The organism is Pseudoalteromonas sp. H105 (genome assembly GCF_001469215.1).
Taxonomy (GTDB): domain Bacteria; phylum Pseudomonadota; class Gammaproteobacteria; order Enterobacterales; family Alteromonadaceae; genus Pseudoalteromonas.
In genome coordinates this window covers 1-115343 of the sequence record NZ_LOFH01000001.1, presented here as the reverse complement: position 1 = coordinate 115343, position 115343 = coordinate 1, and the positions used below count along the sequence as shown (strand labels likewise).

Annotated in this window: 95 protein-coding genes and 5 pseudogenes (1 of these 100 running past the window's edge); 43 read left to right on the top strand and 57 right to left on the bottom strand. The window is 38.9% G+C overall.

Annotated features, from left to right (window positions below; all coding sequences use genetic code 11):
- The 4 genes in view from rsxD to nth are tightly spaced (at most 41 nt apart) and all read left to right on the top strand, a layout consistent with a single transcriptional unit that may run on beyond the window.
- On the top strand, window positions 1-840 hold the 3' portion of the coding sequence (gene rsxD, locus ATS75_RS00480; RefSeq protein WP_058558470.1) for an electron transport complex subunit RsxD. The gene continues 219 nt to the left of window position 1, outside the view; 840 of the gene's 1059 nt are visible here — the last part of the coding sequence; its start codon lies beyond the left edge, outside the window; the stop codon is at window positions 838-840.
- Complete coding sequence (rsxG, locus tag ATS75_RS00475; protein WP_058558469.1) at window positions 837-1472, top strand: electron transport complex subunit RsxG; 636 nt, start codon at window positions 837-839, stop codon at window positions 1470-1472. Before rsxD ends, rsxG begins: the two co-directional genes overlap by 4 nt.
- Window positions 1469-2167, top strand: a complete 699-nt coding sequence (locus ATS75_RS00470) for an electron transport complex subunit E (protein WP_058558468.1) — start codon at window positions 1469-1471, stop codon at window positions 2165-2167. Before rsxG ends, ATS75_RS00470 begins: the two co-directional genes overlap by 4 nt.
- A gap of 41 nt (window positions 2168-2208) precedes the next feature.
- Window positions 2209-2841, top strand: a complete 633-nt coding sequence (gene nth / locus ATS75_RS00465) for an endonuclease III (protein ID WP_058559054.1) — start codon at window positions 2209-2211, stop codon at window positions 2839-2841.
- A 45-nt stretch (window positions 2842-2886) separates the two neighbouring features.
- Here the strand turns inward: nth and ATS75_RS00460 are convergent, their stop codons facing one another.
- Window positions 2887-3840, bottom strand: coding sequence for a GlxA family transcriptional regulator (locus ATS75_RS00460; RefSeq protein ID WP_058558467.1), 954 nt, complete (start codon window positions 3838-3840; stop codon window positions 2887-2889).
- Window positions 3841-3943: 103 nt separating this feature from the next.
- Between ATS75_RS00460 and ATS75_RS00455 the strand changes: the two genes are divergently transcribed.
- Entirely contained in the window at window positions 3944-4504 is a 561-nt protein-coding gene (locus ATS75_RS00455; RefSeq protein ID WP_058558466.1) for an HD domain-containing protein, read from the top strand.
- A gap of 75 nt (window positions 4505-4579) precedes the next feature.
- A pseudogene (locus ATS75_RS00450) lies at window positions 4580-4819 on the top strand (endonuclease III); the annotation flags it as partial.
- 118 nt (window positions 4820-4937) lie between these two features.
- Here the strand turns inward: ATS75_RS00450 and ATS75_RS00445 are convergent.
- Window positions 4938-5750, bottom strand: coding sequence for an enoyl-CoA hydratase/isomerase family protein (locus ATS75_RS00445; RefSeq protein ID WP_058558465.1), 813 nt, complete (start codon window positions 5748-5750; stop codon window positions 4938-4940).
- Between the two features lie 143 nt (window positions 5751-5893).
- Here ATS75_RS00445 and ATS75_RS00440 point away from each other — a divergent pair, with 143 nt between their 5' ends.
- Window positions 5894-6844: a LysR family transcriptional regulator gene (locus ATS75_RS00440; RefSeq protein ID WP_058559053.1), complete on the top strand. Its 951-nt coding sequence runs from the start codon at window positions 5894-5896 to the stop codon at window positions 6842-6844.
- A gap of 23 nt (window positions 6845-6867) precedes the next feature.
- Here ATS75_RS00440 and ATS75_RS00435 read toward each other — a convergent pair whose 3' ends face one another.
- The gene (locus ATS75_RS00435) at window positions 6868-8124 is read right to left on the bottom strand and encodes an IS110 family transposase (protein WP_058558464.1); all 1257 of its coding nucleotides are present in this window, start codon (window positions 8122-8124) and stop codon (window positions 6868-6870) included.
- A gap of 226 nt (window positions 8125-8350) precedes the next feature.
- Between ATS75_RS00435 and ATS75_RS00430 the strand changes: the two are divergent.
- Window positions 8351-8610 (top strand): annotated as a pseudogene (locus ATS75_RS00430) (endonuclease III); the annotation flags it as partial.
- Window positions 8611-8823: 213 nt separating this feature from the next.
- Here ATS75_RS00430 and ATS75_RS00425 read toward each other — a convergent pair.
- The 5 genes and pseudogenes from ATS75_RS00425 to ATS75_RS00400 all read right to left on the bottom strand — a co-directional run bounded on the left by ATS75_RS00425 (window position 8824) and on the right by ATS75_RS00400 (window position 15528).
- Window positions 8824-9750, bottom strand: a complete 927-nt coding sequence (locus tag ATS75_RS00425; RefSeq protein ID WP_058558463.1) for a GGDEF domain-containing protein — start codon at window positions 9748-9750, stop codon at window positions 8824-8826.
- Window positions 9751-9832: 82 nt separating this feature from the next.
- Window positions 9833-11009 (bottom strand): annotated as a pseudogene (locus ATS75_RS19985) (transposase); the annotation flags it as partial.
- A 160-nt stretch (window positions 11010-11169) separates the two neighbouring features.
- Window positions 11170-12849, bottom strand: a complete 1680-nt coding sequence (locus tag ATS75_RS00410) for a methyl-accepting chemotaxis protein (RefSeq protein ID WP_058558461.1) — start codon at window positions 12847-12849, stop codon at window positions 11170-11172.
- Between the two features lie 328 nt (window positions 12850-13177).
- Window positions 13178-14647: a serine hydrolase domain-containing protein gene (locus tag ATS75_RS00405; RefSeq protein ID WP_058558460.1), complete on the bottom strand. Its 1470-nt coding sequence runs from the start codon at window positions 14645-14647 to the stop codon at window positions 13178-13180.
- Window positions 14648-14673: 26 nt separating this feature from the next.
- Window positions 14674-15528 carry a TrmB family transcriptional regulator gene (locus tag ATS75_RS00400; RefSeq protein ID WP_058558459.1) on the bottom strand — a complete coding sequence of 285 codons (855 nt, stop codon included), beginning with the start codon at window positions 15526-15528 and terminating at the stop codon, window positions 14674-14676.
- 419 nt (window positions 15529-15947) lie between these two features.
- Between ATS75_RS00400 and ATS75_RS20805 the strand changes: the two are divergent.
- Window positions 15948-16348, top strand: a pseudogene (locus ATS75_RS20805) (IS3 family transposase); the annotation flags it as partial.
- A gap of 261 nt (window positions 16349-16609) precedes the next feature.
- On the opposite strand, the gene ATS75_RS00390 reads toward ATS75_RS20805, so the two are convergent.
- The 4 genes from ATS75_RS00390 to ATS75_RS00380 form a co-directional block, all read right to left on the bottom strand.
- Window positions 16610-17473 (bottom strand): DJ-1/PfpI family protein, encoded by an 864-nt coding sequence (locus ATS75_RS00390; protein WP_161936880.1) that lies wholly within the window; start codon window positions 17471-17473, stop codon window positions 16610-16612.
- Complete coding sequence (locus ATS75_RS20285; protein ID WP_152996158.1) at window positions 17454-17687, bottom strand: hypothetical protein; 234 nt, start codon at window positions 17685-17687, stop codon at window positions 17454-17456. The genes ATS75_RS00390 and ATS75_RS20285 overlap by 20 nt, the downstream gene beginning before the upstream one ends.
- A 102-nt stretch (window positions 17688-17789) precedes the next feature.
- On the bottom strand, window positions 17790-18818 hold the full coding sequence (locus ATS75_RS00385) for a helix-turn-helix domain-containing protein (protein ID WP_058558457.1): 1029 nt from the start codon (window positions 18816-18818) through the stop codon (window positions 17790-17792).
- A gap of 333 nt (window positions 18819-19151) precedes the next feature.
- Window positions 19152-20216 (bottom strand): helix-turn-helix domain-containing protein, encoded by a 1065-nt coding sequence (locus ATS75_RS00380; protein ID WP_058558456.1) that lies wholly within the window; start codon window positions 20214-20216, stop codon window positions 19152-19154.
- 227 nt (window positions 20217-20443) lie between these two features.
- Between ATS75_RS00380 and ATS75_RS00375 the strand changes: the two genes are divergently transcribed.
- The 3 genes from ATS75_RS00375 (at window position 20444) to ATS75_RS00365 (ending at window position 24261) form a co-directional block, all read left to right on the top strand.
- Entirely contained in the window at window positions 20444-21301 is an 858-nt protein-coding gene (locus ATS75_RS00375) for a DUF2306 domain-containing protein (protein ID WP_058558455.1), read from the top strand.
- Window positions 21302-21441: 140 nt separating this feature from the next.
- Window positions 21442-23352 carry an aminotransferase class V-fold PLP-dependent enzyme gene (locus ATS75_RS00370; protein ID WP_058558454.1) on the top strand — a complete coding sequence of 637 codons (1911 nt, stop codon included), beginning with the start codon at window positions 21442-21444 and terminating at the stop codon, window positions 23350-23352.
- Between the two features lie 135 nt (window positions 23353-23487).
- Entirely contained in the window at window positions 23488-24261 is a 774-nt protein-coding gene (locus ATS75_RS00365) for a MipA/OmpV family protein (RefSeq protein WP_058558453.1), read from the top strand.
- 97 nt (window positions 24262-24358) lie between these two features.
- Here ATS75_RS00365 and ATS75_RS00360 read toward each other — a convergent pair whose 3' ends face one another.
- The 4 genes from ATS75_RS00360 to ATS75_RS00345 form a co-directional block, all read right to left on the bottom strand.
- On the bottom strand, window positions 24359-26128 hold the full coding sequence (locus tag ATS75_RS00360; protein WP_152996157.1) for a hypothetical protein: 1770 nt from the start codon (window positions 26126-26128) through the stop codon (window positions 24359-24361).
- Window positions 26129-26263: 135 nt separating this feature from the next.
- Window positions 26264-27316 carry a helix-turn-helix domain-containing protein gene (locus ATS75_RS00355; RefSeq protein WP_058558451.1) on the bottom strand — a complete coding sequence of 351 codons (1053 nt, stop codon included), beginning with the start codon at window positions 27314-27316 and terminating at the stop codon, window positions 26264-26266.
- 294 nt (window positions 27317-27610) lie between these two features.
- Window positions 27611-29377, bottom strand: coding sequence for a sensor domain-containing diguanylate cyclase (locus ATS75_RS00350; protein WP_058558450.1), 1767 nt, complete (start codon window positions 29375-29377; stop codon window positions 27611-27613).
- Window positions 29378-29504: 127 nt separating this feature from the next.
- The gene (locus ATS75_RS00345) at window positions 29505-30164 is read right to left on the bottom strand and encodes a hypothetical protein (RefSeq protein ID WP_058558449.1); all 660 of its coding nucleotides are present in this window, start codon (window positions 30162-30164) and stop codon (window positions 29505-29507) included.
- Between the two features lie 212 nt (window positions 30165-30376).
- Between ATS75_RS00345 and ATS75_RS00340 the strand changes: the two genes are divergently transcribed.
- From ATS75_RS00340 to gloA, 3 genes are all read left to right on the top strand, one after another.
- On the top strand, window positions 30377-31066 hold the full coding sequence (locus ATS75_RS00340) for a substrate-binding periplasmic protein (protein ID WP_058558448.1): 690 nt from the start codon (window positions 30377-30379) through the stop codon (window positions 31064-31066).
- A gap of 88 nt (window positions 31067-31154) precedes the next feature.
- Window positions 31155-31292: a hypothetical protein gene (locus ATS75_RS20430; protein ID WP_161936879.1), complete on the top strand. Its 138-nt coding sequence runs from the start codon at window positions 31155-31157 to the stop codon at window positions 31290-31292.
- 202 nt (window positions 31293-31494) lie between these two features.
- Window positions 31495-31893, top strand: a complete 399-nt coding sequence (gene gloA, locus ATS75_RS00335) for a lactoylglutathione lyase (RefSeq protein ID WP_058558447.1) — start codon at window positions 31495-31497, stop codon at window positions 31891-31893.
- Window positions 31894-31960: 67 nt separating this feature from the next.
- Here gloA and ATS75_RS00330 read toward each other — a convergent pair whose 3' ends face one another.
- On the bottom strand, window positions 31961-32593 hold the full coding sequence (locus tag ATS75_RS00330) for a GNAT family N-acetyltransferase (RefSeq protein ID WP_058558446.1): 633 nt from the start codon (window positions 32591-32593) through the stop codon (window positions 31961-31963).
- 464 nt (window positions 32594-33057) lie between these two features.
- On the opposite strand from ATS75_RS00330, the gene ATS75_RS00325 reads away from it, so the two are divergent.
- The gene (locus ATS75_RS00325) at window positions 33058-33324 is read left to right on the top strand and encodes a hypothetical protein (protein ID WP_058558445.1); all 267 of its coding nucleotides are present in this window, start codon (window positions 33058-33060) and stop codon (window positions 33322-33324) included.
- A gap of 13 nt (window positions 33325-33337) precedes the next feature.
- On the top strand, window positions 33338-34111 hold the full coding sequence (locus ATS75_RS00320; protein ID WP_058558444.1) for a Zn-ribbon-containing protein: 774 nt from the start codon (window positions 33338-33340) through the stop codon (window positions 34109-34111).
- A gap of 38 nt (window positions 34112-34149) precedes the next feature.
- Here the strand turns inward: ATS75_RS00320 and syd are convergent, their stop codons facing one another.
- Window positions 34150-34689 carry a SecY-interacting protein gene (syd, locus tag ATS75_RS00315; RefSeq protein ID WP_058558443.1) on the bottom strand — a complete coding sequence of 180 codons (540 nt, stop codon included), beginning with the start codon at window positions 34687-34689 and terminating at the stop codon, window positions 34150-34152.
- A 59-nt stretch (window positions 34690-34748) separates the two neighbouring features.
- Here syd and queF point away from each other — a divergent pair, with 59 nt between their 5' ends.
- Window positions 34749-35594 (top strand): NADPH-dependent 7-cyano-7-deazaguanine reductase QueF, encoded by an 846-nt coding sequence (gene queF / locus ATS75_RS00310; protein ID WP_058558442.1) that lies wholly within the window; start codon window positions 34749-34751, stop codon window positions 35592-35594.
- Window positions 35595-35639: 45 nt separating this feature from the next.
- On the opposite strand, the gene ATS75_RS00305 is transcribed toward queF, so the two are convergent.
- The 4 genes from ATS75_RS00305 to ATS75_RS00290 are packed head-to-tail and all read right to left on the bottom strand — an operon-like array spanning window position 35640 to window position 42736.
- Window positions 35640-36509: a peptidylprolyl isomerase gene (locus ATS75_RS00305; protein WP_058558441.1), complete on the bottom strand. Its 870-nt coding sequence runs from the start codon at window positions 36507-36509 to the stop codon at window positions 35640-35642.
- 28 nt (window positions 36510-36537) lie between these two features.
- The gene (locus ATS75_RS00300) at window positions 36538-37365 is read right to left on the bottom strand and encodes a transporter substrate-binding domain-containing protein (RefSeq protein WP_058558440.1); all 828 of its coding nucleotides are present in this window, start codon (window positions 37363-37365) and stop codon (window positions 36538-36540) included.
- Between the two features lie 8 nt (window positions 37366-37373).
- Window positions 37374-41051, bottom strand: coding sequence for a translocation/assembly module TamB domain-containing protein (locus ATS75_RS00295; protein WP_058558439.1), 3678 nt, complete (start codon window positions 41049-41051; stop codon window positions 37374-37376).
- On the bottom strand, window positions 41051-42736 hold the full coding sequence (locus tag ATS75_RS00290) for an autotransporter assembly complex protein TamA (protein WP_414858272.1): 1686 nt from the start codon (window positions 42734-42736) through the stop codon (window positions 41051-41053). The genes ATS75_RS00295 and ATS75_RS00290 overlap by 1 nt, the downstream gene beginning before the upstream one ends.
- 203 nt (window positions 42737-42939) lie before the next feature.
- On the opposite strand from ATS75_RS00290, the gene ATS75_RS00285 reads away from it, so the two are divergent.
- The gene (locus ATS75_RS00285) at window positions 42940-43266 is read left to right on the top strand and encodes a ribonuclease E inhibitor RraB (RefSeq protein ID WP_058558438.1); all 327 of its coding nucleotides are present in this window, start codon (window positions 42940-42942) and stop codon (window positions 43264-43266) included.
- A gap of 24 nt (window positions 43267-43290) precedes the next feature.
- Here ATS75_RS00285 and ATS75_RS00280 read toward each other — a convergent pair whose 3' ends face one another.
- The 3 genes from ATS75_RS00280 to ATS75_RS00270 all read right to left on the bottom strand — a co-directional run bounded on the left by ATS75_RS00280 (window position 43291) and on the right by ATS75_RS00270 (window position 47511).
- Entirely contained in the window at window positions 43291-45045 is a 1755-nt protein-coding gene (locus ATS75_RS00280; protein WP_058558437.1) for a DEAD/DEAH box helicase, read from the bottom strand.
- Between the two features lie 70 nt (window positions 45046-45115).
- The gene (locus ATS75_RS00275) at window positions 45116-45418 is read right to left on the bottom strand and encodes an H-NS histone family protein (protein WP_058558436.1); all 303 of its coding nucleotides are present in this window, start codon (window positions 45416-45418) and stop codon (window positions 45116-45118) included.
- 95 nt (window positions 45419-45513) lie between these two features.
- Entirely contained in the window at window positions 45514-47511 is a 1998-nt protein-coding gene (locus tag ATS75_RS00270; RefSeq protein ID WP_058558435.1) for a response regulator, read from the bottom strand.
- Window positions 47512-47685: 174 nt separating this feature from the next.
- On the opposite strand from ATS75_RS00270, the gene ATS75_RS00265 reads away from it, so the two are divergent.
- Window positions 47686-49245: a tetratricopeptide repeat-containing sulfotransferase family protein gene (locus ATS75_RS00265; RefSeq protein WP_058558434.1), complete on the top strand. Its 1560-nt coding sequence runs from the start codon at window positions 47686-47688 to the stop codon at window positions 49243-49245.
- Between the two features lie 47 nt (window positions 49246-49292).
- Here the strand turns inward: ATS75_RS00265 and ATS75_RS00260 are convergent, their stop codons facing one another.
- The 7 genes from ATS75_RS00260 to ATS75_RS00230 all read right to left on the bottom strand — a co-directional run bounded on the left by ATS75_RS00260 (window position 49293) and on the right by ATS75_RS00230 (window position 60488).
- Complete coding sequence (locus ATS75_RS00260) at window positions 49293-50189, bottom strand: aspartyl protease family protein (RefSeq protein WP_058558433.1); 897 nt, start codon at window positions 50187-50189, stop codon at window positions 49293-49295.
- A 1-nt stretch (window position 50190) separates the two neighbouring features.
- Window positions 50191-50448 (bottom strand): hypothetical protein, encoded by a 258-nt coding sequence (locus ATS75_RS00255; RefSeq protein ID WP_058558432.1) that lies wholly within the window; start codon window positions 50446-50448, stop codon window positions 50191-50193.
- A gap of 13 nt (window positions 50449-50461) precedes the next feature.
- Complete coding sequence (locus tag ATS75_RS00250) at window positions 50462-51139, bottom strand: putative 2OG-Fe(II) oxygenase (RefSeq protein WP_152996155.1); 678 nt, start codon at window positions 51137-51139, stop codon at window positions 50462-50464.
- Window positions 51140-51168: 29 nt separating this feature from the next.
- The gene (locus ATS75_RS00245) at window positions 51169-53901 is read right to left on the bottom strand and encodes a TonB-dependent receptor domain-containing protein (protein WP_058558430.1); all 2733 of its coding nucleotides are present in this window, start codon (window positions 53899-53901) and stop codon (window positions 51169-51171) included.
- 396 nt (window positions 53902-54297) lie between these two features.
- Window positions 54298-55170, bottom strand: a complete 873-nt coding sequence (locus ATS75_RS00240; RefSeq protein ID WP_058558429.1) for a class I SAM-dependent methyltransferase — start codon at window positions 55168-55170, stop codon at window positions 54298-54300.
- 68 nt (window positions 55171-55238) lie between these two features.
- A complete protein-coding gene (locus tag ATS75_RS00235; protein WP_058558428.1) occupies window positions 55239-57854 on the bottom strand; it encodes a TonB-dependent receptor domain-containing protein in 2616 nt (871 codons plus the stop codon).
- Window positions 57855-58130: 276 nt separating this feature from the next.
- Window positions 58131-60488, bottom strand: a complete 2358-nt coding sequence (locus ATS75_RS00230) for a DNA polymerase II (protein WP_058559051.1) — start codon at window positions 60486-60488, stop codon at window positions 58131-58133.
- Window positions 60489-60548: 60 nt separating this feature from the next.
- Between ATS75_RS00230 and dinG the strand changes: the two genes are divergently transcribed.
- From dinG to ATS75_RS19975, 5 genes are all read left to right on the top strand, one after another.
- Window positions 60549-62624: an ATP-dependent DNA helicase DinG gene (gene dinG, locus ATS75_RS00225; RefSeq protein ID WP_058558427.1), complete on the top strand. Its 2076-nt coding sequence runs from the start codon at window positions 60549-60551 to the stop codon at window positions 62622-62624.
- Window positions 62624-63400 carry a sulfite exporter TauE/SafE family protein gene (locus tag ATS75_RS00220; protein ID WP_058558426.1) on the top strand — a complete coding sequence of 259 codons (777 nt, stop codon included), beginning with the start codon at window positions 62624-62626 and terminating at the stop codon, window positions 63398-63400. Before dinG ends, ATS75_RS00220 begins: the two co-directional genes overlap by 1 nt.
- 1 nt (window position 63401) lies before the next feature.
- Window positions 63402-64010, top strand: coding sequence for a primosomal replication protein (locus ATS75_RS00215; protein ID WP_058558425.1), 609 nt, complete (start codon window positions 63402-63404; stop codon window positions 64008-64010).
- A gap of 126 nt (window positions 64011-64136) precedes the next feature.
- Window positions 64137-64403: a late competence development ComFB family protein gene (locus ATS75_RS00210; protein WP_058558424.1), complete on the top strand. Its 267-nt coding sequence runs from the start codon at window positions 64137-64139 to the stop codon at window positions 64401-64403.
- A complete protein-coding gene (locus ATS75_RS19975; protein ID WP_082665363.1) occupies window positions 64400-64555 on the top strand; it encodes a DUF2496 domain-containing protein in 156 nt (51 codons plus the stop codon). Before ATS75_RS00210 ends, ATS75_RS19975 begins: the two co-directional genes overlap by 4 nt.
- Window positions 64556-64592: 37 nt before the next feature.
- Here the strand turns inward: ATS75_RS19975 and ATS75_RS00205 are convergent, their stop codons facing one another.
- Complete coding sequence (locus tag ATS75_RS00205; protein WP_058558423.1) at window positions 64593-65627, bottom strand: isoaspartyl peptidase/L-asparaginase family protein; 1035 nt, start codon at window positions 65625-65627, stop codon at window positions 64593-64595.
- Between the two features lie 125 nt (window positions 65628-65752).
- A complete protein-coding gene (locus ATS75_RS00200; RefSeq protein WP_058558422.1) occupies window positions 65753-66457 on the bottom strand; it encodes a SapC family protein in 705 nt (234 codons plus the stop codon).
- Window positions 66458-66706: 249 nt separating this feature from the next.
- On the opposite strand from ATS75_RS00200, the gene ATS75_RS00195 reads away from it, so the two are divergent.
- Window positions 66707-67417, top strand: a complete 711-nt coding sequence (locus tag ATS75_RS00195; RefSeq protein ID WP_058558421.1) for a DUF6445 family protein — start codon at window positions 66707-66709, stop codon at window positions 67415-67417.
- A gap of 55 nt (window positions 67418-67472) precedes the next feature.
- Here ATS75_RS00195 and ATS75_RS00190 read toward each other — a convergent pair whose 3' ends face one another.
- The 5 genes from ATS75_RS00190 to pgi form a co-directional block, all read right to left on the bottom strand.
- Window positions 67473-68993, bottom strand: coding sequence for a tryptophan halogenase family protein (locus ATS75_RS00190; RefSeq protein WP_058558420.1), 1521 nt, complete (start codon window positions 68991-68993; stop codon window positions 67473-67475).
- Window positions 68994-69068: 75 nt separating this feature from the next.
- On the bottom strand, window positions 69069-71666 hold the full coding sequence (locus tag ATS75_RS00185) for a TonB-dependent receptor (protein WP_152996154.1): 2598 nt from the start codon (window positions 71664-71666) through the stop codon (window positions 69069-69071).
- Between the two features lie 667 nt (window positions 71667-72333).
- Window positions 72334-73044: a 6-phosphogluconolactonase gene (gene pgl / locus ATS75_RS00180; protein WP_058558419.1), complete on the bottom strand. Its 711-nt coding sequence runs from the start codon at window positions 73042-73044 to the stop codon at window positions 72334-72336.
- A 2-nt stretch (window positions 73045-73046) separates the two neighbouring features.
- Window positions 73047-74519 carry a glucose-6-phosphate dehydrogenase gene (gene zwf, locus ATS75_RS00175; protein ID WP_058558418.1) on the bottom strand — a complete coding sequence of 491 codons (1473 nt, stop codon included), beginning with the start codon at window positions 74517-74519 and terminating at the stop codon, window positions 73047-73049.
- A gap of 262 nt (window positions 74520-74781) precedes the next feature.
- Window positions 74782-76425: a glucose-6-phosphate isomerase gene (gene pgi / locus ATS75_RS00170; protein WP_058558417.1), complete on the bottom strand. Its 1644-nt coding sequence runs from the start codon at window positions 76423-76425 to the stop codon at window positions 74782-74784.
- A gap of 351 nt (window positions 76426-76776) precedes the next feature.
- On the opposite strand from pgi, the gene ATS75_RS00165 reads away from it, so the two are divergent.
- A complete protein-coding gene (locus ATS75_RS00165) occupies window positions 76777-77805 on the top strand; it encodes a LacI family DNA-binding transcriptional regulator (RefSeq protein ID WP_058558416.1) in 1029 nt (342 codons plus the stop codon).
- A gap of 52 nt (window positions 77806-77857) precedes the next feature.
- Here ATS75_RS00165 and ATS75_RS00160 read toward each other — a convergent pair whose 3' ends face one another.
- The 3 genes from ATS75_RS00160 to ATS75_RS00150 form a co-directional block, all read right to left on the bottom strand.
- Window positions 77858-80113 carry an aminotransferase class V-fold PLP-dependent enzyme gene (locus ATS75_RS00160; RefSeq protein ID WP_058558415.1) on the bottom strand — a complete coding sequence of 752 codons (2256 nt, stop codon included), beginning with the start codon at window positions 80111-80113 and terminating at the stop codon, window positions 77858-77860.
- A gap of 124 nt (window positions 80114-80237) precedes the next feature.
- The gene (locus ATS75_RS00155; RefSeq protein ID WP_058558414.1) at window positions 80238-81314 is read right to left on the bottom strand and encodes an AI-2E family transporter; all 1077 of its coding nucleotides are present in this window, start codon (window positions 81312-81314) and stop codon (window positions 80238-80240) included.
- Entirely contained in the window at window positions 81307-81525 is a 219-nt protein-coding gene (locus tag ATS75_RS00150) for a hypothetical protein (RefSeq protein ID WP_058558413.1), read from the bottom strand. The genes ATS75_RS00155 and ATS75_RS00150 overlap by 8 nt, the downstream gene beginning before the upstream one ends.
- 144 nt (window positions 81526-81669) lie before the next feature.
- Between ATS75_RS00150 and ATS75_RS00145 the strand changes: the two genes are divergently transcribed.
- The 5 genes from ATS75_RS00145 to ATS75_RS00125 are packed head-to-tail and all read left to right on the top strand — an operon-like array spanning window position 81670 to window position 85209.
- The gene (locus ATS75_RS00145) at window positions 81670-82335 is read left to right on the top strand and encodes a hypothetical protein (RefSeq protein WP_058558412.1); all 666 of its coding nucleotides are present in this window, start codon (window positions 81670-81672) and stop codon (window positions 82333-82335) included.
- Window position 82336: 1 nt separating this feature from the next.
- The gene (locus ATS75_RS00140) at window positions 82337-83797 is read left to right on the top strand and encodes a M48 family metalloprotease (protein WP_058558411.1); all 1461 of its coding nucleotides are present in this window, start codon (window positions 82337-82339) and stop codon (window positions 83795-83797) included.
- A gap of 55 nt (window positions 83798-83852) precedes the next feature.
- Window positions 83853-84200, top strand: a complete 348-nt coding sequence (gene arsC / locus ATS75_RS00135; protein ID WP_058558410.1) for an arsenate reductase (glutaredoxin) — start codon at window positions 83853-83855, stop codon at window positions 84198-84200.
- Complete coding sequence (gene wrbA, locus ATS75_RS00130; protein WP_058558409.1) at window positions 84200-84754, top strand: NAD(P)H:quinone oxidoreductase; 555 nt, start codon at window positions 84200-84202, stop codon at window positions 84752-84754. Before arsC ends, wrbA begins: the two co-directional genes overlap by 1 nt.
- Window positions 84751-85209, top strand: a complete 459-nt coding sequence (locus ATS75_RS00125) for a DUF2069 domain-containing protein (protein ID WP_058558408.1) — start codon at window positions 84751-84753, stop codon at window positions 85207-85209. The genes wrbA and ATS75_RS00125 overlap by 4 nt, the downstream gene beginning before the upstream one ends.
- A gap of 69 nt (window positions 85210-85278) precedes the next feature.
- Here ATS75_RS00125 and ATS75_RS00120 read toward each other — a convergent pair whose 3' ends face one another.
- Complete coding sequence (locus ATS75_RS00120; protein WP_058558407.1) at window positions 85279-86616, bottom strand: ankyrin repeat domain-containing protein; 1338 nt, start codon at window positions 86614-86616, stop codon at window positions 85279-85281.
- A 489-nt stretch (window positions 86617-87105) separates the two neighbouring features.
- Entirely contained in the window at window positions 87106-87702 is a 597-nt protein-coding gene (locus ATS75_RS00115) for a phospholipid-binding protein MlaC (RefSeq protein WP_058558406.1), read from the bottom strand.
- 524 nt (window positions 87703-88226) lie between these two features.
- Here ATS75_RS00115 and ATS75_RS19970 point away from each other — a divergent pair.
- From ATS75_RS19970 to ATS75_RS00105, 3 genes are all read left to right on the top strand, one after another.
- Entirely contained in the window at window positions 88227-88367 is a 141-nt protein-coding gene (locus ATS75_RS19970) for a DUF2897 family protein (protein WP_082665362.1), read from the top strand.
- A gap of 533 nt (window positions 88368-88900) precedes the next feature.
- Window positions 88901-89788 (top strand): LysR substrate-binding domain-containing protein, encoded by an 888-nt coding sequence (locus tag ATS75_RS00110; RefSeq protein ID WP_058558405.1) that lies wholly within the window; start codon window positions 88901-88903, stop codon window positions 89786-89788.
- Between the two features lie 52 nt (window positions 89789-89840).
- On the top strand, window positions 89841-90605 hold the full coding sequence (locus ATS75_RS00105; protein WP_058558404.1) for a YdcF family protein: 765 nt from the start codon (window positions 89841-89843) through the stop codon (window positions 90603-90605).
- 37 nt (window positions 90606-90642) lie between these two features.
- Here the strand turns inward: ATS75_RS00105 and ATS75_RS00100 are convergent, their stop codons facing one another.
- On the bottom strand, window positions 90643-91395 hold the full coding sequence (locus ATS75_RS00100; RefSeq protein WP_058558403.1) for a Nif3-like dinuclear metal center hexameric protein: 753 nt from the start codon (window positions 91393-91395) through the stop codon (window positions 90643-90645).
- Between the two features lie 150 nt (window positions 91396-91545).
- Here ATS75_RS00100 and ATS75_RS00095 point away from each other — a divergent pair, with 150 nt between their 5' ends.
- Window positions 91546-91917 carry a hypothetical protein gene (locus tag ATS75_RS00095; protein ID WP_058558402.1) on the top strand — a complete coding sequence of 124 codons (372 nt, stop codon included), beginning with the start codon at window positions 91546-91548 and terminating at the stop codon, window positions 91915-91917.
- Window positions 91918-92307: 390 nt separating this feature from the next.
- Here the strand turns inward: ATS75_RS00095 and ATS75_RS00090 are convergent, their stop codons facing one another.
- The 6 genes from ATS75_RS00090 to ATS75_RS00065 all read right to left on the bottom strand — a co-directional run bounded on the left by ATS75_RS00090 (window position 92308) and on the right by ATS75_RS00065 (window position 103542).
- The gene (locus ATS75_RS00090; RefSeq protein ID WP_058558401.1) at window positions 92308-95493 is read right to left on the bottom strand and encodes an amidohydrolase family protein; all 3186 of its coding nucleotides are present in this window, start codon (window positions 95491-95493) and stop codon (window positions 92308-92310) included.
- A 96-nt stretch (window positions 95494-95589) separates the two neighbouring features.
- Window positions 95590-96414 (bottom strand): M90 family metallopeptidase, encoded by an 825-nt coding sequence (locus ATS75_RS00085; protein ID WP_058558400.1) that lies wholly within the window; start codon window positions 96412-96414, stop codon window positions 95590-95592.
- Between the two features lie 372 nt (window positions 96415-96786).
- The gene (locus ATS75_RS00080) at window positions 96787-99672 is read right to left on the bottom strand and encodes a two-component regulator propeller domain-containing protein (protein WP_321164304.1); all 2886 of its coding nucleotides are present in this window, start codon (window positions 99670-99672) and stop codon (window positions 96787-96789) included.
- A gap of 161 nt (window positions 99673-99833) precedes the next feature.
- On the bottom strand, window positions 99834-100484 hold the full coding sequence (locus ATS75_RS00075) for a CatA-like O-acetyltransferase (RefSeq protein ID WP_058558398.1): 651 nt from the start codon (window positions 100482-100484) through the stop codon (window positions 99834-99836).
- Window positions 100485-100575: 91 nt separating this feature from the next.
- A complete protein-coding gene (locus ATS75_RS00070) occupies window positions 100576-101616 on the bottom strand; it encodes a Leu/Phe/Val dehydrogenase (RefSeq protein ID WP_058558397.1) in 1041 nt (346 codons plus the stop codon).
- 399 nt (window positions 101617-102015) lie between these two features.
- The gene (locus ATS75_RS00065; RefSeq protein ID WP_058558396.1) at window positions 102016-103542 is read right to left on the bottom strand and encodes a fumarate hydratase; all 1527 of its coding nucleotides are present in this window, start codon (window positions 103540-103542) and stop codon (window positions 102016-102018) included.
- A 165-nt stretch (window positions 103543-103707) separates the two neighbouring features.
- On the opposite strand from ATS75_RS00065, the gene pabB reads away from it, so the two are divergent.
- From pabB to ATS75_RS00050, 3 genes are all read left to right on the top strand, one after another.
- Window positions 103708-105054, top strand: a complete 1347-nt coding sequence (gene pabB, locus ATS75_RS00060) for an aminodeoxychorismate synthase component I (RefSeq protein WP_058558395.1) — start codon at window positions 103708-103710, stop codon at window positions 105052-105054.
- Window positions 105055-105060: 6 nt separating this feature from the next.
- Window positions 105061-105642, top strand: coding sequence for an NUDIX hydrolase (locus tag ATS75_RS00055; protein WP_058558394.1), 582 nt, complete (start codon window positions 105061-105063; stop codon window positions 105640-105642).
- 98 nt (window positions 105643-105740) lie between these two features.
- A complete protein-coding gene (locus ATS75_RS00050; protein WP_058558393.1) occupies window positions 105741-107117 on the top strand; it encodes an L-serine ammonia-lyase in 1377 nt (458 codons plus the stop codon).
- A gap of 55 nt (window positions 107118-107172) precedes the next feature.
- On the opposite strand, the gene cysB is transcribed toward ATS75_RS00050, so the two are convergent.
- Window positions 107173-108150, bottom strand: a complete 978-nt coding sequence (cysB, locus tag ATS75_RS00045) for an HTH-type transcriptional regulator CysB (RefSeq protein ID WP_058558392.1) — start codon at window positions 108148-108150, stop codon at window positions 107173-107175.
- Window positions 108151-108467: 317 nt separating this feature from the next.
- Between cysB and ATS75_RS00040 the strand changes: the two genes are divergently transcribed.
- Complete coding sequence (locus ATS75_RS00040; protein WP_058558391.1) at window positions 108468-109226, top strand: hypothetical protein; 759 nt, start codon at window positions 108468-108470, stop codon at window positions 109224-109226.
- 23 nt (window positions 109227-109249) lie between these two features.
- Here ATS75_RS00040 and ATS75_RS00035 read toward each other — a convergent pair whose 3' ends face one another.
- Complete coding sequence (locus ATS75_RS00035) at window positions 109250-110542, bottom strand: NCS2 family permease (protein ID WP_058558390.1); 1293 nt, start codon at window positions 110540-110542, stop codon at window positions 109250-109252.
- 128 nt (window positions 110543-110670) lie between these two features.
- Here ATS75_RS00035 and ATS75_RS00030 point away from each other — a divergent pair, with 128 nt between their 5' ends.
- Window positions 110671-111126 carry a sel1 repeat family protein gene (locus ATS75_RS00030; protein ID WP_058559049.1) on the top strand — a complete coding sequence of 152 codons (456 nt, stop codon included), beginning with the start codon at window positions 110671-110673 and terminating at the stop codon, window positions 111124-111126.
- Window positions 111127-111382: 256 nt separating this feature from the next.
- On the opposite strand, the gene ATS75_RS00025 is transcribed toward ATS75_RS00030, so the two are convergent.
- Window positions 111383-112177 carry a substrate-binding periplasmic protein gene (locus ATS75_RS00025; RefSeq protein WP_152996153.1) on the bottom strand — a complete coding sequence of 265 codons (795 nt, stop codon included), beginning with the start codon at window positions 112175-112177 and terminating at the stop codon, window positions 111383-111385.
- Between the two features lie 173 nt (window positions 112178-112350).
- On the opposite strand from ATS75_RS00025, the pseudogene ATS75_RS20540 reads away from it, so the two are divergent.
- Window positions 112351-112614 (top strand): annotated as a pseudogene (locus tag ATS75_RS20540) (IS110 family transposase); the annotation flags it as partial.
- A gap of 447 nt (window positions 112615-113061) precedes the next feature.
- On the opposite strand, the gene ATS75_RS20280 reads toward ATS75_RS20540, so the two are convergent.
- Window positions 113062-113271, bottom strand: coding sequence for a hypothetical protein (locus ATS75_RS20280; protein WP_152996152.1), 210 nt, complete (start codon window positions 113269-113271; stop codon window positions 113062-113064).
- 73 nt (window positions 113272-113344) lie between these two features.
- Between ATS75_RS20280 and ATS75_RS00015 the strand changes: the two genes are divergently transcribed.
- A complete protein-coding gene (locus tag ATS75_RS00015) occupies window positions 113345-114295 on the top strand; it encodes an IS110 family transposase (RefSeq protein ID WP_058558387.1) in 951 nt (316 codons plus the stop codon).
- A gap of 28 nt (window positions 114296-114323) precedes the next feature.
- Here the strand turns inward: ATS75_RS00015 and ATS75_RS00010 are convergent, their stop codons facing one another.
- Together ATS75_RS00010 and ATS75_RS00005 are read right to left on the bottom strand one after the other, a co-directional pair.
- Window positions 114324-114695 carry a hypothetical protein gene (locus ATS75_RS00010; protein ID WP_058558386.1) on the bottom strand — a complete coding sequence of 124 codons (372 nt, stop codon included), beginning with the start codon at window positions 114693-114695 and terminating at the stop codon, window positions 114324-114326.
- 271 nt (window positions 114696-114966) lie between these two features.
- A partial coding sequence (locus ATS75_RS00005) for a transposase (protein WP_152996151.1) occupies window positions 114967-115343 on the bottom strand: 377 nt, incomplete at its 5' end.

Below are 115343 nucleotides of genomic sequence, written 5' to 3'. Positions count from 1 at the left end.
AAAGATGGTAGTGCTTGGTTAACAGCTGTCTTGCTTGCTCTGAGTATTCCACCACTTGCGCCTTGGTGGATTATTGTAATTGGCTGTCTGTTCTCAATTATTATCGTAAAACAACTATACGGAGGATTGGGATTTAACTTATTCAACCCTGCTATGGCCGCGTATGTTTTATTACTTATCTCCTTTCCTGTTCAAATGACGGCTTGGTTACCGGTTACCGATTTACTTGGAAATCCAATTAGCCTCAATCAACAACTCAGCGTGATCTTTACAGATTTCACTGCCGCAGGGTTTAGTGTTGATCAGTTGCGTGTAGGGATAGATGGTATGACAATGGCAACACCACTTGATACTGTAAAAACAGACATTGCTCATGGCTTAACCGTGTCAGAAAGTATGCAATCCCCTTTATTCAATGAATGGGTTGGTAAAGGCTGGGGCTGGGTCAACCTAGGCTTTTTAATCGGTGGTCTCTACCTCATAAAAAGTAAAGTTATTAACTGGCATATCCCTGTGAGCGTAATTGTAACCCTCGCTATTTGCAGTGGTATTGGCTACATTGCATCGCCAGGCACAGAGCCAGGGATAGTCTTTCATCTATTCAGTGGCGCAACTATGTTTGCAGCATTTTTTATAGCAACAGACCCAGTATCTGCTACAACTACCAACAAAGGTCGACTAATCTACGGTGCTATTATCGGTTTATTAATATATTTAATTCGTACCTTTGGTGGCTTTCCTGATGCAGTCGCTTTTGCTGTTATATTATTAAATATGGCCGTTCCTTTAATAGACTACTACACACAACCTAGAACCTACGGCCATGGGGTGAAAAAATGATCATACCCTCAATGACTAAAAATGGGGCAATTTTGACCGCTTTTGCTTTAGCGACAACTGGTGCTGTTGCGGTGGTCTATGACTTAACTGCAGATAACATAGCACAGCAAGAGCGCAATCAATTATCAAGCCAATTACAAGAAGTCTTAAAGCCACAGTTTTATGATAATTCACTGTATCAAGATTGTGCGCTTATTGATGACCCGCAACTTGGTAAGTCCTCACAAATAATTTACCGTGCCCGCAAAGAAGGTAAACCTGTTGCGTTAATAATGCGCCATGTCACACCGAGAGGCTACAGTGGTGATATTGATTTAATTACCTCAGTGTTTGCAGACGGCTCTATTGGCGGTGTGCGTGTAACCAAACATGAAGAAACTCCCGGCCTTGGCGATAAAATTGAACTTAAAAAGTCTTCTTGGATCACCCTATTTGAAGGGAAAACCGTTTTAGGTGAAAGCGATGATCGCTGGGCTGTAAAAAAAGATGGCGGCAATTTTGATCAATTTACAGGCGCGACAATCACGCCGCGTGCAGTAGTAGGCTCTGTAAAGGACGCGGTATTATTCTCGCAATCAAATTTTAATGCGGTATTTAATGCACCCAACGCATGTACTAAAGGTGACGCATGAATCAGTATAAAGAGTTAATCAACGAAGGCATGTGGAAAAACAACCCAGCATTAGTGCAGTTACTTGGGTTGTGCCCACTCTTGGCTGTCACATCGACCATCACGAATGCGTTAGGCCTTGGACTGGCAACCATGATGGTATTAATTGGCTCTAATGTAACTATTTCCGCAGTGCGTAACTGGGTGCCAAAAGATATCCGTATACCGGTTTTCGTCATGATTATTGCTGCATTTGTAACGATTATTCAATTACTGATGAATGCATATACTTTTGGCTTGTATCAATCACTGGGAATATTTATCCCCTTAATTGTTACTAACTGCGCCATTATTGGCCGCGCTGAAGCGTATGCATCTAAAAACCCCGTGCATTTATCTGCATTTGATGGGTTAATGATGGGTGCTGGCTTTATGGTTGTACTCGTTGTATTAGGGGCAATGCGTGAACTCATCGGACAGGGAACTTTATTTGATGGTGCTGATTTATTACTAGGCCCTTGGGCGTCAATTTTACGCATCGAAGTGTTCAGTTTTGATAACCAATTTTTACTCGCTATTTTACCACCCGGTGCATTTTTAGGGTTAGGTTTACTCATTGCAGCTAAAAACGTTATCGACGCACAAATAAAATCTAAACAAACTGCACCGCCAGAGGCTGAAAAAGGCCCTCGTGCACGTGTTACAAGCCTAACTTAAGGGGAAACGCACTGCTTTCACAATCAGTGTGTTTAAGTTATATGAATAAAGAAAAACGTTACCAAATACTCACACGCTTGCGCGAACAAAACCCACATCCAGAAACGGAGCTAGAATACGCAAGCCCTTTCGAATTACTGGTTGCCGTTACACTTTCAGCGCAAGCCACCGATGTAGGCGTAAACAAAGCCACGCGGAAGCTATTTCCAGTGGCTAACACACCGCAAGCTATTTTAGATATTGGCCACGATGCATTGCGTGATTATATTAAAACCATTGGTTTATTTAATTCAAAAGCCGCTAACGTATATAAGATGTGCCAAATATTAGTAGACCAACATAACAGCGAAGTACCAGAGAGCCGGGAAGCCTTAGAAGCCCTGCCAGGCGTGGGCCGTAAAACAGCTAATGTTGTTCTTAACACCGCCTTTGGCTGGCCGACAATAGCAGTAGACACTCACATCGATCGTGTATCAAATCGCACCAAGTTCGCTATGGGTAAAAATGTGGTTGAGGTCGAGAAAAAACTCGAAAAAGTGGTACCAAAAGAATTTAAAGTTGATGTGCACCACTGGTTAATTCTTCATGGCCGCTACGTGTGTACCGCCCGTAAGCCTAAGTGTGGTAGTTGTATTATTGAAGACTTGTGTGAGTTTAAAGACAAAACCGAATAATTAAAGATAATTAAACGGCTTATTTGCATCAATATCCCGTGACGTTTATCTAATACTTTTGCTCTTAAACATTTTTTGCCACGCTTTTGGGGCGATCCCATACTTTTGTACAAAGTGTTTACGATAAATTTGCTCCGAACTAAAGCCTGCTTTTTCAGATACCTCAGTGATAGCCAAATTTGTTGATTCTAATAATTCCAAACTCTGGTTAAGACGCGCGTTGATTAGCCAAGTGTTAAAACTGATACCATTTGTGGATTTAAAGTTTCGGCTAAAGCTGCGAACACTCATCATACAATACTCGGCTGCGCTGTTTAACGTGTAATTATCCGAAATGTTTTCTAATATAACATCAATCAGCTTAGCAATTCTTTCATCGCTTGGTCTTTTTATTATTGGGTTTTCAATGTATTGATTTTGTCCCCCACTTCGCTCGGGAGATGAGACCATGACTCGCGCGATCTGATTAGCCACTTTAATCCCATAATAATGTTTTACTATATGAAGACAGCAGTCGATTGCAGCAGCACTCCCAGCAGATGTGATTACGTTACCTTCTGCAATATAAAGTGGGTTTATATCACAAGTTACTAAAGGAAATGCTTGGGCAAAATCATCTCCAAATTGCCAATGCGTTGTAGCTCGCTTACCGTTTAGTAAACCGCTATACCCGAGTGCATAGGCGCCGGTGCATAAACCAACAATGAGCTTATTGCTCTTGTAAGCTTCTATGAGTTGTTCCTTAAGGTTAGAGCTCGGTATTTTATTCGGGATCCAACTAGGCACAATTACAATATCTGAGCGCCCAATAATAGAAATATCACTCTTTATTTCGATACTTAAGCCGTTGGCTGAATTAACATGCTCACCTAATTCCGAACAAACTCGCACGTTAAATAGCTTTTTGTCATTTGATACAGCGTCTCTAAAAATTGCAATCGGCACTGAAAGATGAAACAAGCTAATACCTTCAAAAGCAACGATAGTGACTTCAATCATATGAATTTGGCCTGATAGTATAATATTTTGCCATTATAGCCATTTAGAGTGAAATGCGCATGACTATAATATGTACATTACATAATTTGATTGAGGGAAAACAATGCAAGTAGTGACAAAGTACCAACTAGTAGATGAAATATTAGAAGAGTACCGAAGTACAATAAAAGGTGACTTCAAAGGTTATAGAAACCACATAACTAGAATGCTAAATTTTTGCCATTACCTAATGCCTGATATTTCAGCAGAGGATAGTCAAAAACTTCAGATAGCTGCTGTTTTCCATGACATCGCGTTATGGACTCATAATAGAGTTGATTATCTTGTTCCCTCCTACCAGGAATGCCACCTTTGGTTGGAAAGTCAAGGTCTTAACGCTTGGAAAGAAGAGATTCAGGTTATTATCGACATGCATCATTTGATAACCGAGTACAAAGGACCTTATGCGAGACTGGCTGAAGTTTTTAGAAAAGCCGACCTAATCGATTTTTCTTTAGGGCTTGTTAAAAATGGAGTGAGTCGTTTGTTTATAAAACAGGTTAGAAATACCATTCCAAACTCAGGATTTCATAAAACGTTAATGCGTTTTACGTTCATGCAAATTGGGCGCAATCCACTTAAACCATTTCCAATGATGCGAATTCAAAATATTTACAAAGAGTAAATACTCAGGCAAAGATTTAACTATGCTTGATACACAATTTTAAACCGGAAAGTAGCATCTACTTTCTTTATCCTTTGGCTGGCCATAGCCGTCGACACCCACATCGACCGCGTATCAAACCGCACTAAGTTTGCTATGGGCAAAAATGTGGTTGAGGTTGAGAAAAAACTCGAAAAAGTAGTACCTGCCGAGTTAAAAGTAGATGTACACCACTGGTTGATTCTGCACGGCCGATACGTGTGTACCGCCCGTAAGCCTAAATGTGACTCATGTATCATTGAAGATTTGTGTGAGCTTAAGGATAAGACCGAATAATTGATAATGTCTTTGAGTGACCCAAAGACATATAAAAATAATTGGCTAGTATTAAATTAACAAAGCAGTAGTTGTGATAATTGCTTCCTGCCAAATATCGCAACTCTCTTCATAGGTCTTATTCAGATAACTCTTGTGCAGTATCAACAAAAATACCTTGAATATCTTTTGCTTCGCGTTCGGTTTGCCCACCATGTTTTAAAAACGCTGAGATAATCGCTTGAGTTTTTTCCTCTTTGGCTCGTTCTAAGAAATATCTTAGTTCTAATTCTGTGCCAACATCTTCATCAATGATAGAAGCAGCAATGATTTCTTTATACATAACGATATCACGTACTTCCCACCCACTAACTATCGATAACAGCTGCTTTAAAAACTCATCTATCTCACTTTTAGGTACGTACTGAGTAATGATACTTAGTTGCTCTGCTTGTTGCGGTGTAAAGTCTGCACCTGTTAGTAATGCTTGTAGTGCTTTTCCTTTACCTAGACGACGAGCAAATTGCACCGCACCTTGGCCTCCTGTTGGGATGTTGACATATAACTCTGGTTGAGCGAACGCAGAATTTTGTGTGCCATAAGATAGGTCACATGCCATAACAAATTCGTTACCGCCACCACGGGCGACACCGTCAACAACAGCAATTGAAAGTTGCTTCATTGCTTTAATATTAGTAATCATATGATTAAATTCTACAGATGCAGCTTGCCCTCCTTGAGTACCATTTATAACGTTAAGGTCTAGATGAGCAATGAAAAATGCCTCATGAAATGACTTGAATACTACGGCTTTAGTTTCGCGGTCATCCTTTAGCGATAAAATGAACTGATTTAGTTCGTTTATTAAATCAATGGTTAGAATATTAACAGGTGGGTTTGTTATTACTGCGGTTGCAACGCCAGCTTCTTTTGTAATGATCAATTTTTTCATGGTCTTGCCCTCTTTGCTTAAAAATACGTAACTCTATATTGGTCACGGCCTGTTTATGCAGGTAATGTAAAATTATTTTTGACATCCAAAAACAGACCTAAATGAACTATAATGTTTCCTAAATGGAATCAATGGGCAAATTTATGGATCTAGCTAGCAGACTATTACTATTATTAGAAGTTTCTGAGTTAGGCAGTTTTGCAAAGGTATCGGAATTACGAAACGTCAACAGTTCTGCTATTTCCAAGCAGATAGTAAAGCTTGAAAATGAGCTTGGGGTTCAATTACTGAACAGGACAACTCGCTCATTGTCATTAACTGCTGCTGGCAGTGAAATGGTTGGTCAATCAAAACAATTGAGAGACTTGCTAAGTAACTCTAAACGATTAGCTGAAAACTATCATAGTGAACCAAGAGGAGAACTTAAAATTTCCAGCTCAACTTTATTTGGCCGCCAATATGTACAAAAAGCTATATTAAAATTTCAAACCCTATATCCAGATGTTCGCGTTGAATTGTTACTTGAAGATCGAATGGTTGATATTGTCGGTGAAGGTTTTGATATAGGGTTTCGAATTGGTGAGCCGAAAGAATCAAACCTTATTGCTAAACAAATTGCCAGAAACAGGCTATTGATTGTCGCATCTCCTGAATTTTTACAGAAATATGGGACACCAAAAACAGTTCCTAAATTAGAAAGTCTACCTGCGGTAGTTTACTCTACTCAAGGACTAGTCATCGACAAATTTAAATATAAAGATAGTTCGGGAAATGATGTTCATTTTCAGCTAACCCCTACATATAAAGTGAATGAAGTTGAAATGCTGATCAATACCGCAATTGCGGGAAATATGCTGACGGTTACCACAGCTCAAATGATAGAGAACGAAATACTCGACGGTAAACTTATTCCTATAATGACGCACCTTAACTTAACCGATTACGGCACATTTTACGCAGTTTACCCTCATCGCAATGCTCCAATGAAAACTAAACTATTTATACAAACACTCAAAGAGGTAATTGGAGAAAAGCTACCCATTTGGGAATCCCGTATTCCTGATTTCAACAAAATGTATGGCCATAATCTCTAAGCCTGCTTCACGCCCTGAGGCACTCAACAAGCTTTTTCTACCACTAAAAGAGGAGAACCTTTCTCTTTTAGTGCTTTTAAATATTTTGATTCATCATAAGCTTTTCCTTTTTTCCAGCACCTAAATAAGATCCTTACCCATTTATATGCCAACGCTCTTATTGCTGATTGGTGTGAATTACCTTTCGCTTTTTGCTGTGCGTAATAAATGCCCGCCCAATAAGATTGCCCTACGCTTTTGGAAGCCCACTCTATAAAGCTCTGACGGACAAATTTAGAACATTGCCAGCGCCAATGTACCCAGCTCTTTTGACCACTACGCTCTGTAACTGGCGATAACCCTGCATAATTTTGTATTTCTTGTGCGCTACTAAAACGAGATTTATCTTCCCCTAAAGCAGCTAAAAGCCTAGGAGCAAGGCAAGGGCCTGTGCCGGGAAGTGAAGCAAATATTGAAGCGTCATCCATACTGGTAAAAATTGAGTTTATTTGTGAGTCATACTCTCGAATATTGTTAATTAATACCAACAGCTGTTTAGCCAATGCGATGACAAACGTTTGATAAGGTATAATTAAAGATTCGTCGTTAGTAAGAGGAATTGCCTCTTTTATAGATGCAATGCGTTCTGGGGTCTTCTTAACAGTGGGCCCTCCTCTGGAGTTTAATAGTTTGGCAACTGTATTTGTTCTAACGCGTTTCAATTCATTTAAGTTTGGGAATTTAATTAGAAAATTACAAAATAGCTCTGTATCTCTGTGTGAAAACCACTCTAAGGGCTGTGTATAATATTGCTTTAGAGCATTAATGATTCGGTTCGCATGCCTACGTTTGTCGTCTACAAGTAATCGACGTTGTTCGACAAGAAGGGCTAATATTCTTGTTTTCTCGCTGCTTGGTTTTAGGGGGGTAATCTTCTTTGGATAATTGAGCATCATATCTAATGCTAATTCAGCGTCTGAAGGATCATCTTTTGAACCGCTGGGAAACATAGCTTGTCTGTATCGAGCAAGGGTTAATCCATGAATAGGATAAACTGTAACAAAGCTATATTTTTGCAAGGCGTATACTATGGGTCCTTTATTTAACTCAACTGCAACAGCAATATTGCCTTTTACTTTTTCATGTAATGCCTCAACCCAATCATGAATTGATTCAGGTGAGTGAGAAATTACGCTGAACGCCCGAGACTCTTCGTCTTTAACCTGCACACAAATATCATGTTTTTTATCAGCCCAATCAAGGCCAATATATGCAGAAAAGTTATCATTTTTAGTATTCATGCCAAATCTCCGATTATTGAAATTTGTTATGCATTATTTACTCTTCGAAAGAAATATAGACAGCGTTTTTAAGGCAAGCCCTGAGTATTCGTTTTGAGTAAAGTAACTCAATACTTCGAAAGAAAAGCGGTGATCATTAAATGATGTTGGCACAATATTCGTAAGTAAAGAGCACATAACCTCAACAATTCAAAGTATAGATTATTAAGGTTCAAAGACTATAATTGGCACAACTAAGAAGACTAATAATATCTACCTTTGTTATCTTTTGGCTGGCCGACAATAGCAGTAGACACTCACATCGATCGTGTATCAAATCGTACCAAGTTCGCTATGGGCAAAAATGTGGTTGAGGTTGAGAAAAAACTCGAAAAAGTAGTACCTGCCGAGTTAAAAGTAGATGTACACCACTGGTTGATTCTGCACGGCCGATACGTGTGTACCGCCCGTAAGCCTAAATGTGACTCATGTATCATTGAAGATTGATGTGAATTTAAAGATAAAACTGACTAGCCTAGAGCAAATAATGTTAATCAATAAAAACAAATAACCAGAATAAAATTTTGCACTCATCACAGCCATTGAAATTTTGCTATTGAACCTTCTATGATACACGCTTACAGTCAGTGGTGAGCGTTATGGCTTTCAATTTAACTTTTCCTACCTTACTACTTATTTAATCGATTAAAAACAAATCATTCACGCTATAACTACTTTGTTTCGACCAGAGTTTTTAGCTTCATATAGAGCAACATCAGCTCTTTTAATTACTGACTCATAGTCTTTATCGCCAGGCGATATTTCCCCGCCCCCAATACTCATTGTTACCCTTATTTTCTGAGTGCCATGCTGGACAATACTCTTTTCAACAGCTAATCGAACTCTTTGAGCAACAATAAACGCGTCTGACTTCTCTGTATTGGGAAGTAAGGCAATAAATTCTTCGCCACCATAACGGGCTAAAAAATCAATGTCTCTTAAAGACTCTTTTAAAGTGCAGGCTAAGCTTTTTAATAATGCATCACCGCCATCGTGACCGTAACTGTCATTCACCTTTTTAAAAAAGTCTATGTCGAGCATAAGGATACAAAAAGAAACCTTATCTCTCTGAAACATATCAAAAGTTCTCTTCATTACCTCATTGAAGTACCTTCTATTGTTAATCCCTGTTAATTCATCATTAATAGCAAGTTCATTTAATTTTTTAGTGAATAATACTTTTTCGGTAGTATTAATTGCTATCCATAAAACAGCCCTCAGATCAGACTTATACTGCTTTAGTGGGAATATTCTCCCTTGATAAAACTGATTGCTACAAAATTCAGGTGAAAGATACTTCTTTTCTACTTCATAATCTATACAGATTAGGGATTCATCTTCAATCGCCTTATTTATTGTATGTAAACATTTGTCAGCAACCTCTAATGGAAGTGTATCGTGCAAGTATTGGCTTTCTCTAACATTGGGGAAGCAATTAACTTTATGTGAACTACCGCCAAGTACACTAAGAATTAAACCGTTTTGGTTGATGACAAAGATGGGGTCAGGCAATGCATCGAAAAAGATGGTTAATACTTCTTTAAAATAGTCAGAAGTAAAATCTTCAGTGTATTGAGTATCTTTCATTCGACCTCTCCAAGTTGTGTACAATTAATTAAATCTCTTTCATATGCTCGGTTGTTAATTGAGCTGCATGGTGAAGTGGTCAACTAATTTTGGCCACAGTTTTAGAATCTTGGTATCTAACCTCAGATTCATTTGGCGCTAAACCAGCATTATAATGATGTGGCCTAACGTTGTTGTAATATCCGTTGATATAATCACTCACACTATATTTAGCATCTTTAAAGTTTTCATATCCAACCTTCGGCATGCATTCCGTTTTAAAGCTTCTAAAAAATCGCTCCACTGGCGCATTATCCCAACAGTTTCCGCGCCGACTCATGCTTTGTGTGATTTTATGGCGCCATAAACGTTGGCGGTACTTCAAGCTTGTATAATGGCTTCCTTGGTCTGAGTGAAACATCAATCCACTTGTCCTGCCTCTGCTTTCATACGCGAGTTCAAGCGCTTTTAGCGTTAAGTTAGTATCTGGCGACAACGACATCGCCCAACCCACAACTTTACGCGCAAATAAATCAATAACGACCGCTAAATAAGCCCAGCGATTGCCTGTCCAAATATACGTCACATCACCGCACCACGTAGTATTCGGTTCAACAACATCAAATTGCCGATCTAGCAAATTTGGGCTTTCAAGATGCTCATTACCACCCCGTTTATATTGATGTTGTGGTACTTGGCAGCTCTCTAGTTTAGTTTAACCATCAGCTTAGCGGCGCGATAACGGCTTAATTCAAAATCGTTATTCGTATCTATTACCGCGATTGTTCGCGCCCCAGCTGGACCGCCGCTCATTCTATGTATGGCTTTCACTTCGGCTTCTAACTTTATTTGCTCTGGTGTCGGTGTTGTATCCCGTATAGTCCAATATTTATAGCTGCTGCGATGCACATTGAATACGCGACACAACACGCTAATTGGATAACGCTCTCGTTGATTTAATTTCTCAATTAACGAGAATTGTTCAGGGAGTCGGACATCAAGAGAGCGGTAGCCTTTTTTAATATATCCTTTTCTAATTCGATGCGCTGGATTTGCTTTTTAAGTTCTCGAATTTCAATTTGTTCGGGCGTCATTGGTGACGCTGCTAGTGACTGACCTCTTCGTTCTTGCTTTAATTGAGTAACCCATTTACTTACGGTTGATTTACCAACACTCATCGCTTTGGCTGCTTCTTTTTGTGTATATCCTTGATCCACAACAAGCTCAGCTGTTTCTAATTTGATTGCCGCGGAATACGTCGCACGTTTTAATTTCGTCATCTTTTCACCCAAATCTGTATGCAAATAGCATAAAATTTCTTTCTTAATGGGTGGCCAAATTAACTATGCCACTACATGAATAAGACTATATAAGTCAAAAATAGTTTTGCCACAAAGACATAATTCGATTTCAATTGATTTAAAACGCGATTATTTACCTTTATATTTTAAAGCGCTTAGCAACTTTTAGCAGCTCTATTGACATGTTGCCTGCTTGCTGCATGGCTTTATCCGTTTCCTTAGCACCTTGAGAATTTTGCTCACCCATATGGGAAATCTCATTTGCATTTTTAGCAACTTCTCCTGATACTTCAATTTGTTGCTTTGCCGAGTTAGCAATTTGCTTACTCATTGAGTTTATATCTCTTACAGCGCTGACAATTAGATTTATTGTAGCTGCTGCGGTTTGTGTTTGCTCTACGACTCCCTGTGATTGCTCACAACTTTGATTCATAACAGCAACAGCCCGTTTTGAGCCTACTTGTAGTTTTTCAATAATAGCTTTTATAGATTCTGTTGATTCTTGTGTTCGGCCAGCAAGTGTGCGTACTTCATCCGCAACCACAGCAAAACCACGACCTTGATCGCCTGCTCGAGCGGCTTCAATAGCAGCATTAAGAGCTAATAAATTAGTTTGCTCTGCAATACTGCTAATAACTTCTAGCACGGTATTAATGTTATCGCTATCTTGCTCTACGTCACTAATCACTTGGGTCGCTTCATCAATTCGTTTTGCTAATAGCATGATCTCATCGGTTGCAATCTGCAAAACCTGTTGACTGTCAGTCGCCTGCTCATTCGCTTTCTTAGCCAACTGGGTGGCTGTTTGAGTATTGCTAGCAATTTTCACTGCATTGGCATTCATTTCGGTTGCCGCTGTCGCAACCTGCTCAGTTTGTGTTTGCTGAGCTAGCATATTTGTACTGGTTTGGCTTACAGTCACTAAAACTTGCTCAACATTGGTGTTTAACAGCTCAGCAGAATCTTGAATCGCATGAGCAATTAGTTTAATTTCGTCGCGCATCTTGTTAATGCTTTTATTAATTTCTTCGCGGCCTTCTATTTCAACGGTTAAATCACCATCGGCCATACTTTGTAATCGACTGGCAATCAACAACATACGTTCACGGGTAGCTGAGGATATTAGCCAACTAAGAAAAATGACGAGAGCGATAGCGACTAGCACAACGACTATCTGTGTGATTTCAGCGTTCTTTTCATGCTCTAATGCAAGTATTGCTGCTTGCTCTGTAAAGTTTTCTATCTCAATCAATAGCTCTTCTAATGCTTGGTCGAGGTTATCTTCTTCCTCCACAATCTTATCAGCTTTTAATACTGCTTCGTGCAAATTACCTTGTCTAAGTAATTGAAAAACTTCTTCACCATGAGCGTTATAAACTTTGTGTTCTTGTCCAATTTTTTTCAGCTGTGATAATATGCTCCGAAACTGAACGTCAACTGACACATCATGCTCTTGGTTTAATACTTGATTTATGAAAATAAGCGATTTTTCAATTTCATCGTCTACTTGGTGAGACAATGTTTCAAACTTAGTAACCTCTTTTTTCAACAAAGGAATGACATGCGGCTCACGATCTTTAATTTCGCCATAACGTAAAGCCCTTTCAAAGTGAATCGCTTGTTCGAGTTGATGGGTGGTGATCTTGGTGAGCATTTTGGTCAGAGGAATATCTTGTTTGGCAATTGAGTCCAACTCTTTACCTATACTCCACAGTGATTTCAAGCCGGTAATAGATGACACTAACAATATTGCTAACATCACGCCCGCCAAAATCATAAACCGACCACGAATAGATAATTGTGAAATAAACTTCTTCATCGATTAACTCTCAGCCCAAATCATCTTAATTGGATGATTATTATATTTTTGATTAACTTCAGTATAAGATATTATTGTTGCAAGTGAAGTAATAACTTCCCTCTTGATACTCATAAAATCAGCTCACACATGAGCGCCAAACAATAAAGGGACGATGTCCATTCAAAACTGATGTCCGCCGATGAGTCGTTTTATTATGGAATACGAAGACGCCTAGAAAGATATTAAATTAAATAGTAGTTACACTGAATCTGTTACAAGGCCAGAAAAAGTAATGCCAAACGATAAAACTGTGGCCAAGTTAACTTAGCCACGATATACAAGCTGCCTATTTCTTTAGAAAAGTATAATCTCGATATTTAAGGTATTGTTTATTGTCCGAAGAGGACATAAATACGATAGATTCATGATAATTAGGTGTAAACATAGCGGTTATTTGATTTGGGCTATCACCTTTATAGAGTCGGCTCGACATCGCCCCCCAAGATATTGTATGACCTGTGACGTTACTTTTCTCCACCGTGATAGTGCCTAATGTGTCATGAATAAAAGTTCCTAAATAATCAGATGAAATTGTTGCATTTACCTCAGGGCTTTTGCCTTTTTTGGTTGCAAAAAACTTACTCGTGTTTTTCTTAACGAATGCCTCATTTCGCTCATACAGTCCTGTAATCTCTTCGTTAGGTTTATCAAGAGCAATCGCATACCCCATACTCTCTATTGCATATGCCAAATCCCCTCCCCACTTATCTTGGTTACTCAGTACAACAACCCCTATTTTTTTGTCAGGCATAAACGACATATATGTACTGGCACCAAAAAAACCACCGCGATGTTCAAGGAGCTTTTCATCAAAAAGCGTTCGAATCTGCCACCCCCAACCATAGGCTCGTTGACGGCCTCTGTCTTTATAATCAATCAATTTTTGCTGGGATTTACCTATGACATGATTAGGCAACACTTGTTCGCCATCGAGTTTACCTTGATTTACCTGTGTGATTAAAAAGCGAGCAAGGTCTTTAGCCGTAGAGATCATACCGCCTGCGGCGTGCATTGTTTTATCCGTTTTTTGCAAATATACGCGCTGCTCTGGATCAACAGACTTTACAGAATATCCATGCGCATAATCCCAGTCGTTTTTATCAATATCACTCATTCTGGCCGAAGTGTGTGACATATCTAACGGTTTAAAGATTGATTCGTTTAGCCCTAGTTGCCATAAAGTATTTAAGTTTTTGTCAGACCAATAGCTCAAAATATTGTATCCCACATTGGTATATCGATACTCCCCCAATGGGGCATTTTCATTAACGTATGAATGTTCGAGTATCTTTGCCAATACATTGTCGTCATATTGACCTGTATATGCAGTTGCTTGGATCAGTGGCCAACTGTCGACACCACTGGTATGAGACAGTAAATCCTGGACGGTCACTTTATTCGCTTGTAAAGCGGGTTTAAATTCAATTTCAGCCAAAAGTTTTGCTAAAGGCCATTGTGTATCAACTTTACCTTGTTCTTCTTTAAGCAGCATATATAGCGAATAAAAAGGTTTTGTCATTGACGCTATATAAAACACGGTATCGCTGTGAACTTTCTTTTTATTCTCTATGTCTGAATAACCAAAATAACCTTCATAAACAATTTTTTGGTCTTTAATAATTGCTATCGCCGTGCCTGAAGGGAGCTGTATTAACTTTTTATTATTGGAGACATAATCATCGATCATTGAATAATCAGAAGCGCTCGCTACTTGCGCGAACAATAAGCTCAATAAGGTAATAAATATTTTATTCACCACGTATATCCTTTTTAGGTAATGAGTTAGATGCCATATCGTTTTTTAAGGTTGTGAAAGACGAAGTTTTCTTCACTCAACGGGTGTAAGTGTTCCGTATTTTTCAACGTCAATTTAGCCCGTTCCAGGTCATTGTCTTTTAGCTGAGCTTTCAGTTCAGTGAGCACTTGCCCATATAAAACATAGTTGTGTACGATTGAATTCATCAATGCGCTCTGACTGCGAAAAGCTTGTATTACTCTAAAATTATTCTGCGCCAACATCGCAGTGGAGAATTCAAAACCATCAATACAAATAGTGAAAGATACATCGGTAGATTTTTTATGAATATCCGAACCGTGGCGCCTCAACGTAACATGAACCCCTGTTAATTCAATTTCTTCATAAGCTTTTATCCTAACTTCAACACCTCGGTTAGCAGCTTCAACTAATGCAGATGCAAATAATGATATGGCATCAGGTTCGATGTCAGCTAAAACTAGTTTATTGGCATTTTTAATTAAGCTTAATGCGTGGTCTATTACTTGTGCGCTGTTGTCAACTTGATAAACTTGCTCGTCTGTATCATGCCTTTCTACCAACTTTAGTTTTTCGCTTAAGTCACTTAACCCCTGTTCAAACTGTTTCTTTTGGCTACTAAGCAGCTCTTTCCAATGTATTGCGTTAAATGATTTACTTGCTCCTTGCGACGCAACTACGCCCCCCTTCTGACTCAGGGTATCTAATGCTTTATATACGTTGGCAGCAGGCTTGTTAATCCCCTTCGCAATAGAATACCCAGTACTTAGACCATGACGTAATAAATAACAGTAAATGTCACTTTCAAGCAGAGTAAAGCCCAGTATTTTAAAGTTTTCAGCAATGTTTTTTAAATCATTCATACTTATTAGTAGTAAGTGCAACTAATACAATACTGCTACACATGATTGCGTTTTGCAAACCTTTTTATCTTTGCTTAGGGGCAACCTTATGAGATTGACGCTAAAGTCTTAATCGCCTTAGCTTGTTTTGTAGTGGCATAGTTAATTTGGCCACCCATTAAGAACGAAATGGCAAGCACCATCAGCTTTACCAATGATTCCCGAGCAGATTGAAATTCATGAACTTAAAAAATAAATCCAATGCATTGAATTAAATAAGGATATATTAAAAAAGGCTACCATTCTCTTGATGTCCGACTCCCTAAACAATGCTCGTTAATTGAGAAATTAAATCAACGAGGTGGTAATGAACATCTTGAAATCCCATATTTGCATGATAGGCAGGTGATGTTGTTGAGCCGAATACTGTATGAAGCCGTGATGTAACGTATATTTGGACAGGCAATCGCTGGGCTTATTTAGCGGTCGTTATTGATCTATTTGCACGTAAAGTCGTTGGCTGGGCAATGTCGTTGTCGCCAGATACTAACTGAATGCTAAAAACGCTTGAAGTACCGCCAACGTTTATGGCGCTATAAAATCACACAAAGTATGAGCAGACGCGGAAATTGTTGGGATAATGCGCCATCTTTAGAAGCTTTAAAACGAAGTGGATACCAAAGGTTGAATATGAGAACTTTACAGACGCTAAATATAGTGTGAGTGATGCATCAATGGATATCACAATAATGTTAGACCACATCATTATAATAGAGGTTTAGCACCAAATGAATCTGAGGTTAGATACCAAGATTCTAAAACTGTGGCCAAAATTAGTTGACCACTTCATAGCACTAATAAGCCTGAGAAAATGTTATGGAAGTGAAACGAGCTATTTTCAGTCGCACCTAAACACTTATTTTCAATTATTTATCTCATTAATCAGTGGCAACTACGATGCCAGAAAGCAAAATAGAGGCTCTGGCATGCTTGAAAAAAAGTGTGAGTTAAGGTGGCCTTTCTGGTTATTTTTATGCATAAGAAATAAAACAGCTAAAGCTTTATCAGCAATTCAGACACCACCTTAACACGTTAATTCATTTTACTTTTGTTGTAATATTTCAACCATTTTTTGCGCTACCAATGATGAAGATAGATGGTTTTGACCGGTAACTATACGCCCATCAACTTCAACATGGGCCTTATTTCTAGCGGAAAATAAAAACTGCCCTCCTCTGTTTTCAATGGTTTTTTGAATCAAAAAAGGAAACTCTTTAAAGTAGGCTCGAGACTGGTTTTCATAAGAGTCAGGGTAACCAGAAATACGCTTACCTGAGACTAAATATTTTCCATCTTTTGTTTTTAAATTAACAATGCCTGCTGTTCCATGACAAACCGACGAAACTATTCCTTGGTTTTCTTCATAGATAGTCATTGTTAAATTTTGTATTTCTATATTGTCAGCAACACCATACATGGCATTCCCCCCGCCAACATAGTGGACGGCTAAATACTGAGCTGGGTCAATTTTACTTGGCTGCTTAGTATGTCTAATTGCGTGCATAAAATCAGGGTTATATAAGTATTCTTTATGAATTGCCTCTGATGTATTTATATAGGCCAGAGGGATCGCCCCCCCTTTTGGGCTAACAAAATCGACGGTGTACCCTGCTTTTTTGAAGGTATCGTATGCTTTTACTATTTCAGAAAAACTCACCCCTGTTGGCAATGTTGAGTCGCCATGGAAATGTGCATTGGAAACAATAAATAATATTCTTTTACCATTATTATTAGCATGTTCACTCGTCGCTGTTTTACTGATGACCTTCCAGTCACCTGAAAGTCTTTTTAATAAAAACAAATCAATATAACGTATGGATTTCTCTGGTATCAAAATCTCAGCCTTGGCTGTAGCGATATCGCCCTCAACATCAATGGAGATTATTTCACCAAGACGCATACTCATTAGGGCTAACAAGCCACATCTCTTGATTTTCTTTGCTGAGTAATAATTGCGCATCCTTTGCAAAAGCACGCTCAATCAAATCAGGTTCATTGTAGGATGTTCCTGTTATATAGTTTTCTAATGTCTGTATGATTTCTCTATGATTGCCTTCATTAGGCTTTCCTACCACAGCAAAACTCAACACGGTAATATATAGCAATAGTAAATATTTCATAGTTTTTCCTCTTTAATTAACTGTTCTTCAAGTTAAAGGAAAAATCATAAAAAACATTAATATAGAATAACTTAGTAATACGGAATTATAATTCCGAAAGAACTATATCGATTTATACTGTTTTCTATACTGTGCTGGCGTCATATTTTCGAATTGTTTAAATGATGCATAAAAAGTTGATTGGGAGTTATAGCCCGATGCCTCGGAGATTAATTCAATCGTCATATTTGGCTTTTGTATTAGCAATCTTTTCGCTTCTTGAATGCGAAGCTCGTTCACATATAAAGAAAACGATTTAGCTAAGTTATCATTTAACAACTGCGACAACTGAGGTACAGAGACCTGTAATTTTTTAGCCAGCACAGGTAAAGATAAATTAGCATTTTTGTAGAGCTGCTCCGTGAGCATTAAATCATTCAAACGCCGTTCTAATGTGGCTGCAATGTCTGGCGCAATTTTTTTATTCGCATACGCCTGTTCAGTCGGTTTTTTGCTTTTATTTGACATGAGCCAAAGTGTAACTGATACATACAACACAAGTGAAAATGACAAAGCCCCTGCAATGTATGATGTATAGGACGCAGTAAAGTAAGCAACCCAAATAAAAGTAGTGCCAGCAAATACATTGATACACAGTAATTCATCTTTTGAATATCGAGTGTTATCGCCAACTAAAACAAATAGTGTAGGAAAAAACTGAATTGCCGCAGCCACTAAATATATCGCCCACGTTATATTAATAACTCGGTATAACGAACCCCATAGCTCAATATTCGATTGATAAGGGTACAAAATACCAACACCAACAACCAAAGTGACCAAAAAAGTCAGGTGTATTTTCCAATTTAACTTTAACATCTCCAATTTAGACACTTGGCTAACAACATAAAAATAAAGAAGTGGCCCAATCAAAAAGCATGCCGATAAACCTAGTTGTAAAAACTGCTTACCTAGAGATGGATCAAAGTAAAACCATATTGATTTTGAAACACGTAAGCTTATGACTAACATTAACACAGCCAATAAACGACGTTGGATTGTGGCGGGCGCGGAAAAGAGTAAATAGGTAGTCAATAGCAGTCCATTAAAAGCACCCAATGCACTAAAGAAAAAAAGTATTTGGCTATTCATTTGGCCCTATATTTATTGCCAACCGCTCTGTAAAGCCAGTCTACTTTGCATACGAGATGAAGTCTACACACCCCATTTTTTTACCAATTGACGACTCTGTTTTGAAAGCATCAATTTATAAATTTTAATACAATATAATGTTAGCAAACTAACTTACACTACAAATAATTTAACATTGCGGTATTTATAGGCCTGGATGATTAGTTTCAGCCTTAACGTATTTAGCTATTTTAAATTTATTGAGCGTATCGTCATTGAGGCAATGAATATAGCCCGTATTCTTTTTACACAACATACAATAAAGAACCTTTTATTTGGTTTTAGATTCAAAGTTTAACCCTGTGTGAGCCTTTTACCTTTGCGGTAGTCATTAGGCGTACAGCTTTCCTGCTTTTTGAACACACGATTGAATGTTGCCAGTGATGAAAAGCCAGACTCCATACTGATCACCAAAATGGTCCAGCTTTTACTTTGTTCATCTGTCAGTAAATGTTTGGCATGTTTTAAGCGAAAATGATTTACATAATGATTAAAGTTGTCAAAGTCGGTCTTTTCTTTTAGTACTTTACTAACTTTATATTCTGGCACACGAAGAGTATTGGCAATGTCCATCATCTTAAGTTCAGCTTGAAGGTACTGCTTAGCGTCTTCCATCAATGATTGTATTGAAGCTAAAAGCGCATCATCCTCATCAATCCCGTCTACTTTGGCTGTAGAATTTATTGCCGACGCTATTCTATTTTGATGTTGAAGCCAAAGCACACACAGAACAGAGATCAAAACAGCCGAGGCCATAATACTTCTTAAAACAACAAATACGAGGTGATAAGTTTCGGGTGCCAATGGAATACTAGGCATGATGATTCTAGTACTCAATACCGCAACTAACATAGTGCTCGCCATTAACAGCTTTTGTGTTTGAACACTTTTACTACTTGATGAATAACTACGAATAATCTCCCAAAAAGCAAGTAATAATACACTAGGCGAAAGTAGTCGAAGCAGTTCAGCCAATGAACGTTTTAGCCATGTCAGGGTTTCCTGTTCAATCCATTGCAGTGTCACAAAAATGTCGATACTTCGACTCAATAGAATAAGCAAGGCAATTGTTCCGGCTAAAACATAATGAGCCGTTGAGAGTGCTTTGCCTTTGCGAAATATACAACGAGTCAAAAGCCAAAATACATTACATGTGGCAAAGGTACCAAGGGCAATGAATTGCTGCTCTACTGACAAGTTTTTAAGTAGTAGATTACTGGCAGCGAGAAACAATAAAGACAGCGCTAAAATAGCAAAAAGATAGTGTTCAATGCGTCGAGGCTTAAACCAAAAAGAAGCTGCTATGCTCAGTAGAGAAATAACCAATAATAAAAAATGAGCAGACGTGATAAACATCATTAACCAATAAAAACCCTAAACTTGACCAACATAATATCGCTTTTCTATTAGGCTTCCTATCTCCCTTTATAAAAAATTGAAAAGGACATACGCAGTCGCCGTTTTATTCATTTTCCTATTATTTGCACTTTTTTTGTCAATTATTATCCTCAAATTCTGAATTTGATGAGTTTTAGCCGCATTAACAGTGAAGAATAGTGGTGTTTAAAAATGATTGAGAGATAAAAATGAAAGAAAAAGTACTAACACAACGAAACACTAATCAAACATTACTAGATACATATCCTCTTTTTATACGAAACTGGTTTTCGGGAGCAATTCAATGGTGGGTGGCCGCTGTGCTAATTGGACAGTGGATGTTTGGGCTTTATATTTTATTTCGCTTCACTATGCCCTGGTTGCTTGGTGATCTCGATGAGTCTCAATTTACAACAATGATCCGAGGATATAAAAATGGTGACGTATTCAATAATGGTGTCCTTTTGTTGCACATTATTCCTGTCATGTTAATTAGTCTAAGTGCAACCTTTCAATTAATCCCTTTTGTTCGAAATAGGCTTCCTAACTTTCATCGTTGGAACGGCAGATTATTTTTAGTTGTGGGTTTTTTTGGCGCAATCAGCGGGCTATACATGACTTGGGGGATTGGCAGTCGCTTGAGTGACTTAGGTGCTATTGGCGTGAGCTTAAATGGAATACTTATTCCTATTTTTGTTTATTACGCTTGGCGTACCGCGATCCAGAAAAACTTTAAGTTGCATCGTCGTTTAGCCGTTCATACATTTATATTAATCAATGGTGTTTGGAGTGTCCGCTTGTACTTAATGGCTTGGTTTATGGCCAACCCAGGTGGACTTGGTAATACAAGAACAATCGACGGACCCGCTGATATTGCCATTTCATTTGCCTCTTATCTACTGCCAATGGCTGTTGCTGAACTAGCTTTTTGGGCAGAAAGACGTAGAACACCAAAATCTATTTTGATTGGGGCAATTTTTCTAACATTAATGGCTATACTAACGACTTTTGGCGTTTTCGCTGCGAGTACGATGATGTGGCTTCCCCGTATTACGGCAGCTTTGTAAAACACTTTTCGAGGAGAATGCGCGCTATGTTGTTACACGATTTAGACTATTACTTAAGCATTTTTAATGTATTAATTTCACAAGAGTCAATCCTTTGGTTATGCTTCTGAGTAATATGTATTTTATTGCGATTATTCCTTATGTTACCTTTACTTCGAATCTTGTTAATTGAGCAAGACCCTACTACGTTACAGGCGCTCTCAACCAATTTGTCAAAAGTTATCCCTAATTTTGAGCGCGATGATATTCAAGTTGATATCATAGAGCGCCTCGAACTTAAGCAAGCTTTAGAGTCGGTAAAAGAAGATGGTGATATTCAAGCTGTTGTACTTAGCTGGGATGTTCACAACAGCGTTGGCGAACAAACTTATAGTCGGTTTATAGAACAGTTGAAAGCTATTCGTTTGGAGTTACCTGTGTATGTTATTGGTGACGATACTAATGGGCTTGAAATTGTAAACGAATCAGAGGAAATCGAGTCTTTCTTTTTTAAAGATGAAGTGATCTCAGACCCTGAAGCTATACTAGGTTATATGATCAACGACTTTGATGATCGCTCAGAAACGCCTTTTTGGACAGCGTACCGCCGTTATGTAGGTGAATCAAACGATTCATGGCACACACCTGGGCACAGCGGTGGCTCAAGCTTTAGAAACTCACCTTACATCAAAGATTTTTATCAATTTTATGGTCGAAATGTATTCGTTGGCGACTTGTCGGTATCGGTTGATTCGTTAGGGTCATTGTCAGACAGTACCAATACCATTGGTCGTGCCCAAGAATCAGCAGCGGCGACGTTTGAAGTTAAGCATACCTACTTCGTCACTAATGGGTCGTCTACTTCCAATAAAATCATCTTGCAGACACTGCTACGCAAAGGCGATAAAGTGATTATAGATCGCAATTGTCATAAATCTGTACACTATGGCATTTTGCAATCCGCCAGTTTTCCGGTTTATTTGTCGAGTGTGTTAAACCCTAAATATGGCATTTTTGCGCCACCTTCATTGGCCGATATTAAACAGACAATTGAACAAAATACAGATGCAAAACTACTGGTATTGACGGGCTGTACCTACGATGGCTTGCTAAGTGATTTAAAACAAGTCGTAGAGTTTGCACATCAACATAATATTAAAGTGTTTATAGACGAAGCGTGGTTTGCCTATTCATTATTTCACCCCAGTTTGCGCTATTATTCTGCTATTCATGCCGGCGCTGATTACATCACCCATTCTGCACATAAAGTAGTGTCAGCGTTTTCACAGGCATCGTATATCCATGTTAATGATCCGGATTTCGATGCTGATTTCTTTAGAGAGATATACAGTATTTACGCTAGTACATCGCCAAAATATCAGCTTATTGCGTCACTTGATGTATGCCAAAAGCAATTAGAAATGGAAGGCTATAAATTACTTAATGCTTTGTTGAACCATGTGGAAGAGTTTAAGCAGCAGATGACGTCGCTCAAAAATATAAACGTACTGGGGAAGCAAGATTTTATGAAAATATTCCCGCACTTTAGTGGTGATAACATGGGCCATGACCCTCTGAAAATTCTTATAGATATTAGCGAGCTACCTTATTCATTGAAGGATATTCATAAGTATTTATTGGATGAAATTGGACTCGAAATAGAGAAATACACGCACAGTACTATTTTGGTTTTACTGACGCTTGGCGGCACACGTTCGAAGATCATTCGGCTGTACAATGCATTGAAAAAGCTCGATAGCGGTAAAGTGAAACTTGCAACATCAGCGCGACGATCTCGTTTACCTGAAAATTTACCAGCGATAGACTTAGCGTGTATTCCAAGTGATGCGTTCTATGGCGAGCGTGAATCAGTGCCTATTAGCAAAAGCAACAACCGCATTTGTGCAGGCCTTGTTACCCCTTACCCGCCGGGTATCCCACTATTGGTTCCTGGACAACATATTACACAAGACCACATAGACTACCTAAAAGAGCTGGCAGGGCAAGGCTTGACAATTCAAGGGAGTTTTGACGGTGAGATTTATGTTTTAAAGGGAAAAGTAAATAAATAAAATCCGTTGCAATATGAGCAGCAATGGCAGAACCATTGCTGTTTTCAAGCTTACCGATATTTATGAGCGAAAAGTAAGCTAAAAAGTGATTATGCACGTAAGCTGTAGTAATAAAAATAAATGTGAAAGCTCATAATGTATAAAAATATTATTTTTTCGATTTCTGGGGCAATAGCCTTATCTTTTACTGCGCAAGTGTTCGCTGATGAGCGAGGAGATGTACGCGAACGTCTTGAGCCGAAAGGTTTTTTATATGGCTTGGGTTTAGGGATTAACCAAGAACTTTATAAAGGATACGACCGCAGAGTGATCCCCTTGCCTATATTAGGGTATCGAGGTGATAAACTCTCAGTTTTAGGCCCTTTTGTTAGCTATGATATATTACAACGGGATGGGATTAAGTTAGCCGTTCAAGCGTCACCTCGCTTCCAAGGTTTTGACAGCTCAGACAGTGATGTTTTTGTTGGAATGGACGAAAGAGATTTCTCATTTGATGCTGGTCTGGGAGTTAAATATGAGCGCGACGATTGGAATGTAGGTTTATCGTCTATGTTTGACGTACTCAATAAATCTAGTGGTTATGAACTAAAAGCATCACTTGGGCGTGCGTTTAAGAGCGGTCCTATTTTTTATGAGCCTACGATTTCTGTAAGCTATCTTGATGCTAACAATGTGAATTATTACTACGGCGTGAGAGATTATGAGGCAACAACCTTAAGACCGGCTTATACAGCCGACAGCGCAATAAACACCACAATCGGGTTTTCAGTCGCGACTCCAATATTCTTAGGTGGATTTACTCGTTTGAGTATTGATTATACTCTAAGCGATTCAAGCATCGTTGACAGCCCACTGGTTGATACTGACACCAGTTTGTCTCTTCGCTTATTGTACTCACGCTTTTTTTAAATACACAAGTAATTCCAACGTTACCAAAATTATACTTTTACTGCGCTTTGAGGTTTGAAGCTCCCTTAAAGCGCATGTGATTCCCTACTTTTTAACTCTACGATTCACTGTGTTTGATTATCTTTTTGATAGCATCCATTGCCGGATCGTTTCCTAAAAAATAGTCCTTTGACGATAAGCCCACAGGTACATGAGGTGAAACCCAAATACGGTGGTCTTCAGCCTTAGACGCCTGGTGAAACTGAGAAGAAATAATCCCCCAAGTACCACTATAAGGTAATTTAACCCAACCAGCTTCACTTAAGGCATTTGGTCTTGAGCCACTGGGCTCACCCACCAAAATAGGGCGATTAAGACGGTTAATATCTAACAGTAAATTGTGAGCAGCAGAGAAAGTATTTCTACCTATGACAACAAATAGTTTCCCATCTGGTTTTATCGATTCAAATTGCATCAAGGTTTTTAGTATAGGTGGGTAAGTACTTCCATCACCACCAGCATTATGGCGTATGTCTAAAATAACGTTGTCAGATTTCAATAGCGAAATTTCATGTCTGAGCTCAAGATTAAAGCTTTCGAAAGATTGCGAACCTGCGTTATGTACGTAGTTATACTGAACATAAAGCGCAGATTGCTCAGGAATATGCTGATACCAATAAGTTTTTTTCACACGAAGATTATGCACTTCATCACTATTAGCCAGTGCTGGTAACTTAGGAAAACCATTAAAGTTCATTGCTCTGAGTTTTGGCGAAATAATGTGTTGTTCACCCTTTGTATTTTCAATTGTAATTGATATATCCTTGGCGCTATCAACAATATTTAAACCTTCAAGTACCTCTGCTAATCCCAAATAATGAGGCGCCAACCAAAGGTGCTGCATCTCATTGTCTCTTGCATTGACCTTTTTGGTTCTTTCAAGCGCCTCTTCAACTGCTGTATTGCCAATACTAACAACTTTACTCCCAACTAAATGTCGATACTCCTCGTCTGCGGCGACGATAAAGAGGCCATCACTAAAGAGGTAAAACTGTAATGGTAATTGATTAAAAGAGCCGCGCTTGGCATAAGCCGGTACAATGAAATTATGACCATTTCCGGTAGACGCCACTAATTTCATAAACTCGAATACGATTTGTTGGTCAGACAAGGTAGGAATTTTTTTATGAATAATCGCAACCATTGTTTCAAAGTTGTTTTCACTGATTGTGTGATACATATTGACGTGGAGTCGTTTTATTTCAGATACCAAAAACTGAAGATCAAATTGCCATGATTCTACTCTTGATAAATTGTTAGGAAGAAATACGCCTGATACCTCTTGAAACGCTTTTGAATTAGCTATTTTTTTAAAATGAATATTGTCGATTAAGTTTTTCCGATCATCATAACGAAAAGCTAAAGACTTGTTAATCCACGTAATGGCATTTTCCGCTTGCTCAAGCTCAGCATAAGCTTCTGCAATGTTGATCATGATATCATTCGATGGAGCAGACCCCGTTGGAATATCGGACAAAATAGTGCCTATTTTAAGTGTCTTTTTCAGTGCAACAATTGCTTTTTCCCATTCTTGTAATTGTAAATACGTCAGTCCTAGGATATACCAAGTGTCACCATCATCGGCGAACTGGTTTGTCAACGACTCAAGGATAGGTTGCGCTGCTTGCCAATCTTCTTGGCGCACTAACTCGTGTGCTTTTAGCCGATTCACATAGTATTGAACGGGGTCTTCTACCTTATTAAAAGCAGGTGATTGACCAATTGAATTATTGGTCATTTTACTCGATTTGTCGGATGCGAGTATATTGACCGAGCAGGAGAAAAACAAAGTGAAAATAGAAACTTTCATAAGGAGATGGCGATGCATAAAACTTCCTGTACTTAAAAATTAACGTCGAATGATAGGCAAATCATAGCCATTGAGGCCTAAATATCGTCCGAAATCAGGATTTAGTACGTTATTGAACGTATTTTTGCACTTCTACGCGGCGGTTATAGACGTTTAGTTATCACGAATAAACTGGGAAGGCGTCTTTCCTAGCTCTTTTTTAAAAACCGCATTAAAGGTCGATTTTGAGTTAAAACCTGATGCCAAAGCAATATCCAGTAAAGAAGCGTTTCTACTCTCTCCTGCGAGTAACTTTTTCTTCACATCCATTATTCTTAAACTATTTATATAATCACAAAAATTACGATTACACCCTAAATTAACGGCCCATGAAATATCTTTCACACTGATTCCCGTAAGCTGAGACACATCCGTCACTGTTAATCTCGGCTTCTTGAACATTGCATTGTGTAAAATATGACTTTCAATACTCGCGAAAATACTCTGTGCTAAAGCATGCTCTTTTTGTTTATCGCCTGAGTCTTCATGCTCGACTAACGTCTCGTAGGATGTCATACCATCAAATAATTGAGGCCGCCTAATAATTTTAAAGCCTAGATAACAAGACAAACTCATGAAGATAACTTCATTAATTAAATACCAAAGCATTGCAATAAGGTCTGATGTAAGAGTTTGCAGGTTCATTCTAATAAGATCTGTCACTATCACAAATGCGAATATAAATAATGCTTTTAACAACCAATTTAATTTATACCGATCGGCATCTGAGCTTACTGCATTTGCCGTGTTGTGATACCGAGTAATAATACGAAATGAAAGTGCTAAATAGAGTAATTGACTTAATGTACCAAAGGCAACAATAAGCTGAGTGTATTGAGTAAAAGGAAGCGTAACAAGAGCCGCAACAAAGTGAGCACTTTTTTGCTTTGGTGTCATTGCAACATCATTGACTAACGATCGAATAAAGAAATACAGCATGGGCCCAATGACTAAGGTAAATACGGGGGTAACTAAGTAATATTGTGTTGTCGTATTTGTTCCTTCTAATACGTTCATGACGCTCAGCATTGCTTGGAAAATAAAGAAAAAAGCCAAACTACGATACCGCTCTTTATCCCAAATAAGTAATGCAACAAAGCTTACTTGGCATGCAAAAACGATTTGTACAATATGGACTGGGAACAACTCTAAAGTGTGCAAAATCATAAATTAGTAAACACCAGCAGAAGAAACTTAACTTATAAAAAGTAGGCTTAATATCTTAAACTAAAAATTTATACTAACAATCTATTTGTCTTGTTACGTTTTTTAACTAAGTCTAATACCTTACTGATATCACTCATTTAAATTCTCAGTGGGAAGCGCGATAGAGCGTTTGCCACATTCAAAGTGTGATCCCATCAGATATATAAAATAAGTTATCTGTAAACTCTGTTCGCGTTATTTCCTGTATGCTAATTCAGGCATTCAAAAGGTAGCATTGGGCCAACTAGAATGTTATTAACCTTTAACACAGTTCCTACCAGAGTTTTTAGCGAGGTATAACATTTCATCACACCTTGCCATAATGCTATCAAGATCATCTGTTTCTGATAATTCTGCCACACCAAAGCTACACATTACTTTTTTAAGTGGCAGTATTTGTTCATGCTCTATCGCAACCCTAACCCTTTCAGTCACTAACAACCCCTCTTTAAGTGTTGTTTGAGGAAATAGAATACCAAACTCCTCACCTCCAAGACGCCCAACTAAATCAACATCAACTCTTAAAAGGGCTGCTGTCGTTTCACTAACTCGTCTTATTACATCATCCCCTTTTTGATGGCCAAATGTATCGTTAACAGATTTAAAATGGTCAATATCAAACATACAAATTGTTAAAGCACTTCCATATCGCTTAGCCCGATTAATTTCAGATTGCGCCCGTTTCACGAAATGTCGACGATTAGAAATCCCCGTTAATGCATCTTGATTTGCTATTTTTCTAAATTGCTCCTGTAATGCTCGCGTTTTTTGGATCTCTTTTTCCAGTGATAATGAAATAAGCTCTTCGCGTGCTAAAGCTGACTCTGCAGCTTTGATTTGCCTATCCAGCTTAAAATTAACAAATTCGAGCTCTTTTTGTTTATCCGCTAATTTTTGTTCATCATTTTTTCGCTCAGTAATATCTATTTCTATGGCCATGTATTGCATTACATTGCCATCCTCATCAAAACGGGGAAATATACTTAAAAATATCCAATAAGGATCCCCTTTTTTTGAATAGTTTAAAATTTCAACTGACACTGCTTCCTTATTTTTTATTGCCTGTCGTAGCTTTATGATGGCGTCAGGGTCTGTATCTGGCCCTTGTAATATCGAACCTGGCTTGACACCGATAAGTTCGCTTTTTTTAAATCCTGTAATTTTTTCAAACGCGTGATTGGCCCAAACTATAATTCCTTTTTCATTCGTTATTACTATGCCTTCTATCGTTTCATTAACAAGATATTGCCACCATTCTTTTTTCTCCATCGCATTAAGTTGATCGGATATATCTTGAATTGTGCCAAATAGCGCTATTTGCTTGCCTGCTTTTTCAAGGATCCGCCCTTTAGCTTGAATATATTTGGTATTTCCTTGCTGTGTCACTATCCTAGCTTTAAATTCATATTCATTGCCTGAGCGAATGCATTGTTCAACCACGTGTTCAACACGCTGTACATCATCCGGATGGTATTGATTTAGCGCGAAGCTTAACGAAGGTGTTAACTCTCCCGGCTCTAGATCATGAATTCTATATGTTTCATCCGACCAAACTAATTCATTATCAATCAAATCAACGCGCCAATAGCCGATATTTGCTACTTCACTGGCCGTTTCAAGTAATAATCTTGATTCTTCTTCTCTGTGCAAACTTTTCTGTGCATAGGTAATATCTTGAACCAAACCAAATAAAGCGACAACATTTGCATCACAATCAACTTCTGGCTCACCTAAAAACTTAATATGCTTTTTTAAGCCATTATGTGACGAGATAATCGAGGTGAATTCAAAACACTGCTTATGCTCAATCGCTGAGTTTATATAGGTCTGGAATGTATTTTTGAAATCTAAGGGAAGCGCATCAACTATTATGCTTAAAGAAGGTTTACGTGTTTGTGGTAAATCAAATATACGAGATGCCTCAGCAGACCACACAACAGATTGAGACTGAATATCAAATCGCCAATGCCCAATCTTAGCCCAAGACTCTATCTTTTGATTGACTACGTGTTGCTCATACATAGGATATACCGAGCCTAAATGGCTTATGTTAAATCATTAATTTATACTAAACTAAGGTAATACTTATTTCTAGGCTGAGATAAAGTAATTCAATACTGATACGACATTAAACTTACTGTTAAGCCATTTAAAATATGAGTTTTTCTTTTGGCTTTGGTAAAGAGTGGTTGCATTGAGGGTTTACAAACAAAGTAACAGCGGTACTTATTAATCTATTGTGGGAAAATTGTATCTCTGCTTTTTCTGCACTCGATAGATGACTGAAACTATAGTTATCATAGACTGCCAAATCGACACGTTTTTTTCTGAGCAAATTAACACCTTGGTTGATAGTTTCTATATAGACAACACCTAAGCCTGCCTCACGAAACTGACTCACAAATAACGCATCGTCTTCTGTCCTTAATAAGGCGACTTTTAGCCCTGATAGTTCTTTTAGCGCATTCCATTTAAAGTCGGTGCTTTGTTTCAACCTCACCAATCCAATACTCACCTGTTGATCTGAGAGCAGTATTGATTGAAATTGCTTACCTTGCACTGGTGGATAAAAACTGTAGCACCATTGCCCATTTGATATTCGTCTAAAAGCTCGTTTTGGAGGTAATATTTCTGCTTTAAAGTTTTCATCAGGGTAAGCACGATGCAGTAATTCAAATGCAATCCCTCCCCTGCGCTCTTTTTCGCTGGTAAAGGGAGGGTATTCTATTGCTATCACATCCTTTGCATAAAGGGGCCATGATGAAATCAAACTGACAGTGAAAACAAATAATTGAATTTTTAAACCCATAAGAACGACTCTCTGACAAACTTGTTCATTCGTTTAATCTTAAAATTTACTCTACCACTAACAAGTGTAGTCAAATATTAGGGGTAACATAAATCATTGACTTCATTATTTTGCATGCTTGCGTTATTGAGGATATATGTAATATTAAATTATGACCTATACCATCATAAAGAGCTTTAATAACAATCATGAATCGATTATGTATAATCGTAATGTTAGCAATTTTCTCTAGCCAAAATGCATATGCGACGGAGCAATCTCAGGCACTCACATGGGGGTACGTCAATTTTGCGCCCTATCATTATAATGATAAAGGGAATGTCACGGGCTTTATAGCTGATCACATTAAATCCATTTTTAAAGATTCAAATTTATCGTTTTCAGCCGTCGAACTTCCTAATAAAAGAACAAAACTTTACATAGAAAATGGTAAAGTTGACTTTTCGACTGTCATTGAAAGCTTTATCTCTAACCCAAGTGATTTTTTGAAAAGTGATTTGCCTGTTTATCATATTATATTAGGGGCCGTTTGCTTAAAAGACACACATGAAATAAAACATATTGATGATCTAAAGAAGACAAGGCTTATTTTACTGTCTGGCTATACTTATGGTACTGACAAACAACTTGATGAAAAAAATGGATTTAATATAGAATTAAGTGCACAAAACCATGACAGTGCGATTTTGGCTCTTAAATACAAAAGAGCAGATTGTGTGTTAGGTTATAAATCCCCCACAGACGTTGAAAAAGAAAAGCACCCCAATCTGAATTTAACATTTTATAAAATTAATGAATTCCCTGTTTATTTATTTTTAAATAAAAAGGTCGTTAATGCGACTGTCATTATGGATACGATTAATCAACATATCAGTCCAACACATTCTCCTTTAGCGCAATGACTCCACAACAAAGGTGATAACCTAAAGCGTGTAATAAACTCGTTAGCTAATATGTTACTGTCAAAAAAAGTCCGTAGGCAAAGTATTCATGGTGAGACGTACAAGTAAAGAAGTCACAACACTCATGCGTATTGCGGCTGCCGTTGTGACTATTGTGAGTGTTTACTTTTTCGCACCATGGAAGTTTGCTCTTGTATTATATTTCCCCATTGCCAATATCTGTTGAACAACAGACAGCACAGGCCGTAGAGCAATTTGTGAATACCAATGGGAATGATACCGTATTATTGAACAAAATCATTTATAATCAGATTATTGATATTTTACGATTACAGAACACTATTTTTGGCAGTTAACTAGCGCCATAAATCAGTAAATATAAATCCACAGCTCTGTAATAGCCCAATTGAATAAAAAAGGATGCTTAAATGCGTTTATTACATACGATGCTTCGCGTCGCAGATCTAGAAAAGTCTATTGCGTTCTACACTGGCATTTTAGGCATGAAAGAGCTACGCCGTGCAGATAATGAGCAATACCGATACACACTAGCCTTTGTTGGCTATGGTGGTGAAAAAGATACAACCGTGCTAGAACTAACCTATAACTGGGATACTGATGGTTACGATTTAGGTAATGCATACGGTCACATCGCGATTGAGTTTGAAGATATCTACCAAGCATGTGACGCAATAAAAGCAGCTGGCGGAAATGTGAGTCGTGAACCGGGTCCTGTAAAAGGAGGGACAACTGAAATAGCCTTCGTAAAAGATCCTGATGGCTACTCAATTGAACTTATTCAGAAGAAAGATTACAGCGACCTATAAAAGCACAAAGGTGCATCTGGCCCCCCACCCTTTGTTGTACAAAAGTGAAGACGACCCTATTGAGCTATTATTTAAATAATAGCTCACCCTCAACATTATTAAATGCCAGTTTTTTTAGTTTTTCAAACCCTTCCGTTTGAAAAAAAGCAATGTGCTGTTGTTGCGTTACAAATACTGCCATACCCGTTGCCTGCACATTATTTTTTACCAAATCATCAAGGCCACGTAATAAATAACGCCCTAATCCTTCGCCTTGAAAGTGAGGATCAACCGCGATGAACGCTAAAAAGTAATAATTCCCTTGCTCTTTAAGTGCATTACGAATGGTTTGTTCTTTTTCTATTAACTGGTTTGTCTGTAAATAACCCGCACTTAGCATTAACTTTAAACGCCAATGCCAGTATCGCTGAGCTTGTAATTGGCTGTTTGATTCAAATACACACGCTACTGCTTTAAGCTTATCATTACGGTACAAACCTATGAGTGGCTGCTTTTCCTGCCAAAAAGAACTAAGCTCTTCTCGGATTAACGCACGTAACTTTTTTTCATAGGCTGGTAATTCATCTTCTGAATAACTGAGCATCTCCTTGAGTACTGGATCGTCATGGTACGCTTGATAAATTAAACTTGCTGCTATGCTTATATCTTCAGCTGCAATGTACTGCACGTTGTATACATCATTTTGCGTGGAGGTTGTCATAAGTCATCCTTACTGTACCAATTTCGTTAAATCGAACTCAATTTGGGGAGTGAAATGTGCTTTTCAATACCTACGTATATTTAGCTATCAAAGCAATGTAACTTTAGTAATAGTTACTTTGCTCGCATAAAACACGATCACTCTTTTCATCTCATTACGTTTGTCGTTTTTGATTATTTTTATATTGTAACTTATAGGTATATTCCTATCTGAACCAAAACGCAAATTCAGCGGGAGTTAAACTACGAACGTCCATCATAATAACCCATTAACGACTGAGGCATTCATAAGTACGACAAAACTGATGTTCCTACGTTATAAGCCAGCTTAATTTACCCAGCGATAAAATCATATTGATGTTTTTAATCCCGTGTCAGCGATATTGAGCACACGAGAGTAAATTGATACTATACACATGCGGTGCACTTCTGCGTCTCATACTATTCTAAGAGTCTTTTAATTACATGAATGCTGTTGTTCTAGATGCTATAAAAGCCCTTCTTGAAGAAGGCAAAACCCCCACAGTTGCTTTGACCAAAAATAGATTGTCTCAAACTGTTCCAATGCCAGTTATAATTGCTGCTGTTAGTCAATACAAGAATAACCCAGATTCAATTCACAGCCTTACAAAACAACCGGTTGAACAAAGCAAACACGCTGCGAATCACAACCAACTAGATCGCATAGAAGCTAAACTAGATACGTTGCTAACATTACTTAGCAAAAATTAATTGAGAAGATGTCATGTTTGTTGTTGATTTAACGTTTGACTGTTACCAAGATACGACCTTAGAAAATGCTGAACAAGCAATCATACGGTTAGTTAACGCGCTGCGTTTTAATGGCCAGATAATGGGAGAGGAATTCCCAACCGTACTCAAGGATGGCTTTTTTGTTACCCGTGTTATGTGCCCGACTGATGATGCTATGCATCCTTTAAATCACAGTCCATTTGTAAAGCACAGTATCGACAAGCTGCATGATGCCGGTTTATTAGCGCCTAAAGTAAAGGTGATAGGCCAAGACATTCATTCAAATGGCGCGGATAGCTGCCAAGCACCTTCATCTTATATTCTTTATACAACGTACGTGCATACCTGTAGTCCACTGTATTGTGGCGATGACTTTTTACCCGTACCGTTGTTTAATATCCCTGCTATTGCCAATGGTGACTATAAGACCCTCATTAAGTGGCAGGAAGATTGGCAAGCGTGCGACCAAATTCAGATTAATGGTGCAACTCGGTGTGAGTTCCCAGCACTGGATGAAATATCAAATATCGAAAGCGATTTGTCTCGCCGTGGCAAAGATATCGCTAAACGGATTAAATTTTTAACTAAAAAGCCCGTTTATTACTACCTATACCGAGTGGGTGGGAAAGATAAAGCGTCTGAGCTATCACGTAAGTGCCCAAGTTGTGATGGTGATTGGAAACTACCCGAACCATGGTTTGGTTTATTTGATTTCAAATGCGAGCCATGTGGCTTGGTGTCCAACATATCATGGGATTTTCAGTAATCAGCATAGTGCGGAGTAAGAAGTACTCCGCTAATATTTTAAACGTTGAGCGCTTTGACAAACTCTTCAAGATTAGATGCAAGTACATGGTGCGGTTGTTTACCCACATACTCTAAGCACACTTCCCCACTTTCTAATAATACAGTAACCAATAAATCTTCTTGCTCAGTTAAACCAATAAATACACTAGGCTTTTGCTTTAACTTGCGCTTCATTAAAACATGGCCCGTAATATTTTGCTGAAGTAAGTCAAAATCATCATCACTCCAAGCCTGTAATAACTCTACTTCATGTTCTTCGATTGTGGCGATAATCCCCCCCCCAAAAAAAGACCCATAATAGTGATGCAATGCTTCAGGAAACGTTACATCCAGTGCTTTAGCTAAATCAATTAATGATCCAGGGTTTTCACGACGAACTGCTTGCCATTGAATTTGTCCATGCTCATCCACATCACCAACCTCACAGGGGCTAGGCCAATTACTATCTTGTTCTATTAGGGGTGATCTACCGGTTTTCTCTGTGGTATGTTGGGCAAATTTTTTATGAAGTTGTTCTAATTGGGTAACAATAGACATACTGCGAAACTCATTAGCTTTAGGTATAATAAACGTATTGTAACTATAAAAGACGCAACATGACAGATTACAGCAATTCACCTGAACTAAAAGACAGCGTACTTGGGCAGTCAACTGAGTATGTAGATACTTACACGCCTAACTTACTTTTTCCTATTGCCCGAAAACTTAATCGTGATGATTTAAACATCAACGAAGCGCAGTTACCCTTTAAAGGCCAAGATATATGGACTGGCTACGAAATATCGTGGTTAAATAATAAGGGAAAACCGATGGTTGCTGTCGCGTTGTTTGAGTTCCCTTGCCAAACAAGCCATATTATTGAATCTAAATCGTTCAAGCTCTATTTAAACAGTTTTAATCAAACACGATTTGATTCAATTGAGAAAGTCAAAAGCACGCTAACTGATGACTTATCAAAGGCCGTTGCAATGCCTGTAAACGTTACCTTATATAGCCCAGATGATTATAACTGCTTACCTTGCACTCCATTGCCTGGGGTATGTATTGACAATTTAGACATTGAAATCGATAGTTATGATTTAGATGCTCAAAGCCTCAAAAGCGCATCCAATGAATGTGTAACTGAAACGCTTCACAGCCATCTACTCAAATCTAATTGCTTAATCACTTCGCAACCTGATTGGGCAAGTATCATTATTCGCTATTCGGGTGAAGAAATTTGTAAAGAGTCGTTATTGCGGTATTTAATTTCGTTTCGTACCCATAATGAATTTCATGAGCAATGCGTAGAACGTATTTTCTGTGACTTGACCTCATCGCTGAATTTATCAAATTTAGAAGTATATGCACGTTATACTCGTCGAGGGGGCTTGGACATTAATCCATACCGTTCAACGAGTAATGACACTGTGCCATTTAATGTCAAAATAAACCGCCAATAAATGTATACTAAAAACGAGCCCCATATTGGGGTTCGTTTTTCACGTTTACCGTGCAATCCGCTTAGTTGGAATAGGCATTGCACACACATCAATGTAGTTTGGTGAAGCAACAAACCAGGTTTCATTACGATTTTTACGCGCCCCTATCAGCGCGTCAAACGCAACTGAGTCAGTTCGCATGACCTTAAATTGGCTATTATCCTCTTTAGCAATATCAGCCAACACCTTAACATCCTTAATAGGGTTAAATGGCTCATTGCCACTTGGCCTTCTATCTAAACGATTAAAATGCTCCATGCCTTCTAATACTCGACCGAAAACGGTTATATTTCTATCTAAATAACGCTGGCTATTACCGATTGTGGTATAGAATTCGGTCCCTCCGCTATCCGTTTCATTCCCCCTGGCCATGGCAAACACTCCGTGGCAATGTACTTGCCATGTTTGTGTTTTAGTCTCATTTTGAGCCACTGCAAAACCATTTAAAAAGCCGGTAATTGGGGCATAACCATCATTCTTATCAAGCTCTGTGATAGTCAATGCTGTTTGGGTCGTCAGGTAAAACTCTGCTGGTATTCTTTTACTCGCTGTTTTTGTGGTTTTAGTTCCACTGGCATCTCCTCCCTGTGCAACAAAGCCTTCAACAAACCGATACATATTCAAGCCTTTGTAGAAGCCGTCTCTAGCTAAACGTTTTATATTTTGAGTGTGGTTTGGTGCTAAATGCGGGTTTAACTCTATATAAGCCTCCCCCGTTGGCAATGATATTTTAAGCACGTTATGAGGGTCGACCTGCCGCCACTGTGATGGTTGTGCTTGCTCAATTATGTCAGCAGCACTGGGCTGCTGAGCATGAATAAATTGAGAGTGAGATGATAGTGCAACGAAGATGGCGGCTAAAAATTGTTTACGCATAGAGATGACTTTTAAAGTTTTTTATAGATTATTGTTTTAATTTATTTTTATCAAGCCAATAATGCGCATCGTTAATAGGTGCGCTCAGGGGCAATAACGGATTCTTCAGCTCAATAATACGGCGGTTATGCAAATTAGCTTGCTTGATCACCGTTGAAAAATGCTGATTGAAAAGCGTATCAAAAGAGCCATCACTAATGGCTTTGAGTAATCCTGATTCAATATGCTTATGGAGTACTGAATTATTCTTAGCGACAAAAAAATATACGGCGCTTGGATAACGAATTGCAATATGTTGATCCTGTACTATTTCACTGTTTTCGAAACCTTTAAAATCAAATAATTCAAAGGGTAACGCATCAAAACGACCATTTATGAGCATATTCATCGGGTCTGCGCTTTGCCCGTATGCAAACGTTTTTAAATCATTACTTTTGAAAATAGCAGTATCCGCCCAGTCCTCTCGTAAACCAAATATAAAAGGACTCAACTGTCCGGAATGTGTGACATGTAAAAATATATCTTTTTTATTCTGAGCGATTAACGGAATTCGATAACCCATTAATCCTTTCACTATTGGGATTAACACCGCTTTGGCTTTTTTTTCAGTTAATGAGCTCGTAACCGTCCAAAACACATCTACACCGTCCTTTTCACCTAACAGCCGAATACCACGAGTCTGCGAAGGGATTTCTTCAATTTCTACTGATTTAATCGTGATATCCGATTTACTTAATACTAATTTAAGCAGCTCTGTAACATACGGATGCCCTCCTGCTGTATAGCGTACAGTTAAGCTTTCCGCACTCGTTACAAATGATATTAATAAGCACCCGATAAGTAAGCAGCGATTCATGTTTTTATTTATTCATCCCAATCAAATTTATATAAGATATCAACGTCTTGGTTTAAACCGCTGGTTACTTCAATGAACAATTGCGATAGTAGCTGGTAACGAACAGCAATCTCACTTAACGAATCAAATACACCCACACTATATTTTACTTGGATGCCAGGAGCAAGATAGCCAGATATCTCCACTTTAGTATCATCACCACTGCCTTTTGAGCCCAAGCTTACATCTGAAAGACCAAATTTTTCACCCACTTTCGACACTACCCCTTCACTGCGACTTACACCTTGAGCTAAAAGTAATCGAGTTAGCATGGCATCGGATGAACTATTTCCTTCATCAAGTGGCTGGCCATTTAATAAGTAAGCGAGTGAGTGTGCTTGGTCCATTGCAGGCTCTGAAAATACTTTCAACGAAGGTTGTTCCACATTACCCGTCAACGTAATACCGGCTGTTACACCATTTGCTGTGTTTTCTGGATTACGTATCGCCTTAATATTCAAGTACGGCTTATCAATTGGACCACTAAACCCTATTTGACCCGTTCGAATAATAAGGTCCTGCCCAAATGCGTAGTAAGTTCCTTGCTTTAAGTTTAGCTCACCGGTGGCAATCATGGGGGTCTGTTTATCCATTTTTAGATTCAAATCACCTTCAATCTTAGATTTAAGACCAAATGAATCAATTCTTACGTCATCCTTTACTATAATTTGAAGTGCGATAGCATAATCAAATGGCACTGATGCTTCTTCCTCTCCTTGTCTGTCAACGATAATCGTGTCGTCACTAACCTGAACGGCGCCTTCGGGTAATTCTTCAATCTTCACTCGACCATAAGGCACATTAACGTGACCAACTAATTTAAGGGCATTGTCAGCTAAGCTTATTTTCAAATCAGGTGATACTTTAAAAATTACACCTTGCTGTGCACGCACATAGAATTGATCACCATTGAGCGCCAAATTAACTTCAGGTCTCGCTCTCTCCCAATCGACGCCACCAGCAAGGTTCAGACTTCCGCCATCAAGATCATGAAAAGTCCCCTTCAAGGAAGCCGTCGTTTTATCGAAGTTAATTGCTACATGGGAATCTATAACTGAAATAGGTAACTGCTCACCTTGTAGTTTGATATTTGCAATATGCACCTCGCCGTTTAATAGCGGCTCCGCTATTGTCCCACCTAGCAATACATCACCACTTACATTCCCTTTTAACTGTTCTAATACACTAATAAAAGGCTGCAAGTCCGTCAGTTGCATTTTATCAATCTTGATATTACCTGACAGCGCCTGTTTTTGTAGAAGATCCGTGACAGCAATGTCCGTTGTAACATTGCCTATTAAGCTCGAACTCATGTCAGCTTGTAACGACGCATTCATCGCATCTGATTTGACATCTATTTGAAATGTTTCAATGGGTAATCGGTAGGACTTTTCATTATCTATAAATGTGGCAGCAAGCGATTTTGAACGGAGTGTCGCTGAAAAAGAGTCTAATATTTTCGCATGCCAATTAACCTTTATTTCGCCCGCAAGCTCACCTTCGGCTTTTAAATTGTTCGGCAAAAGGTGCTTCAGGTCATTCATGGCTAAGCCATTTAAGCGCGCAACCAAACTGCCAATATCATTCTGTTGCAATAATTGATCAATACACAGTTTACTGTGTTCACTTTGCCAACAATGCTTAGCAACCGAAAAGTTTCTGTCATGAGTATTAAATGACACATCAATGTGTGGGTTTGTTGTGAGCCTCATTGCGTGATCAGTCAAGAGCACATCTTTAATTTTCCCCTGCCAAACCTGATTTACAAGCGCACCGGTTATATCAAACTCTGCTTTACCTTCATGGGCATCTAAATCAAACTGGAAATGATGGTTTTTCTTGTCACCACTGACACCGACCCTGACACTATTAATTGTATAATCATGTAATTGAATATCCGCAACATTAATAGTGGCATTTGTTTGGTAATCTGCTTCAGAGTTAAACTCAGCTAAAATATTCAAACCTGCTACTGCAATATCGTCATAAATTAAGTCTTTTAGAGCAAGGTCGAGGGTAACCTCAGGCTTTAAACGGTCGCCTCTTACCTTTAAAGACCCGTTGCCAGTGCCTGTGAATGGGAGTTGATCTTGTGCTGTTTTGTTGGCATTGAGTTGTGCATCAAGGTGCCACTTTTCCCCAATACTTCCGAGTAAAGTAAGCGTACTATCAGCACTGGTTAATTCAAACTTCTTAATATTTGCATGCAATTCATCGGATATTTCAAAATCAGAGCCAAGTGCAAAATCAAAACCATCAATTAAACCCGTTAATTGCGTATTGTACATTACTAAACGCCACTTCTCTTGTGCTGTGTTGAAAGCGCCATGCACTTGCCCTGATATGTCACTAGTTAGAGTATCTGTGAGGTATTGTGCTTTGAGGTTATTTAATTGAATTGAAAACTCACTATCAATTCCGTCATGCCAACGAGCGGATGCTTGAATCTTAGCGCTGCTATCATTGGCGAGTAAGGATAACTGCTCTATGACCATAGAGGTTAAGCTTCCTTTAATAAATGCATCGAGTTTGACGGCTGGGTAGGCGCCTAGCCGACTGACACCATTCAGTTCAATTCTATAATCATCTGCATTCCCATTAGCTGCAAGTACCATGTCGGTTAAGCTTAGTGCATGGTTTTGCGTATCTAACTGCCACTGTTTGGCATTCGCATTGATACTAAATGGAAAATTAGTTGATCTTAAATCAACGTTTAATAACGCCTCTAATGGAAACTGCCCTTGCGAATTCACGTTCACTTGTAAATCACTCAAGTCTCCTTTTACCGCTAACGTGAACGGGTGCTCTTCACTATCAACAATAATTTTAGCATTAATAGGGTTGCGTCCATTTAATTCAGTACTTAATTCACTCGATACAGTCCATTGCAAATAATCAGCCGATAATGTGCTAATTTTTAATTCACTGTTTTTTATAGCAAGCGCCGTATTAATATTCTTAATCTCATGCTGTTGCTCCCCTTGTTTGATTTTTAATAGGTTAACGGCAACTTTCTCTACATTGATAGCGATAGGAGAAGTAAAGTCAATGCGGGGTAATGGAGTCAATGCTGTTAATGATTGCGGTGCCTGCTGCGTCGTGTCTTTCAGCTGCAGTGCTATTGTATTAACGTTTATTGCATTTAGCACCAGTTGTGAGTTACTTGCCTTGGCACTTAATTGAAATTGCTGGATATGTACGTCTGTATTTGGGTTTGAAAAGTCAAAATTAGCCACAGCAATGCGTTTTACCGTAATAGCAAATGGCAAGCTGAGCCTTTCACTCTCACTGGTTGTGTTTTCTTGCAGTATTGAAGGGGTGCTTGACTCTTCCTGTTTCAAGCTCACCGTGATGGCTTTTGCACTGACGTTATCAATACAAAGCCCATCACAGCGCCACCAATATAAATCGAGCTTCAAATGTTGAGCGCTAAAATTTAATTTAGGCGATGAATAAACGATATCAATAGGGTCGTTATAAAGTAACCGCCCTTTATTGAGGTTAATGTCTAACCCATTAACCAGTTTATTAGCAGAAAATATAATAAGCTGATTACCTGGTGCTGTGAAAATTAAACAAAATAAAATCACCAAAAACGAGCATAAGCTAAGTATCAAACTCGCTGTTATTTTCTTTAGGTTCGCCATTATATTTCCGGCCCTATGGTAATGCTCAAACGTGTACTTTTACTCTTTTTAGTCAAGCCCCATGCGTGATCAATCCGAACAGGCCCTACCGGGGTTAAGTATCGAAAACCAAAACCAGCGCCCACTTGCACATCATCTGAAAAATCATTTGTTGCAGTACCACTGTCAACAAATAACGCAAGCCGCCAACTTTGTGCAAATTGATAATTATATTCTACCGTTCCAGATATAAGGTATTTACCACCAATTAATCGCCCTTTTTCATTTTTTGGAGAAATCGATTGGTAAGCAAAACCGCGCACACTTTGGTCGCCACCCGCGTAAAACCTTAAAGAGTATGGTACATTATCGATATCATCCACCATCATAGCGCCTATATTAGCTTTTAAGAAAAGTAAGTGCTTATCTAAATAAGTCCGCAACCATGCATTTTGTAATTGTAATCTAAGAATATTAGTGCTCGAAAAAGCATCGTCTAAACCAAATTCAGCTGAAATCAACCATTGCTCAGCCCAATATGGGGTTGTACCGCCTTTGGATTCTTTTTTGGCGTAACTAATTCCAGGCATCAACATTCTAGCGCTTCGTTCTTCGTCACCAATACGGAATGTTTCCCGGTCTCGCCTCAAAAAAGCAATACGTACCCAATCATTCTGAGTTAACCATTGGCGTTGTAACTGCCCAGTCAGCACTTTACTGTAAACATCGTTTGTTAATTCATCCTCTCGCTTGTAGCCAACAGAAAAACGCCATAAATCATCATTCGGATTATCCACGGGCACTGTATAGGCCATTGATATATCCTGTTGAGGCTCAGAAACATTTAAGTTACTTTCAATATAATGGCCGTCATCAGTGATCCATGGCTTCGCCCATTTAAATCTTACTTTAGGCCCATACGTTGTATTAAATCCACCGCCAATTTCATAACTATTGGCGGGTTTGTGAAGTACGTCTATGTTTATTGGCACTTGACCATTGGCACGATTAGCTATGTCAGCAAAGACTCGAGCGCTGATGAAATAGGGAGTTGTTGAAAGAGAAAGGTTATATTCTGAAACTGCTGTTGCCTGATACGGTTCACCTTGCTTAAAGTCAGCAAGGGAGCGAATGTATTTAGCTGCTTGAGTTTCTCCACCAATGACCAGCTCACCAAATTGATACCGAGCGCCTGTGTCAAATGTTAAAATTACGCGGGCACTGTTGGTTTTTAAAGTAACTTCTAGGCGGTGGGTTTGCCATTTAACATCAAAATATCCAAGCTCAAGTAGTTGCCTTTCTATTTTTTTTCGTGCACGGTCATAACGACTATGATTTAAAATATCGCCTTGCTTGATTTTAATGCTTTTAATTTCATCAAGCAGTTGCGGATCTGCCTTCCCGGCTCCCAAAACGGTGACCGATACATCGGCAATTCGGGTAGCGGGTCCGCGCTCAATAGTAACCACTAACGAGTGTTCGTCTTTTAAATTAAGTTCAATAATTGGTTTATAATAACCTAGCGCATTTAAACTGCTGGTGATTTGTTTTTTAGCATGACTCAATAAAGTACTTGTTACTTTTTCGCCTTCTAACTGCTTTAAATACAGTCCAACATTCTTTTCAAGATCACCACTAATGCCGTTAATTTCATGCTTTTTTATCGTTTTAGGTACTGCCGCTAAACTGAATGAAATAAATAGCAATACAGTGACCGTAATTAACGCATATATCCGACTAGGCAATTCATTTCCTTAAAATAAGCAAAAACCCTATATTAGTTGCAAATAATACCACAAGCCTATCGCTACACACATCAACTCAAATAATGAAAATTAGTACGCTTATTTTAATTATTTTAGTTACAATAGCGGACAACGAGTTTGAAATCATATTATTGAGTATTTAAATGCAATTCCCTGATGACGAAAATGGACAATTACTTGCTGAAATAGCTGAGGCTGGCATAGATTTAGCGCAGATGCACAAAATAGACTTTTATATATTATTTGAGCAAAAGCCTGAAGCTGAGCAGTTTGCAAAAGTGATTAGTGAAGATGAATTAGCGCCGACAACACAACTTGTGCAATGTAAAGACACGGGGATCTGGGAAGTCATTACCCAAGTTCAAATGGTTCCTGAGCACACCTTACTTGGCCAAACGGAACAATACCTAGAAAGTATTGCTAATGGCCATAAAGGCTACGGCGATGGCTGGGGATTAGAAAGCGAATAAGCCCTTATGGAACCAGTTAAACTATTAACGGCTTAACTGGTTTGCTTTTCTAAAGTGACCTTCATAATCAAATAGCTTATCAGCCACCTTCCAACCGTATTTTTTGCTTTTTCTGGCGATAACAAAATCAGGCGCAGTTAACGCATGTTCATTTTGTAAAACCTGCTCGACTGTTTTATATTCGTGAGGTAATTGCCCTTTCGCGTTACGTTGGCCAAATTGTTTGTTAAAAATATACTTTGACCCTGAGTGAGAAAAGTCAAATACCTCGTCACAGCTAGCGCCATCTTCATCAAAGTACGTTATTTTTAAACTATCATGTTTACTTTTTAAAACCTGCACACTTAACCCACTACAACGAAGCACCAACGCATCCTTCAAATTTAACGCTGCGCGTAACTTATCATCCGGATCAGCAAGTGTTGCATCACACGATTGACACACTCTCGCTGCAATATCATTTTGAGCACCACAGTTTTCACACTCTTTGAATCTAAAACGGTAATCACATTGCATACTGTGCGCTTCATCTTCAAGTAAACCTTTACAACGTCGACCAAAATGCTCGGTGACTTTCCCTTGTGAGTCTGTTTTACCCCAAAAAATATTAGCAAACCCACAGCCAGGGCAAAGTACTTGCACAGGTTCATTATCACTGTCTGCCTTTTTATTCCCCACCTCAGGATAAAATAAATCAAACCCATTACCGGCATAATCTATCACAAGGCAATCTTTCTTCCCTTCACTTAACCTTAACCCACGCCCTACGATTTGTTGATACAAACTCACGGATTCTGTGGGACGTAATATCGCTATAAAATCGACATGAGGCGCATCGAACCCAGTCGTTAAGACAGACACGTTTATTAAATACTTAAGTTGTTTGGACTTAAAAGAGCAGATAATTTCATCGCGCTCATGTATAGGGGTATCACCTGTTATTAATGCACTGTGTTGATGAGGAAAATAACTTAATACTTCCTGCGCATGACGCACGGTAGCCGCAAACACCATCACCCCTTTGCGCGTTTCACTAAGCGTTAATATATCGCTGCAAATAGACTGAGTAGCTCGCGTGTTTGCTTTTAATAATGAATTTAAATCGTCTTGATTAAATCGGCCAAACGCATCACTTTTCAGTGATGAAAAGTCATAATGGCTCAACGCTGCATCCACCTCTTTTGGTGGTGTTAAATACTGGTTTTTAATCATATAACGCAAGGGCAGCTCAAAAATACATTGCTTAAAAGGGCTATGCTCATCCCCACGCACAAAGCCATGATAGTGTTTATGATATATCCACCCAATACCGAGTCTATAGGGTGTCGCTGTAAGACCTAATACTTTTAATTTAGGGTTATATTTTTTCAGCGTTTTGATTAACTTTAAATATTGACTGTTTTCGTCATCACTTACTCGATGACACTCATCAATAATGAGTAATGAATAATGCTCATTTAATTGTGAAAGGTTTCGTGATAACGATTGCACACTGGCAAATGTGACTTGATGTGATAACGATTTTTGCTTTAATCCTGCTGAAAATATACTCGCTTGAAGGCCATAACTTGTATACTTTTCTGCATTTTGTTCAACTAACTCTTTAACATGTGCTAATACAAGGATTTTTTGTTTAGCAATACGAGCCAGCTCAGCAATAACTAAGCTTTTACCTGCACCGGTTGGCAAGACAATGACAGCTGCTTCATCTGTTTTTCTAAAGTGAGTAACGGTACGCTCAACAGCTTCTTGTTGATAAGGCCTTAAAATATAACTCATAATTACAACTAGTTATAACTAAAAAAGCCAATAAAAGAAACATTGGCATAAAAGGGTCAACAGTATTTGTTTATACTAAACATGTGGTCAAATCGACACCTTGAAATGCTTTTGGACGCTTACCGCGACCCGTCCACTCTACAACCTTGCCTTCATGCTCAATTCTATATTTAGGTAATACTTTAGTGCGTTTATCTCCAGCAATATCTTGAAGATCTTCCAGGGTTAACCCTTTTTCTTTTAGTAAGTCGAGCACTTCTTGTTTAGCTTGCTGCTGCTCTGTAAACTTAACGAGTGCATCGTTAATCAGTGTCTGTGCTTTCTCTAACTCTGATAAACTAGCCGTTTTGATAAATGAACGTATTTCTTTCATTTGATTCTCATAATATAAATAAAGGGAATTAATGCTTTCATTATAATCTATTATAAACGCATTATTAATAATAATCTAAGCGCGAGTTTGTTTTATTAATCCAGCCATGTACAAACAACCTTATTTAATCGGACCAGGTTATTAACTAAGGCATTTAAGCGATGATCTATTCGATTTTCCGTTGATATAACCTCTTCACATTCTTCAATTTGAATCGTAATCGAATCCATCTTCACCATCACAATTGATCCCTTTATCCGATGCAATATTTTTTTGCACAATAAGGCATCGTTATTACGCATTCCGATTTCTAAATCTGATAAATCTGATTCTAATGTTTCATAAAATATACGTGCCATTGTTATTGCATCTGCTTTAGTACCAAAGACACCAACCCATTGAGACAATTCAGGTACGAGGAACTCACCACGCAATTGTGAAGAGTAGATAGGCTCAACAGGTGAGCCTTGGACCAAATCTAATAAAATTTCGTGGAGCTCTATTAGTCTATAGGGTTTAAATAAAATACGATTTATGCCTGCATTATTGGCTAAAAGTGACACATCTTTTGAGTTATCTGCAGTAAGACCGATAATAGGTAAGCACTTAATGGCTGAGAGTGTATTGGAGCGAATTTGCTTTGCAAGTTCGAATCCATCCATTTCAGGCATATGGCAATCCGTAATTACGGCATCAAACTTTTGCATAGCGAGTGCTTCAAGTGCAATTTTACCATTATTTGTAATTGTAACCATGCACCCTAATTGCTCGAGCTGATTTTTTATAAGAAATTGATTTACTCTATTATCTTCCGCAATTAACAATTTAAAATTACAACTTTCGAGCGCTATTATATGATTTGATGGTATTTCTACATCACTAAAGAGCGTTGTGAAATTAATTTTATAGAGCAATGTTAAAGGGATAAGTACCGTTGACTTATTATAATAATGGGTATCATCGCCATATGGAGCAATAATGATAACGTACAACTTAACGTCCTGAATACACTCAAGCCATTGGTCACCATACTCATGAATTAAATCATCCAACATAAAAACGATATATTCTGCATCTCTCATTGCGGCATCGATTGTACTTTGCTGACTCATTTTGAAATTAATTAAATTAAGCGTAAGGCAGTCGACTAAACTCTGATGATACTTATAAACAACCCATGAAGATTCTTGGCTTCCATTAACTTTACTCAAGCATGGCTTTAACTCTGCAGATTCGCTCTGTTTACTATCAAGGCCCAAATCAATAAAAATACCGTGCCAAATATGCCTTTCTAATTTATCTCTCAATGAAGAATCCCTCACTGCAATAAATTTACACTGGCGTATAGCGCCTTTTGATTTATAACGAAATGAACATGCAAGCTTATTAGTGTCACTACCAGCATATTTAAAGGCACGCGCTATATTGACTCTATCTTCATCACAGATAGACGGTGATATGCATCCTGTTATACCCATTCTGTTTATTGAAATATCGACTAAACCTAACAGTTTAGACGCCTCCGATGACAACTCAAGAAATCGTCCTTCTCCATTCGCAAAAGATTCAAACTTACAATGGCCATCAGAAAAATGGTTTAACAAAGCAACCTGCTCATCACATTGTCTAGAGGTGCTATTACCTGGGTGATCGGGTGATATCTCATTTAAAACCGTCATTACACCGGCGAGCTTACCTGTATTATCTATGTAAGGAGATTTAATACACTCGAGCTTGGTTAGAGAACCTTTATTATTGGGAGCAAGAATACACACGCTTAAAGAGTCGCATGTACTGCGCACCTCCTCGTTTAATTCAATCATAAACCGAGGAGTTGAAATCACGGGAGTAAAAGACTCAAGAGAGCCATCAAACAGGTACTTATAAGCTTTATAGCATTCCTCACTACGGAATAGGACATTATGATTGACATCTTCGATATAGAAATTAGGAAACATAAACGTCAAGCTTTGGCTATTACGCAAAAAACATTCGCTTTGTGCAAGAGACTCTTTGCGACTCAATAACTTTTTCATCAATATAATGAACGCTGCAATTAAAATAACAATAAGAAAACATAAGCCGTAAATCATAGAAAATCTCTTAGCCTCATTTGTAAGCTTAATTTAAGAATATTACCATATTGCTGGAAAGTATAAGCGATATTAACTTATGCCATTTATCACCTATATTTTCGCACTCACAACTCATATTTATAGGCAATGTATGTTACTTTATTGGGAAAATAATTATAGATATTTTTAAAAATGAACGATAAAGAAATAGCTGAAAAACTCGAACTTGCATATAGTATTTTTAAACGTGAAGGGGCGTCTTCACACTATGTGAATATTAATAATCATTTAATAGAATCAGAAAAGCAGAGTGTTCAGACTACGTTAAACTTAGCTATTCACTACTTGTACATCAATGATATGTATTTTTTTGAAAAAGCATATCATTATCTAAGTCATGATTATAAATTTAAGCTTTTTAATGAACTTCACACCAAAGGAGAGTTAAATAAAATTGGCAGTGCCTTTAATGTCATTATAGAAGGTCTCTGTAGTAAAGACTACATTACAGCATTAATTCAACTCGCGTCTCATGGTAATTATGAACTCACAGTAAAGTGCATAAAAAAAGACAAAGCTACGCAATTTCAATTACAAAATAACGCAGAAGCATTACAGGCTATCGCCAACTCATATTTAAATTTAGAGCGGGATGAAGATGCTGTCGCGTACTTAAAAATACTACTTTCCCTCAATCCACAAGATTTGATATCTCGTTATAACTTGGCCATTACTTATGAAAACATAGGTGAATTTGAAGAAGCCAAGTCATTATTTTATTTAAATATAAAAGATTACAACCATATACCGTCATTAGCTAGACTGCTATCTATTGAAAATGAAGATAACTTACATCAGCTTTTAGGGACGTGCGAAAAAATAATAAACACAGAAGAGCAAACAAAAGACAACCTTACCGACCTCTATTTCTCAATGGGGACAGCGTTCGACAAACTTGCCAACTACGCCCATGCTTTTAAATATTTCAAATTAGCAAATGACTCTATTTCAATAGATACCGTTACAGATGATCCTATCTACTTAATGAAAGAACAGAATAGAATTGAATACCAATTAAACAACGATTCTTCGCCAATATTTATATGCGGTATGTTCAGATCTGGCAGTACGCTTCTTGAGCAAATCATCTCAACAAATAGTAAGTTTAATAGTGGTGGAGAAATTGAGTTTTTTACAAGTGAAACACTCACTTCATGTATTCAAAATGTAGATTATGCAAATGAGCTTGCAAATGCCTATGAAAATAAAATGAGTCAATTTAAAGGAGGTATTAATCGAGTTATCAATAAATTACCTGATAACGTCTTATACATAGGCCTCATTAAATCACTTTTCCCGAACGCCAAATTCATCATTACTCAACGAAGTATCGAAGATACATGCTTATCAATCTATTTTCAAAACATAGCTAAAAGCTATGCGTATGCCTCTAATTTGGAATTAACTAAAGCATACTATTTACAGCAACAAGAAGTTGTTAAACAGTGGCAGTCTAAGTTTAATGATGATGTGATGGTATTTAATTATGAAGACTTAATCGCCGATACCGAACCCAGCTTGGAGAAATTATGCCATTTTCTAGGAGTCAAATTTGAAAAAGACATGCTAAATTTTTATAAGAATAGTAACAGTGTCAGGACAGCTAGCTATCATCAAGTAAGAAGTAAATTACACGCAGGGTCAGTAGGTAGATTTAAAAATTATCAGCACTATTTAAACCCTATTTTTTAGACATGAGTGATGCGAAATAGCACTGATGTTATTTCGCATCATTCAGTTTACTCCGAGAGACCTATATGCATATGACCATATTTGAAATCTACAGTTATTAAGAAGTGTTGAAGTAAGTCATACCCTAGCACGCCTTTAACATCCATCCCCTTTAAATTAGAGCCCGTAAATGATTCACTGTTTAATAGCTCAAAGCGTTTACCTACTTGAGGATACGCAATCGATACAGCGTCAACAGTGAAAGGTCCAAACTCAACTTTTGGAATATTTGATAATTCATACGTTTGAGGACCATTAATTTCTACAATTTCAATTGATGTGGAAGGAAGTGATTTATCCCAACCTTGTTTGTCAATAATAGTGCGTTCAATCTTAAGGCCTTCTTTTGCGCCCGTTGATATGACAGTCCAAATTGACTTACTATCGTCTAAATTAACCTTAACAATAGGCAGTGCTGATTGTCGATGCAAGCGCATGTCAATATTTTCGGCTGACCTTAAATCGATTGATTTGCGGTCTAAAAATCGCAGCTTTCTTTTAGGGTAATCAAATTGCATTACAAAGTTATGAAAAAAGCCAATGCCTAAAATAATATCACCATCATCAATTTTAGTCGGTCTCATATCATCTAGTTTGTTGCTAAAACCAAATATGTCTAACTTAACTTGATTGTATAAAAATTTGCGGGTCTCAGTAGTCGTATCTTTAACGTCGATAGATTTGCCTTTTCTATCAGTCAGAGGGTGACGCTCTAAAAACAATTCGCTGATATAGTGTTCTTTTTGACCCGTGTCTAAAATAGCGTTAACAGTAACCCCTTCAATCTTAGCGGGAACAACAACCTTGCCATTAACTATCTTAAAATCAATCCACTCTGTAGCAGCAATTGAACTAAAAGGCTTAATCAATATAAATATAAATAGTAAGAACGCGTAACTTTTCATATTAACCTCCATGTACAGACCAGCTTCTATCTAATGCTTCCATCGTTTTTTTAGCATTCTCTTCTTCCCTTTTCTTAGCTGCTTTAGTTATACAACGGCGAGTATTGAAATTTGACCCCGTTTTTTTAATTGTTGTACATACATAATTGTCATCTTTCTCGACTTTAGCTAACTCTTCCATCTGCGATTCTTTGTTTCCACTTGTAGAATTACATGCTGTTAGAAGTAACATTATTAAGGGAGCAATAATTTTTTTCATTAGATCTTTCCTTTTACTTTTTACGAATTAAACAATTAAGTGCAATCATAATTCTCGGACGATTACCGAAATAAGTAACAACCTCATGCTCTAGATAACCAGGGAAAATAACAAATTTTCCTGAATTTGGTCTAATTGCAAAGCCACCATAATCGAACATCGCTTTTAAATTAAAAAAACCTTGATCGTCAGGATTCTGCTGTATGTGTCTTGGATCATAAATTTGCAAGTAACCACTTCGTGGGAACTCAACGGTTGGCGCATCTCCAGCATCAACATAATAGATCATTGACCAAGAACACTGACCATGGTCATGCAGAGACTTTGTAGCACCAAACCTTGATATATGAAACCAAGATTCGAATTCAAACTTTAAGTTATTGAGATCGTCTTTTTGCCAATTTGATGTTTCTAATATCCAAGAAGTTAAGGCACCATTCATTAAACGGCGGATCTCTAAAATATCTTCATATTGAGTTAATGAAAATAAATCGCCAGGGCTATCGAAGATATTGCCTAGCGTGGTATTAAGTTTTGTTTTATTTTTATAACCTTGTTTTTCAAGGTCAAAAAAAAGTTCAGATAACCGTTTATTTAACGACTCTGACTGAGTAAAGCTTCCTTCAAGAACAGGTGAAGCAAAGCATATTTTCGGTTTCGCATTTATTTGAATCATAAAAAAAGAGCGCACTATTGTGCGCTCCCTTACTCTAAACTAAATTAGAATTTAACATCGTACTGAACGTACATGAAACGACCGATGTTATCGTAAGTGCTTTGGCTGTAGAAAGGCCAGTCATTTACAGAGCTAAATGGAGGCTGTCTATCAAACAAGTTACGAATACCAACAGTTACTGTGTTGTTCTCATTAACATGGTAAGCACCTGTTAAATCAAACTGTACATATGAAGCAAAGTGTTGAGATTCACCAGCGTCTACGTAATCACCGTTTGCATCTAAATTTTTAGTATCTACATCGTAGTAACCAACTAACTGACATGATTTGTTAGCTGTATTACGCTTATCATATGAGTCATAGCCAGGTAGGAAACGCATGTTTAATGACGTTGTAAAGTCACCAGTATCAAGCGTAAAGTTACCATTTGCATTGTAATCACGAGTTGCTTCATCACCAACCCAATCACACAGAGGCTGTACCGCAGAAGATTGTGATTCAAAGCTTAAGAATTGTTCAATCTTTAAACGAGACGTTAATGAACCAAAGCTTAAATCAGTTGAATATTGAATATCATAGTTCAAACCAGTTGCGCTTTGTTCATCGGTTTTAACAAAACCATTTCTCGCTGTATCATCAATACGACCAGATGAGTTACGAACAACTAGGTCAGTAAGGTTACCTTTCGCTTCTTCATCAAGAATCTCTTGGATACCTAATGAACCAACAATGTTTTCAATCTCAAGTGACCAGTAATCAACTGTAAATGATAAATCTTCTGTTACATCGTAAACCATACCAATATTGTAAGATACTGATGTTTCAGGCTCTAGCTCTACGTTACCACCTGACTTAGAGTTAAGTTCAACTTCTTTACAATCTGGGTGACTGTCATCGTTACCAGCAGCTTGACATAGTTTAGTATCTACTGCTTTGCTCACACCAAAAGACGAAGCTAAGTAAAGCGAATCTAGCGAAGGTGCTTTAAAGCCAGTACCGTAAGATGCACGAAGCATGATGTCATCTGTCGGACGGTAAGAAATTTTAGCGCTGTACGTTGTTTCGCTTGCATCTGATTCACCCCAGTCTGCAGAGTCATTACGTACTGCTAGGCTGGCTTCTAAATTATCAAGAATTGGTAGGTTAACTTCAACAAACACAGCTTCGTTTTGGAATACACCACCACCGTTTGAACCAGCACCACCAATAACATCACCATTGATTGAAGCCTGGTCAGAACGGTCTAAGTAGTTTTCGCGGCGAACATCAACACCCGCAGCAACACCTACTTCACCACCTGGCAATTCTAAACCAGTGATACCTGAGATTGCTAATGAAGAGAAAGCAAGCTCATACTCAGACGTTCTATGCGTTGCTGAGTTTAAACCTTCACAGAAATCTTTAAGCTCTGCTGAGTTACAGTCATTTACTACGAAAGGATTCAAAGTACCATCAGCAAATGCACTTTCAACACCATCTACAATTAGTTGACCAGCTTTACCAACTTGACGGTTAGTTAAGCGTGAGAAACCGATGTCAAAATCTAATTCCCAGTTATCGCTGATCAAGTAGTTTGCACCACCGATAGCTTCAAATGTTTCATTTGTATTGTCTTTTTGACGATTTGGAAAATCGATATAACGACGACCAACATAAGCAAAACCATCACCTGCAGCGATTTCGTCAGCGATCTGAGCGCCTAACGTTGGGTTAGACTTATAACGGTCATTTACTAAGAAGTCTTTTAAATACGGGCTCTTAGAAATATCAACAGCACCTGGTGCAGGCGCATTTGAGCTGTGTGTGTAAGCACGTGTATAACGGAACTGAGAATCAAACGTTAGATCATCACTGTATTCATGTGAGATAGACGTTAAGATAGACTGACGATCACTCGCTGGTTGTAATTGATATAGCGGTGCGAAGTCATAAGCACAGCGACCGTTTGACAATACGTTTTCAGTAGCACAGTCAGACCATGGAGCCCAACCTGTATCTGTCGCAGAAGGGGCAGAAACATAAGTTGAACCCGGGATACCCCAAGATGAACGACCTTCACCACCACGGTGATTTGGAAGGTAGGCAGTGCCACCCATTTCACGGTCTTTAGCCATGATTGGACGACGTTCGAAATAATCAGCTGCAAACAAGATGTTTGTATTGCCGCTTGTTGCGCCTGCAGTTAATGAAAACTGAAGCTCATCGCCATCCATATTCTCAACTGCTGCACCGTATTTAAACTTAGCTGCAACGCCTTCCATGTCAGTTTTAGTGATGATGTTAATTACACCAGCTACCGCATCTGAACCATATACTGCTGATGCGCCATCTGGTAATACATCAATACGCTCAACTGCTGCCATTGGGATTTGGTTTACGTCAGTAAATACACCACCAGCAGAGTTTTTAGGTAAACGGCGACCGTTTAGAAGAATTAGTGTGTAATCAGAGCTGAAACCACGAATACCAACTGAAGATGCACCAGCCGCTTGGCTAAGTGTAGCTGATTCGTTAAAACCGCCAGTAGATGCGTTTGTTCTTAAGAACTCTGCAACTGTCGAAACGCCTGTTTTTTCAATTTCAACAGAAGTAAAAACCGTCACAGGTGTTGCAGTTTCCATATCTGTGCGGCTGATACGTGAACCAGTAACCTGGATGCGCTCTACTTTTTCCGCGCCTTCTTCAGCAGCAATTGTGCTCGCTGAAAATGCAGCGGTTGAAGCTGCACCGAAAGCAATCGCTAAGCGAACTGCTTTTGAAACTTTGTTATTTAACATTTGATTATTCCCTGGTCATATTTGAAATATGATTTTATTAGTTTTAGACCCCAAAAAGGCAACTTAGTTAACAAAATAGCAACTAAGTACCCCATTGCGAGAAAATATACTAATATCAGGAACATCATTTGGTCAACAGTTTTTTAACTTGCGAGGTGTTTTGTTTACAAAAAAACGTAAATAAAAGGTGAAGGGTTTATGTAACCCTATGTAAAATATGCATAAGATTTATGTTATGAACCAAAAAAAATAGAACTGAGGAAAATTGCTTAAGACAAGAGCGTGTATTGCTTCTTATTAGCAGTAAAGATTTGTTTAACTGAGGCAGTATGAAACTATACATCGATTTATATTAATCATTTAGATAAATCAGAGTTCAGTTTTACAGCCTCCTTTTTAAATTTTAATACCTTCATAAAGGGTTCCAATATACTGGTTATCTTTATCGATTAATTTTTCTATCTTTACTGATACGTTATGTTTTTCTAAACAGCTTGGGAGTTCATTGCTATTATTCGCCGCTTTTTCTAGATCGCTAAGTCTAAATATTAACCCCTCTAATTCTTTATTAAATAAAGAGAAGGCTGTATCAAGATCGATATTTCTATTTTTTAAAACAAAATTATAGAAACTTATAAACAGTGTTGCATTAAATGCATGAGGATTTATGCTATTTTCTTTTGTTATTAATTTATAAATGATAGCCTTTTGATTATTTATTTTTTCATCACCTTCCTTAATATTAATAATTAGTTGCTTAAGCTCAGTAATAAAATCACTTTTTACTCGTTGTGCTGAAGCTAAAATATCCATATTAGGTTGGACAATATCAGAGTTTTCTTCGTGGCAAATAAACTGGTATCGCCCGCCTTTCTTTAATACTCTAAAACACTCGGTAATACTGGATTTTAGGTCACTATACTCAATTGCAAATTGTGATATGACTGCATTAAAATTTTCATCATTAAAGGGTAACTTTTCCGCATTTACATTAGATAAAAATGTTCCTGGTAAATTTTTTATAATTTCTTTCTTTAGGTTTGCTTGATCGACTGCAAAAAATTTAAAGTTGTGCCTGCGTGAAGTATTTATAAGATCAATTAACGCACCATTCCCTGTTCCTACATCTAAAATAGATGCATTTTCATCTAATAAACTTGAGAATTTATTCCAACTTTCTTTTAGTTTACCTGAGTAATTTGCTTTTATATCCTGACCAAAAGAAGTTATATAACCTTGAGACCAGTACTCACTCCAATAATCTTCCATACACCCTTCTTTCCGATATGAAAAAGGGCTGAATAATCAGCCCTTTTGAGTTTAAGTTTTAGTAAAACTTAGAAACTAATTGTGTAGTTCACACGGTAGTCACGACCAAAGTTGTTATACAAGTCTTGGTTATCCCATGTACCTGCTGATGAAAGAACTGGATCTTCATCAGTTAAATTATTGATTGTGAAAGTAACTGAACCGTAGTCACCTGCAAAATAGCTGTAAGTTAAGTTATGAATCAACCAGCTATCAAGCTTGCCTTCTTGCTCGTAAAAACCATCGCCATCTCTGTCAATCTCTGTCTCAGTTGTGCTATCTGTGTAAGTAGAGTTCCAAGATACTGAGTGATCTTCATATGACCATGAAATTGTTGCTACAGACTTAAGTTCTGGTTGACCTGACCAACCTGTAGTATTTTGAACTGTACCACCTACTTCAGAATCATACGCAAGTACGAAGCTGTTTACGTTGCTGAAACGTAAGTCACCAAATGCTGTTTCAAGGTTAGCATTGATTGTGAAATCGATACCTTCAATTTCGAAACCAGCGCCGTTGAAGTAAGATGTACCTGCTTCAATTAGCGTACCAGATGCTGCACGTTTCAAGTAGAACGTTTCATTTGTAGTATCTGTATCAGGAGAAACAGCTGAAATTAGACCAGCAGCCTCATCAGAAAGAAGACCTTGTAAAGATTTAGACTGAATTACGTTTTCAACTGAAAGTTGGAAGTAATCAAGTTTAAAGCCTAGGTTATCATTCACATCCCACGCCACACCTAAGTTAGTGTAATCTGATGTTTCAGCATCAAGATTAGAGTTCTGAGTGTAGTAAGTATCATATTGACGAGATGTTGTTGCGCCATTTGCGTAATCGATTGCAGACTCTGCAGAGAATGTGCGTGCAGCATTTAACAAGTCAAGACCAGGCGCACGGAATGATTCAGAGTAAGAACCACGAACAACAACACCTTCCATAGCTTCCCAACGTGCAGATAGAGCTGGCGCGATGTTATCACCGAAATCTGAATAATCATCGTAACGCGCTTTAAGGTTAAGCTCTACCGTTTCAGTTACTGGTAATACTGTTTCGAAGAATACCGCTGTTACATCACGAATACCTTCAGAAGAGTTACCTGCTGAACCACCGATACGACCCGCTTCAGACTGACCATCATAGATATCTGCATACGTTTGCTCGAAGTACTCAGCACCCACGTAGTGAGACACTGTACCACCAGATAGCTCACCTAAATCAAAACCGATACCAGCAAATACTTGGTCAAATGTAGAAGAAGATTCTTGAAGAGTCGTTGCTTTCATGTTTGCAACACCTTCCTCTGAACCTAAATCAATACCGTTTTGTTGATTGTAAGCAAGACCTGAATAAGAAAGGTAGTATTGACCTACTGACTTATTATCAGCCTTATTGCGGTGATAATAAACTTCCCAAGACGCATTATTCCAATCAAGGAAACCACGAAGACCGGCTGTTAAATCTAGGTTGTAGTCATCAACGTTACCATCACGCGTACCGATGTCTACCCAACGGAAGTAACCTGTAGTTTCTTCACCAAATGGGTTGTGCTCATTATCAGCAGCCATACCACGCCAAGGAGCAGCAGGTGGAGCGTAACGACCGAATGAAGAGTTTTGTACAAACATTGCTTGACCAAAGAACTCTACATTTTCAGATAACTCATAGTTAGAGCTAACATATAATGTGTTACGGTCGATTGAAGCGGTGTTGTAAGATACGTTACCGAATGCATACATACAGTACTCAGAGCCTGGGCCCCAATCTTCATTTGCGTCAACTCGGCGGAATGTGTCTTCACCGTATTCAGCAATTAGGTCATCACACTTTTCAGACGCTTTTGCAATAGAAAAGTCAGGAGCAGCAATTGTTGCACCATAGATAGACCAACCAACAGTGTCGCCTGAATATGCTTCAATATCACCATCGCCGTCTAAATCGCCGATTTTTGCTTTAGTATAATCACGAGCGCCGTCACTAATACCTTTACGTTTTTGGTGATCGAATGAAAAAGTTATATTACCTTTGTCACTAGAAACACCACCCACTACAGAGAACTCAGATGAAGTTGTACCTTCATCTTGGTCACGGTGACCAGCGCCAACGTTGAAAGTTAAACCTTCAAAGTTGTCTTTAAGGATTACGTTAACAACACCTGCCATTGCATCTGAACCGTAGATTGAAGAAGCACCTTCAGTCATGATATCGATACGTTCAACAGCTGCCATTGGAATAGCATTAAGGTTAGCAGATGCACCACCAAGCGTTGGTGAACCTGGGAAACGGCGGCCATTTAAAAGCACAAGAGTACGACGAGAACCAGCACCGCGAAGGTTGATAGTTGCTTGTGACTGCGCTGAGCTACCTGAACGCTCAGAGAATGAACCGAAAGAGTTTAATGAGCTAGAACGTAAAGCATCAGCAACTGTAAAGTCACCTTCCATCTTTATGTCTTGCGCTGTGATTGAGATTACTGGTGAAGCGCCTTCAAGGTCAGTACGTTTGATACGTGAACCGGTTACTTGGATACGTTCAACTTTTTCTGCACCCTCTTCAGCAGCCATTGTATTCGCTGAAAAGGCAGCAGTTGAAACTGCACCAAAAGCAATCGCTAAGCGAACAGCTTTTGAAACTTTATTATTTAACATTTGATTCTCCCTGGACCACTATATTGCGGTTATTTTTATTTAGCTTTTGTAAACGATTGCGCATCTAAAGTTGCAATCACACAAAGATACTAAACAAAAAAATCACGACTGCCAACATCTGTTCACGAATAATTAAACTAATTTAAGCAATTAATTCAAAAAACACACCAAAGGGGTACAAATATACATTTTTTAGGGACGGTCATATTACCTAATTTAGTAATGTTAACAATTGGTGTATTTATTGAAGGTACTTAGTTTCTTTTTTGGCAACAATTAAAACAGGTCTAACTGGCTCTTTTTTGTACTTTGGAAGTCTAAATTTAATGGCTGGAGTATCATTTGTGCGATAGGTTTTAGTTGTTTTTCTACGTAAAGTGCATAATCAAACTTTTGAGAGTTTCGATGCAATTGCGCCCCACTACTTGTATAGACATATTCGACAATCTGCCCTTTCGTTATTTCAAAATCAGGGTTTGTTACCTGGTACCTTTTTAATGCTTGAACATGTGGGGGAATATTTTTTTGATAATCAGATAAATGTTGACCTAAGCGTTTGCGGTAAATTAACTTACTATCAAACTCGCCAGCATATAATCGTGCTATATAGCTTTCAATAACGGGGGATAACGTGGTTGCATCAAAGTTATCTTTAAATAACAGCTCAAAAAGCGCTACTTGAAACTCTTGTGCAAGCTCTGTCCAATCACTGCGAACGGTTTCCATCCCTTTAAATATAAGTTGCTCCGTGCCTTTACTTATAATTTGACCTACATAGCGTTTTTTAGATCCCGTTGTTTTTCCTCGAATTGTCGGCATAAAAAATGGGCTGTAGTGTGTTTCAAACTCAATCTCTAAATAGCTTTGTAATTCAAACCTGCTATTTATTTCCTCTTCCCACTTTTTATTGATGATACGTGCAAGCTGAATCCCTTCATACTCACACTCTTGTGCTGTCATCGCTTCATCAAGGCTTACAAACGTCGAATCCGTGTCGCCATAAATCACTGAATGCCCAAGCTCTTCAAGCCACTTCCGTGTTGTTTGCATAATTTCATGGCCACGCAGTGTAATGGAACTCGATAATCGCGGGTCGAAGAAACGACAGCCTTTTGAGCCAAGTACGCCATACAAGCTATTCATAATAATCTTAATCGCTTGCGATAACATTGGTTGCTCGGTTTCTTTTGCATGTTGACGAGATGCAGCTAATTCTTTAATTAAGTTGGGTAGGTGATGGTACTCCCTTGAAAAATAGGCTTCATGAAAGCCTGAAATGGCATTTTCAACACTCTCAAGGCCTTTTATTAAGCCAAGTGGGTCGATGCAAAATGTACGCATAATTGAGGGGTACAAACTTTTAAAATCTAAAACCAACACGTTTTTATAAAGTCCTGGTGTTGACTCCATAACATAACCACCAGGGCTTTCAAACGTTAAACCATGCTCACCTAAATTAGGTGCAACATACCCACTTCGGTGAAGTAACGGTAAGTACAAGTTAGTAAACGCAGCCACGGAACCACCCATCCGTTCAAGTTCTAAGCCTGTTAATTCAGTACGCACAACAGCAAACTCTATAAGTTTAAGTTTATCGAATATTCTATTAACTAAAACGCAATCTTGGCGGTTATAGGCTGCCAGAGCCAGTTTGTCTTCATTATATTGACGAACAATTTCACTTAAACGGTTATTGCTTTTTATTAGTTTTTCTTCACCTAATACTTTGTGACTCACATTTGCAAGCGAAAAACTATCATAGTGATACGTTGCATTTTTTAACGTATCAATGCCATCAATGACGCATCGTCCAGGTAATGTTAAGCGCGTAAAGTGGCCTTCTTTAATATACAAAGGCGAACTCCCTCTGCCTATGAGCAGCTTTATTCCAAGCTCTTCAGCACGTTTGTATAGAACTGAAAAATCAAATTCAATGACATTCCAGCCAATAATGATATCAGGATCAACACGTTGAATAATGATCTGAAGTTGATTCAGTAAATCGATCTCATCGTGACACCACACAATTGACTGCTCAGATTCGACTGGTTCACCAATCATCAATATACAATCAATGCCATCACCCACTAAACCAATTGAAAACAATACCCCTTCGCCACTGCACTCAATATCTAAAGATACGCGTTTAAAGGTGGGCGTATACTTGTTTGCCGCTTTAACTTGTGCGTTATTGATTTGAATATAACCTTGCTTTTTCGTTACTTCTCCCGTGACATACACACTGCCTCGAATAAAGCGCTCCATTAAAAACCGATCAAGATGACGAATATCTGCTTCATATATCGAAATAGCCAACTCAAGTTTAGTTCGCGCGTTATATAATGATTGCGTTGAAGTAAAATAACAGGCTATGCATTTTTCAGAATCGAAATGGCGCATGGCGACATCTTTCATGTCAACGGGAATTGCTGCTGCTTTTAGTAAAAGTGTTGCTTTTGCAACATCTGAAGCGCGTATGAAAAAAACAGCTTCTTGATGAGGGATCAACACTTTAATCGGGCCTGCGTCGCTAGATAGCCAGTAACACAGGGTAATCCCCTCTTGCGCGTTATACTTATTAGGTGAGTATTGCTGCCTTGAAAGTATAAAGCCTTGATAGATTGCTTGTGTCAATGTTCGATCCCAATTAATATACAGCACTGTAATTATATACATACTTTAGGTTATTCACCCATGCTTTCTGATCCCTTAAAAGCCACAATCCGAAAAATTCATAAGCATGTGGCCGATAACCTGAGCGATTATCGTCCGCGGAGTAGCCAAAACTATCTCGTAGCTGAAATCGCAAAAACACTTGCTGGTGAATACCATAAAAAGCAACGTATTTGCGTTATCGAAGCAGGTACGGGCACAGGTAAATCACTCGCTTATTGCTTAGGGGCTTTGCCTTTAGCACTTGCACAGAAAAAGAAACTTGTCATATCCACCGCGACAGTCGCGTTACAAGAACAACTAATCAGCAAAGAGCTCCCCTTTTTCAGGGCTCATTCGGGCCTTGATTTTAAGTTTGATTTAGTAAAAGGTCGACAGCGATATATTTGTGCTCATAAACTTCACAATGCTGTAAATGGTGATAGTCAAACTCAAATGGAGTTTATGCCTTCACTCAGCTCACCTCTGAGTCCGATGGAAGCAAAGTGCTTAAAGCAACTTTATGATGCATACATTAATAAAAAGTGGCAGGGTGATAGAGATAGCTGGGCTGATACCATTCCTGATCGTGTATGGGGATTAATTGCCTGTGATAAACATGCTTGCCAGCGACAAATGAAAGCCCATCAAACTTGCCCATTTCAGCTTGCTCGGCAACGTTTAATGCAAATGGATGTGTTAGTAATTAACCATTCGTTATTGCTCGCTGATCTTGATTTAGGCGGCGGTAAGATTTTACCTGAGCCCGATAATACAATTTATGTTATTGACGAGGCTCACCATTTAGCCCATATCACGCGTGACTTCTCTTCTGCAGCGGCGACGATAAAAGGCACGATTGATTGGCTCGATAAACTGACAAAATTCAGTGGAAAAATGGCAAAAGTTTTAGTTGGACAAAAAGCCATTGGGCAAAATTTTAAGCTGTGTGACAGTATTAATGATGCCAATAAAGATTTGAAAGTTGTTCGGGACCTACTTGATAACGCAGATTTTAATTACACTCAAGATGACACATACCGTTTTGAACATGGCGAAATACCCGATTCTTTATTCAACAAAGCCAAAGATATCAGTGAAGCCACCCTGGATGCCCTTCGCTGTTTGAATAAAATGCACGACACACTAGTACAAGATGTAAGTGACGGCGATATTAAACCTTATGTAGCCGATCCTATACTGGGTGAAAGTGGCCATTACATTAATCGGTTAGAACAACTTAACAAGCTTTGGTTCAGTTACGCCAATAAAGGCGAAGGCATTCCACACGCGCGTTGGATCAAACGCTTAGAGTATAAAAACCACCATGATCATCTCTTAAGCGATTGCCCGATAGAAGTAGGCTATTACTTAAAAGACAAGCTTTGGCGACAATGTGCGGGTGCTGTTTTATGTTCAGCCACTTTAACAGCGCTGGGATCTTTTGATCATTTTGCGTACGAAAGTGGTTTAGCTAAGGAAGAAGGTGTAAAGTACCTTAAAGTCCCCTCGCCATTTGACTACCCAAATCAAGCAATACTTCACATCCCACAGTCAATTATTGAACCGACACATAAAGACTTTAGCAATCATTTGGCCAAAATATTACCGACACACTTAAATAAGCAACAAGCCAATTTAGTGTTGTTCGCCTCTTATTGGCAAATGGATCATGTCGTTAAAGCATTGCGACTAAAAAACATGGATATTTTAGTTCAAGGTGAAATGTCGCGTGAAGCGCTTTTAAAAAAACACAGTAAGAATATAGATGAGGGTGAAGGTAGTATATTATTCGGCACACAAAGCTTATCTGAAGGCTTAGACTTACCCGGTAAATACCTTGAAAACCTCGTGATAACTAAAATCCCTTTTGCAGTGCCAACCTCACCGATAGAAGAAGCCCAAGCTGAATTTGTCCAAAGTAAGGGCGGTAACCCATTTTTATCGATAACCGTGCCTGATGCGGCAAAGAAATTAGTGCAAAGCTGTGGTAGACTGCTGCGTAAAGAAAACGACCAAGGACGAATTACTATTCTTGATCGCCGATTAGTAACCAAGCGATATGGAAAAGCCATGCTTGATACACTACCACCCTTTAAAAGACAAATAGACCATTGATGTTTGAACTTGCACTTGACCCAACAACATGGGCACTTCTTTGCGCTGTGGCACTGGCCGCAGGTTTCATAGATGCTATAGCCGGCGGTGGTGGCATGTTAACAGTCCCCGCTTTATTGACAGCTGGATTACCTCCACATTTGACTTTAGGTACAAACAAATTAGCTGCGAGCTTTGGATCACTGACCGCGAGCGTTACCTACTTTCGCAAGCAACTATTCAACCCCCGATTTTGGGCTGCCTCAATTATTGCTACTGGATTAGGTGCTTTAATCGGCACTTTAGTCGTTGATTATTTAAGTATTGAATTTTTAAATAAACTGTTACCGGTCGTGATTATTCTTGTGGCCTGCTACAGCATTTTTGGCAACCTTAGTGCGACTGAGGATGATGCATTACCTCCTCTAAATCGAACTACAAAAATAAAACAATGGCTACAGGGATTAAGCCTTGGCTTTTTTGACGGGCTAGCAGGCCCTGGTGCTGGAACATTTTGGACAGCCTCAAACAGCTTACTTTATAAAATGAGTTTACTATTAAATTGCGGCTTAGCGCGCTCAATGAACTTTGTTTCAAATTTTGTCTCTCTCATCACCTTTGTTGCTCTTGGTCACGTTAACTTTTTGTTAGGTATCACGATGGGCGTGTTTCTTATGCTAGGTGCTTGGTTAGGGGCCCATTCTGCCATTCGATTTGGTAGCAAGTTTATTAAGCCCGTGTTTAATACCGTTGTTATTGTTTTAGCGCTGAAATTAATTTACGAGGCATATCTTTAATATGCAATCAGCCGCATTTGAAAAACTTTGCCACCAAGTGGATATACTTAAACAACAAGCGATTAAATTCGATAACGCAAAACTGCTCTCTAAAAACCGATATATGCAAGCTCAGCCTAGTTTATTTGATCGCCGTGTTTTCTCAACAAAAAGCTTGAATTTAGTTGACTATATCATTGAAATAGAAGATGAAATAAACAGGCTCCCGCCAGCAGAACATCGCCATGCATACAATTACGCCATTGAACGTATTGGCAATCAAGTAGAAGCCGTATTTAACGTCATAAAATCAACACCTATTTGGGCCAAAGAAAATAAAAATACCTTTAAGCCACGGAGCAAGCCTAAAGCTTTGCAACAAGCGGCAAAAAAAATAATGCAACCCATACATGAACTCTACGATGAATTAAAACAGAATCATGAGTTTGAACGCAGGCTTGTATTGATGATAGACGAACGTAAACTAAAGATGCAAAATGTGGGCCCTGCTAAAGCCTCTGAGCTTAACTTGGAAATATTAACGTTGCATGGTCGCTTAGGCCGATGCCGCAAGGCTATATCAGCTACTGAAGAGAAAATACAACAAGTTGAAAAACAACAACTACGTTAAGTATCATATACGTAATAGATTTTTACTAAAGTAGCAACTTCACGCTCAATTTTGCACCAGATATTCGATTTATCCAACACCTTAGTATAAACTAAAATCAAAGACATAAACTAAGTGAGCAAGGCAGTGCGACTTCATGATGATATACACAACTACTTCGAAAAAATAGTGGTTGAAGAAATAATAAAGCGCAAATTAGATAAGCTATATGATGAAGATGTTATGGCTGATTTTTGTTGTACCGTATTAAATCAATTAACGCCCCGCTATATTCGATTTGATGTTGATATGGCTTTTTATTTACCACAACACGAACGAATTCATATGGAAAACCAAGTTAACGTGGCTATCGAAGTCGCTATCAGTCAAATAGCTAAAAAAGGGCAAGCATGAATCCATCACTCGAACAAGCGCCTGCCCACATTAAACTAGCTGTTGATCTGATCCAATTGCTAGAAGAGAACGATGTAGAACCTGAAGATGTTTTAAAAGCATTAGAAATAATTAAGGGTGATTACACAAATAAGCTAGCTACATCACCCTAATAAATTATTCATTGTTATACATACGCTCAGAACCCGACTACTCTCCTTTGAATATACCCACATAAGTAGCTTGCGTGTTTGACTTGCTAGCCCTATACATACCAGAGGTGTTGAATGGCATACTCAAGTTGCCATCCTTATCAACGATTATGACACCGCCCGTTCCACCGATTGGTTTAAGTACACCATTGATTACCTCATCGCCAGCTTCTGTGATCGTTTTCCCCTGATATTTAACGCGAGCACAGATATCAGCAGCAACACTATAACGAATAAAATACTCCCCATGCCCTGTTGCAGACACAGCACAAGACTCATTCTCCGCAAATGTGCCCGCTCCAATGATAGGCGCATCGCCAATACGACCAAATCGTTTCGCAGTCATGCCCCCCGTCGAAGTACCTGCTGCTAAATTACCAGTCTTATCAAGCGCGACAGCCCCAACGGTACCCATTTTAAAGTTCACGGGAAGTGCTGAGTGTGCTGCTTGATAATCTTTGTTTGTTTGCTTTGCTTTATCTAGTTTCTCTTTAGCTTTCAACAGGGACTTATAGCGATTTTCAGTATTAAAGAGACTATTTTCAATCAATGGAACGTCATGATTTTTAGCAAACTCTTCAGCGCCTTGTCCACTAAGCATTACGTGGACTGATTGTTCCATAACTAAACGAGCTAAGTTAATTGGGTTTTCAATGTGTTTAACACCTGCAACAGCCCCGGCTTGACGGTCTCGCCCATCCATAATTGAAGCATCGAGTTCATGTGCACCCTCGTATGTATAAACAGCCCCTCGGCCAGCATTAAAGTAAGGAGAATTCTCTAATACATTAATAGCGGCTGTAACAGCATCTAAGCTCTCTCCGCCTTGCTCAAGTACTTGATAGCCAATCTCTACAGCTTCTTTAAGTTTGGCTCTGTATGCTTTTTCTTGCTCTGGTGTAAAACGACTTTTTTCAATGGTACCGGCGCCACCATGAATGGCAATTGCAAATGGGCTTGTATTAGCAAGCGATGGCGGGCTAACAATAATTGACGTTGCACTGACTAAGACAGCTAAAACTAATGTGTTCATATTTTTCTGTATAGTGTTTTATATGTAGCACTAATGTGAATAAACTTATCCTCAATTACAACATTTACCAGATAGAACACATAAAAAAAGCGCCTAGTGGCGCTTTATTTAAATTTCACATTTGATTAAGATTGTTGAGCTTTCAAACGTGCTAAACGTGCTACTTGATGCGTAGACGTCAAGAAAGAATACATTGGTGCTAAATAGCCACGCTTACGAAGGTCTAAAAAGTCCTCGTCGCTTAGTTCATTTAGTTTTTTCTCATCAATAAGGTAAATACCGTTGATGTCTTTTTTCTCACCTTTGATATCAACTGTCAGTGTTTGCGCTACTAAAAGCTCTTTGTCAGCTAGATATTGAGTGAAAGCTTCAGTCACTTTCGAAAACTCAATAAATGATACCAATGCATCTTTACGACGCTTTAAGTAATCCGTCTCTTCACCGTTTTCGAATAATGCACTGCCTTCAGCTTCACCAACTAAAGGGCTTGCTTCATCAATCACGATACCGTATTGATCTTCTTGCGGGTGTTTAACCAAACCAAGTGGGTAACGCGTTGTAGCCATTGGTGCATAAGCTGCTGTCCATTTACCGTCTTGAACAAATAAATTTTCACCTGGCTCTAAACCAAACATAGCAACGGCTTGAAACTGACCTGTTTCGTTATTTTTTACGAAAGACATTGGAAATTCGTTTGCTACACGTGCAAACTCATGTGCAACAACTGGCACTAAATGCTGTGATTTTAAAAATTCTACATTGATGCCGTTTTGAATTTTAGTGTTGGCATGTTTTTCGTTGTGTAAAGGCTGTACTTGTTGCTCCGCCATGTTACTGCTCCATTAATTTATAAATTATGATTTTTGCTGTTAGTACCCTAAGGCTAAAGGTTTTGGTTGCAAAAAGGAAGTGAAAATTTTGTGGCAATTTGTACAATTTAAATCAAAGAATAGCAAAGGTCTTTTATGCAAATAAATGATGGTTCAAAAATTAATCTACGCGTAAACCTTTACCATTACATAATAGTAAAATTTTGTTAATATATTCAGTAGTTTTAGGATTAAATAAGCTTGGGAAATATGGAAAATTACGCGTTAAACCCACACTATAAAATTGATATCATTCATATTGAAAGCATTGGCGAAGACATTATTATCATTGATAATTTCTTGAAAAGTATTGACCCTGTAATTCACTTTGCTAATCACTTTGCTTATTTAGAACCCATTGGAAGCGACGGTACTTTATTTCCTGGTAAAAGAGATACAATGCCGAAACCTTATTATCGCGTTTTTGAGCAGCTATTTGCCACGTTGAAAGACAAAGGCGTGTTCAAAGGTAAACAAAATCTCTATTTACATAGGTGTAAGTTATCACTGGTTACTCAAAAATCGGGGGATTTAAACATTCTTCAACGCATCCCCCACATTGACTCAACTGATGATAATACCTACGCAGCAGTTCATTATATAAAAGGAAAGGAATCTAACGGCACTGCCATATATCGTTATAAGCCAAAGAACTTAGTTAAAATAACAGATGAAAATCAGCATGCCTTTCTAGAGTTAATTGAAGAAACGAAAAAGCATGAATCGCAACACTCTGGATATTTAAATAGTGATACATCATTATTTGAGCAGGTTGTTAGTATTGAAGCAAAAGAGAATCGAATCGTTTTATATAAAAGTAATTTATTACACTGTGCAAGTTTAGATAATAATGTCGATTACACAGCAGATATAAGACATGGTCGCCTATCTATTTCAAGCTTCTTTCGGCTAATTGAATAAACGACCAAACCACATAATCTATCGCTATAGTATACGAGGAACAAGCAACGCTATATCAGAGCTTTTGTAAGCCAAACTTAGCTATTTTGTTTATAAGCCCTCGATGTGAAGGTAATTCGATTAATAACTGTTCGACGCGACGCTTTTTTAAATCAACTTGCTGCTGAGCCAATAAACTGGCTTGTTCAGATAATTGTTCTGTCTTTGGCAAATAATTCATACCAAAAAGCACATAAAGGTAATTTTCTAAGTCAAACAAATCAAACTTACTATCAAAATCCTCTCTTATAGGTGAAAAGCTTTGCCATTTTAACACGTTGCTTTTTAACTTCTCAGACAAGGTTGAAGGTTGCTTGTTATCCACCCAAAATAAAGAATCATCTCGATCAGATATAAAGTAGTGCAACTTAATAAAGTCGAATGTACTATCCCACACATACTCTACTTGTTTATTAAAATCGGTTGCAATTATATCAATATCCTCTTTATTTCGAGGAAAACGCTTAGATAACAGATTCCCTGAGAAATCGGTTATTAGAATAGCGGTTGCTTCTAATGGCTCCACAAACCCTTGTGATAAACCAATAGCGACACAGTTTTTATGCCAAAACTTTTCTCTGCGACCTACTTTTATTGGTATTTTTCGAGGCTTTAAATGCGTAAACTTATTACCTAGGTAATGATGCAATTTCTTTTTCGCTTGCTCTTCACTCATGTGCTTTGAAGAATAAACAAAACCAACACCTCGGCGCTCTGTTAATGCAATATCCCAAATCCAACCTGCTTGATGGGCTGTTGCTATTGTATATGGCGGAATCTCATCATCTACAGATGTAGGTACTTGCAACGTTATCGCTGTGTCTGTTAACAATTCATTTGAACGATCTATAAAGTCAACATTTAGCTTTTCGCCTAAAATAGCAGCACTAAAGCCTGAACAGTCAATAATAAAATCGAAACTTAACTCATTTTTTTCATTATCAATCAAGTGTGTGACAAAACCATCTTGATCACAATTAACATCTATAATTTCTGCATACAGGTGCTGAATAGCAAACGTTTTTTGGGCATGATTCATTAAGAAACTAGCAAACTTTTTTGCATCAAAATGATAAGCATAACCGTTAAGACCTACAAATTCTGGCGTTGAAATTGACTTCGGCGCACGCATTTTTTCACAGCATATTGCTTGCTTAGAGACATTATCGGCATATTGTTGATGCCTATCACTGCTTAACCATTGATCTGTTAACTCTTCCCCAAATATATGTGGGTGATCAAATAAGTGGTGATAAAAGTTTTCACCATGCTTGTGTTTGTCTAGCCAATTAACAAATTTAATTGACTGTTTAAAGGTAACATCACACTCACGTATAAAGTCTGTTTCACTAATTCCAAACTTTTGTAATGAATTACGAATCGAAGGAACTGTTCCCTCACCAACACCTATCGAGGGTATAGTTGGTGATTCAACTAGCGTAATTTCAATATCAGTACCAAGTAAGGATTGGCCTAAATGATTGGCCGTAAGCCATCCCGCAGTTCCTCCTCCTACTATCGCTATCTTTTTTATCATATTAAAATCCTTAATTCTCTAACTCATAAAAAAGCCCAGATTAAACTGGGCTTTTAGTTAACTCTCTAAGCTAAATTAGAAGCGTAAAGCAATACCAACTCGGTAGCGCGCTTCACCTTCAAAGCTCCATGCAGGGTAGCCATTACGTAACTCAGGCTTAACTTCTGCATCACCAGTAGCTGTACCAACTTGGATGCTATCTTCTTCTGTGATGTTAACAGCTTCAAATGTTAGATCTAAGTAGTCTGTAACAGAATAGTTAGCAGTTAAATCAAGCGTACCATAGTCTTGGTGCTCACGGTTACCGTAGAAGAAAGGTGCTTCTCTAACCATGTACTCTGAACGCCAGTTGTATGCTAGACGTAGACTATAATCTTCTGCTTCATAGTAACCTACAAGGTTTACAGTATGCTCTGAAGAATCTGAGAATAATTCAATACGGTCTGGGAAGTTTTCCGCAGGCGCCTCTGAGTCAACCCAAGTATAGTTGGCTTGGTAACCAAAACCGCTGTCAAAACCATCTTGGATTTGAAGTTCAATACCCTGGATTTCACCACCAGAACCTGTGCCTTTAGTTGCTACAGTCCAGTTATCAACACCCGAATCAGGGTCAACGATACCAATGCTTTGATTTAAGATTTGGTCAACTTTAGTAAACGATGAAATATCTTTGATGAAATATGTAGCACTAACCATACCGTCGCCATCAAAGTAGTATTCCACACCTAGATCTGATTGCGTTGCTTTAAATGGCTCAAGACCAATGTTACCTGTTGATATGACTTCGTTACCAATAGTACCGTCTTGATACCCTGAAAGTGAAGAAGCTGCGAACATATCACTGTAGTTAGCACGAGATATAACTTGTGCTGCTGAGAAACGTAAAATTACATCTTCAGCCAAATCAAAAGCAACGTTTAAGCTAGGAAGTACTTCACTATAATCTGCTTTTTCAGTGCTTAAGTTGTTACCGTAGTTACCACTTGCGTCTAAAGCATAGTATTCAGACTCTGCATCTGTTGATACATAACGAATACCAAAGTTACCACGGATGCCATCAGCTGAAAAATCTGCCATTGCATATAGGGCGATATTTTCTTCTTGGATTGTACCATAGCCTGACTTATAACCAATTGATGTATTATCAAAGCTTGTAATTGCGGCATAACCATCACTTACCATTTGGTCAAGTTTAGGTTCTGGTAACGTATATCCTGCACCTGAAGACACTGTACCTGAATAGTAATGAGATGCATCATAAGCAGCAATCGAATCTACAACATTAGCTGTGTATGTTTCTTGCGTTACTTCATGATCTGCCCAACGGAAACCTGTTTTAATTGAGGTGATTGCACCAAAATCGACAGGGAAAGTGAAATCAACTTGTGCGTATGATTCTTCATCTGTATTTGGTTGCTTCTTAAGAGCCCAACCTGCTGAAGAAAGCTGACCTTGGAAATCATCAGGACCGAATGATTTATTTGCAACGTCGATATTGATCACATCGCCAGTTGCGTCATATGTGCCTGCATAATCACTTGGTGTGCCAAGCCAGAAACCATAGTTAGCTGTTAAATCCGTACCACCGTCTGACTGTGTATTACCGAAGCGACCTTCAACTTCAAAATTTTCACCCGCATATTTAAAGTCAAAATCAACAGTTTCTGATGTCATTGAACCAGCACGAGCCCAAGTTTGTGCCCAACCTGGATTAGCTCCATTACCCGAGCGGCGGTAGAAAGTACATGTACCATCTACATTTACTTGCTCACATGATGCTTCTTTGTCATCTGGGAACATTACAAATAATGATGTATTTGCATTATCAGCTGATAAATCTAAGCTCATGATATTAAGACCAAGAACTAAATCATCAGTTGGTGCATATTGGAATGATGCATTAATTGCTGTGCGTTCACGCTGTTGTTGGAATGTTGAAGGAACAATGTCACCCCAGCCAACCAAAGATTCAATACCGTTACGTTGGTAATTAGTTTCTGAGAATGCTGCAGAAACTAGCGCACCGAACGTTTCGTCTTCGTTCTTCCAGCTGTATAAACCAGAGATTTCTGGGTCAGCTTGCTCTGAAATCGAACCGTAATCTGCTTTAACGCTTCCAAAAAAAGTGTTTGCATCTAAATCTAATGCTTTACGAGTATTAACAATTACTGTACCACCGATACCGCCTTCAACAATATCCGCTTGTGAAGATTTGTATACTTCGATACCGCCAACCATTTCAGGCGGAAGCAATGTATAGTTAAAGCTGCGGTCGATATTTTGTTGGTCGTACCAACCAGTTGAAGCAACTGAGTGACCATTAAGTAATGTGCGAGTTAGTTGTGCTGATGCACCACGGATAGATACCTGTTGGCCTTGGCCAAACGCTCTATTAACTGCAACACCTGAAATACGACCTAACGCTTCACCTACATCACTGTCTGGAAATTTACCTACATCTTCCGAAGATAAAGCATCAACCACTGAATTTGCAAAACGTTTAGTATTCAAAGACGCTTCTAAAGAACGGCGGATACCGCGTACTTCAATTACTTCAACATCTTCTTGAACTTGAGTTTCTTGCGCTGCGAATGCAGCACCAGTGAATCCGGCACTCATTACAAGACCGATATTTACTGCTAATAAGCTTTTTTTAAAATTTTTAGCTAACACAGGATTCCCCTTGAATCATTTTGTTGGTTTTATTTATCACTTCTGCCCAGTGATGATGACAGCGTTGTCATCTAGTAACAAACCATACACCCTAAATTACATTTGTGCTACATTTTTTTAGCTACTTTCTGTACGAAAACAGTTTAAAAAAAAGCAACTCTTTGATTTAAGGTTAAATTTAAAATGTAAATATATGGCTTGTTACATTTTAACGGCGCAAATATACCATGATTTAATATCAAATGAGAAAGAAGACATACCTGTTAGAGGTAAAAATAGCAGGGAAACCACATTAATATGTAAACTAATCGCTCCATTTAAGTATTTTAATACGTAAAACCTCCATAAAATCAACATTTGCTGTTTGCAAGATAATGATTTGTTTTAGGGCAAATAAAACAAAACAAGGGGGTGGAAATAATTATCACCAACAATGACAGCGTTGTCATTTTGAATTATAAAGCCCTCTCTACTGCATGTCTATCTTTATTTGGCGCAAAAACAACTGTCTTATTGATGGGCTAAAATTTAAACGCGAAATTGGTTAAAGGGGCTATTCAAATTACAAGTAACGATGGGGAGTGAATTATTTATGCAGAACAAAACATACACAGAAACTAAAATGCAGACTAAGTGCCTGCATTTTTTAGTTAAAGGCTATTATGCATTAAGGCGCCCAATAAACTTCTATGTTAATCGTTGGGTGATTAAGAACTGCGCGAAGTGGCATAGCGTTGACGCCTCCGTCTGCTTTTGCTGCTTTATAGACGGCTAATTTTTCCTCTCCACTGATAAGAAGCTTAACCACCTCAGATTGCGCAATAGCATGAAGCGTTAATGTCATACGTTGCGTAATACTACCAGTTACTTCACTCTGAATTGCGTTTATTGCGCAAACTAAATTAGTACTCGTTAAACCATTATCTAGCCCATCGGCGTTGGGGAACAAAGATGCTGTGTGTCCATCAGGTCCCATACCAAGAATAGTCACATCAAATGGCTGGTTAAGTTGTTGATACGCTTGCTCACACTCATTTGCGCCTTGCAAAGCAGTGGCCGCGGTATTTTTCATGGTTATAAAATTCGCTGAAGAAGCATGATTTTGTAATAACGTGCTCTTAATAAACGCTTCATTACTTTTTTCATGATCAGCATCAACCCAACGTTCATCAACCATAGCAACGTCAATCTTGTTCCACTCTAATTCGAGATTCGAAAGGTGTTTATAAGCAGGTGCAGGAGACGAACCACCTGATACCATCAGAGAAGCGCGGCCTTCTTTTTTGATACCCGATACCAAACGTGCCTCTAAGCTCGCCGACAACTCAGCGGTGAGTGATTCTTTTGAATCAAAAAATTTTTCAGTAATTGTGGCCATAATTATGCTCTATCACCTGTGTTGAACCAAACGTGGTTATTTTCTGCAAGTAACTCATCTGCGTCTTCAGGACCCCAACTACCTGCACGATATAGCGAAGGTGCGCCTTTTTGCTGCCAACGCTCTACGATTGGATCAATCCACTTCCACGCTTGACGGACTTCGTCACGATGAATGAATAACGATGGGTTGTTTGCAGCAGCATCAAGCATTAAACGCTTGTATGCATCTGAGTGAAAACCATTACTATATGCTTGAGATAACTCAATATTCATAGTTACTGGTTCTAGTTGCATTTCTAGATTATCTAAACGTTTAGACATCAGTGTCAGTTGAATTGTTTCTTCAGGCTGCAACCTAATAACTAAGCGATTAGGCTCAATTTTGCCAACATTGTCACCATATACGTTATGGGATACCTTTTTGTACTCAACAACAATTTCTGCACAGCGTTTAGCCATGCGCTTACCTGTTCTAAGGTAAAATGGTACACCCGCCCAACGCCAGTTATCTACGTGAGCACGTATCGCGACGAAGGTTTCGGTTTTACTCGCCCCTTCGTTCAGCTCTTCTAAATATCCTGGAACAATTTTACCATCTAAATCTCCAGGTACGTATTGACCACGTATAATATTATCATCAACATCAGTGTCTACAAGCGGCCTTAATGACTCTAAAACTTTAAGTTTTTCTGTGCGAATACTATTTGCATTTAGCTTATTTGGAGACTCCATAGCAACCAAACATAATAGTTGGAGCAAATGGTTTTGTACCATATCACGCAGTGCGCCTGCTTTATCATAAAAGCCGGCACGACTTTCGAGACCGACCGTTTCAGATAAGCTAATTTGAATATTATCTATTGATTTAGCATCCCACATATTTTCAAACAGTGAATTTGAAAATCGCAGTGCCATTAAATTTTGAACCGTTTCTTTGCCTAGGTAATGGTCAATACGGAAAATTTGTTCTTCTGTAAAGAATTGGGCGATTTTAGCGTTGATTTCTTCAGCTGATTGGCCACAATAACCGATTGGTTTTTCCACAACAACACGAGATGAAGGTGTTATAAGCTCTTTAGTTGATAGTATTTCACAACAACTTCCATACACAGCTGGAGGAAGTGATAAATAGAACACGCGTGATTTATCTTGAGAATCTTTCTCTAAAATATCTTTTAATGTATCCCAGTCACTGTCAGCCTCAGTTACATTTGATACCACAGGGACTAAGAAAGTTGAAAAAGCATTCCAGTCTTTACTATTAAATTCGCCTTTACTTAAAAACTGTTTTAATGCTTCATGCGCGGTTTCAATATATTCTGCACGTTTACTTTCTTCACGAACGGTCGGCAAAATGCGTGACCCCTGTGGTAGATTCCCTTCTTGATATGCGCGATACATTGCAGGAAGTAATTTGCGCAATGCAAGATCACCGCCGCCCCCAAAAATTACAATATCAAAAGGATTTAGCATAATTAACTCTCTACGTTTGCATTGCCCTGTTGTCGACTGCTTCATTACAGTACAGGCATACATTTTTGTTGTTTAAAGTGATGTCAGCTTTTAGCATGGCGAAAAAGCCTGTTGAATTCGATTATTATATGGCTGATTAAATGAGCCTTAGGGGCTCTGTATATCCTCTCACAAACATACAGGCCCTAAGAACTCCAGCGCTACCCGTTCAAAGGTATTTGGTTAGCAATAAGCATTTTACTAATGCCAATCGCTAAATTAGTTAAGCGCGATGCGCTTTGTAGTAGTTCATTAAGCCTTGAGTTGAACTATCATGGGTATGTTTGACTGTTTCATCAAGTAACTCGGCCTCTATTTTAGACGCTAAACCTTTACCTAACTCTACGCCCCACTGATCAAAAGAGCATATTTCTAAAATGATACCTTGGCAAAATATTTTATGTTCATACAGTGCAATTAAACGCCCGACTGCTTTTGCATCGACTACATCTAAAAGGATAGAAGTCGTGGGTCTATTGCCTTTGTGTATTTTATGATTCAACAGCGTTTTAATTTCACTCTCAGACTTACCTTTAGCCGTTAAATCTGCACGTACTTGATTTTCATCAACTCCCATCATCATTGCTTCTGTTTGAGCAAAGAAGTTTGATAATAAAATATCGTGGTGTTGTCCAACATTTACTTGAGGTTTCACTGACGCAATGAAATCTGCAGGAACAATCACATTACCTTGGTGTAAGCATTGATAAAACGCGTGCTGACCATTAATACCCGTCATTCCCCAGATAATAGGCACTGTTGTGTAATCTACAACTTCTCCCCCAAAGTTTACATGCTTACCATTACTTTCCATTTCACCTTGCTGTAAATAAGCAGGTAGCATGTGCAATGCTTGATCGTATGGCAAAATCGCTTGTGCATCGTAACCAAGAAAACTCGTATTCCAAACGCTCAATAAAGCCATCAATAGCGGGATATTTTTATCATTGGGTGCTGATTTAAAATGCTCATCTATTTCAAACGCGCCTGCAAGTATATCTTCAAATGCTTCGAACCCTAAATAAAGCGCTATAGGTAATCCTATCGCACTCCATAATGAAAAACGACCGCCAACCCAATCCCACATTGTGAATACGTTTTCATTTGCAATACCAAAAGCAGCCGTTTTTTCTAAGTTTGTACTTACAGCTACAAAATGCTTGGCAATGGCTTGTTTATCATTTGCTGAACGTAAAAACCAATCAACCGCTGTTTTTGCATTCGTCATTGTTTCTGATGTGGTAAATGTTTTAGAAGAAATAACAAACAATGTCGTTTCAGGATCAATTTGTTCTAAAACCGATGCTATTTGTACACCGTCAGCATTGGATACATAGTGTACATTAAGCGTATCATCGGCAAAGCTTTTCAAGGCTTCAGTTGCCATTTGCGGGCCCAAGTTTGATCCCCCAACCCCTACGCTAACAACTGATTTAACTGGTTTCCCGGTGTATCCTAGCCATTGACCAGAGCGAACTTTCGCTACAAATACTTTAATTTTTTCAAGCTCGGCGTTAACAACCTCACTGACATTTTCACCATCCACTACAAGGCTGTTCGTGGCTCTGTTGCGCAAAGCTGTATGAAGTACAGCTCTGTTTTCAGTGAAATTAATTTTCTCTCCAGAGAACATTTTTTCACGCCAAGCAGCAACATCACAATCACTTGCAAGTTCGAGTAATTCTGTCATTACGTCTTTATCAATGAGTTGTTTTGAATAATCAAACAAAACACCCGGGATTTGAGTCGAGAATAACTCGAATCGACTGCTATTATTGGCAAATAGATCTTTAAGATGAACTTCTTTCATCTTATCAGCACTGATTGTTAGTGCTTGCCAACTAGCTAGTTTTGAACGACAACTCATTTTTAAAATCCCCTATGAACTTGCAACAAACTGATTTATAACTATCTTTATTTAAATACAGCAAAACGATAGCCCGTTAACCTACAAACTAAATTAACGATAAGTTAAAATGACAGCGCTGTCAATATTCTGTTTTTATATTTTACGATTCAGATAATAACGTAATTTTACTCTTTTGACACCGGTATCATAAAAATTTTATAAATTATTTTACTGCTAATTTTACTTTACATTCGATACACTAGTCGGTCTTGGTAAAGATTTAAATATTCATCTATTCGTTTTAGAACAAATAACGGCGCTTAACAAAGCTTCAAACAACACGATAATAACAACCTAAAAAGTAACTGTATGAAAGTAACTATAAATGATGTAGCAAAACTTGCGGGCGTTTCAATGAAAACGGTTTCGCGAGTGATAAACAAAGAACCTTCCGTACGCAAAAAAACATTCGATGTAGTTATGGAAGCAGTTAACGAATTAAATTATCAACCTAACCTTGCTGCTCGTAACCTAGCTGGAACATCCTCATTCACAATCGGTTTAGTCTATGACAACCCCAATGCATATTATGTAATCGATATGCAAAATGGTGTGCTTTCTCGTTGTAAAGATGAAGGCTATGAGCTGGTTATTCATCCATGCAGTTACTCTGAAGCAAATATGGAGCATGACTTTAAGACGATGATCAAGCGATCTAGACTTGCAGGTCTCGTGTTAACCCCTCCGCTTTCAGAGCAAAGTAGCATTACTAACTTGTTAGATGAATTAAACATTCATTATGTACGCGTTTTATCTGGTCGCCCTAGTGAAGAAGAGCAAGATACCTGTATTTATGTAAACGATTTCAAAGCGGCCTATGAGATAACAATGCACCTGTTAAATCACGGTCACAAAAACATTGGTTTTATCTGTGGTGACAAAGAGCATAAATCAACAAGTGAGCGCTTAGAAGGCTATAAAGCCGCAATGGCAGATCATGACACGGAAACAAATGATGCGTTTATTTATGACGGTAAATACTCGTTTGAATCTGGTGTTGAAGGCGCACAAGCGTTATTAGCAGACGATAACAAACTAGCAATCACCGCTATTTTAGGCGGTAACGATGAAATGGCAGCAGGTGCGTTATTTGCCTCACGCTTAATGGGTATTCAAATACCTGAACAACTGTCTATTACAGGGTTCGAGAACTCTCCTTTCTCTCGTCAAACGTGGCCTAAATTAACAACAGCTCATCAAGAAAATGATGTAATCTCTCAGCATGCAGCTCGGTTATTATTTACCAAGACGAGAGGTGCAAGAAACCAAGACAAGGATATTATTACCTCATTTACTCCTTCAATTGTTGTTCGAGATAGTTCAGGACCAAAACTCTAATAAAATGCAAAAAGGCGCTCAAATTAGCGCCTTTCGTATTACTCTATCAATGTCACATTAACGCCAACCCGCCTTTGAGGTTGTACACATGTTCAAAACCAATGTGCGCCAAATTATTAGCAGCTTGTTTTGAGCGATTACCACTGCGGCATAATAAAATATAATGATGTGTCTTTTCTAATTTCCCAGTTACTAACGCATGTGCCATTCTACTCAGTGGTATATTGATCACCTGCTCTTTCTTCAAATTAAAAAATTTATGTAAATCATTTGCATCATGCTCGTATGGCTCTCTGGTGTCTATCAAGCATGTATCACTCTCTAGCAGCATCGATTTTGCTTTCGTTACATCAACCTGCATTAAAGGTGGCTCATCAAGCGTGGCTGCAAATCCACATAAACTGGCTGAATGAGTAATTGTGTGGGCGTCATTCTCTTGTTTGGTTGTAACAAATTCAGCATCAGACATCGCACCTGACAATAAGGCACTTAACAATGGGGTTTGTTGGATTTGTGCATGCCAATTAATAGCAAAACATTGTTGGTAATCATGACCAGAACAAATCACCGTTTCATTTTGTACGAATGTATTTAGCTGACGCAAGGAGTTGGCCATTTCAAGTGCATCCCCCCCCGCTAACAAGCTATTTCCCAGACCCGCGGGCAACAATAAATCGCCGCAGAAACAATACAGTACTTTGCCTGTCTTTTTGCTCCGTACTAGATAGCTCAGACTGTCTTTGCTGTGGCCAGGCGTATGTATACGCTCTAAAGTAGCATTCATCAAATCAAGTTTTTCAATGTTACTAGGCCAACCCAGTTGGCCCGCTTTAACATCACTTAACATTGAGACAAATGTACGTTCATACAATTGCCTTGCTGAAATGCGGTCTTGATGATCATGCGTATCTAAAATAGCAACTAAATTCAATGATTGTGTGCTGACTATTTTTTCTAGTCGAGGAAGCATTTCAGCAATTGGGTCAATAATTATGGCGTGTTTACTTTCACTCACAAATAACCAACTACACGCCCCTTGGTGGCGGTACTGAGTTAAGCCTAAAGCACATGCTTCTTGTTGCGGTGACAATGTATCAGACACGACTAAGCAGTTAGCTTGCAAAATAGGCTTTAATGCGCAAATTCGTTCACACGCCAGATCAATATCTGATGGCGACATTGCTGGTCCAAATGACAAACGTAAAGCATTTTCACTTTGCCAACTAGCTATTCCCATAGCATCTAGCACGAAACTTCTATTTGCCCCAGAACTACAAGCAGAACCCCCACTAATGCGGATGCCTGCAGCATCAAATAAGTCCATGACTTCTTTACTGCTGAGTTCATTTACACAGAAATTAAGGGTCGTGGGCACACTATTTTGAAACTGATGGTTAAAGGTAACTTTACCGAATGTGTGTATCAGTGCTGTACGCAATTTATCTCGGTATTCATTAAGTACACGGCTTGGTTTAAAAGTGCTATCTGTTTCGTCGAGTAATAATTCAAACAGCTTATTTAACCCAGCAATTCCCGGTAAATTTTCTGTACCAGAACGCTTACCACTCTCTTGCCCCCCACCTGCAATAAATGGAGTATATACACGCCCTTCTCGGATATAGAGCATTCCAATCCCTTTAGGAGCATACAATTTATGTCCTGAAAATGGCGCATAATCAATACTTGTTTCGCTTAACGCTAGTTTTGTTTTACCCAGTGCTTGAACACAGTCGACCATCCACGCGACATCTGAATTGTGAGTCCGAATAGCGGTTTCAATAGCAGCTAAATCTTGATAAATACCCGTTTCATTATTAACCGCCATTGTACAAATCATTAATGCATTTTTGGCATGCTGTGCGATAAAGTCTAAATCGAGAATACCATCATTGGAAACGGGTATCGCCAGCACATCTGCATGAATGCTCAGTACTTCATTCCAATGGCTCAATGTATTAGGAACGGCTTTATGCTCCGTTGCACCATATAACAAAACGGGCTTTTCAATCTGGTGGTTTTTGGCAGCAATTAACGTTGATACAACGGCAGTTTGAATACCCTCTGTAGCACCTGAGGTGAATAATATATCACCATATTGGGCCCCTATTACTTTTCGTGCTTGGTCTCGCGTGTGTTCTAATAAATGCTTTGCCTGAATACCTGTTATATGCGAAGAAGACGGATTACCAAAACAAGTTTTCATCGTATGTAAAACAACATCGGCGATGCAGGGTAATACGGGGGTTGTAGCGTTTGCATCAAGATAAATTTGCGCGGTTTGATCGGTAGAGAAAACATGTTCGGACATTAATAACGCACCATATTACTAAAAGATATATCTTATAACACATTTTACATAAATTTTATGATCAGTGTAATAATCAATTCATCTCTATGGTGCGGTTTATATTCTATTTAAGACTAAAGGCTGTTTAATTCTGCTGCTCTATTAAATGCTCTTCTTGCTGGGTTGACCAAGCGTTGATCAACGCTTTTACCAGTGATGCTAAAGGAATGGCGAAAAACACCCCCCAAAAACCCCACAGCCCACCAAAAAACAAAACGGCGACAATAATAAAAACAGGATTTAAGTCAACCGCTTCGGAGAATAATAAGGGAACTAAAACATTACCATCAAGCGCTTGAATAATACTGTAAACGATTAAAATCGTCCAAAATTGAGTGTCTAAACCGAATTGAAATAACGCCACAGCAGCAACAGGAATAGTGACTAATGCTGCACCGACAAAAGGAATAAGAACCGAAAAACCAACCAATACACCTAATAATGCAGCGTATCGCAAATCTAAAACCGTAAAAGCAATAAACGACACTGAGCCTACAATTAAAATTTCAAACACTTTACCGCGAATATAATTCATAATCTGCTGATTCATTTCATGCCAAACTTGTAAAATTAAACGGCGCTGTTTAGGAACAAGCTTCGCAATACTTTGGGTTAATTCAAGCTTATCTTTGAGCATAAAAAAGACTAATAATGGCACAAGAATCAAGTAGATTAACCACGCCGCCACATCTTTAAGCGAAGTCAGGGAAGCAGATAAAGCAACCTGACCAAATTCAATCACTTTACTTTCCACACTCGCTACAACTGACTGCACCTGCTCAGCGGTTATTAAGCTTGGGTATTGATCTGGCAAATGTAGTAAAAAATACTTCCCTTTCTCTATCATGTGTGGGGATTCTTGGAGCAAGTTACTTGCTTGCTGCCAAAGCACAGGGCCCATACCAACAATCAAGGTTAACATTAACCCTGTAAATGCAAGCATAACAAAGATAGCGGCTGTGAATCGCTTTAACCCTAGCCGTTCTAAATACGCAACCGGCCAATCCAGTAAATAAGCGATGACCAAAGCAACTAACACAGGAACAATCAATGAACCAAAGAAATAAAACAACGCCATTAAGGCGACTAATAAAAATAATAAAGTAACTGAATGAGGGTCTGAAAATTTTCTTTCGTACCATGCTTTTACATATTCAAACACGACGTGGCTCCACCATTAACAGCCCAAGCTGCTTTTGTAATTGGTAATGATAGTTATATTTTTGCAAAAAACGCTCTATATCTGATGTTGATTGCGCAAGTGTTAAAGTAAACTTAATCGACTGTTGATTTAAGTTTGCCTGTTTTAACCCTAACTTAAATTGAATAAACTGCTGCGGACATTTAAATTCGCGCAGATCCTGCTCTAACATGACTTCTCACTCTGAAAAATATAAGCCCAGAACATGTGTAATACCTACTTACTCTAATGCATTTTAAATCAACTGTAACTTTTCCTTAAAACCCTTTGCACAATGGTTTATCCTTAATAAATATATTGTAGTAAGGAAAAGCCCATGCCCGGCACGAATAATAAAGCGCTACTACCCAGTAATCCAACATTAAAAGATATCAACTGGTTTAAAAAGCAAATAAATTGGGGAGAGCTACCCCCGTTTTATCACTTAATTGCCTCTTCCGTGAGTGAGTCTGAAGGCATATTAGAACACGGTTTTGATAACGCCGTTAAGCGTTTAATCGATAAACGTAACTGGAACCTAGATTTACTCGGAGGCCATGAAGATTCTTTAGGGGAGATTCACTGTACAAATAAACCACGTGTTGCACTTCATCAAATCTTCACGGACCGAGGTTTTGAGTTATGGGCGCTGCCTTACGCTAAAGAGGTAACGATTGATCAATATATCAAAGATAACCGTTTCATGGAGTTTAAAGTATGGGACCCTGTCACCATGCGAAGCTTAATTCGTATCAACCAATTGCATAAATTTATAGGCTTTTATTTTGAGCGAGGTGATACTGCCGATAAAGCATTGATACTTCATGCCCATAAAACCGTTCATAAAATTATTACTTTTTTACAAAGAGAATTGAACGTTGTGAAGCTTGATGGAGTCACAATTAAGGATTTCTACCAGTTATGCGAAAAAGACAGCCGTGCATGCAGTGATGAAATAGACATAGCACGAATTATGCTCGGCGATACAACCAGCAAGGAATAAAATGCGAATAAAATCAGCCTTTATTACTGTGTTTAGCGCACTTATAACGCTAAGTGTTTTAGGCAGTACATCCTTAAAGGCACAAACTAGCTTTAAATTGCCAGATTTAGGCACTTCAGCCTTACAAGCTTTACCTCTTGAAAAAGAACAAGCTATTGGTGAAGTGATGATGATGCAGATCCGCGGTTCATCGCCTGTTGTAAGTGATCCAGTACTGGATGAATATTTAACTACCCTAGGTAGAAAGTTAGTTGCAAATGCAAGTGATGTTAGGTTCCCATTTACATTTTTTTGGATTAACAACCCTGAAATTAATGCATTTGCTTTTTATGGCGGCCATGTAGGCGTGCATACCGGATTGATGGCGCAATCTGACAGTGAGAGTCAATTTGCATCAGTGCTAGGTCATGAAATTGCTCACGTAACTCAACGTCACCTAGCGCGAAGAATTCAGCAGCAGCAAGATAATAGTGCATTAACAATAGCGGGCCTAATAGCCGGCGTTTTAGCGACAGTCGTTTCACCTGATGCGGGTATTGCAATTATATCTGCAAACCAAACACAAGCCGCATTTAGCCAATTAACTCATAGCCGCTCTGCTGAGCAAGAAGCAGATAGAATTGGTATGCAAACCCTCAACAATGCAGGCTTTGATCCCTATGCATCAAGTGAGTTTTTAACTAAACTTGCCGCACAAATTAGATACAAGTACAAACCGCCGGCTTTTTTACTCACTCACCCCTTACCTGAATCAAGGGTATCGGATGTGCGACTACGTGCGCAACAATTTGAAAAACGCCAGTACCCTCAGAGTCTAGAGTTTAACCTAGCCAAAAGCCGTGTTATAGCGCGTTATCACCATAAACCTGTTGATGCAGAAAACTTATTTAGAAAACTGATTAAAGAAAATACCTTTTACAATAGTACTGCACTTAAGTATGGCTTAGGCATAAGTCTACTGGACCAAAAAAAGTATGCTGAAGCGGCTGAGGTACTGAATGAATTACTGGCAGCTGATCCTAAGAATTTGTTTTATATAGATACCCATACCGATTTATTAATCGGCCAGGATAAAGCCAGTGACGCGGTAACTTTTCTAGCAGCTTTACATGACAACCGTCCGAATAATCAGGTCATTACCTTGAACTATGCCAATGCTGCATTAGAAGCTAAACAGTATGACTTAGCTGAGCGCTTGTTAAAGTCGTTCCTACTGGAAAAACCCGAGCATAATTTGGCGAAGCAACTGATTACGGATGTTTATAAAAAACAAAAAAACCTAGCATCGTACCATGAAGCAAACGCAAGTGTTCTTGCGCAATATGGTGCGTATTTAAAAGCGGCAGATGAAGTACAAAAAGCATTAAACTTTGTTGAACCGCAAGAGTTAGTAAAACAACAGCGCCTAAAGGCTTTACTAACTCAGTATAGACAAATGCAAAAAGAACTCGCGAGACTTTAAGTCTCGCCATTCTTCCCCTAAAATAGAGCCTCTTTTTAATAATGGATCTTTAACTATGTCTGTCACTCTTTATCATAATCCACGCTGTTCTAAATCTCGAGAGACCCTTGCTTTACTTGAAACACATGCTGTTGAACCCGATATTATTGAATATTTGAAAACGCCACTAAACGAGGAGCAAATTACCGCTCTCGTTAAATTACTGGCTCTTGATTCTGCACGTGACATGATGCGGACTAAAGAAGATTTGTACAAAGCATTAAACCTTAAATCACAAACAAATGAAGCAGAATTAGTTAAAGCGATGGCTGATAATCCCAAGCTCATTGAACGTCCAATTGTCGTAAATGGGGATAAAGCGGCAATTGGTCGCCCACCAGAAAACGTCCTAAGCGTACTGTAATGCGACCTACTATAGTTGTTCTTTATCATTCAAGCCACGGCTCTGTTGCAGCCATGGCTAATGAAATAGCTGATGCCGTTGAGGCACAAGGCGGTAATGCTTTATTGCGAACATTTGTTGCTAAAAACCCTGAAGATATTATTATCGATAAAGACGAGTTGATTCAGTGTGATGGCCTTGCATTTGGGACCCCTACCCGCTTTGGAATGATGGCGTCTCAAGCAAAAACTTTTTGGGAAACCACGAGTGATTTATGGCTAAAAGGCCAATTGATAGATAAACCAGCGTGTGTCTTTTCATCCTCTAGCAGCATGCATGGAGGCAATGAAGCAACCCTGCTGAATTTATCTTTACCATTACTTCATCACGGTATGATGCTTTTAGGAGTTCCTTATGAGGTGCCTGAGTTATTAGCGACACAAACAGGCGGAACACCTTATGGAGCCTCCCATGTTGCTGGCGCAAACAACAGTAATCAATTGAGCAAGGACGAAATCAAAATATGCCAAAGTGTAGGGCAAAGACTAGTTAAAATTACGAGTAAACTAAAATGACATCAAAAGCGGCACACCCACCCAGTGTGGAAAAAAAAGCAATAACAGTACGCTTCCAGCGTATTGCCCTCTTTGGCTATTTTGGGCTTTTAGTACTAATGCCGATCTGGCTTTATCTTATCGCACCGCGTGAAGGGCACAGTAACGGGTTTATTTTTGTTGTTTACATTTTACCTTTACTGTTACCACTGAAAGGTATTTTACAAGATAAACCATACACTTATGCTTGGGCAAACTTTATTGTTATGTTCTATTTCATCCATGGTTTCACTTTAATATGGGTTGCACAAGAACAAATGATTTGGGTTTTACTTGAGTTATTATTCGCAACCGCCATGTTTATAGGCTGCACCTATTATGCTCGCTATCGTGGACAAGAACTGGGCCTAAAAATACGTAAACTAAAAGAAGATTTAGCTGACGAAAAAGCGTCACATGAACAAAAGCACCAGTAATAAATCAACCTTGTGAATGCAAGCTAAATAAAAACCCGCCAATCGGCGGGTTTTTTATATATTAAAAAATTAAACTAAGTCACTGAGTGTCGCCAAAGCAACAATACTCGCCAAACCTAATTGACCTATCAGGCTAAGAAGTGAGAAAGAACGCAATACAAACAGCCCCCAAGGATGTTTTACCGTTGGATACAAAGCACATCGTTTAAGGCTCATCGCAAAGAAAAAACACACCACAGTAAGCGTAGTTAAACCGAGTGTGAGTTCACTTTTAATTGCAAGTGACTCATCAAAAAAGAAGAATAACTGCAATGGTAATAAAATTGTGACAAGTGCGTGTAGCCCATGCACTTTTTTTATGCGATCAAACTGCCCCTCAGGTGACAACTCTTTTATGCCAAAGTCACGTTCTAAACACTTAACTAGTTGCGCCGCTTTAACACGCACAGCTAAGCGGTAACAACTTAATCCATCATTATTACGGACACGGTAGTCGTAACCAAACTTGAGTAAAAGTACCATCAATGGTTCATTTTTTGCTAAAACAGCGTAATGTAACGCGGTGTTGCCTAATTCATCACATTGTTTTTTGTCTTGCTTTTCAAGCAGTATTTGAACTAAATTCACAAACCCTTTTTCAACAGCCCACATGAATGCCGTTTTTTGGGTCTCATCACACAATGTCCCTGTTGCGCCTTGCTCAATAAATCGCATCGCCATTGTTTGTTTAGCTTTACTTGAACTTAAATGAGCAAGTAACGCTTGCTCTAATAAATAAGCAGAGTCAACATCAGGAGAAACTTGTGTTAGTAGGGTAAAGTAATCTCTGCCACTGGCAACTTTTTCAGCCGCCAATTCACTTAAAAGACTGCTTTCGCTTACCGAAACTGGAATAAATTGACTAAACCGCTCCCTAAAATCCACCTCTTTCCAAATTTCTAATGCATCTTGTGCAGCAACTTTACTACCAGCATTTAATGCATGCTCAATAACTGTGAAGTAGCGCTTTGAAAATAAATGGCTAAGTAATGAAAGCGGTGTATCAATTGCAGATTGTGCCGCAACACTCGCATACTTTTCTAACCGTTGACACATCAGTAAGACTAAACCCTCAGGTGTATAGTCATTTTCTAAATAATGGGCTCTTGCTGCAGAAATATAATGCTGCGCATCTTCATCATATTCACTGATGTGTTGAAAAAAGCATTCTTCAAAAGGTTCCAGAGGTGAAAACCAAGTAAGATAATAAATAGGGGGTAAAACCGTGGTGCAAACGCCATTACTCTCTTCTGTAGAGCGACATGAAGGCCACGCTTCTAATGCGTCCAAAATAAATGCCCCGTTTTGCTCAATGAGCCCTTTGACTAACAACGGATATTCTTTCGGCCAAATGAGTACATTTTCCATTAAATCAACACAACTCCAGTGTTTAAAATGCAGGGTAAATAAGTGAGTAAATAGTTATAACAAACGCAAACTGACACTGCGCTTAACGTCAATTTTTTATACTTAAGCATTTCAAAAGTGATCTTAAATATGTGGTCTATTCTAACATACCTGGATCGGGGCGCTATACTAAATAATGGAGATCTAAAAGAATAATAGGAAACGACGAATTAATTATTCATACCAAGGCACATCGTTCAGCATTTCACAGGGGGGTTATGTTAAAACGTTACTTTGCAGTCACTTTTAAAAGATATATATCTACTATGAGAGTAAATCCTTGTTGAGCGACCAATAGTTTAGTCCAAAAACGAGTCATACAGAGACATTAACTTTAAAAATAAAGCGACTATTGCATGTCATGCCTAAATTACTTTTATGCCAACTACAAACCCGTTTTTTGAGGTGGTTAAAGCCTATTCGCCCTTGAAGGTTGACGACTTTATGTCACTACTTACTGCTCAATTCTGCTGTAACTTTAGCGAGGCCAACGTCTGAAATACGCTGTATAACCTCTTTTTGTTTTGCACTTAACAGTGAAATACCCTCTGCAACAATATCATAGACCTTCCAGCTTCCATCCTTACTTTGTCGCAATTTAAAATGGAGGTCTATGGTAGGTGCATTACTATCAACAATCTGCGTTTTTACGGTTGCAAAATCGCCAGTTATTACGTTGTTATCATCTTCAAACTTAATCTCTTGCCCTGTGTACTTCATGAGCGCACCTGCATAAGTAATACTCAAATAATGCTCCACGGACTCAATAAAAGCTGTTGCTTGACCTCGGTCAATCCCCTTTATATGTTTTCCTAGCAATTTATAAGATACAAACTTTATGTCCATATGTGGCATTAAATACTGATTTACAACGTACTTCATCTCATCTTTGCTTGCTGTACCATGACTGTTTACTTTGCTAATTTCACTAAATAGTTGATCGCCAACCTCCGTTAGCAGCTCAACGGGTGATTGTGTAGGCTTTGCCATAAGTGAACTACTGAATAGAAATGCTATAAAAAGCAGGTTGCGGCCAAATGAAATCATCGTAAGTATCCTCAAAAATGTGAGGGCCTAATTTACCTGTTTTATATGCCTTAAAAAAGAAACAAAATAGCACATTATTAGTGGCAATTTGGCACGAATGTAAATATTACTATGTTTTCAGCAACTTAATTTCCCATGTGTAAAAATACACATTTACTGTGCTCTGAGCAGCTTTATGTTCAGCAGGAAGGAGGTGTTAAAAGCTCAAAAATGGCTTATTAATATCGCATGTTGACATCCATAGGGTGTATCGTTGCTTATGCAAGCAGGCATAGGGGTTTCATTTATTCAAGGTATATACTTCGCAAATTGTAAGTACACACTATCAAATTTAAGACCGGTTTTTAATATATTACCAAAGTCAACACGCTAAAAATAACACTGTGTTATAGACACTACCCACATCCTCGTATTAAACGCCGTAATGATAGACTTAACGTTTTTTCGACGTCATTTGCAAAACACTTTTAATTGAAAAGAGATTTGATAGACTAAGGCACCTTTAAAAATTATAAGTAAACACAATGGAACTTTGGCACATTCTTATCATCGTATTTGTTTTAGCAATTATAATCGGTAATATCATGTTACTTAAACATTCTGCAAATATAGGGTTTAAAATCCCGCCTAAGACCACTAATAAAGACGAAGAAAGCATGGATTGAGTTTTCGCCTATATGTTATTTAAGTGACCTATCTACTTTAAAAAATATAACCCTTCCATTGTTGCCCGACTTACATAGCCTGTAATGTCTTAAGCATGTCAGATCTATTGGTAGTTATTTAAATACCTTACCAACATCACCATTATCCCTGACTAAATGACAGTGCATAAAACTATGCTTGGACTTCGTAAAGAAACCTTAAAAGATTTAATCTATGGCGCGTAAAGCTGTACATTTTTAACACACGCCACCAGCTCTTATGACAAAGCTATAATTCAAACACTTAATTGTAAAAATACATAACACCATTTCGCCGCCCTAATTTAACTTGAGCTAAATTCATAGTTTAAAAATAATAGAGTATGAAAAATAAACTTGACAGCGCTGTCAATTGTAGTGTTATAGTCATGTTAGGATATTTAAGTATGAACACAGATAATATTTAGCCATCTAGACGTTGAAGCATCCCAAATAAACGCGTAATATGTCTTTATTCTGTGTGAACCTCACTTTAGCCATGAGAATTTTTAAAGATGATTGATGTAAAACACCTAAAGACCATAGCAACCTTGAAAGAAACTGGATCTTTGGTAAATACGGCCCGTGAACTTTTTTTAACTCAATCTGCTTTATCGCATCAGATCAAAGATCTTGAAAACAAACTGGATTGCCAATTATTTGAAAGAAAGACGCAACCTGTTCGCTTTACACCTCAAGGAATGTTGTTGCTAGAACTCGCCAATGAAGTACTTCCTCGCGTTGAAGCGACGAAATGCCGACTAAAAGAGAGTTTAAATCAGCCCATATCGCAATTACGACTAAGTGTCGAATGCCACGCTTGTTTTCATTGGCTATTACCGACGATAAAAGAGTTTAATAATTTTTGGCCGGATATAAAAGTGGATTACGAACGTGGCTTTAGTTACGACGCTATCCCTGATTTACTCAATGAAGAGTTAGACTTAGTGCTTACTTCAGATATTCGCGAGCCTGATAAACTAGAATACGCTCACCTATTTGATTTTAAGCTAAAATTAATTGTGGCTCCGGATCATGAGCTAGCAAAAAAAGCGTATGTGACAGCACTCGATCTAAAAAATGAAACGATCATTTCATACCCGATCCCTCGTGAACGACAAGATATTTTTAAGCACTTTATCCAAAATGCACGATTTGACGGTACGCTAAAAAATGTTGATCAAGGCTTACTTATCTTTCAATTAGTCAGCGCTGGTATGGGAGTGGCTGCTTTACCTGATTGGCTCGTTACACCTTATGAAAGCCAAGGCTTAATTAAATCTATTCCACTTGGTGCATTAGGTTTAACACGCCCAATGTACCTAGCGATGAAGAAAAACATGAAGGACAACCCTGTTTATCGGCACTTTTTAAATACCTGCAAACTAAATAATGGTCGATAAAATTAATTATTCACAGTAGCATACTTACATCTATTTAAATGATGTTACTGTGATGTTTGAACTTAAAAAAATAATCGGCTCAATGCTGATGCCACTGCCATTAGTAGGCCTTCTTTGTTTACTTTGTTTTTTTTACACATTACGCAATCACAAACTAGCATCAATCATGGGTCTGATCTTTGTCGGGTTTTTACTCTCTATCAGTACACCTTTTATTGCCCAAAAATTAATTAACCCAAGCTCACAATTAAAATATGTATTTGACGTAAAAAAACATCAACAACTCGATAAAATCGTTGTGCTTGGGTGTGACGTTAACCCAAACCCCCAATTGACAGCAAACAGTCAATTAGGAAACTGTGCGAAGAGTAGATTAGTTGAAGGACTACGGTTAGCGTATCTTTACCCCAATGCGTATCTTATTGTATCTGGTGGTGGTATTGGAAATGTGACAAATAGTGCTTTAATGGCGCAAACCGCTATTAGTTTAGGTGTAAACCCCAAACGCATAAAGCAAAACCCAGCCGCCATGGACACAGCAGACGAAGCTAAATTTCTAGCACCAGCCCTGGTTGACTATAAAGTAGCCTTAGTGACATCAGCCAGCCACATGAAGCGTGCATCAGACCTCTTTTATGCCCAAGGTATTGATGTAGTGCCAGCAGCAACTGACTTTTATGACTTTTCAGCTTGGCCAACACATAAGCAATTCATCCCAAGTGTTGGCGTATTAAAAGCGGTAACTGCTTATTGGCATGAAATAATTGGCCGTACTTGGATTGAACTTCGTCGCTGGATTGATTCGCAAGCGCTGTAATAAGAAGGCTACTTTTTTGAAGTAGCCCAAGCAGTATTTACACTGGATTATCGATATCAATAAAGGTTACATCAAAGCCATGTTCATTGGCTAAAAATTCGCCTAATGCTTTTATACCGTATCGTTCTGTTGCATGATGCCCAGCAGCAAAAAAATCAATACCTTGTTCACGCGAGCTATGAATTGTTTGCTCGGATGCCTCGCCCGTAAGATAAGCGTCCACACCTTGGCTTGCAGCTAAATCTATGTAGCCTTGGCCGCCACCGGTACACCAAGCAATAGTTTCTATTGGTTCATCACGTACAAGGCTTGTCAAAGGTTTACGGTTCAGAACTTGGGCTATTTTTTTCGAAAACTGCTCACCCGTCATCGGGGTTTTTAAACGCCCTTTTACTGCAACACTATTGTTTATTGGCTCTAAGCCCATTTCCCACTGCATATCCAGTAACTGGGCAAGTTGAGCGTTATTACCAAGATCAGGGTGGATATCAAGCGGTAAATGATATGCAAATAAATTGATGTCATGAGCTAAAAGTGCACCAATTCTTCGCTTTTTCATACCCACAATAGGTTGTGATTCACCTTTCCAAAAAAATCCATGGTGAACCAAAATAGTATCAGCGCCTTGGGCAATGGCTGCATCAATTAAAGCTTGGCTTGCAGTGACACCGGTCACAATCTTTTTAATCTCTTTTTGTCCTTCAACTTGAAGCCCATTTGGGCAAAAGTCTTTAATCGAATCCGGTTTTAAGATCTCATGTAATAATTGGTTAAATTCTCTACGCTGCATAATTTTTTACCACCTCTGCATTAGATTTTATGCAAATTTTGGCGCTTATAACCTCAAAATGGAAGGAAAATCGCAAAAAATTGAAAAGTTCGCCAAAACTAGGTATAAATGTGTATTCTTTATCTGTGTTTACAACGTATAGGGTCTCTGATGAGCAAACTAGACAAAACAGAAGTGTTAAATGCCTTTGAAGCAGCATATGAAGCCGCCAATGGTAAGAAACCTGAAATCACCACTAAACCTGGTTGGTACAGCATCGACGGCGGTAAAAATTTACGCCTAGCTGATGTAGCTGAATTAACTGAGCAGCTTACTTCTGGTAAAACGGCTGAGCAACCTGCAGCAAAAGCGCCAGCTAAAAAAACTAAAACTAAAACTGCCGCGCCAGCAAAACTAGCTGAGAAAAAAGCACCATTTGCTGTAGTTACACCTAACGAAGACGGCTACACAGCCGAAGAGTTATGGATTGTTTACCTAGCTGAAAAAGATCATGACTGTCGCCTACCACGCGGTGTTGTGTAATTTAAAGTAACGCACTTTAAATAAAAAAACCGCTACTAAGCGGTTTTTTTGTGTCTATAAAAATATTCTTTTAATAGCCATTGGGATAAATAGCCGCATAAAACAATAAATACGGTTCATACTAAACTAGCGCAATTTAAAACGTCCAACTTTGCCCCATCATCATTATCAAAATAGGATTTACTCCCGCAGCAGGATGAACGGTGTTCGTCAACATCATCATACTAATAGCATCTCCCGGAGGGAATGATTTACCAAGCAAGCAGCCTCAGACATTGCTGCTTGATAAAGCTATTATTAAAAAAATTATTGCTTAAAGATTATGCCCAAAAAGTAAAAAAGCGGCGAATGCCGCTTTTAGTCATAATCACCTATTTGGTAAAATGACGCTTACTTTTGTTCAAAGTAGAGTTTATCACGTTGTTTTTTGCCAACTTCATTCATTGTCGCTGCGTTAAATAAACGCCCATTGATCATGGTGTAATCGATTTTATCGGTATCACGAATATTCTCTAGCGGATTACCGTCAATCACCACTAAATCAGCAAGTTTACCCACCTCAAGTGAACCAATGTTTTTATCAAGGCCAATGTATTTAGCAGGATCGAGTGTCGCGGCACGTAACGCCTCAAGTGGCGTCATGCCGCCTTGTGCAAACATCCAAATTTCCCAGTGAGCAGCTAACCCTTCACGTTGTCCATGCGCACCTAAATTCACTAATACACCTAAATCTTGCAGCTCTTTAGCTACGCGTGCATTATTAAAGTGATTATAGTGATGATCGGGTGCTTTTACTCGACGCATAGAACGTGGCAGTAATTGATTTTTCGGTACAAATTTACTCAACCGCGGATGATTCCATACATCAGTTTTATCATACCAATAGTTTTCGCCCCAAATTCCGCCATAAGCCACACCTAAAGTAGGTGTATAACCTACGTCACTTTGCGACCAAAGTTGCTTGATATCATCATAGATATTCGCAACAGGAAGAGAGTGCTCAATACCGGTGTGACCATCCACAACCATTGTTAAGTTGTGCTGCAATAGTGAACCACCTTCAGGCACCACCATCATCTCAAGCTCTCTGCCTGCTTCTATTACTTGCTGGCGTTGTTCACGACGAGGTTGATTATATGATTTGACACTGAATGCACCGACCTTTTTGAGGCGCTCTAAATGAAATTTAGCGTCCTCAAGCGAATCAATGTGCGAGGTATATCCTGGCATATTTGCGCCATATAAAATGGTGCCCGTTGAGAAAATGCGCGGCCCAACAATCGTACCCGCTTTTTGCATTTCACTGGCAGCAAATATTTCCGTCGTATCGTTTGAAGGATCGTGAATCGTTGTTACACCCAGCGATAAACCCGCTAGATTTTTCCAGTTTTGTTCTGGAATAATTTCATTACTGCCTTGCGATCCATGCGCATGCGCATCCACAATACCTGGCATAATAGTTTTACCCGCCAGATCGATAAGTTCAGCCCCTTTAGGAATAGAGACACTATCGGCAGTTCCTACCGCTTTAATATGCTTTCCATCCGTTAGCAGCACACCATTTTCAATCACTTCATCGCCTTTCATGGTGATAATACGTGCGCCTGTCAATGCAAACATGCCTTTGGGCTCTGACATTTTTTTGCTAAAGCTGATGTTTTCACCACTTTTAACTTTGAAATCAGCATCTTCTGCTTTATTAATATCAAAGATACCAGCTAAGCTAGCATGATAAAGCTCCGGCCCAAGTGTCCAATAAAGCTTATCACTGTTTGCACTCCAACTTATGCTTTCACCTGCACGCACCGATAATTGCTCAATTGGAAATTTGCTATCTTTAGGGCCAATATTAATGCTTTTACCGTTTTCAACTAATGGCGTTACAAACACTTTAAAGCGTTCAGCAAATGCTAAGTACTTACCATCTGGAGATACTCTAAACTCAGTCGCGTGTTCTGACTCATATAACTTAGTTACTTTTTTAGAATCAATCTCGACAGCACTTAAGCTAGGCTTTGGCCAAGGGCTCATAACAAAAACGCGATCGTTAGTCGCGCCAAATTGCGGCTGATAACCGCTTTTAGTAATTAATTCTGCTTTACCACCTTTGCTACTAATAGCGTATATCCCCGGGTGTAAAGACCAGTCAGGGTTCAAAATACTGCCGCCAGAGGCTTTACGATAAACTACTTTCTTGCCATCAGGACTAAAGGTTGGCTCTACATACTTACCCGGCTCATTCGTTATTGTATCACCGCGTCCACTGCGAGCAGAAACAACGCGAATGCTCCCCTGCTCATTGTCATCCCAAGTTACATAGACAATTTTTTTACCATCTCGGGAAAATTGTGGGAATAACTCAAAATGGTCATCTTGGCGAGTTAATCGTTTAATTTTTCCTGACTCTAAATCGCGCTTATAAATGTGCCCAAGGGCTTCAAATATGGCTGTTTCACCGTCTGGTGATACTTGCACATTACGCAGCATTTTTATGTCAAATTCATCACTGTCAATATTTTGCGTGAAGCGCACTGCTTTTTGAATTTTCTTCGTTGTTTCAACGCTAAAATCGATATTTTCCACTGATTTTTTATCAACATCCAGTTTCTGAATTTGACCGCCAGCCCAGAATACCAATTCATCATTATTTGGAGTCCAAGCGATAGTCGGGTATACACCGTGGATTGCCCACGTTTCCTGCATATCGCGTTCAAGCTTGTCGTAAAGTTGTGTATGTTTACCTGAAACTAAATCATACATATATAAGCTTGTTTGGAAGTCATCACGTTTGATATAGGCAAGCTTAGTCCCATCAGGTGACGGCGTGGGCCTAATTGCGCCACCCATTCCTTGAATAATAGTCTCTATTTCACCTGTTTTACGATCAAAACGCTTTATTTTGTAGATACCTGCAACCGAATCTTTTGAATAATGAAACGTTTTACCCGGTGTTGCATCATGAGAAAAGTACACATAACGCCCATCTGGTGAAAACATCGGTTCACCTAAATCTTTTTGATCATCTGCACGTTTAGTTAACTGAACCCCTTTACCACCCGCTTTGTGGTAAAGCCATACTTCACCTGCACCTAATGAACGTGTTGCAGTAAAGTGTTTACGTGCAACGAGGTAATCACCATCAGGGCTCCAAGCAGGGCTATTTAAAAGACGAAACGTTTCATTGGTCACTGCTTTTTGATTTTCGCCATTGGTATCCATAACCCAAATATTGTCACCACCACCTTGGTCCGACGTAAAGGCTATATGCTTACCATCAGGGCTAAAGCGTGGCTGCATTTGCCAACCAATATCTGAGGTAAGTAGTTTTGCCGTACCCCCACTGATTGGCATAGTGTAAATGTCACCCAGTAAATCGAACACTAATGTTTTTCCATCTGGACTAACATCTACGTTCATCCATGTACCTTGGCTAACATTAATGTTGGCATCGATAAATTGGCCTTGTGGCGTGTCCACCTGCCATTTATTTTCGCTCGCTTTGTCAGCGGCTTGAACATTGGAGTAAAGTGCTAATGACACCGATACAGCTAACGCAGTATGAAACAGTTTTTTCATCGATTTCTCGCTTGCTTTTGTTATTTATTAATATGATTGCAACAAAAAGCGAAGCAAGTTACCAGCTATATATGATAAAGCGTCTTAATTTGTCGGTTAATGCCATTTAATTGGGTCAAAGCCGAAGTAGCCCACCAGCATTGAGTAAATCTCAGGATCATATTGGCGAAGATCGTTGGGCTTTTCTAAGAATGTTTCGGTGATCACTGCAAAAAATTCAGCTTCGTTCGTTGCCCCATAACTATGAATAACATGGGGCATACCATAGGCAACATGTGTTTTAAGGAGAGTGAAAGCACGACTGAAAATTCTTGCCCACTCTTTGTAATCTGTTGTTTTAGCAAGTACAGGAGTCCCGGTTGTTTTGCCTGTTTCTTGATCGAGTTGATGGGCAAACTCATGAAAGACTAAATTATGGCCGTCGCTGGGGAGGCGATTTCCCTCAAGTACATCATGCCAACTTAACACCAACGTGCCGCCTGGCCAAGACTCTCCTTGACGAACTGTATTATGATAACTGACAAGGCCTGCATTATCCGTAGACGTCTGAGGCGCATAATAAGCACTAGGATAAAGTAATATCTCTTTCACGTTTTTATAGAGTGGCCATGGTTTGTTCAATACTAACAAACATGCATCAGCTGCAACGATCAGTTTCATGGCATCATTTAGTTTTAAACCATCACAACCAATAAACCGTTTTTCATTTAAAAACCAAACCACATGACGTTCTAGCTTTTCGCGGTCAGCATCAGTCATTTTTTGATAGATTGGCATGTATCTCAATAGCAGTGTTTTTTGTTGCTCGCTTAATTGATTACCATGGTATTTATTGAGCCAAAATCGATGCTGTAATTTAGGCCAATGCCAATAAATAGCAACAAACATAACTAGCAAAAAAAGTAATAAAGCATTAACCATCTTAAAGCTCAATAATAAGTTCTTAACCTATTAATATGCGCGCATGGTACATAATTCAATCTATCACTGGCTAAATATATAAAAACAACTAAGGTCTATTGACCCTTGCGAATTAAAATTTGCTCAAACTAGAGGGCAGTTTAATCGCGGCGCAATGTTTGCAACCTAATGGGCTAAGTCAAAACCGAGCAATAAAGAGTAAATCTCCCCTAGGCAGAACCCGAAGAGCAGCGCCAGTTTGGCATTGATTCCGCGTTATCGCCTATCTATGGGTAAATACCACACCACATAGATACTGCCTTGCCTAAAGACCAAACGGACTGCTGCAAATTCAACCTGTAAAGGTTACAGGCCTTAGCGCCATTCATTAAATTAATTAAGCTCTTCAACCCGGTTTCGACCATTTGCTTTAGCCTGGTATAACGCTTTATCTGCCCTTGCAAGAAGTCGATCATATTCATCAACACAGCGGGAATCAGCCACACCAAAACTCGCAGTTATTGATAAATCTACCGCAATACTAGAAAAGTCATACTCAGCGATTTCTTCACGTAATTGTTCACACAAAACACGTGCTTGATCGATGGTTTTATTGGGTAAAAGTAACGTAAATTCTTCCCCACCCCATCGCGATACCTGGTATTCATTGTCTTCACAGCATTGTTGAAGAATATTCGCCACTACGCATATAACTCTATCACCTATTATGTGAGACCAGTTGTCGTTTATCCGCTTGAAATAATCAATATCAACAATAACTAATGCCAATGGTCGACCCGAGCGTTTGAAGTCATTAAAGTTATCTGCAAGCCAATCATCAAAAGCGCGTCTATTCGGTATTCCAGTTAATTGATCATGGGTGGCTTGGTGAGCAAATGCATCATTTTGTGACTGTAACGCAAATGTTTGTTGCTCTACTCTTTCGGTTAATCGTTTTTCGATTTTTTTATAGTGATAAAGTCGGTACTTATAGAGGCAATAGCAAAGTAATAATACCGTGATGAAAACGACTAATTTGAAACTAATTTCCTGCCAAAAATATGGCTTTATTTCAAACGTTATGGCCCGATAATTATCTTGCCAAGCTGCATTAGGATAGCCTGAACGCACCATAAAAGTATATTTACCCGGTGCAAGGTTTGTATATTCAGTAATGTTGAGCTTATGTCGATCAACCCATTTATCGTTATAACCTAACAATTTAGTCTGGAATTTAAGCCTTTGTGACATGATAAAACTCAAACCAGCGTAGTGAAATGATACTCTATCTGAACCAGCCGCAAGTTGAATGGGGCTTTTTAAATCGTTAATATTTATAGTGTCACCATCAACAACCAATGATTCGATCACTGTAGGTAATTCTAATTGAGAGGCACGTTTTAATCGTTCAGGCATCACACTGGCTACCCCATTCGCTGTAGCAAACCAAACACTGCCATCGTGGTGAAGTGTAGCGGCAGGACTCGATCCGCCATTCGCTTGCGCGCTGAGCATCCCATCACCTTCATCATAAAGCTGATACTGCAATACATCTGCCGCTTTGTTATCTAAAAAATCATTAACTTGCTGCTGCTTAATTTGAATAATGCCGCGATTACTTGATAACCAGAATAAATCACCTTGAGCAACTAATTGAAATAACTTATCAACGGGCAGCCCTTGCTCCCGACCAAGCATATCAATTCGACCAGTTTCAATATTAAACCGAATAAGCCCTCGGTCCGTTGTCATCCACATATTATTGTTTTGGCTGAAAAAACCAAACGCGTATTCTGCATTAAATTTTCGCGGAAACTGTTGCCCTTTAAACTTACCTAGAGAATCGTTAAACATAGCCACACCGACCCCAGTACCAACCCATATATTGCCTTTGGAATCTTGCTCCAATGCCATAATAAAGTCACCGGGGAGGCCTTCATCAGTAGTAAACTGAGTAATTGAGCCATCCGTTTCTATTCGCGTTAACCCTGTAGCGGTGCCTGCCCATAATCGTTTTTTATTATCAAAAAGTAACGCCCTTACTTCGTTACTGGCAAGTCCACCATCCCGATCAAGTACAGGATAGATTTTATCATCAACAACACGCAAAATTCCTGAGGTGTAAGTGCCAATCCATACGCCTGCTGACTCATCTTCAGTAAGACTTAATACTGATAAAGGTTTCACCTGATTAGCGACTGAATAACTTTGCACTTTATCATCTTTGATACGATTTAAGCCTGAGCTACTGCCAACCCACATACTGCCATCAGAATGAGAAAGCACTGCTCGAATATAATTCCCACTTAATCCACGCTTTTTTGTCCATACAGAGAAAGGAGCTTCACGTAAGCGATATAAACCTCCATTCGTGCCCACCCAAATACTCCCCTCTCTGTCTTGTAACAATGACAAAATTCGGTTTGCAGGCAAGCCAGCTTCTGAATCAAGCTGCTCAAGTCCTGATGTACTGAGTCGAAATAAGCCCTTATTGATCGTTCCGAGCCAAAGATCACCATGGTTATCTTCTAAAAGACTCGAAACTGACTCCCCATCAAGATCAACGTGTATTGTTTCAAATTGATCCTTAACCAAACGCCACGCACCTTTTTCTCCACCTACAATTAACTGACCCTGGCGGGTCAATAGAAGTGTATAAATAGAACTTGAAGGTAAACCTTGGGCTAGTGTGACTAATTGTGGGTTTTTATCTTTAATTCGATATAAGCCCTCGCTTGTGGCAGCCCAAATGACGGCGTCGCTGTCTTGTATTAATCGGTAAACACTTAAGTTAATTAAAAGGTGAGATTCATGATCGGTTGTTTTGTCTCGAACGACTAAGCCCTTCCCTTCAAGACCAAGCCATACTTCTGAGGGAGTCGGATTTAAAATATGATTAACCATCGCCTGTGCATTGGGTGATGTTTTCCATTGCCCATTTTTTAAATGACTTATTCCACCACGCGCACCAACGATGTATAAACTACCATCGGATTCAGCCGAAAGGCTTCGTAAACCCGAGTCTGGCAGTCCTTCAATCTCGGATCGTGTAAACAACTTAAAGTCGCGCCCATTAAAGCGTGCGAGCCCTTCCCATGTTGCAACCCAAATATAACCGTCTGACGTTTGTGTAACGCTATTGATACTATTATGAGGGAGACCTGTACGTGTATTCCAAGTTTCAGAAAAATAATCATTGAGGGGGAGTCGCGTGCTTTGGGCTGCAAAGCAAGTAAATTGGATTACACAGATTAAAAACACACTGATACGCTTCATCATATGAACGCCTTTGAGAGCACACTTAGCCAAGTCTTTAGCAATAAAAAGAACGGTTAGTCCATTCTTTGTCATAACTAAATTATCATTATTATTATTATTGTCTACTTAACATCCATATTAGCACAGTATTAATTTGTTTTTCATTATCTAAATAGTGCCGCTTAATCTATATGTACAGGTTGGCAATATTGATCAATACAATTTTGAAAATGCTCAATAAAACGGGCTACGTGAAGGCCGTCCATCAATGCATGATGAACATCTATAGAGAGTGGCATTTTACCTGTTTCTTTATTGTATTTTCCAAACACTAATTTCGGTATACCCATGCTTATGCCATGAGTATGTGCATGTGAAAAACTGGTAAAATCAAGCCACGGCAATACCGATATATGGATTAAATCAGCTTGGCCTTCAGTATGAGCAAATGCCTCTGAAAATAAAGGTAATACCTTGGAGTTACTACTCACTTGTTGGACATGCTTACTAAAGTCAGCAAACGGTTGCTTGAGTGAAAAATAGCTAAACCGAAACGTGTCGTCAGTGGCCAACTCAACAACACTTGCGCGAGCACCGTCAAGCTGCCAAGGGGCGTTATTTATTATTCGCTGAAGCATAGGTGGGTATTGATGGCATGCGCGTAAAGCTAAGAAAATATAACTTTGAAAAAATGAGTGATGATTAGATTTACAAAAATCAAATAATCTTTTTGCGTCAATAACGATGCAAACATTAAAGTAAGGTTGGTTAAAGTCTTTAAAAAGTGAGAAGTGTTGGCTACGAGGCCACGTATCTATATCGATTTCAGTCATGACGTTTTCACGCAGTAGAATTTACAGCTAGCGTAACGAACTTAGAGAACAAAGCAAAGGTGTATATAGACACCTTTGCTTTTATAACACATTATAAACCGTTTTCTATGATTTCTTGAGCTAACTCATCTGCAATAATATGCGTTGATTTTTGTTCTTTTTCACTGCGAGCAAAAATTTCAGTCAACGTATCATAAATACCTTCAACGTGTTTATTTGATGCGTCAACTGAATAGCCTTCAGGTGCTGTTTCATAATATACATTGATGATACCGCCTGCGTTAATCACGTAATCCGGGGCGTACAAAACCCCCTTTTCACGTATGATTTCTCCATGGCGAGATTCTGCTAATTGGTTATTTGCACAACCCGCAATAATAGTCGCTTTTAAGCGCGGTATTGTTTTATCGTTCACTGTGGCGCCTAATGCACACGGTGCATACACATCAACATCTAAGTCATAAATGTCATCAATACCAACCGCTGTAGCAGCAAAATCATTGACCACACGGTCAATAGCGTCTTGGTTTATATCGGTAACAAAAAGTTGAGCACCGGCTTCATGTAAATGTTTACATAAACCATAAGCAACAGCCCCTAGACCTTGTACAGCAACTTTAACGCCACTTAAATCTTGATGGCCACGTTGATGCTGTAAAGCGGCTTTAATACCTAAAAATGTACCATATGCTGTGAACGGTGATGGGTTACCACTTTTACCTTCAAGTCCAAGTACGTAATTTGTCTCTTTGTTCATAATAGCCACATCAGCACAGGTAATATTCACATCTTCTGCTGAATAATAACTACCATTTAAACGCTCTAATTGGCGGCCAAATGCACGAAAAAGTTGTTCTGATTTTATTTCTTTTGCATTACCAATAATAACTGACTTGCCCCCACCAAAAGGAAGACGAGCTACTGCATTTTTATACGTCATGCCTTTGGATAAACGAAGTGCGTCGATTACTGCGTCGTCATCGTTAGCATAATCCCACATTCTGCATCCACCCACAGCAGGACCTAATTTGGTGTTGTGAACGGCAATTATGGCACGAAGGCCTGATTCTTTATCTGAACAAAAAACCACTTGTTCGTGGTTATCAAAATCAACTTGATTAAACACAGCCACTTTATTTTACTCCGAAATTTATAACCCGTGAGAGGGTAAACGCGCTGAAATTGCCGAGACTTTATCACTTAGCAATGAGCCTGACCACTATATGAGATGATAAAACCACTCAAAATAACTAAGCATCATAAACGCACTTCATAAAACGTAATTATAAGTTAATTAATGCAATAAAAAGCACATTGTAAAAATTAATATGCAATATATATAATAAATATGTCGTTTCACTTTACGTTAACGTAACAGCATGAATCACTGTAAAGTAATTATTACAACTTATAAGAGTGTAATACTTGTTTTATTATAAGGGGTTGGGAATATTTCTAAGCAGGGATACAAACTGGTCTGATCTGATAGCGGTATAGGGTTACCCCGCAATACCGCTATCAATGAGGCAAATTACTTTAATTTGCCATCAAGCTCTTCAATTTTAGCTTTCCAAATCGCAGGGCCTTGCGTATGTGCATTTGCACCTTCACTGTCTACGGCAACCGTCACTGGCATATCTTCGACTTCAAATTCGTAAATAGCTTCCATACCTAAGTCTTCAAATGCCACTACTCGAGCTTTTTTGATTGCTTTAGACACAAGGTAAGCAGCACCACCCACAGCCATTAAATAAACAGACTTATTATTTTTGATAGATTCTACCGTCGCAGGACCTCGCTCAGCCTTTCCTATCATACCAATAATGCCGGTTTTTTCTAACATCATGTCGGTAAATTTATCCATGCGCGTAGCCGTAGTTGGGCCTGCGGGGCCTACCGCTTCATCACGAACCGCATCAACTGGGCCAACGTAGTAAATAAATTTATTATCAAAGTCGACGCCTTCAGGTAAGCCTTCTCCCGAATTAATCATATCTTGCAAGCGCTTATGAGCGGCATCACGGCCCGTTAAAATGGTGCCTGATAGCAAGACAGTTTCACCCATTTTCCATTCTTGCGTGTCTTCTTTTGTCAAAGTATTGAGGTCAACACGACGAGTGCCTTCACCTACTTCAAATGTGACTTCTGGCCAATCTTCAAGTTTAGGCGCGTTCAAATTTGCAGGACCTGACCCATCAAGCGTGAAATGAACGTGACGAGTTGCAGCACAGTTTGGGATCATAACAACAGGTTTTGATGCTGCATGAGTAGGCGCTGTTTTAATTTTTACATCAACAACCGTCGTTAAACCACCTAAACCTTGTGCACCAATACCTAATTTATTCGCACGTTCAAAAATGTCTAAACGCATTTTTTCTTCAGTAGTTTCTGCACCTCGTTCCATCAACTCATGGATATCAACAGGGTCCATTAACGACTCTTTAGCCAGCACAGCCGCTTTTTCAGCGGTACCACCAATGCCTATTCCCAGCATACCAGGTGGACACCAACCCGCTCCCATCGTTGGTAGCGTTTTTTCAACCCAAGCAGCCACATCATCAGATGGGTTTAACATCACCATTTTAGTTTTATTCTCTGAACCACCGCCTTTAGCAGCAACCATCACTTCCACTTCACCACCGGCAACTAAATCGATATGAACAACAGACGGGGTATTATCTTTCGTATTTTTACGAGTACCGGCAGGGTCAGCAACAATTGAAGCTCGAAGAGGGTTGTCTGGGTTTAAATATGCACGGCGTGTACCTTCATCAACCATTTGCTGAACGGTTAAATCAGTTTTATCCCATTTAACATCCATACCTACTTTAACAAAACACGTAATAATGCCTGTATCTTGGCAAAGTGGACGCTTGCCCTCTGCTGACATACGCGAGTTAATCAAAATTTGTGCTATCGCATCTTTAGCTGCTTTACTTTGTTCTTTGTTATAAGCTTTTTCTAATGCTTGAACAAAATCAAGAGGGTGATAAAACGAAATATATTGCAATGCATCTTCAATGCTATCAATAAAATCTTGCTGACGAATTGTACTCATAGGGGTTCCTTAAGTTACCTTTACGCGATTAACACGTAACTTAGACCAAACCGGTGACGGTGGTTTGCAAAGCGCGTTGGCGACATCACTAAATGCTGCCAAAAAATTTTAACTTATGATACCCTCCCAGCCCGTTTCGAGCCAGTTATTCAGGGTAAAAAATAGATGATAAAACAACATAAAATCTGTGTTCAATTAGACATATCGCTCAACTGCGTAGAGGTTTTTAGCCATTTAGCCCATTTACCTTATGCAATGCTGCTTGATTCTGCAAACAGCGATCATGTAAATAGTCGCTACGATATCATTGTCATCGCACCAATCAGGCGCTTAGAAGTTAAAGGCAATCAAACTTACCTTGATGATAAGATAATCGCTGATGACTGTTTTACGATTCTTCAGCAAGAACTTGATAAATTGGATACAAGCAAAGTAACACCTCCCCTGCCTTTTAGTGGCGGATGGCTTGGTTATTTTGGCTATGACTTAGGTCGTGTCATTGAATGTATATCTGAACAGGCTATAAATGATATCAATATGCCTCAACTTGCTGTTGGACTCTACCCTGATGCGCTTATCTATGACAAGCAGCAAAGCCATTGGTTTTATGTAGCTCAACCTAACACCGACAGGCTCTCTCTTTATTTATCGGCTTTAAAAGAAGAGCGACAACAGAGGTTACCGTTTAAAATAACCGAAGAGTGGTTATCAAATATGACGGCTAAACAATATGCGATAAAGTTTGAACAAATTCAAGCGTATCTAAAAAGTGGTGATTGCTATCAAATTAATCTCGCACAACGTTTTTCAGCGCTATATCAAGGCGAACCTTGGCAAGCCTATTGCACGTTAAGAGAAGCTAATAAGGCGCCATTCTCTAGCTTTATTAACCACCCTGATGGCGCGATTATTTCTATATCGCCCGAGCGTTTCATTTCAGTACATAACGGTCATGTTGAGACTAAACCAATAAAAGGGACGCTACCTCGCTGCGAAAACGTCTATGAAGACGAAGAACAAGCCGCTCGCTTACAAAGCTCTAAAAAGGACCGGGCGGAAAATGTCATGATTGTTGACTTACTGCGCAACGACCTTGGTAAAGTAGCCAAACCAGGGAGCGTTAAGGTTCCTTCATTGTTTGCTATCGAAAGTTTTCCTGCCGTGCACCACCTTGTCAGTACTGTTACAGCACAGTTAGCCGATGACAAAACAGCGGTTGACCAATTAAAAGCAGCATTTCCCGGCGGCTCCATTACAGGCGCCCCAAAAATTCGTGCAATGGAAATAATAGAGGAGTTAGAGCCTCATCGTCGCAGTATTTATTGCGGATCAATCGGGTATTTAAGTGCGTGTGGAAATATGGACACCAGCATCACAATTCGCACTTTAGTGTGTCACCAACAACGCATACATTGCTGGGCTGGCGGTGGCATTGTTGCCGACTCACAAGCTGACTTGGAATATCAAGAGACATACGATAAAGTGAATAAAATCCTACCATTACTTAAGTAGCTCGCTGTGAACAGCCATCAAATTATTGCACGATTTCAATTAAGCGCTCCAGCGAGGGTGCAGCCATTAGCTGCACCTTGTGATAAGTCACGCCTTGCCAGTGCAGTGATTTTGCCATTAATTGATGTTCACGACTGTGCACATGTTTTGCTATGCAAGCGCCCTGAATACTTAAAACATCACCCGGGCGAAATTTGTTTACCCGGTGGAAAACATGAACCACAGGACATCAATTTACGCCATACCGCTTTGCGTGAATTGCACGAAGAGCTTAATATTATGCCAGCTCAAATTAATGTAATTGGGCAACTAGCCAATTACTCTACGTTAACCGGCTTTACCATCACCCCCTTTGTCGGCGTCCTTGATAAACAAACCCAATGGATTGGAGACCCCAGTGAAGTTGCTACTAGTTTTTTAGTGCCTGTTCATACGTTAGCAGATGAAAGTAATTGGCAACCAATACCTTTTCAGCATTTGGGCCAACACCGCACACTTAAGGGGTTTAGTACCCCACATGGGTTGCTGTGGGGTGCCACTGCAAGCATAATAAAAAACTTTACCACGCAACTAGCCATACCAGTTTAAAACCGTGCTGCAAATGGTTACAAGCACACAATTACACGTTATTATGTCCGCCCGTTCAAAGGCAGCAGTCGTGCTGAGTAAAAAGTAGAGAAAATTATATGATCAGTGCATTTGATATGTTTAGTATTGGCATAGGCCCGTCGTCGTCTCACACCGTCGGTCCAATGCGTGCGTCACGTTTATTTGTTAATGAATTACAACAACAAAATCTTCTAACAGATATTACGAGCGTCAAAGTAGAGTTATACGGTTCACTTGGCCAGACTGGCATTGGCCATGGCTCAGGCAAGGCTGTTATTTTGGGGCTCGCAGGTTATGACCCTGAAACTATTGATGCCGACCAAGTTGATGACATTCTCGCTAAAATTGAGAGTGAGCAAGTTATATATTTAAACCAAGTGCATAAAGCCAATTTTCCTAAGCAAGGCGCGATTGTTTTTCATCGCCGAAAAACCTTACCTAAGCACTCTAATGCAATGGAAATCATCGCGTTCAATGGTAGCGAAAGAATACATAGTAAAGTGTATTACTCTATCGGTGGCGGCTTTATTGTAACTGACGAAGAGTTTGATAACGAAAAACAAGCAGCATTGGATATTCGTGAGCAAAACCCTGCACCGTTTCCATTCGAAACAGCCAAAGATTTACTCGAAATGTGTAAAGAATCTGGTTATAGCGTGTCAACTTTAATGATGAAAAATGAAAAGACGCTGCGCAATGAAGATGCAATAAAAGACGAGCTATTCAATATTTGGCAAGTTATGAAAGCCTGTATTGAGCGTGGTATGCGAACTGAAGGCATTTTACCCGGTGGCTTAAAAGTAAAGCGCCGAGCCCCAAGTCTTCATCTTAAACTGAATGTGGAAGTGAGTAACGATCCATTGAGAGCAATGGATTGGGTTGATTTATTCGCTCTGGCAGTAAATGAAGAAAATGCAGCGGGTGGTCGCGTTGTAACTGCACCAACAAATGGCGCAGCAGGGATATTGCCTGCAGTCTTAATGTATTATCACACTTTTATTAAAGAAGTTGATCGTGAAATTGCCACTCGCTACCTTTTAACGGCAGCTGCCATTGGTATCTTATATAAGAAGAATGCTTCAATTTCCGGTGCTGAAGTAGGTTGTCAAGGTGAGGTAGGCGTCGCCTGCTCAATGGCCGCCGGTGCATTAACAGAAATAGTAGGCGGTAACGTAATTCATGTTGAAAACGCAGCTGAAATTGGCATGGAACATAACTTAGGTCTAACCTGTGATCCCGTCGGTGGTCTAGTACAAGTACCATGTATTGAACGCAATGCTATGGGGGCAATTAAAGCCATTAATGCGTCGCGTCTTGCAATTCGAGGGAGTGGGGAGCAAAAAGTATCATTAGATAAAGTCATTAAAACCATGCTCGACACGGGTAATGATATGAAAACTAAATATAAAGAAACTGCACGTGGAGGCTTAGCCGTTAACATTATTGAATGTTAATTGCTGACCAATAAAAAAGCCGCAATCTGCGGCTTTTTTATTCATTTAATAACGCTTACTTAACCGGCAAATCAACATCTTCAAACAATTTATCAACGTCATCTTGGTTACGTAGTAAACTCGCTCGTTCAACTCGCTCTTTCGTTAAGTGCGGTGCAAAACGCTCAATAAAATCATACATATAACTACGTAAAAAACTGCCTTTTCTAAAACCAATTTTAGTAGTACTTGCCTCAAATAAATGGCTCGCATCAATGCAGACTAAATCCGTGTCTGTTATTTCATCTATTGCCATTGAGGCAACAACCCCAACACCGAGTCCTAAACGAACATACGTTTTAATCACATCGGCATCTGTTGCAGTAAATACAATATGAGGTTCTAACCCTTGAGCATTAAACGCTTTGTCCAGCTCTGAACGACCAGTAAAACCAAATACATAAGTGATCAATGGATATTGTGCAATATCGGCAACGGTTAGTGAGTTTGCTTTTTGTGCAAGCGGATGGTCTTTAGCAACCACAATGCTGCGATTCCAGTGGTAGCAAGGCAGCATAACTAAGTCTGAATATAAATGTAATGCTTCCGTTGCAATAGCAAAGTCAGCATCACCGCGGGCAGCTGCATCGGAAATCTGTTGCGGCGTGCCTTGATGCATATGCAATGAAACAGCAGGATACTTTTTCATAAAGCCCTGAATAACACTTGGCAGCGCATAACGTGCTTGAGTATGCGTTGTTGCAATATTCAATTTCCCTTGATCGGGAAGCGTATGTTCATTTGCTACCGCTTTAATTCCCTCGACTTTTGAAAGAATCTCACGGGAGATATTAATAATTTCAGTCCCAGCACTCGTAACATGGGTAAGATGTTTGCCGCTTCGGCCAAAAATTTGTACGCCCAACTCATCTTCTAGCATGCGAACTTGCTTAGAAATACCAGGCTGAGAAGTAAACAAACTTTCAGCTGTTGCTGACACGTTAAGTTTATGGTTTTGGACTTCGACGATGTATCTGAGTTGTTGTAGTTTCATGGCTGCATTTTTAGTGTTGTTATACTGCTATTTATAAATGTTGATGCAAGCCAAGCCAAGCTTTTTTCTTAAAAGTTAAAAATTAAGAGGCTAAACTGCACATTACTTATAATGTTATAGTGCTAGGCTAGCACAAACGCTCGCCATGAGGTAGCCATCTTTTGATTAGATAAGACTCAACCTAATATCAATCTAATTTATAGATAAAAATAATGATAAAACACTTTTTCTTTTCGATATCCCGCGCAAAACTATCCTCTTAGCATATAATTGAGGTAAGATAAAAATTATTAGCTTTGAAACCAGAGACCTAAACCATGATCGTTTCTATTATTATTGTGTTGATAGTTGCACTAATCGTCATTGCCTTATGGGTGAGTGCCGTACAACAACATAAAGAGAAACAAGAAACAGAGCGTCGTAAAGAGCTCACCAAACAAAAAAAGATCATCGAAGAATCTGAAGATGTATTACTTAATAGCGCTAATATCCCTATGTCTGGCGCGATATTACGTGTGATTCAGCGCCGTATTTATGATGCGCTTGCTGAAATGGTGCAATTATCCCCCTCATCAAAAGAGCTTAAAAACCGCTTAAATGAATCAAAAACGCGAATAGAGAATCAAGTTGAATCTAAAGATTCTGAAAGCCTTGCGTTACCAGATAACGACAAGCAACTCATTGCACTAATTCAAGGTATTAAAAAGTTAAGATCGGTCTTACGCTCTGAACATGGTAAAGGAAAAGTAGATAGCCAAACGTTTGTTGCTGAAGATAAACGAATGGAAAGGCTGCAGTTAAAAATAAATATAGAGAGCCAAATTAAGCGAGGCTTGTCTGCCCGTTCAGCCAATATGGTTGGTTCAGCACGGCAATACTTTGAAAAAGCGTACGCAACTGTGTCAGCAGTTCCATATAGCGATGATTATGTTAATACTAAAAGACAAGAGCTTGAAGGTTACCTAGAGGCTATCAGTACTGAACTTAAAGCCTCTAATGCAACAGCACTCAAGAAAAAAACAGAACAAGAGCAAGACGATTTAGATGTTTTATTTGCACCAAAGAAAAAGTGGTAAACCACTTTTTCTTTGCTTACTCATTAAGATAAAAACGCAAACTTGATAACAAACATTGCAGTTAAAACCCACACGCTGATACTCACCTCTTCACGCTTACCACATAACACCTTTACCACAGTATAAGAGATAAAGCCCAAAGCAATCCCATGAGCAATAGAGAACGTAAGCGGCGTCATAAGTAACACTACACTGACAGGGATTGCATCAGTCATATCATCCCAGTTTACAAGCTTGAGGTTTTGCAGCATCAAAACTGCCACATATAAAATAGCCCCTGCAGTAGCATAAGCAGGCACCATTTGAGCAAGCGGTGCAAAAAACATCATCATTAAAAAGCAAATACCGACCACAACTGCAGTTAACCCTGTTCGCCCTCCTACTGATACACCCGCTACAGATTCAATATATGACGTCGTTGTTGAGGTTCCGAGCATTGAGCCTGCAATGGTTGCTGTACTATCAGCACTCAATGCACGACCTAGACGAGGCATGTTACCTTTTTCATCCGCGAGCCCTGCTTTTTGCGTTACGGCAACTAACGTGCCCGATGTATCAAATAAATCCACAAACAAAAATGCAAATATCACGCTCAACATCGAGAGTTCAAGCGCCGCTGCAAAATCTAATTGCATAAAGGTGGGTATAATAGAAGGTGGCATTGATACAACACCTTGATATTCAACTAAGCCAAAGCCAAGCGCAATTAAGGTCACTGTTAAGATACTAATTAATACACCACTTTTAAAATCTCTGTAAAGCAGCGCTGCAATAATGAAAAAACTAAAAATAGCGAGTAAAGGTCCTGCCTCCGTGATATCGCCTAACTGAACAAGTGTTGCGGGACTTGCTACAATAATACCTGCATTTTTAAGCGCAATAAGCGCTAAAAACGCACCTATCCCCGTCGCAATAGCTTGCTTTAGTACCAGCGGAATCGCATTAATAATCCACTCTCTAACTTTAAACAAACTCAAAAGTAAAAAGATACACCCTGACATAAACACCGCACCTAGCGCTGCTTGCCATGTATGCCCCATACCTAAAACAACACCATAGGTAAAAAAAGCGTTCAACCCCATACCTGGCGCCAGAGCAAGCGGATAATTAGCCCAAAACCCCATGATAAAACAACCTATCGCAGCAGCGATACATGTAGCGACAAACGCCGCACCTTGATCCATTCCGGCCTCTGCAAGCATAGCTGGATTGACAAAAACAATATAAACCATCGTGATAAATGTTGTTAGACCGGCGATACATTCGCGACGAACGGTTGAATTGTGCGCACTGATTTTAAAAAAGGCGTCAAGCATTAGGTATTTTTCAATAAATGAGTTAATAATTGCGTAATTTTACCATAGATTTATGGAATAACAGGACAAATTGCCTTGGTTTAGACTAAACTTACGCTGTGAATGAAAACAATAACATGCGTGGTATTATGACAGATACATCTCCAAGTGGGCTTGACCTTGAGCAGCAATTAGATAATGTATTAGCGTTTATTACTCAACCGAGTAAAACAGAACAGAATGAAGGTAATACTGACACGCCTGACAGTGTAGTAACAAAAGCGCTGTATTATCTGAAAAATGATCAACCTGCCCTTGCAGCGAAGTGGATGAGGCTGGCAGCTATGGCTAGCAATCAGCGCGCTCAATTTTATTTAGGGTTGTTCTTCATCAAAGGCCAAGGCGTGCCACAAAGCATATTTCATGGCGCTGTATGGCTTAGTCTTGCAAGTAGTCAGGGCTATGAACCAGCAACAACGGCAATGTCCGATTTAAGAAAACACTTATCAACTAAACGTTTTCAAGATGCTAAATGTTATGCAGCAACGCTGTATGAACAAATTCATCAGCAGCAATTTAATCATTTGATCCCCTCTTCTCCCTAATACAATCTGTAGTGTCGTATTAGCGATACAGCATCTATTTCTGTTTATAACTTATATTTTTTGTATGCAACACAATAAGAGTGAAGTGTTCTTTCTCATTTAAGCTTTGAATAGAGTTTTAACGATGGTGAGATTATAATAAGTTGATTTCTCATAGAAGCATCTCGTTCATACGTGAATAAGTAAAAAATTAAAATACATCACCTATTCTGTTGGTCAATTCGATACGAAAAAGCTGTTTAAGGAAATCCAACTGTTAATACTTTAACACACCGTGCGCAGTCCAGGCATCTGCGACACCTTCAGCATTTAATTTTTTAACCCATTTATTAAGGTGATTACTGTACCAATCGGATTTTTTCAGGATAGAAAATTGATTCTGTATTTCTAAAACCAACGCTGAATCGTCTATAGACTTTGACATTACGATGTACACATCGGATTCCCGAGCCACTAATTCGCTTTTTACCATATCACTGCTATATCCAAGTTTTTTTAACGTCGAGAAAACCCCAAACGATTCATAAAATAGAAAGTCAAATCTATCACGCATTAACATTTCTACAGCATTGTTATAGTCAAGTATGCTTATCAAATTAGAGGTATTTTGTTTTTGCAGCCAACGCTCTCTGATATCCCCATGAATGACCCCTACCGTTCTCGAAGAAACAATGTGCGACAATGTGGAAGCTTCATGGGAAGAATCAAACCTTGAAAAGAAAATCCAACGCTTGGTAATGACATGAGCTAGCCAGTGATATTTATTCTCTCTCTCTTCAGAACGAGAGAGACTAAACATGATGACATTTGGGGAGGTGTCTAACGTTCTTATAGCCCGAGCTTCTGGCATTACCTCTATTGAGGTGTCATTTTGCAATTGCTTTTGCAGCTGCTTAACTATTTCAGTCACAAAACCTGACAATTCACCACTGCTATCTAAATAATTTGCAGGTGGTTCATCCACCGAAATAAAACGCAACTCAGAATAATTGAGGTTCTGGCTCACAGAGTCAAAACACACAAACATCAATATCGAAAATAATACCTTCACCTATTCTCACCAATTTCTGCTCATTTATTAAAACTTTAGCATAGAAATTGATAAATAAAATTTAACAACCGTAATAGGGGTTATTAGCCCTGCTTGTTTTAAACAGCCAACCTGGACTTTTCATGGTGTTCTAAACATCAAACACGTCTAATGAAAGCTGGGAAGTCCACTCATGCACTAAGTTTTTAAGGCAAACGTTTGTGGAATGGGCTGGACTCTCTGTGCGGTATTCATTTTGGGCGAAAGCCTATTATCGGCAGCAAGAAGCCAAAGGAAAACCTCATAATACCATCATCAGGTCATTGGCATTTAAGTGGATACGGATCCTATTTAGATGCTGGAAAACACATACGCCCTACGATGAATCAACTTACTTAACGGCATTGAAAAGTAAGGGATCACCGCTGTTAAAATTTGCGGTGGAAAGTGGGCTTTAGTGCTTGCTGTCCACCTCAGGGCGTGTTGTTATACATCGCTTTCAAATAGTACAGATTTGTCTATTGGAGGACTAATACAACTCAAATTGGCTGTCACATATGGCCAATGAACCCTCTTTGCGTGAATTACAAAACCTTGCCTAATAGTGTAATTTGATAGTTCAAATGAACCAGGGCATAGTTCCGCAGCCCTGCGCATTAACTTAAACCTTAAACTCTCGTAGGATTCATTATCATTACCGTCAACGCGAACAAGAAATGCCCCTACACCCGCTATTTCTTCAGAATACCCATTAGCTCAATTTTCTGGATAACCAACGATTGGCTGATATGAACTACAACCTACTATTCCAGAAAATAAAATTAAAACAACTAACCTAAGCAAGGTAACTCCAAAGATGTATAACGCCCGCATAAACTGCGGAACAAGTTGGACGCTTTTTTGCGTCATTTGTCTTTTGCAAAAAATCGCCCAGCTTGTGGAGTCAGATTTGATGCGCTTGTATGGATAATACACCCATCTAAATTACTAATTATTACCGAGTTCGGGTAAAGTGAGACCCAAGCTTTGGCTGCAACCAAAGCCTTTCCTTGTCGTAGTTCGATTGATTGCTGGCTCCTCTGTTGAGAGACCGATAACAAGAATGAACGCGACAAAGAACTCCAAGCATGACACTCGAATAGTCTACTGGGTCTCGAACCCGCATTATGCAAGCAAGAGTTAGCTTATATGAAAATACAAACAAATCAAAACATTAATGTTGGCGTTGATACTGGTAAATTCCAACTCGATATCTATATCCGCCCACTCGATATTTATTTCACTGTGCCAAACGATGAAAAAGGGATTAAAGAAGCGGTTAAAACTATCAAAAAATATACACCTGAACGCGTGATTGTTGAGGCTACGGGTAGACTTGAAGCACCCTTTATTATGGCATGTGCAAAAGCAAACTTGCCATTTGTAGTCGCCAACCCTATTCATATAAAACGCTTTGCAGGCGCTATTGGTCAACGAGCCAAAACAGACAAGCTAGATGCCAAACTAATCGCGCATTTTGGTGAAGCGATTAAACCTAAGTTATCTACGTTAAAGCCAGAAGTTATGCAGGATATGAGTGATTTGGTTGCCAGAAGAAATCAATTACTTGTGATGCAAACAATGGAGAAAAATCGACTTCAAATTTTACCTAAAAGCCTTGCTATGACAATTAAACCAGTCCTGACTTTATTTAAAAATCAAATTAAGAAAATAGAGGATAAGCTGGTCAAACTCATTGAAAGCTGCCCTGACTATCAAGCTAAAAATACCATTCTTCAAAGTATGAAAGGCATAGGTAAAATAGCTGCTGCATCTCTCATTAGTAATTTACCTGAGTTAGGCTATATGACAAATAAACAAGCCTCTGCTTTAGTTGGAGTTGCACCAATAAACCGTGAAAGTGGACGGTTTAAAGGCATGCGAAAAATCCAGGGAGGTAGGCATCAAGTTCGCACAGTTTTATACATGGCTATGATGTCAGCGATTCAATCTAATCCCGTTTTTAAAGCACATTATCAAAAACTAGTTGCGGCAGGCAAACCCAAAAAAGTGGCACTGATTGCATGTGTCAGAAAGATGATTGTGATCTTAAATTCTATGCTTAGAGATGGAGTTTTATGGGAAGCGCCAAAAGTTTAAAATTAACTATTGACGCCATAGTCTCTTGTTAGTTTTCGTTATACCAATTTTCCCAAATTTTAGGAGCGGGGTATTTCAATTTATATGCTTGAATATCGTCTTTACTTGCGTACTTTAAATAAACGCCAAAATAATCGATTAGATACTCTTCACCTGTTCCCATTCGCCAAAATATATTGCTAGGTTCATATTCAGGGAATTTTTCCCAAGGAGGTAAAGGAGGATTCGCTTTGAGTTCACTTTCAAACCTTTGCTGAAGCATGGCTTCCCAATCCTTTTTGTGCTTTAGATAGGCTTCCCAATCTTCAGCCGAAACTCCTTCAGGTGCTCCTATTTCATTTGAAGCCATAGTTGTCCCTGCAATCATAAACAAACTTAAAAATATAAAACGAATCATCATAAGAAAACTAACAATTTAATAGTGCGCTCATCGCGCATATTTCTGCCGACTTAACGCTCATTTATCTACTTTATATAGTTTTAACAAATTACCTAAGGCATTACTATCACTAAGTTTTCTAAATTTTTTAGTTAGAGTTAATAGAACCAATATGCGCGCGTCGCTCATTTTCATGAATATATGCGCAAAGCGCAGTTTGACCAATCAGTTATCTACGATATTTAGCCAATATCAACGGCTGCTTCACGCCCTGAGGCATTCAACAAGTCATTTATGTCTTTAATAATGGCGAATCACGCTCTTTAAGTGCCTTTAAATACTTAGCTTCATCGTAGCAACATTTCGTTTTCCAACACCGATAGATTATGCGTATCCATTTAAATGCAAGCGCTCTAACAGCAGATTGATGAGACTTACCTTTAGAACGTTGCCCTTGATAATATATACCCGCCCAATAAGAAGTATGTACTGTTTTCGCTGCCCACTCCACGAAGGTTTGCCTTACAAACTTAGAGCATTGCCATCGCCAATGTACCCATGACTTCTGTCCACTTCGTTCGGTAACAGGCGCAATACCTGCATAATTTTGAATTTCTTCGGCACAATTAAAGCGGTTACGATTATCCCCAAGAGCCGCTAACATTCTAG

Bases quoted from the DNA above. Each gene is read 5' to 3' on its own strand.
- pgl (WP_058558419.1), bottom strand. From the start codon at position 73,044: ATGGCCACAATTACTGAAAAATTTTTTGATTCAAAAGAATCACTCACC.
- ATS75_RS00140 (WP_058558411.1), top strand. From the start codon at position 82,337: ATGCGAATAAAATCAGCCTTTATTACTGTGTTTAGCGCACTTATAACG.
- ATS75_RS00325 (WP_058558445.1), top strand. From the start codon at position 33,058: ATGAATGCTGTTGTTCTAGATGCTATAAAAGCCCTTCTTGAAGAAGGC.
- ATS75_RS00440 (WP_058559053.1), top strand. From the start codon at position 5,894: ATGGATCTAGCTAGCAGACTATTACTATTATTAGAAGTTTCTGAGTTA.
- ATS75_RS00245 (WP_058558430.1), bottom strand. From the start codon at position 53,901: ATGTTAAATAACAAAGTTTCAAAAGCAGTTCGCTTAGCGATTGCTTTC.
- ATS75_RS00470 (WP_058558468.1), top strand. From the start codon at position 1,469: ATGAATCAGTATAAAGAGTTAATCAACGAAGGCATGTGGAAAAACAAC.
- ATS75_RS00220 (WP_058558426.1), top strand. From the start codon at position 62,624: ATGTTTGAACTTGCACTTGACCCAACAACATGGGCACTTCTTTGCGCT.
- ATS75_RS00320 (WP_058558444.1), top strand. From the start codon at position 33,338: ATGTTTGTTGTTGATTTAACGTTTGACTGTTACCAAGATACGACCTTA.
- ATS75_RS20285 (WP_152996158.1), bottom strand. From the start codon at position 17,687: ATGAAATATTTACTATTGCTATATATTACCGTGTTGAGTTTTGCTGTG.
- ATS75_RS00235 (WP_058558428.1), bottom strand. From the start codon at position 57,854: ATGTTAAATAATAAAGTTTCAAAAGCTGTTCGCTTAGCGATTGCTTTT.
- ATS75_RS00345 (WP_058558449.1), bottom strand. From the start codon at position 30,164: ATGGGTTTAAAAATTCAATTATTTGTTTTCACTGTCAGTTTGATTTCA.
- queF (WP_058558442.1), top strand. From the start codon at position 34,749: ATGACAGATTACAGCAATTCACCTGAACTAAAAGACAGCGTACTTGGG.
- ATS75_RS00105 (WP_058558404.1), top strand. From the start codon at position 89,841: ATGTTTGAACTTAAAAAAATAATCGGCTCAATGCTGATGCCACTGCCA.
- ATS75_RS00455 (WP_058558466.1), top strand. From the start codon at position 3,944: ATGCAAGTAGTGACAAAGTACCAACTAGTAGATGAAATATTAGAAGAG.
- ATS75_RS00145 (WP_058558412.1), top strand. From the start codon at position 81,670: ATGCCCGGCACGAATAATAAAGCGCTACTACCCAGTAATCCAACATTA.
- ATS75_RS00410 (WP_058558461.1), bottom strand. From the start codon at position 12,849: ATGAAGAAGTTTATTTCACAATTATCTATTCGTGGTCGGTTTATGATT.
- ATS75_RS00035 (WP_058558390.1), bottom strand. From the start codon at position 110,542: ATGCTTGACGCCTTTTTTAAAATCAGTGCGCACAATTCAACCGTTCGT.
- rsxG (WP_058558469.1), top strand. From the start codon at position 837: ATGATCATACCCTCAATGACTAAAAATGGGGCAATTTTGACCGCTTTT.
- ATS75_RS00110 (WP_058558405.1), top strand. From the start codon at position 88,901: ATGATTGATGTAAAACACCTAAAGACCATAGCAACCTTGAAAGAAACT.
- ATS75_RS00030 (WP_058559049.1), top strand. From the start codon at position 110,671: ATGACAGATACATCTCCAAGTGGGCTTGACCTTGAGCAGCAATTAGAT.
- ATS75_RS00400 (WP_058558459.1), bottom strand. From the start codon at position 15,528: ATGAATGATTTAAAAAACATTGCTGAAAACTTTAAAATACTGGGCTTT.
- ATS75_RS00095 (WP_058558402.1), top strand. From the start codon at position 91,546: ATGAGCAAACTAGACAAAACAGAAGTGTTAAATGCCTTTGAAGCAGCA.
- ATS75_RS00380 (WP_058558456.1), bottom strand. From the start codon at position 20,216: ATGATGTTTATCACGTCTGCTCATTTTTTATTATTGGTTATTTCTCTA.
- ATS75_RS00205 (WP_058558423.1), bottom strand. From the start codon at position 65,627: ATGAACACATTAGTTTTAGCTGTCTTAGTCAGTGCAACGTCAATTATT.
- ATS75_RS00260 (WP_058558433.1), bottom strand. From the start codon at position 50,189: ATGAAAAGTTACGCGTTCTTACTATTTATATTTATATTGATTAAGCCT.
- ATS75_RS00285 (WP_058558438.1), top strand. From the start codon at position 42,940: ATGCAATTCCCTGATGACGAAAATGGACAATTACTTGCTGAAATAGCT.
- pgi (WP_058558417.1), bottom strand. From the start codon at position 76,425: ATGAGTTGTCGTTCAAAACTAGCTAGTTGGCAAGCACTAACAATCAGT.
- ATS75_RS00215 (WP_058558425.1), top strand. From the start codon at position 63,402: ATGCAATCAGCCGCATTTGAAAAACTTTGCCACCAAGTGGATATACTT.
- ATS75_RS00090 (WP_058558401.1), bottom strand. From the start codon at position 95,493: ATGAAAAAACTGTTTCATACTGCGTTAGCTGTATCGGTGTCATTAGCA.
- ATS75_RS00010 (WP_058558386.1), bottom strand. From the start codon at position 114,695: ATGATGATTCGTTTTATATTTTTAAGTTTGTTTATGATTGCAGGGACA.
- ATS75_RS00360 (WP_152996157.1), bottom strand. From the start codon at position 26,128: ATGCATCGCCATCTCCTTATGAAAGTTTCTATTTTCACTTTGTTTTTC.
- ATS75_RS00365 (WP_058558453.1), top strand. From the start codon at position 23,488: ATGTATAAAAATATTATTTTTTCGATTTCTGGGGCAATAGCCTTATCT.
- cysB (WP_058558392.1), bottom strand. From the start codon at position 108,150: ATGAAACTACAACAACTCAGATACATCGTCGAAGTCCAAAACCATAAA.
- ATS75_RS00080 (WP_321164304.1), bottom strand. From the start codon at position 99,672: ATGATGAAGCGTATCAGTGTGTTTTTAATCTGTGTAATCCAATTTACT.
- dinG (WP_058558427.1), top strand. From the start codon at position 60,549: ATGCTTTCTGATCCCTTAAAAGCCACAATCCGAAAAATTCATAAGCAT.
- ATS75_RS00150 (WP_058558413.1), bottom strand. From the start codon at position 81,525: ATGTTAGAGCAGGATCTGCGCGAATTTAAATGTCCGCAGCAGTTTATT.
- ATS75_RS00295 (WP_058558439.1), bottom strand. From the start codon at position 41,051: ATGGCGAACCTAAAGAAAATAACAGCGAGTTTGATACTTAGCTTATGC.
- ATS75_RS00270 (WP_058558435.1), bottom strand. From the start codon at position 47,511: ATGATTTACGGCTTATGTTTTCTTATTGTTATTTTAATTGCAGCGTTC.
- ATS75_RS20430 (WP_161936879.1), top strand. From the start codon at position 31,155: ATGGTGAGACGTACAAGTAAAGAAGTCACAACACTCATGCGTATTGCG.
- ATS75_RS00100 (WP_058558403.1), bottom strand. From the start codon at position 91,395: ATGCAGCGTAGAGAATTTAACCAATTATTACATGAGATCTTAAAACCG.
- ATS75_RS00355 (WP_058558451.1), bottom strand. From the start codon at position 27,316: ATGATTTTGCACACTTTAGAGTTGTTCCCAGTCCATATTGTACAAATC.
- ATS75_RS00330 (WP_058558446.1), bottom strand. From the start codon at position 32,593: ATGACAACCTCCACGCAAAATGATGTATACAACGTGCAGTACATTGCA.
- ATS75_RS00425 (WP_058558463.1), bottom strand. From the start codon at position 9,750: ATGAAAGATACTCAATACACTGAAGATTTTACTTCTGACTATTTTAAA.
- ATS75_RS00370 (WP_058558454.1), top strand. From the start codon at position 21,442: ATGTTACCTTTACTTCGAATCTTGTTAATTGAGCAAGACCCTACTACG.
- ATS75_RS00195 (WP_058558421.1), top strand. From the start codon at position 66,707: ATGGAAAATTACGCGTTAAACCCACACTATAAAATTGATATCATTCAT.
- wrbA (WP_058558409.1), top strand. From the start codon at position 84,200: ATGCGACCTACTATAGTTGTTCTTTATCATTCAAGCCACGGCTCTGTT.
- nth (WP_058559054.1), top strand. From the start codon at position 2,209: ATGAATAAAGAAAAACGTTACCAAATACTCACACGCTTGCGCGAACAA.
- ATS75_RS00340 (WP_058558448.1), top strand. From the start codon at position 30,377: ATGTTAGCAATTTTCTCTAGCCAAAATGCATATGCGACGGAGCAATCT.
- zwf (WP_058558418.1), bottom strand. From the start codon at position 74,519: ATGCTAAATCCTTTTGATATTGTAATTTTTGGGGGCGGCGGTGATCTT.
- ATS75_RS00065 (WP_058558396.1), bottom strand. From the start codon at position 103,542: ATGAGTACAATTCGTCAGCAAGATTTTATTGATAGCATTGAAGATGCA.
- ATS75_RS00255 (WP_058558432.1), bottom strand. From the start codon at position 50,448: ATGAAAAAAATTATTGCTCCCTTAATAATGTTACTTCTAACAGCATGT.
- gloA (WP_058558447.1), top strand. From the start codon at position 31,495: ATGCGTTTATTACATACGATGCTTCGCGTCGCAGATCTAGAAAAGTCT.
- ATS75_RS00120 (WP_058558407.1), bottom strand. From the start codon at position 86,616: ATGGAAAATGTACTCATTTGGCCGAAAGAATATCCGTTGTTAGTCAAA.
- ATS75_RS00085 (WP_058558400.1), bottom strand. From the start codon at position 96,414: ATGGTTAATGCTTTATTACTTTTTTTGCTAGTTATGTTTGTTGCTATT.
- ATS75_RS19975 (WP_082665363.1), top strand. From the start codon at position 64,400: ATGAATCCATCACTCGAACAAGCGCCTGCCCACATTAAACTAGCTGTT.
- ATS75_RS00240 (WP_058558429.1), bottom strand. From the start codon at position 55,170: ATGGAAGATTATTGGAGTGAGTACTGGTCTCAAGGTTATATAACTTCT.
- arsC (WP_058558410.1), top strand. From the start codon at position 83,853: ATGTCTGTCACTCTTTATCATAATCCACGCTGTTCTAAATCTCGAGAG.
- ATS75_RS00305 (WP_058558441.1), bottom strand. From the start codon at position 36,509: ATGCGTAAACAATTTTTAGCCGCCATCTTCGTTGCACTATCATCTCAC.
- ATS75_RS19970 (WP_082665362.1), top strand. From the start codon at position 88,227: ATGGAACTTTGGCACATTCTTATCATCGTATTTGTTTTAGCAATTATA.
- ATS75_RS00445 (WP_058558465.1), bottom strand. From the start codon at position 5,750: ATGAAAAAATTGATCATTACAAAAGAAGCTGGCGTTGCAACCGCAGTA.
- ATS75_RS00115 (WP_058558406.1), bottom strand. From the start codon at position 87,702: ATGATTTCATTTGGCCGCAACCTGCTTTTTATAGCATTTCTATTCAGT.
- ATS75_RS00350 (WP_058558450.1), bottom strand. From the start codon at position 29,377: ATGTATGAGCAACACGTAGTCAATCAAAAGATAGAGTCTTGGGCTAAG.
- ATS75_RS00040 (WP_058558391.1), top strand. From the start codon at position 108,468: ATGATCGTTTCTATTATTATTGTGTTGATAGTTGCACTAATCGTCATT.
- ATS75_RS00015 (WP_058558387.1), top strand. From the start codon at position 113,345: ATGAAAATACAAACAAATCAAAACATTAATGTTGGCGTTGATACTGGT.
- ATS75_RS00375 (WP_058558455.1), top strand. From the start codon at position 20,444: ATGAAAGAAAAAGTACTAACACAACGAAACACTAATCAAACATTACTA.
- ATS75_RS00165 (WP_058558416.1), top strand. From the start codon at position 76,777: ATGAAAGTAACTATAAATGATGTAGCAAAACTTGCGGGCGTTTCAATG.
- ATS75_RS00160 (WP_058558415.1), bottom strand. From the start codon at position 80,113: ATGTCCGAACATGTTTTCTCTACCGATCAAACCGCGCAAATTTATCTT.
- ATS75_RS00385 (WP_058558457.1), bottom strand. From the start codon at position 18,818: ATGAATAGCCAAATACTTTTTTTCTTTAGTGCATTGGGTGCTTTTAAT.
- ATS75_RS00050 (WP_058558393.1), top strand. From the start codon at position 105,741: ATGATCAGTGCATTTGATATGTTTAGTATTGGCATAGGCCCGTCGTCG.
- ATS75_RS00435 (WP_058558464.1), bottom strand. From the start codon at position 8,124: ATGAATACTAAAAATGATAACTTTTCTGCATATATTGGCCTTGATTGG.
- ATS75_RS00190 (WP_058558420.1), bottom strand. From the start codon at position 68,993: ATGATAAAAAAGATAGCGATAGTAGGAGGAGGAACTGCGGGATGGCTT.
- ATS75_RS00200 (WP_058558422.1), bottom strand. From the start codon at position 66,457: ATGGCGGAGCAACAAGTACAGCCTTTACACAACGAAAAACATGCCAAC.
- ATS75_RS00275 (WP_058558436.1), bottom strand. From the start codon at position 45,418: ATGAAAGAAATACGTTCATTTATCAAAACGGCTAGTTTATCAGAGTTA.
- ATS75_RS00390 (WP_161936880.1), bottom strand. From the start codon at position 17,473: ATGAGTATGCGTCTTGGTGAAATAATCTCCATTGATGTTGAGGGCGAT.
- ATS75_RS00125 (WP_058558408.1), top strand. From the start codon at position 84,751: ATGACATCAAAAGCGGCACACCCACCCAGTGTGGAAAAAAAAGCAATA.
- ATS75_RS00460 (WP_058558467.1), bottom strand. From the start codon at position 3,840: ATGATTGAAGTCACTATCGTTGCTTTTGAAGGTATTAGCTTGTTTCAT.
- pabB (WP_058558395.1), top strand. From the start codon at position 103,708: ATGATAAAACAACATAAAATCTGTGTTCAATTAGACATATCGCTCAAC.
- ATS75_RS00075 (WP_058558398.1), bottom strand. From the start codon at position 100,484: ATGACTGAAATCGATATAGATACGTGGCCTCGTAGCCAACACTTCTCA.
- ATS75_RS00265 (WP_058558434.1), top strand. From the start codon at position 47,686: ATGAACGATAAAGAAATAGCTGAAAAACTCGAACTTGCATATAGTATT.
- ATS75_RS00300 (WP_058558440.1), bottom strand. From the start codon at position 37,365: ATGAATCGCTGCTTACTTATCGGGTGCTTATTAATATCATTTGTAACG.
- syd (WP_058558443.1), bottom strand. From the start codon at position 34,689: ATGTCTATTGTTACCCAATTAGAACAACTTCATAAAAAATTTGCCCAA.
- ATS75_RS00280 (WP_058558437.1), bottom strand. From the start codon at position 45,045: ATGAGTTATATTTTAAGGCCTTATCAACAAGAAGCTGTTGAGCGTACC.